Annotated in this window: 100 protein-coding genes, 1 tRNA gene and 3 pseudogenes (2 of these 104 cut by a window edge); 39 read left to right on the top strand and 65 right to left on the bottom strand. The window is 71.2% G+C overall.

The window, feature by feature from the left end; all coding sequences use genetic code 11:
* The 3 genes from ACQPY0_RS08125 to ACQPY0_RS08115 all read left to right on the top strand — a co-directional run.
* Window positions 1-483, top strand: partial view of a cell division protein DivIVA gene (locus tag ACQPY0_RS08125; RefSeq protein ID WP_432986504.1) — the final stretch only. The gene continues 753 nt to the left of window position 1, outside the view; only the last 483 of its 1236 coding nucleotides appear in the window; its start codon lies beyond the left edge, outside the window; the stop codon is at window positions 481-483.
* A gap of 122 nt (window positions 484-605) precedes the next feature.
* Window positions 606-2651: a hypothetical protein gene (locus tag ACQPY0_RS08120; RefSeq protein WP_432986502.1), complete on the top strand. Its 2046-nt coding sequence runs from the start codon at window positions 606-608 to the stop codon at window positions 2649-2651.
* Between the two features lie 53 nt (window positions 2652-2704).
* Window positions 2705-3028: a hypothetical protein gene (locus ACQPY0_RS08115; RefSeq protein ID WP_432986500.1), complete on the top strand. Its 324-nt coding sequence runs from the start codon at window positions 2705-2707 to the stop codon at window positions 3026-3028.
* A gap of 1763 nt (window positions 3029-4791) precedes the next feature.
* Here ACQPY0_RS08115 and ACQPY0_RS08110 read toward each other — a convergent pair.
* Genes ACQPY0_RS08110 through ACQPY0_RS08100 form a run of 3 tightly spaced genes read right to left on the bottom strand, consistent with a single transcriptional unit; the run spans window position 4792 to window position 7456 of the window.
* On the bottom strand, window positions 4792-5424 hold the full coding sequence (locus tag ACQPY0_RS08110) for a PIG-L deacetylase family protein (protein WP_432986498.1): 633 nt from the start codon (window positions 5422-5424) through the stop codon (window positions 4792-4794).
* Entirely contained in the window at window positions 5421-6215 is a 795-nt protein-coding gene (locus ACQPY0_RS08105) for a sugar phosphate nucleotidyltransferase (RefSeq protein ID WP_432986496.1), read from the bottom strand. Before ACQPY0_RS08105 ends, ACQPY0_RS08110 begins: the two co-directional genes overlap by 4 nt.
* Before the next feature lie 8 nt (window positions 6216-6223).
* Window positions 6224-7456 carry a methyltransferase domain-containing protein gene (locus tag ACQPY0_RS08100; RefSeq protein ID WP_432986494.1) on the bottom strand — a complete coding sequence of 411 codons (1233 nt, stop codon included), beginning with the start codon at window positions 7454-7456 and terminating at the stop codon, window positions 6224-6226.
* A 231-nt stretch (window positions 7457-7687) separates the two neighbouring features.
* Between ACQPY0_RS08100 and ACQPY0_RS08095 the strand changes: the two genes are divergently transcribed.
* From ACQPY0_RS08095 to ACQPY0_RS08070, 6 genes are all read left to right on the top strand, one after another.
* Window positions 7688-8719 carry an NAD-dependent epimerase/dehydratase family protein gene (locus tag ACQPY0_RS08095; protein WP_432986493.1) on the top strand — a complete coding sequence of 344 codons (1032 nt, stop codon included), beginning with the start codon at window positions 7688-7690 and terminating at the stop codon, window positions 8717-8719.
* Window positions 8716-9909, top strand: coding sequence for a methyltransferase domain-containing protein (locus ACQPY0_RS08090; RefSeq protein WP_432986492.1), 1194 nt, complete (start codon window positions 8716-8718; stop codon window positions 9907-9909). The genes ACQPY0_RS08095 and ACQPY0_RS08090 overlap by 4 nt, the downstream gene beginning before the upstream one ends.
* Window positions 9910-10104: 195 nt before the next feature.
* Window positions 10105-13800, top strand: a complete 3696-nt coding sequence (locus tag ACQPY0_RS08085) for a PQQ-dependent sugar dehydrogenase (RefSeq protein ID WP_432986490.1) — start codon at window positions 10105-10107, stop codon at window positions 13798-13800.
* Window positions 13801-14404: 604 nt separating this feature from the next.
* The gene (locus ACQPY0_RS08080) at window positions 14405-15481 is read left to right on the top strand and encodes a hypothetical protein (protein WP_432986488.1); all 1077 of its coding nucleotides are present in this window, start codon (window positions 14405-14407) and stop codon (window positions 15479-15481) included.
* A 103-nt stretch (window positions 15482-15584) separates the two neighbouring features.
* A complete protein-coding gene (locus ACQPY0_RS08075) occupies window positions 15585-17087 on the top strand; it encodes an oligosaccharide flippase family protein (protein ID WP_432986486.1) in 1503 nt (500 codons plus the stop codon).
* Window positions 17071-17988 carry a glycosyltransferase family 2 protein gene (locus ACQPY0_RS08070; protein WP_432986484.1) on the top strand — a complete coding sequence of 306 codons (918 nt, stop codon included), beginning with the start codon at window positions 17071-17073 and terminating at the stop codon, window positions 17986-17988. Before ACQPY0_RS08075 ends, ACQPY0_RS08070 begins: the two co-directional genes overlap by 17 nt.
* 82 nt (window positions 17989-18070) lie before the next feature.
* Here ACQPY0_RS08070 and ACQPY0_RS08065 read toward each other — a convergent pair whose 3' ends face one another.
* From ACQPY0_RS08065 to ACQPY0_RS08050, 4 genes are all read right to left on the bottom strand, one after another.
* Window positions 18071-19846 carry a hypothetical protein gene (locus tag ACQPY0_RS08065; protein ID WP_432986482.1) on the bottom strand — a complete coding sequence of 592 codons (1776 nt, stop codon included), beginning with the start codon at window positions 19844-19846 and terminating at the stop codon, window positions 18071-18073.
* Between the two features lie 119 nt (window positions 19847-19965).
* A complete protein-coding gene (locus tag ACQPY0_RS08060) occupies window positions 19966-21915 on the bottom strand; it encodes a zinc ribbon domain-containing protein (protein WP_432986480.1) in 1950 nt (649 codons plus the stop codon).
* Window positions 21916-21920: 5 nt separating this feature from the next.
* Window positions 21921-22058 (bottom strand): hypothetical protein, encoded by a 138-nt coding sequence (locus tag ACQPY0_RS08055; protein WP_432986478.1) that lies wholly within the window; start codon window positions 22056-22058, stop codon window positions 21921-21923.
* A gap of 79 nt (window positions 22059-22137) precedes the next feature.
* A complete protein-coding gene (locus ACQPY0_RS08050) occupies window positions 22138-22500 on the bottom strand; it encodes a hypothetical protein (RefSeq protein ID WP_432986476.1) in 363 nt (120 codons plus the stop codon).
* Between ACQPY0_RS08050 and ACQPY0_RS08045 the strand changes: the two genes are divergently transcribed.
* The gene (locus tag ACQPY0_RS08045) at window positions 22487-23311 is read left to right on the top strand and encodes a phosphatase PAP2 family protein (protein ID WP_432986474.1); all 825 of its coding nucleotides are present in this window, start codon (window positions 22487-22489) and stop codon (window positions 23309-23311) included. The two genes, ACQPY0_RS08050 and ACQPY0_RS08045, sit on opposite strands and share 14 nt — an antisense overlap.
* Here ACQPY0_RS08045 and ACQPY0_RS08040 read toward each other — a convergent pair.
* Window positions 23257-24417 (bottom strand): acyltransferase family protein, encoded by a 1161-nt coding sequence (locus ACQPY0_RS08040; protein ID WP_432986472.1) that lies wholly within the window; start codon window positions 24415-24417, stop codon window positions 23257-23259. The genes ACQPY0_RS08045 and ACQPY0_RS08040 overlap by 55 nt on opposite strands.
* Window positions 24418-24503: 86 nt before the next feature.
* Here ACQPY0_RS08040 and ACQPY0_RS08035 point away from each other — a divergent pair.
* Window positions 24504-24776, top strand: a pseudogene (locus tag ACQPY0_RS08035) (glycosyltransferase); the annotation flags it as partial.
* A gap of 297 nt (window positions 24777-25073) precedes the next feature.
* On the opposite strand, the gene ACQPY0_RS08030 reads toward ACQPY0_RS08035, so the two are convergent.
* Genes ACQPY0_RS08030 through ACQPY0_RS08015 form a run of 4 tightly spaced genes read right to left on the bottom strand, consistent with a single transcriptional unit; the run spans window position 25074 to window position 29252 of the window.
* A complete protein-coding gene (locus ACQPY0_RS08030) occupies window positions 25074-26555 on the bottom strand; it encodes a glycosyltransferase family 4 protein (RefSeq protein WP_432986470.1) in 1482 nt (493 codons plus the stop codon).
* A 20-nt stretch (window positions 26556-26575) separates the two neighbouring features.
* Window positions 26576-27640: a GNAT family N-acetyltransferase gene (locus tag ACQPY0_RS08025; RefSeq protein ID WP_432986468.1), complete on the bottom strand. Its 1065-nt coding sequence runs from the start codon at window positions 27638-27640 to the stop codon at window positions 26576-26578.
* A gap of 2 nt (window positions 27641-27642) precedes the next feature.
* Complete coding sequence (locus tag ACQPY0_RS08020) at window positions 27643-28575, bottom strand: glycosyltransferase family 2 protein (protein ID WP_432986466.1); 933 nt, start codon at window positions 28573-28575, stop codon at window positions 27643-27645.
* Entirely contained in the window at window positions 28572-29252 is a 681-nt protein-coding gene (locus tag ACQPY0_RS08015; RefSeq protein ID WP_432986464.1) for a polysaccharide deacetylase family protein, read from the bottom strand. Before ACQPY0_RS08015 ends, ACQPY0_RS08020 begins: the two co-directional genes overlap by 4 nt.
* A gap of 366 nt (window positions 29253-29618) precedes the next feature.
* Here ACQPY0_RS08015 and ACQPY0_RS08010 point away from each other — a divergent pair, with 366 nt between their 5' ends.
* The gene (locus tag ACQPY0_RS08010) at window positions 29619-30599 is read left to right on the top strand and encodes a hypothetical protein (RefSeq protein WP_432986462.1); all 981 of its coding nucleotides are present in this window, start codon (window positions 29619-29621) and stop codon (window positions 30597-30599) included.
* A 30-nt stretch (window positions 30600-30629) separates the two neighbouring features.
* Window positions 30630-32012, top strand: a complete 1383-nt coding sequence (locus tag ACQPY0_RS08005; RefSeq protein WP_432986460.1) for an O-antigen ligase family protein — start codon at window positions 30630-30632, stop codon at window positions 32010-32012.
* Between the two features lie 93 nt (window positions 32013-32105).
* Here ACQPY0_RS08005 and ACQPY0_RS08000 read toward each other — a convergent pair whose 3' ends face one another.
* Entirely contained in the window at window positions 32106-32945 is an 840-nt protein-coding gene (locus ACQPY0_RS08000) for a hypothetical protein (protein WP_432986458.1), read from the bottom strand.
* Window positions 32946-33607: 662 nt separating this feature from the next.
* On the opposite strand from ACQPY0_RS08000, the gene ACQPY0_RS07995 reads away from it, so the two are divergent.
* Window positions 33608-34519 carry a TIGR03621 family F420-dependent LLM class oxidoreductase gene (locus tag ACQPY0_RS07995; RefSeq protein ID WP_432986456.1) on the top strand — a complete coding sequence of 304 codons (912 nt, stop codon included), beginning with the start codon at window positions 33608-33610 and terminating at the stop codon, window positions 34517-34519.
* Between the two features lie 144 nt (window positions 34520-34663).
* Here the strand turns inward: ACQPY0_RS07995 and ACQPY0_RS07990 are convergent, their stop codons facing one another.
* Window positions 34664-36154 carry a sugar transferase gene (locus tag ACQPY0_RS07990; protein ID WP_432986454.1) on the bottom strand — a complete coding sequence of 497 codons (1491 nt, stop codon included), beginning with the start codon at window positions 36152-36154 and terminating at the stop codon, window positions 34664-34666.
* Between the two features lie 800 nt (window positions 36155-36954).
* Here ACQPY0_RS07990 and ACQPY0_RS07985 point away from each other — a divergent pair.
* Window positions 36955-37956, top strand: coding sequence for a glycosyltransferase family 2 protein (locus ACQPY0_RS07985; protein WP_432986452.1), 1002 nt, complete (start codon window positions 36955-36957; stop codon window positions 37954-37956).
* On the opposite strand, the gene ACQPY0_RS07980 is transcribed toward ACQPY0_RS07985, so the two are convergent.
* The 5 genes from ACQPY0_RS07980 to ACQPY0_RS07960 form a co-directional block, all read right to left on the bottom strand.
* Window positions 37947-38276 (bottom strand): hypothetical protein, encoded by a 330-nt coding sequence (locus tag ACQPY0_RS07980; protein WP_432986450.1) that lies wholly within the window; start codon window positions 38274-38276, stop codon window positions 37947-37949. The two genes, ACQPY0_RS07985 and ACQPY0_RS07980, sit on opposite strands and share 10 nt — an antisense overlap.
* A 365-nt stretch (window positions 38277-38641) precedes the next feature.
* Window positions 38642-40429, bottom strand: coding sequence for a 3-hydroxyacyl-CoA dehydrogenase family protein (locus ACQPY0_RS07975; RefSeq protein WP_432986448.1), 1788 nt, complete (start codon window positions 40427-40429; stop codon window positions 38642-38644).
* 92 nt (window positions 40430-40521) lie between these two features.
* Complete coding sequence (locus ACQPY0_RS07970) at window positions 40522-41292, bottom strand: maleylpyruvate isomerase family mycothiol-dependent enzyme (protein WP_432986446.1); 771 nt, start codon at window positions 41290-41292, stop codon at window positions 40522-40524.
* A gap of 263 nt (window positions 41293-41555) precedes the next feature.
* Entirely contained in the window at window positions 41556-42548 is a 993-nt protein-coding gene (locus ACQPY0_RS07965) for an alpha/beta fold hydrolase (RefSeq protein ID WP_432986444.1), read from the bottom strand.
* Between the two features lie 55 nt (window positions 42549-42603).
* Entirely contained in the window at window positions 42604-43008 is a 405-nt protein-coding gene (locus ACQPY0_RS07960) for a DUF7144 family membrane protein (RefSeq protein WP_432986442.1), read from the bottom strand.
* Window positions 43009-43124: 116 nt separating this feature from the next.
* Between ACQPY0_RS07960 and ACQPY0_RS07955 the strand changes: the two genes are divergently transcribed.
* Genes ACQPY0_RS07955 through ACQPY0_RS07945 form a run of 3 tightly spaced genes read left to right on the top strand, consistent with a single transcriptional unit; the run spans window position 43125 to window position 44782 of the window.
* Window positions 43125-43481, top strand: coding sequence for a DoxX family protein (locus tag ACQPY0_RS07955; RefSeq protein WP_432986440.1), 357 nt, complete (start codon window positions 43125-43127; stop codon window positions 43479-43481).
* A gap of 56 nt (window positions 43482-43537) precedes the next feature.
* Window positions 43538-44050, top strand: coding sequence for a MarR family winged helix-turn-helix transcriptional regulator (locus ACQPY0_RS07950; RefSeq protein WP_432986438.1), 513 nt, complete (start codon window positions 43538-43540; stop codon window positions 44048-44050).
* A gap of 30 nt (window positions 44051-44080) precedes the next feature.
* Complete coding sequence (locus tag ACQPY0_RS07945; protein ID WP_432986436.1) at window positions 44081-44782, top strand: SDR family NAD(P)-dependent oxidoreductase; 702 nt, start codon at window positions 44081-44083, stop codon at window positions 44780-44782.
* Here the strand turns inward: ACQPY0_RS07945 and ACQPY0_RS07940 are convergent.
* Window positions 44779-45609: an alpha/beta fold hydrolase gene (locus tag ACQPY0_RS07940; RefSeq protein WP_432986434.1), complete on the bottom strand. Its 831-nt coding sequence runs from the start codon at window positions 45607-45609 to the stop codon at window positions 44779-44781. The two genes, ACQPY0_RS07945 and ACQPY0_RS07940, sit on opposite strands and share 4 nt — an antisense overlap.
* Before the next feature lie 118 nt (window positions 45610-45727).
* Here ACQPY0_RS07940 and ACQPY0_RS07935 point away from each other — a divergent pair, with 118 nt between their 5' ends.
* The gene (locus tag ACQPY0_RS07935) at window positions 45728-47233 is read left to right on the top strand and encodes an aldehyde dehydrogenase family protein (protein ID WP_432986432.1); all 1506 of its coding nucleotides are present in this window, start codon (window positions 45728-45730) and stop codon (window positions 47231-47233) included.
* On the opposite strand, the gene ACQPY0_RS07930 is transcribed toward ACQPY0_RS07935, so the two are convergent.
* Entirely contained in the window at window positions 47234-47806 is a 573-nt protein-coding gene (locus tag ACQPY0_RS07930) for a TetR/AcrR family transcriptional regulator (protein ID WP_432986430.1), read from the bottom strand.
* Window positions 47807-47874: 68 nt separating this feature from the next.
* Between ACQPY0_RS07930 and ACQPY0_RS07925 the strand changes: the two genes are divergently transcribed.
* Window positions 47875-48714, top strand: a complete 840-nt coding sequence (locus tag ACQPY0_RS07925; RefSeq protein ID WP_432986428.1) for an SDR family NAD(P)-dependent oxidoreductase — start codon at window positions 47875-47877, stop codon at window positions 48712-48714.
* Between the two features lie 117 nt (window positions 48715-48831).
* Here the strand turns inward: ACQPY0_RS07925 and ACQPY0_RS07920 are convergent, their stop codons facing one another.
* Together ACQPY0_RS07920 and nucS are read right to left on the bottom strand one after the other, a co-directional pair.
* On the bottom strand, window positions 48832-49140 hold the full coding sequence (locus tag ACQPY0_RS07920) for a hypothetical protein (RefSeq protein WP_432986426.1): 309 nt from the start codon (window positions 49138-49140) through the stop codon (window positions 48832-48834).
* A gap of 1558 nt (window positions 49141-50698) precedes the next feature.
* The gene (nucS, locus tag ACQPY0_RS07915; protein ID WP_432986424.1) at window positions 50699-51358 is read right to left on the bottom strand and encodes an endonuclease NucS; all 660 of its coding nucleotides are present in this window, start codon (window positions 51356-51358) and stop codon (window positions 50699-50701) included.
* 59 nt (window positions 51359-51417) lie between these two features.
* Between nucS and ACQPY0_RS07910 the strand changes: the two genes are divergently transcribed.
* Complete coding sequence (locus ACQPY0_RS07910) at window positions 51418-52050, top strand: DUF4126 domain-containing protein (protein ID WP_432986422.1); 633 nt, start codon at window positions 51418-51420, stop codon at window positions 52048-52050.
* 9 nt (window positions 52051-52059) lie between these two features.
* Here ACQPY0_RS07910 and ACQPY0_RS07905 read toward each other — a convergent pair whose 3' ends face one another.
* From ACQPY0_RS07905 to ACQPY0_RS07895, 3 genes and pseudogenes are all read right to left on the bottom strand, one after another.
* A complete protein-coding gene (locus ACQPY0_RS07905; protein ID WP_432986420.1) occupies window positions 52060-53190 on the bottom strand; it encodes a transposase in 1131 nt (376 codons plus the stop codon).
* A 32-nt stretch (window positions 53191-53222) separates the two neighbouring features.
* A pseudogene (locus ACQPY0_RS07900) lies at window positions 53223-53513 on the bottom strand (transposase); the annotation flags it as partial.
* A 184-nt stretch (window positions 53514-53697) separates the two neighbouring features.
* A complete protein-coding gene (locus tag ACQPY0_RS07895; protein ID WP_432986418.1) occupies window positions 53698-55686 on the bottom strand; it encodes a protein meaA in 1989 nt (662 codons plus the stop codon).
* 68 nt (window positions 55687-55754) lie between these two features.
* On the opposite strand from ACQPY0_RS07895, the gene ACQPY0_RS07890 reads away from it, so the two are divergent.
* The 3 genes from ACQPY0_RS07890 (at window position 55755) to ACQPY0_RS07880 (ending at window position 59610) form a co-directional block, all read left to right on the top strand.
* Window positions 55755-56597, top strand: a complete 843-nt coding sequence (locus ACQPY0_RS07890; protein ID WP_432986416.1) for an ABC transporter ATP-binding protein — start codon at window positions 55755-55757, stop codon at window positions 56595-56597.
* Complete coding sequence (locus tag ACQPY0_RS07885; RefSeq protein WP_432986414.1) at window positions 56594-57379, top strand: ABC transporter permease; 786 nt, start codon at window positions 56594-56596, stop codon at window positions 57377-57379. The genes ACQPY0_RS07890 and ACQPY0_RS07885 overlap by 4 nt, the downstream gene beginning before the upstream one ends.
* Before the next feature lie 68 nt (window positions 57380-57447).
* Entirely contained in the window at window positions 57448-59610 is a 2163-nt protein-coding gene (locus ACQPY0_RS07880; RefSeq protein ID WP_432986412.1) for an ATP-binding protein, read from the top strand.
* An 8-nt stretch (window positions 59611-59618) separates the two neighbouring features.
* Here ACQPY0_RS07880 and ACQPY0_RS07875 read toward each other — a convergent pair whose 3' ends face one another.
* Complete coding sequence (locus ACQPY0_RS07875; RefSeq protein ID WP_432986410.1) at window positions 59619-60161, bottom strand: zinc ribbon domain-containing protein; 543 nt, start codon at window positions 60159-60161, stop codon at window positions 59619-59621.
* Entirely contained in the window at window positions 60107-61609 is a 1503-nt protein-coding gene (locus ACQPY0_RS07870; RefSeq protein ID WP_432986408.1) for a hypothetical protein, read from the bottom strand. Before ACQPY0_RS07870 ends, ACQPY0_RS07875 begins: the two co-directional genes overlap by 55 nt.
* An 82-nt stretch (window positions 61610-61691) precedes the next feature.
* On the opposite strand from ACQPY0_RS07870, the pseudogene ACQPY0_RS07865 reads away from it, so the two are divergent.
* Window positions 61692-61932 (top strand): annotated as a pseudogene (locus ACQPY0_RS07865) (transposase); the annotation flags it as partial.
* Here the strand turns inward: ACQPY0_RS07865 and ACQPY0_RS07860 are convergent.
* A complete protein-coding gene (locus tag ACQPY0_RS07860) occupies window positions 61875-62027 on the bottom strand; it encodes a hypothetical protein (RefSeq protein ID WP_432995936.1) in 153 nt (50 codons plus the stop codon). The pseudogene ACQPY0_RS07865 and the gene ACQPY0_RS07860 overlap by 58 nt on opposite strands.
* A 61-nt stretch (window positions 62028-62088) precedes the next feature.
* On the opposite strand from ACQPY0_RS07860, the gene ACQPY0_RS07855 reads away from it, so the two are divergent.
* A complete protein-coding gene (locus ACQPY0_RS07855) occupies window positions 62089-62385 on the top strand; it encodes a hypothetical protein (RefSeq protein WP_432995934.1) in 297 nt (98 codons plus the stop codon).
* 145 nt (window positions 62386-62530) lie between these two features.
* On the opposite strand, the gene murA is transcribed toward ACQPY0_RS07855, so the two are convergent.
* Window positions 62531-63814, bottom strand: coding sequence for a UDP-N-acetylglucosamine 1-carboxyvinyltransferase (gene murA, locus ACQPY0_RS07850; RefSeq protein ID WP_432986406.1), 1284 nt, complete (start codon window positions 63812-63814; stop codon window positions 62531-62533).
* 28 nt (window positions 63815-63842) lie between these two features.
* On the opposite strand from murA, the gene ACQPY0_RS07845 reads away from it, so the two are divergent.
* Window positions 63843-64415: a cob(I)yrinic acid a,c-diamide adenosyltransferase gene (locus ACQPY0_RS07845; RefSeq protein ID WP_432986404.1), complete on the top strand. Its 573-nt coding sequence runs from the start codon at window positions 63843-63845 to the stop codon at window positions 64413-64415.
* Between the two features lie 9 nt (window positions 64416-64424).
* Here the strand turns inward: ACQPY0_RS07845 and ACQPY0_RS07840 are convergent, their stop codons facing one another.
* From ACQPY0_RS07840 to ACQPY0_RS07795, 10 genes are all read right to left on the bottom strand, one after another.
* The gene (locus ACQPY0_RS07840) at window positions 64425-64880 is read right to left on the bottom strand and encodes a DUF2550 domain-containing protein (protein WP_432986402.1); all 456 of its coding nucleotides are present in this window, start codon (window positions 64878-64880) and stop codon (window positions 64425-64427) included.
* A gap of 16 nt (window positions 64881-64896) precedes the next feature.
* Window positions 64897-65178, bottom strand: a complete 282-nt coding sequence (locus tag ACQPY0_RS07835) for a F0F1 ATP synthase subunit epsilon (RefSeq protein WP_432986400.1) — start codon at window positions 65176-65178, stop codon at window positions 64897-64899.
* Window positions 65179-65440: 262 nt separating this feature from the next.
* On the bottom strand, window positions 65441-66874 hold the full coding sequence (atpD, locus tag ACQPY0_RS07830) for a F0F1 ATP synthase subunit beta (protein ID WP_432986398.1): 1434 nt from the start codon (window positions 66872-66874) through the stop codon (window positions 65441-65443).
* Window positions 66874-67800, bottom strand: a complete 927-nt coding sequence (locus tag ACQPY0_RS07825) for a F0F1 ATP synthase subunit gamma (RefSeq protein ID WP_432986396.1) — start codon at window positions 67798-67800, stop codon at window positions 66874-66876. Before ACQPY0_RS07825 ends, atpD begins: the two co-directional genes overlap by 1 nt.
* 3 nt (window positions 67801-67803) lie before the next feature.
* Entirely contained in the window at window positions 67804-69441 is a 1638-nt protein-coding gene (gene atpA, locus ACQPY0_RS07820) for a F0F1 ATP synthase subunit alpha (RefSeq protein ID WP_432986394.1), read from the bottom strand.
* 38 nt (window positions 69442-69479) lie between these two features.
* Window positions 69480-70298, bottom strand: a complete 819-nt coding sequence (locus ACQPY0_RS07815; protein WP_432986392.1) for a F0F1 ATP synthase subunit delta — start codon at window positions 70296-70298, stop codon at window positions 69480-69482.
* A complete protein-coding gene (locus tag ACQPY0_RS07810; protein WP_432986390.1) occupies window positions 70298-70852 on the bottom strand; it encodes a F0F1 ATP synthase subunit B in 555 nt (184 codons plus the stop codon). Before ACQPY0_RS07810 ends, ACQPY0_RS07815 begins: the two co-directional genes overlap by 1 nt.
* Before the next feature lie 33 nt (window positions 70853-70885).
* Entirely contained in the window at window positions 70886-71107 is a 222-nt protein-coding gene (gene atpE, locus ACQPY0_RS07805) for an ATP synthase F0 subunit C (protein ID WP_432986388.1), read from the bottom strand.
* Between the two features lie 107 nt (window positions 71108-71214).
* Window positions 71215-71991 carry a F0F1 ATP synthase subunit A gene (gene atpB, locus ACQPY0_RS07800; protein ID WP_432986386.1) on the bottom strand — a complete coding sequence of 259 codons (777 nt, stop codon included), beginning with the start codon at window positions 71989-71991 and terminating at the stop codon, window positions 71215-71217.
* 33 nt (window positions 71992-72024) lie between these two features.
* Entirely contained in the window at window positions 72025-72240 is a 216-nt protein-coding gene (locus ACQPY0_RS07795) for an AtpZ/AtpI family protein (protein ID WP_432986384.1), read from the bottom strand.
* 235 nt (window positions 72241-72475) lie between these two features.
* Here ACQPY0_RS07795 and ACQPY0_RS07790 point away from each other — a divergent pair, with 235 nt between their 5' ends.
* A complete protein-coding gene (locus ACQPY0_RS07790; protein WP_432986382.1) occupies window positions 72476-72907 on the top strand; it encodes a hypothetical protein in 432 nt (143 codons plus the stop codon).
* Here ACQPY0_RS07790 and ACQPY0_RS07785 read toward each other — a convergent pair.
* Both ACQPY0_RS07785 and glyA read right to left on the bottom strand, forming a co-directional pair.
* On the bottom strand, window positions 72904-73293 hold the full coding sequence (locus ACQPY0_RS07785) for a hypothetical protein (RefSeq protein WP_432986380.1): 390 nt from the start codon (window positions 73291-73293) through the stop codon (window positions 72904-72906). The two genes, ACQPY0_RS07790 and ACQPY0_RS07785, sit on opposite strands and share 4 nt — an antisense overlap.
* The gene (glyA, locus tag ACQPY0_RS07780; RefSeq protein WP_432986378.1) at window positions 73290-74540 is read right to left on the bottom strand and encodes a serine hydroxymethyltransferase; all 1251 of its coding nucleotides are present in this window, start codon (window positions 74538-74540) and stop codon (window positions 73290-73292) included. The genes ACQPY0_RS07785 and glyA overlap by 4 nt, the downstream gene beginning before the upstream one ends.
* A gap of 43 nt (window positions 74541-74583) precedes the next feature.
* Here glyA and ACQPY0_RS07775 point away from each other — a divergent pair, with 43 nt between their 5' ends.
* Window positions 74584-76110, top strand: a complete 1527-nt coding sequence (locus ACQPY0_RS07775; RefSeq protein WP_432986376.1) for an SDR family oxidoreductase — start codon at window positions 74584-74586, stop codon at window positions 76108-76110.
* 1 nt (window position 76111) lies between these two features.
* Here the strand turns inward: ACQPY0_RS07775 and ACQPY0_RS07770 are convergent, their stop codons facing one another.
* The 3 genes from ACQPY0_RS07770 to prmC are packed head-to-tail and all read right to left on the bottom strand — an operon-like array spanning window position 76112 to window position 78247.
* The gene (locus tag ACQPY0_RS07770) at window positions 76112-76684 is read right to left on the bottom strand and encodes a phosphotyrosine protein phosphatase (RefSeq protein WP_432986373.1); all 573 of its coding nucleotides are present in this window, start codon (window positions 76682-76684) and stop codon (window positions 76112-76114) included.
* The gene (locus ACQPY0_RS07765) at window positions 76684-77322 is read right to left on the bottom strand and encodes an L-threonylcarbamoyladenylate synthase (RefSeq protein ID WP_432986371.1); all 639 of its coding nucleotides are present in this window, start codon (window positions 77320-77322) and stop codon (window positions 76684-76686) included. The genes ACQPY0_RS07770 and ACQPY0_RS07765 overlap by 1 nt, the downstream gene beginning before the upstream one ends.
* Before the next feature lie 55 nt (window positions 77323-77377).
* Complete coding sequence (prmC, locus tag ACQPY0_RS07760) at window positions 77378-78247, bottom strand: peptide chain release factor N(5)-glutamine methyltransferase (protein ID WP_432986369.1); 870 nt, start codon at window positions 78245-78247, stop codon at window positions 77378-77380.
* A gap of 35 nt (window positions 78248-78282) precedes the next feature.
* On the opposite strand from prmC, the gene ACQPY0_RS07755 reads away from it, so the two are divergent.
* Window positions 78283-79815, top strand: a complete 1533-nt coding sequence (locus tag ACQPY0_RS07755; RefSeq protein ID WP_432986367.1) for a diguanylate cyclase domain-containing protein — start codon at window positions 78283-78285, stop codon at window positions 79813-79815.
* A gap of 211 nt (window positions 79816-80026) precedes the next feature.
* Here the strand turns inward: ACQPY0_RS07755 and ACQPY0_RS07750 are convergent, their stop codons facing one another.
* The 3 genes from ACQPY0_RS07750 to rpmE form a co-directional block, all read right to left on the bottom strand.
* Complete coding sequence (locus tag ACQPY0_RS07750; protein WP_432986365.1) at window positions 80027-80248, bottom strand: hypothetical protein; 222 nt, start codon at window positions 80246-80248, stop codon at window positions 80027-80029.
* A 122-nt stretch (window positions 80249-80370) separates the two neighbouring features.
* A complete protein-coding gene (gene prfA, locus ACQPY0_RS07745; RefSeq protein WP_432986363.1) occupies window positions 80371-81465 on the bottom strand; it encodes a peptide chain release factor 1 in 1095 nt (364 codons plus the stop codon).
* A gap of 86 nt (window positions 81466-81551) precedes the next feature.
* The gene (gene rpmE, locus ACQPY0_RS07740; RefSeq protein WP_432986361.1) at window positions 81552-81779 is read right to left on the bottom strand and encodes a 50S ribosomal protein L31; all 228 of its coding nucleotides are present in this window, start codon (window positions 81777-81779) and stop codon (window positions 81552-81554) included.
* 203 nt (window positions 81780-81982) lie between these two features.
* On the opposite strand from rpmE, the gene ACQPY0_RS07735 reads away from it, so the two are divergent.
* The 4 genes from ACQPY0_RS07735 to ACQPY0_RS07720 all read left to right on the top strand — a co-directional run bounded on the left by ACQPY0_RS07735 (window position 81983) and on the right by ACQPY0_RS07720 (window position 85432).
* A complete protein-coding gene (locus ACQPY0_RS07735; protein ID WP_432986359.1) occupies window positions 81983-83056 on the top strand; it encodes an RNA ligase in 1074 nt (357 codons plus the stop codon).
* The gene (locus tag ACQPY0_RS07730; RefSeq protein ID WP_432986357.1) at window positions 83057-83959 is read left to right on the top strand and encodes an AAA family ATPase; all 903 of its coding nucleotides are present in this window, start codon (window positions 83057-83059) and stop codon (window positions 83957-83959) included.
* A gap of 144 nt (window positions 83960-84103) precedes the next feature.
* Window positions 84104-84319 carry an FxSxx-COOH cyclophane-containing RiPP peptide gene (fxsA, locus tag ACQPY0_RS07725; protein WP_432986355.1) on the top strand — a complete coding sequence of 72 codons (216 nt, stop codon included), beginning with the start codon at window positions 84104-84106 and terminating at the stop codon, window positions 84317-84319.
* Window positions 84320-84436: 117 nt separating this feature from the next.
* A complete protein-coding gene (locus ACQPY0_RS07720) occupies window positions 84437-85432 on the top strand; it encodes an aKG-HExxH-type peptide beta-hydroxylase (protein ID WP_432986353.1) in 996 nt (331 codons plus the stop codon).
* 360 nt (window positions 85433-85792) lie between these two features.
* On the opposite strand, the gene fxsT is transcribed toward ACQPY0_RS07720, so the two are convergent.
* The 3 genes from fxsT to ACQPY0_RS07705 are packed head-to-tail and all read right to left on the bottom strand — an operon-like array spanning window position 85793 to window position 92512.
* Window positions 85793-90025: an FxSxx-COOH system tetratricopeptide repeat protein gene (gene fxsT, locus ACQPY0_RS07715; RefSeq protein WP_432986351.1), complete on the bottom strand. Its 4233-nt coding sequence runs from the start codon at window positions 90023-90025 to the stop codon at window positions 85793-85795.
* Window positions 90022-91059 carry an AAA family ATPase gene (locus tag ACQPY0_RS07710; protein WP_432986349.1) on the bottom strand — a complete coding sequence of 346 codons (1038 nt, stop codon included), beginning with the start codon at window positions 91057-91059 and terminating at the stop codon, window positions 90022-90024. The genes fxsT and ACQPY0_RS07710 overlap by 4 nt, the downstream gene beginning before the upstream one ends.
* A gap of 13 nt (window positions 91060-91072) precedes the next feature.
* Window positions 91073-92512 (bottom strand): effector-associated domain 2-containing protein, encoded by a 1440-nt coding sequence (locus ACQPY0_RS07705; protein ID WP_432995069.1) that lies wholly within the window; start codon window positions 92510-92512, stop codon window positions 91073-91075.
* Window positions 92513-92728: 216 nt separating this feature from the next.
* Here ACQPY0_RS07705 and ACQPY0_RS07700 point away from each other — a divergent pair, with 216 nt between their 5' ends.
* Entirely contained in the window at window positions 92729-93079 is a 351-nt protein-coding gene (locus ACQPY0_RS07700; protein ID WP_432986347.1) for an STAS domain-containing protein, read from the top strand.
* Between the two features lie 55 nt (window positions 93080-93134).
* Here ACQPY0_RS07700 and rho read toward each other — a convergent pair whose 3' ends face one another.
* The 9 genes from rho to argS all read right to left on the bottom strand — a co-directional run bounded on the left by rho (window position 93135) and on the right by argS (window position 105897).
* Window positions 93135-95204, bottom strand: coding sequence for a transcription termination factor Rho (gene rho, locus ACQPY0_RS07695; protein WP_432986345.1), 2070 nt, complete (start codon window positions 95202-95204; stop codon window positions 93135-93137).
* 1121 nt (window positions 95205-96325) lie between these two features.
* Window positions 96326-97222 (bottom strand): homoserine kinase, encoded by an 897-nt coding sequence (gene thrB / locus ACQPY0_RS07690; RefSeq protein ID WP_432986343.1) that lies wholly within the window; start codon window positions 97220-97222, stop codon window positions 96326-96328.
* Between the two features lie 218 nt (window positions 97223-97440).
* Window positions 97441-97644, bottom strand: coding sequence for a hypothetical protein (locus tag ACQPY0_RS07685; protein ID WP_432986341.1), 204 nt, complete (start codon window positions 97642-97644; stop codon window positions 97441-97443).
* Between the two features lie 134 nt (window positions 97645-97778).
* Window positions 97779-98630 (bottom strand): SPFH domain-containing protein, encoded by an 852-nt coding sequence (locus ACQPY0_RS07680; RefSeq protein WP_432986339.1) that lies wholly within the window; start codon window positions 98628-98630, stop codon window positions 97779-97781.
* 488 nt (window positions 98631-99118) lie between these two features.
* Window positions 99119-100369 (bottom strand): MFS transporter, encoded by a 1251-nt coding sequence (locus ACQPY0_RS07675; protein ID WP_432986337.1) that lies wholly within the window; start codon window positions 100367-100369, stop codon window positions 99119-99121.
* A 119-nt stretch (window positions 100370-100488) separates the two neighbouring features.
* Complete coding sequence (gene thrC, locus ACQPY0_RS07670) at window positions 100489-101538, bottom strand: threonine synthase (RefSeq protein WP_432986335.1); 1050 nt, start codon at window positions 101536-101538, stop codon at window positions 100489-100491.
* 23 nt (window positions 101539-101561) lie between these two features.
* A complete protein-coding gene (locus tag ACQPY0_RS07665; RefSeq protein ID WP_432995067.1) occupies window positions 101562-102833 on the bottom strand; it encodes a homoserine dehydrogenase in 1272 nt (423 codons plus the stop codon).
* A gap of 15 nt (window positions 102834-102848) precedes the next feature.
* A complete protein-coding gene (gene lysA / locus ACQPY0_RS07660) occupies window positions 102849-104234 on the bottom strand; it encodes a diaminopimelate decarboxylase (RefSeq protein WP_432986333.1) in 1386 nt (461 codons plus the stop codon).
* Between the two features lie 4 nt (window positions 104235-104238).
* Entirely contained in the window at window positions 104239-105897 is a 1659-nt protein-coding gene (argS, locus tag ACQPY0_RS07655; protein WP_432986331.1) for an arginine--tRNA ligase, read from the bottom strand.
* 186 nt (window positions 105898-106083) lie between these two features.
* Here argS and ACQPY0_RS07650 point away from each other — a divergent pair, with 186 nt between their 5' ends.
* The 4 genes from ACQPY0_RS07650 to ACQPY0_RS07635 all read left to right on the top strand — a co-directional run bounded on the left by ACQPY0_RS07650 (window position 106084) and on the right by ACQPY0_RS07635 (window position 108899).
* On the top strand, window positions 106084-107043 hold the full coding sequence (locus tag ACQPY0_RS07650) for a DUF3105 domain-containing protein (protein ID WP_432986329.1): 960 nt from the start codon (window positions 106084-106086) through the stop codon (window positions 107041-107043).
* A 5-nt stretch (window positions 107044-107048) separates the two neighbouring features.
* Window positions 107049-107678 (top strand): DUF305 domain-containing protein, encoded by a 630-nt coding sequence (locus ACQPY0_RS07645; RefSeq protein ID WP_432986327.1) that lies wholly within the window; start codon window positions 107049-107051, stop codon window positions 107676-107678.
* Between the two features lie 91 nt (window positions 107679-107769).
* A tRNA-Arg gene (locus ACQPY0_RS07640) sits at window positions 107770-107844 on the top strand.
* A 302-nt stretch (window positions 107845-108146) separates the two neighbouring features.
* Window positions 108147-108899, top strand: coding sequence for a hypothetical protein (locus ACQPY0_RS07635; protein ID WP_432986325.1), 753 nt, complete (start codon window positions 108147-108149; stop codon window positions 108897-108899).
* A 4-nt stretch (window positions 108900-108903) separates the two neighbouring features.
* Here the strand turns inward: ACQPY0_RS07635 and ACQPY0_RS07630 are convergent, their stop codons facing one another.
* The 5 genes from ACQPY0_RS07630 to ACQPY0_RS07610 form a co-directional block, all read right to left on the bottom strand.
* A complete protein-coding gene (locus tag ACQPY0_RS07630) occupies window positions 108904-110190 on the bottom strand; it encodes a tyrosine-type recombinase/integrase (RefSeq protein WP_432986323.1) in 1287 nt (428 codons plus the stop codon).
* A gap of 81 nt (window positions 110191-110271) precedes the next feature.
* Entirely contained in the window at window positions 110272-110409 is a 138-nt protein-coding gene (locus ACQPY0_RS07625) for a helix-turn-helix transcriptional regulator (RefSeq protein WP_432995064.1), read from the bottom strand.
* Between the two features lie 165 nt (window positions 110410-110574).
* Window positions 110575-111354, bottom strand: coding sequence for a DUF3987 domain-containing protein (locus ACQPY0_RS07620; RefSeq protein WP_432986321.1), 780 nt, complete (start codon window positions 111352-111354; stop codon window positions 110575-110577).
* 137 nt (window positions 111355-111491) lie between these two features.
* The gene (locus tag ACQPY0_RS07615) at window positions 111492-112334 is read right to left on the bottom strand and encodes a hypothetical protein (protein WP_432986319.1); all 843 of its coding nucleotides are present in this window, start codon (window positions 112332-112334) and stop codon (window positions 111492-111494) included.
* A protein-coding gene (locus ACQPY0_RS07610) for a caspase, EACC1-associated type (protein ID WP_432986317.1) crosses the window boundary here: on the bottom strand, window positions 112324-113463 show its 3' portion. 351 nt of this gene lie beyond the right edge of the window; the window shows 1140 of its 1491 coding nt (coding positions 352-1491); its start codon lies beyond the right edge, outside the window — the gene reads right to left on this strand; its stop codon occupies window positions 112324-112326. Before ACQPY0_RS07610 ends, ACQPY0_RS07615 begins: the two co-directional genes overlap by 11 nt.

The raw sequence follows: 113463 nt of genomic DNA, 5'->3' as shown, positions 1-113463 counted from the left end.
AAGGACCTGCAGTCCCTGGCGCTGGAGATCGCCGAACGGCAGGAGAAGGCCGAGCGCGAGGAGTCCGCGCGCCACGCCTCCGCCGTCGCCGCCACCCAGAAGCTGGTCACCGAGGCCGAGGGGCGCGCCCGGGCCGCGGAGGACCGGGCCAAGGAGATCGAGCAGCGCGCCGAGACGCGCCGGGTCGAGTCCGAGCGGGCTGCCGCCGAGACGGTTGACAAGGCCAAGAACCTCGCCGACAAGACCGTCAACGAGGCCCGCGCCGAGGCGCACCGCCTGCTCAGCGAGGCCCGCTCCGAGGCCGAGGACACCACGCAGCGCGCCCGCCGCGAGGTCGAGGACCTCACCCGCCAGAAGGACGCCGTCACCTCCCAGCTCGGCCAGATGCTCTCGGGCCTGGCCGGCATCATGCCGAACGTGGGGACGGGCGGCGGCGACGCCAAGAAGGGCAAGTCGGGCGATGGCGAGAAGGTGTCAGCCTGAGGGGTAGAGGACACGGTGATCGTGCCGTTTCCTGAATCATTCGCGGGGAGTTCGATCGCACGTCCCGTCACGCGCAGTGTGTAATTGCGCGTGGCGGGACGTTGCGTGTGAGGATGGGTGTTATGTCAGACGGCGGGGACCTCTTCAACTCGGGCACGGGCGTGTCATCGGAGCCGGACTTCGAGACGGCGATCCGCGGATACCGGCGCGATCAGGTCGACAAGTACTGGACGCAGTCCGAGAACGAGATCGCCGCGCTGAAGCTGGAGAACGAGGATCTCTGGGGCCAGATCCAGGGGCTCGCCTCCCAGGTCCAGGACCTGCAGATGGAGCTCGCCGAGCTGCGCCGCCACGCCCCCGGCCGCGGCGAGGTGCTCTCGTTCCGCCACCTCGGCCCCCGCGTCGAGCAGATCCTCGGCCTCGCCGAGGATCAGGCCGCCGACATCCGCGCCAGCGCGGTGCAGGAGATCGCCGGCCTGCGCGCCGAGGCCGAGCGCCTCCTCGCCGACGCCCGCAACCGCGCCGCCAAGGCCAACGAGGACTTCGAGCTCGCCCTGGCCGCCCGCCGCGCCGAGGAGGAGCGCTTGGTCGCCCAGCGCCGCTCCGCCCTGGACGGCGAGGCCCGCGCCATCGAGGAGCGCGCCGCCCGCGCCCGCGACGAGGCCGAACGGCTCGTCGCCGCCGCCCAGGCCGAGGCCCAGCGCATCGCCCAGGTCACCACCGCCCAGCTCGAGCAGGCCCGCGCCGAGGCCGACCAGCACGCCCACCAGGTCCGCACCGCCGCCGACCAGCACGCCGCCGCCGTCAAGGCCGAGGCCGACCAGCACGCCCACGCCGTGCGCGCCGCCGCCGAGCAGGAGACCGCCGGCGCCAAGTCCCACGCCGCCGCGATCGTAGCCCAGGCCCAGGAGCAGGCGGCCGCGGTCACCGCCCAGGCCAAGCACGAGGCCGACACCCTCACCGCCCAGTCCCAGCAGACCGCCGCCGCGGTCACCACCCAGGCCGAACAGACCGCCGCCGCGGTCACCGCCCAGGCCAAGCACGAGGCCGACACCCTCACCGCCCAGTCCCAGCAGACCGCCGCCGCAGTCACCACCCAGGCCGAACAGACCGCCGCCGCAGTCACCGCGCAGGCCGAACAGACCGCCGCCTCGGTCACCGCCAAGGCCGAGCAGACCGCCGCCGCAGTCACCGCCAAGGCCCAGGCGGCCGCCGAGGCGGTAGCCGCCCAGGCCCAGGAGCACGCCGCCACGGTCGCCACCCAGGCGAAGGAGGCCGCCGACGCCCTGGCCGCCCAGGCCCAGGCCGCCGCGACGGAGGCCGCCGAGCAGGCAAGGCTGAAGCTCGCGGCCGACACCGACGCGGCCAAGCAGGCGGCGGAGACCGAGGTCGCCGCCCACCGCGAGACCCTGGAGCAGGAGCTGCGCGACCTGCGCGCGGCCCACGAGTCCGAACTGGCCGAGCAGCGCGCCACGGCGGCCACGGAGGCCGAGTCCCTGCGCACCACCGCCGCAGCCGAAGCCGGCTCCCTCCGCACCACGGCCGCGACCGAGATCGAGTCCCTGCGCACCACCGCCGCTGCCGAGGCGGAGTCCCTGCGCGCCGCCGCGGCGACTGATGCCGACCAGGTGCGCGCCGCCGCCTCCACCCACGCCGACGAGGTGCGCGCCGCCGCGGCGACCGAGGCCGACCAGGTCCGTGCCGCCGCCTCCGCCCACGCCGAGGACGTGCGGGCGAAGGCCGCCACCGAAGCCGACTCCTCCGCACCGCCGCCGCGGCCGAGGCGGAGTCCCTGCGCGCCGCCGCGGCGACCGACGCCGACCAGGTGCGCGCCGCCGCCTCCACCCACGCCGAGGACGTGCGGGCGAAGGCCGCCACCGAGGCCGAGTCCCTCCGCGCCGCCGCGACAGCCGAAGCCAACGAGGCCTTGGCCACCGCCGAGGCCGCCCGCACCACCGCCGAGACCGCCCGAGCCGCCGCAGAGGCCGAGACCGCCGAGATCCGCGCCGCGGCCGACACCGAGGCCGAGTCGTACAAGGCCCGCATCGCCGCCCTGGAGTCGGAGGCCGACTCCCTCCGCGCGGCGGCGGCCGAGGCCGAGACCCTGCGCGCGACCGCCGCCGAGGCTGACTCCCTGCGCGCCACCGCCGCAGAGGCCGAAACCCTGAAGGCCCGGGTAGCGACGCTGGAGTCCGAGCTGGCGGCAGCGACGGACCGAACGATGGCCCTGCCCATCCCCAAGCCCGCCGCAGACACCAAGCCCGAGGCGGACGCGGACGCCAAGTCGAAGGCGGACACCGAGAAGGCGAAGTCGGACGCCGGCAAGGCCCAGGCAGCGGCGGCGAAGGCCAAGACCGAGGCGGACAAGGCGAAGGCGGCGGCCGACAAGGCGAAGGCCGAGGCGGAGGAGACCGAGAAGCGGCTGGCCGACCTGCTCAAGCAGGAGGCCGAACTGACCGCCCGCCTGGCCGACCTCAACGAGGACGCGACCGCGACGGCCCCGTCCAACGGCAAGGTCACAGTCGAGGCCAACGGCACCCGCTGACCCCTCGCCCGGACCGCTCCCGTCCGCCACGCGCCCAGCGCCTTGCGGCCGACCTGTTCTCACCCGCCACCATCGCCCGGTCCGCGCATCGACGCGTCTCCGGCCCACCTCAAGACCGCCATATCGGACAATCCGCGCCGCGACATAACGGGCAGAACGCCCGGCAGTAGGCGCCCTTGCCCGCGCCCGCCAAGCGCCGGGCCGCGCGATGAACTCAGCCGCTTCGCGTCGCGACGTACAGCTCGACAGACAGGCTCCTGCTTGCGCTTGCCTGGCCACCGGTGCGCCCGCGTCGCGGCAGTTGAAGCCGCGCAGCATCGTCTGGACTCACATCGGTCAATGTGCCAGTGGCCGGCTCGGCGACCCGGGCAACGGCGGAGCCTCAACTCCGCCTGGTGACGACACCACGGTCACGCCGGCGGAGACCGTGCTCCCGCTCCGACTCGGCCCCTGCCACCCGAGGCGGCGAACGTGGGGAGTGACCGGCCCAGCGTCGTCGGCCGTGGTGATGTGGTCCAACCGCGCGTCCAGCAGGTTCCTTCACGCCGTCTGGTGGTAGACGGCGACGGCCGGCGAGATTCGGAGCGCGGATCACGAGGTGGACGCGACCCGGGTGATGCACATGGCGGCCTCCGCCTGTCCTGAGCGGGGCTCGGCGACGGCGAAGGATGCGCCGACGCGGCGGCGGGCCGACCAGTGGCGGGTGCCTGGGAGATCGGCTGCGGTGGCAGGGCGTCGCCGGAATGGCTCGGCTGTTGCAGCGGCCGCGGCGGCAGGGCATCGCCGGAACGGCTCGGCCGTTGCAGCGGCGGCGGTGACACGGCGGCGTCGCAACGGCCTGTCCGGTGCGGCGGTGGTGACGCTGCGGATCGGCAGCACGACGACTGGACCGGTCGGGAGCCTGGTGACTGGGCCGGTCGGGAGCGCGGTGACGTCGGTGCGGGCTGGGAACGCGGCGACAGCGAAGGTGTTGGCGAACGCTCCGGCGATGGTGCACGGGACACCGGAGGCGACGGTGGCCTCGACGACTGCGTACGAGATGTCGGCGGCGACGGCTGCGCCGGCGGGGCGGCGAGGTCGTGCGGGCGAGACGGTCCGGGCGGGGTGGACGCGGCCGGACCGGAGCAGGGGTTGGGCTGCGCCACCGAACCGCGGGAATCGGGCTGGGCCGGCGAACAGCCCAGGGTCGGGCGACCCGACGGACGGCGGGAACTGACCCGGGTAGCCGGACCGCGGGAGTCCGGCTGGGACCCCGGACGGCCGGAGTCGGTCTGGGCCGGCGGACAGTCCGGGGTGGGCTGGGTCGACGGGCGGCCCGGCCCGGGTTGGGTGGCCAGAGCGCGGCGGCGGGCGGCTCGGGCGTCCTGTTCGGCCCAGTGGGCGCTGATCTCAGCGGTGCGGGCCTCGGCGTCCAGACGGGCCAGCCGCTCGGCATGACGCGCCTCCAAACCGCGACGGCGAGCCTCAGCGAACTCGGCACGGACCGCACGGCGACGAGCCACACGACCCCGGTGCTCAGCCAGCATCGCATCCAAGCGGCTACGCCACTCCGACTCAGCGATCCCGGTCAGCACCTCACTCATGAGGACAACCTAGAACACGGGTACGACAAAAAACCGCCAGCGCGATCTTGAACTACTGGCGGTCGCCCTTATGCCCCGTCGGGCGAAAAATCCGAAAAGTCGTGGCGCGGCAGCGCCCGACTTTTCGTGCGGAACCCCGCGAACCCGGCCCGCCCGGTGAGGGCGAGCCGGGAAAGCGGGTCAGAAGGTCAGGACGGACTTGGTGACCGTGTACGCCTCGGCGTAGTGGGCCCGGCACTCCATGCCCCGGATGCGGGCCAGGCCCAGGAACACCTCGTCGTCCCACCAGTCGCGGGCCTTCTGGGACGGGAAGTGCTCGTGCAGCAGTGATACCTTGCGCCGGCCCTGGTCCGGCGTCAGCGGCACGTACACGTTGCGCCGGGAGAGGTCGCCGTCCCACTTCGGGATCTCGTAGTGCAGGACCAGGGAGTTACGGAAGGCAGTCGAGGCCAGCGTACCCAGCAGCCGGTGGTCCTGGTGGGCGTCGTCCGTCGACGGGGCCAGTACCAGGTCCGGCGTGCCGAGGCGGGCCGCGGCCTCCACGATCTCCTTGGTCTCGTTCCAGTGGGCCGGCAGCCGCCCGTCGGGCAGGTCGTGCAGGTGGAACGTCAGCGCGGCCGCCTGCGACAGGAACGCCGTCGCCGCCGCGCGGGCCTCGGCCTGGCGGGCCGGGACCCCGGTGGCCAGCACGTAGTCCACCGTCGCGCCGCCGGGCAGGGAGAGCAGCAGGCCGCCGGCGGCGATCTCGATGTCGTCCGGGTGGGCGCCCAGGGCGACGACGGACCGCACGGCGGAGAGCGAGAATCCGATCACGAGGCCGGACCCCGCATCGCGTCCCACAGCATCCACGGGCAGTTGCCGCTGCTGTACGCCTCCTCCATCTCCGCGCGGTCCTTGAAGGTGTCGATCGCGCGCCAGAAGCCGTCGTACTGCTGCGCCATGAGCTTGCGCTCCGGGATCAGCCGGTCGAAGGCGTGCGGGACCATGTCCTCGCCCTCGCGCAGGGCGTCGAAGATGCCCGGGCGGAGGATGAAGTACCCGCCGTTCTCCCACGTCATGAGCTCGCGGAAGTCGCGCACCCGGGAGACCGAGCCGTCGGCGTCCATCTCCACCACGTGGTGGGTCGACACCGGCGGCACCGCCAGCATGCTCACGGTCGCCTCGGAGTTGCGGAACCGCTCGACCATCTCGGGCAGCGGGGCGTCGGTGAGCGTGTCGGCGTAGTTGGCGAGGAACATGGGCTCGTCCTCGACGTACTTGCGCACGCGCATCAGCCGCTCGCCGATCGTCGCCTTCAGGCCGGTGTCGATGAACGTGATGTTCCAGCCGGTGATGTCCGTGGAGAACAGCTGGACGTCGCGGTCGCCGCCGGTGAGGGTGAAGTCGTTGGACAGCGTCTCGTCGTAGTGCAGGAAGTAGTCCTTGACGACCGCGGCGCCGTAGCCGAGGGCCAGGATGAAGTCGGTGTGCCCGAAGTGTGCGTAGTAGCGCATGACGTGCCAGAGCAGCGGCCGGTCGCCGATCATGGCCATCGGCTTCGGTGCGTTGTTCGTCCCCTCGCGCATACGCATGCCGAGGCCACCGCAGAACAGTACGACCTTCATGAGCGGGATTACCCCTCTACCTCGAGTGCGGGGATCGGGTACACCAGCTTGCCGCCCCAGTCCTTGACGTAGGAGAGCTGCGCGCTGATCTCGGTGCGCAGGTTCCACGGCAGGACCAGGACGTAGTCGGGCCGGTCGGCGGCGATGCGCTCCGGCGCGTGGATGGGGATGTGCGTGCCCGGCAGGAACATGCCCTGCTTGTGGGGCGAGCGGTCGACCGTGTACTCCAGCAGGTCCTCGCGGATGCCGCAGTGGTTGAGCAGCGTGTTGCCCTTGCCGGGCGCACCGTAGCCCACGACCCGCTTGCCCTCGGCCCGGGCCTGCATGAGGAAGGTGAGCAGGTCCCGCTTGATCGTGAAGACCTCGTTCGCGAAGCCCTGGTGCCCCTCGAAGGTGTGCAGCCCGGCCGCGGCCTCGGTCTCCAGCAGGGTCTTGACGGCCAGCGACGGCTCGCCGGCGTGGTCGGTGTGCTTGGCGTGCACCCGCAGCGACCCGCCGTGCGTGGAGAGCTCCTCGACGTCGACGACGGTGAGCCCGCCCCTGGCCAGGGCCCGGGAGGCGGTCAGCAGCGAGAGGTACTGGTAGTGCTCGTGGTAGATGGTGTCGTACTGCCGCCGCTCGATCAGGCGCAGCAGGTGCGGGAACTCGAGCGTGACGAGGCCCTCGGGCTTGACCAGGTTGGCCAGGCCCTGGGAGAAACCGATGATGTCCGGAATATGCGCGTAAACGTTGTTCGCGGCCACCAGATCGGCGCGTCCGTATTGTTCGGCGACGGCCGCCCCGGTTTCCGGACCGAGGAAACACACTTCCGTCCGAACGCCCTTTTCCCGGGCGACCGCTGCGACATTTCCGGCGGGCTCAACGCCGATGACGGGAATACCCGCGGCCACAAAATGCTGCAGAAGGTACCCATCATTACTGGCCACTTCGGCGACCAGACTGTCGGCCGTTAGGCCGAGCTTCTCCGTCATCGCCACCGCGTAGCGGCGGGCGTGCTCGACCCATGACGTCGAGTAGGAGGAGAAGTACAGGTAGTCGGAGAAGATTTCCTCGCCGGCCACGTAGGCCGGCAGCTGCACGAGCAGGCACTCGCGGCAGATGCGCACGTGCAGCGGGTAGAACGTCTCCGCCGCGTCCACCTTGTCCGCCGGTACGTAGCTCTCACACAGGGGAGACATCCCCAGGTCGACGAAGGTCTCGGTGAGCTCTGCCCCACACAACCGGCACGAGACAGCGGGCATGCGTTCCCCCTCAGATTCGATGGCGCTAGGCTGCTGGCCGGACAACCAACCCGCCGTGCGACGCGCAAGCTTAGATCAGAAGCCTGAACCCGGAACCAGTCGCCCAGAAACTAGCGGTTCGGTTCGCCCGGCGGTAAACGACAAAGTAAAAAGTCCGACAGACGATCCGGAGCCGTTTTGGGCGGCTTCTAGACTCGCCTTCCAACCCGCTGAACGTTCGGGAGCTAGCTCATGCGCGTACTCGTCACTGGCCACGACGGATACATCGGCAGCGTGCTGGTGCCGATACTCTGCGAAGCCGGGCACGAGGTGGTCGGCCTCGACACCGGACTGTTCGCGGACTGCGTCCTCGGACCCGCGCCGGAGGAGGTCAAGACCCTTCGCGTCGACCTGCGCGACGTCGAGCCGCAGCACGTGACCGGGTTCGACGCCGTGATCCACCTCGCCGCGCTGTCCAACGACCCGCTCGGCAACCTCGACTCCGACCTGACGTACGACATCAACCACCGCTCGACCCTGCGACTGGCTCGCGCCGCCAAGGCCGCCGGCGTGCCGCGCTTCCTGTTCTCGTCGTCCTGCTCGCTCTACGGCAAGGGCGAGGACGACACCCCGCTGGACGAGACCGCGGCCTTCCAGCCCGTCACGCCCTACGGCGAGTCGAAGATCCTCTCCGAGCAGGGCCTGCTGGAGCTCGCCGACGACGATTTCTCGCCGGTGTTCCTGCGCAACTCCACGGCGTACGGCTTCTCCCCGCGCCTGCGCGGCGACCTGGCGGTCAACGACTTCGCCGCGCACGCGCTGCTGACCGGCAAGGTCGTGCTGCTCTCCGACGGCATGGCGTGGCGCCCGCTCATCCACGTCAACGACATCTCGGCGGCGTTCCTGGCGCTGCTTTCGGTCGAGCGCGAGCGCATGCACGCGAAGGCCTACAACATCGGGCGGACGAGCGAGAACTACCTCATCCGGGACGTGGCCAACATGGTCGCCGAGATCGTGCCGGGCAGCGAGCCGACCTTCGCCGAGGGCGCCGGGGCGGACCTGCGCAACTACCGCGTCACGTGCGACCTGATCGAGCGCGAGATCCCCGAGTTCCAGCCGCAGTGGAACGTCAAGCTCGGCGTGGAGCAGCTGATCGAGAACTACCAGCGCTACGGGCTGACCATCGAGCAGTTCAAGAGCGAGACCCACCAGCGGATCAAGCGGATCAGGTCGCTGATGGACGCGGGCAAGCTCGACGGCAAGCTGCGCTGGACCAGCGCGTGAGCGCCCCGGCCGAGAACCGGTTCTGCGACGCCTGCGGCGAGGACCGGCTGGTCCCGTTCGCGGACCTCGGTGAGATCCCGGTGCTGTGCGGGGTGCACTGGGAGGCGCACGGCGACGCGGTCGCCTCGCCGGTCGGGCGGATGCACCTGGCCGCCTGCCCGCGCTGCGCCTACGTGCGCAACATCGCGTTCGAGCCGGGCAAGCTGGTCTACGACACGACGATGGACACGAACCTGCACTTCTCCCCCGCGTTCCAGAAGTTCTCGGCGGAGCTGGTGGAGAGCCTCAACGACCGCTACGACCTCAGCGGCAAGCTGGTGCTGGACATCGGCTGCGGGCAGGGCGAGTTCCTGCGCGAGCTCACCCACGCCAGTGGCGCCCGCGGGGTCGGCTACGACGCCATGTACGCGGGGGTCGAGGGCGAGCAGGGCGGCGCGACGTTCCACTGCGGGTTCGCCCCGCGCGGCGCCGGCCTGCCGAAGTACGACTTCTTCACCTCCCGCCACTGGTTCGAGCACATCGACGACCCCTACGAGTTCCTCGTCGACCTGCGCGAGCAGGCGAACGGGCGGCAGGTGTTCGGCTACGTCGAGGTGCCCGACGCCGTCTACGACCTCGCCACCGCCGGCTGGGAGGTCATCTATCCGCACGTGTCGTACTTCGACGCCTACTCCCTGGCCGTCATCTTCAGCCGGGCGGGCTGGACGGTGGAGTCGACCGGCACGCTGTTCTCCGGCATGTTCCGATACATCGAGGTCTCGGCCAACCGCCCGCGCACGGGCGGGCACGCGGCGTACACCGGCGAGCTGCCGTCGCTGCGCGCCCGGGACAAGCAGCTGGCCGCGATCGCGGGCTTCGCCGATCGCCACCACGCCGAGCGGCAGCGCTGGCGGGACACCATCGCGCGGCTGGGCGCCGAGGGGGCCAAGCCGGTGCTGTGGGGCGCGGGCTCGCGCGGCGTGCAGTTCCTCACGCTGGCCGACCGTGAGCTGCAGCTGGCCGGGGTCGTGGACCTCAACCCGCGCAAGTGGGGCCGGTTCCTGCCGGTCACCGGGCACCGGGTCGACCCGCCCTCGACGCTGACCGCGCTGCAGCCGAAGGCGGTCGTCATCACCAACCCGGCGTACAAGGAAGAAATCGCCAAATCGCTGGCGGATCTGGGCGTCACCGCCGAAATCCTCGTCGCATAAACAAAGCGCGCACCAAAGCGCTCCCTAGGGCCCCGCATTCGTACGAATGCGGGGCCCTCGCACGTCAGGAATACGACATATCTAAATCTGTGGTTACTGGCTAGTCTGGCCGGACCACCATTCGCGGCCGCGCCCCGCCGCATTCCCACCGCGGTTCACCGGCCGTTCACCCCTCACTCCAACGATGGAGGCCGCATGTCGCGGACGCGACGCGCGTTACGTTCGGCCCTGGTCGCGAGCCTCGTCGCCGCGGTCGTCACGCCGATCACCGCCACGGTGGCCGCCACCGCGGCGCTGCCGGCCGGATTCCAGGAGCAGGTCGTCTTCTCCGGGCTCACGCAGCCGACGAACATCGAGTTCGCCCCCGACGGACGGGTCTTCGTCGCCGAGAAGGGCGGCAAGATCAAGGTGTTCGACAACCTCGCGGACACGGCCCCGGACGTCTTCGCCGACCTTTCCGTCGCCGTGCACAACCAGTGGGACCGCGGCCTGCTCGGCCTCGCGCTGGCGCCCGGGTTCCCCACCGACCCCTCCGTCTACGTCCTCTACACCTACGACGCGCCGCTCGGGCAGACCGCGCCGGTCTACAACGACGTGTGCGCGGACGCCAACGGCGGGGCCTGCGTGGTCTCGGCGCGGCTGTCCAAGCTCACCGCGTCGGGCAACCACATGACCGGCACCGAGCAGCTGCTCATCAGCGATTGGTGTCAGCAGTACCCCAGCCACTCCATCGGCGACCTCAAGTTCGGCGCCGACGGGGCGCTGTACGTCTCCGGCGGCGACGGCGCGAGCTTCAACGCCGTCGACTACGGCCAGCTCGGCTCGCCGAAGAACCCGTGCGGCGACCCGCCGGGCGGCGCGATGACCCCGCCGTCGGCCGAGGGCGGCGCCCTGCGCGCGCAGGACGTGCGCTCCACCGGCGACCCGGCCGGGCTCAACGGCTCGATCCTGCGGCTGGACCCGGGCACGGGCGCCGCGCTGGCGACCAACCCGCTTTCGGCCTCCCCCGACGCCAACGCGCGGCGCATCGTCGCGCACGGCCTGCGCAACCCGTTCCGGATGACCGTGCGGCCCGGGACCAGCGAGATCTGGACCGGCGACGTGGGCTGGAACACCTGGGAGGAGATCGACCGCGTGGTGAACCCGGCCACGGGGCCGGCCAACTTCGGGTGGCCGTGCTACGAGGGCAACGCGAAGCAGGCCGGGTACGACAGCGCCGACCTGACTCTGTGCGAGAGCCTCTACGCGGGACCGGGGCAGACCGCGCCGTACTACACCTACAACCACGGCTCGAGGGTCGTGGCGAACGAGTCCTGCCCCTCCGGCGGCTCGTCGATCTCCGGCCTGGCGTTCGCGCCCACCGCGGGCGGCTCCTACCCGCCGGCGTACGCGGGCGCGCTGTTCTTCTCCGACTACAGCCGCAACTGCATCTGGGCCATGATGCCCGGCACCGGCGGCCTGCCCGACCCGGCGAACATCGTCACGTTCGACGGCGGCGCGAGCAGCCCGGCCGACCTGGCGATGGGCCCGGGCGGCGAGCTGTACTACGCGAGCCTCGGCACCGGCCCCATCGGCGGCCAGATCCGGCGCATCCGCTACTACCCGAACAACCAGCCGCCGGTCGCCGCCGTCACGGCCACGCCCACCTCGGGCAGCGCACCGCTCACGGTGAGCTTCAACGGCACCACGTCGTCGGATGCGGACCCGGCCGACCAGGGCCGGCTGACGTACGCGTGGGACTTCACCAACGACGGCACCACGGACGCCACCGGCGCGACGGCGAGCTACACGTACGCCACCGCGGGCACGTACACCGCGAAGCTGACAGTGACCGACACGGCGGGCGCGACGAACAGCAAGACGGTGACGATCACGGCCGGCAACGAGGCGCCGACCGCCTTCATCGACACCCCGGCAGCCGCGGCCACCTGGGCGGTCGGCGACACGATCGCCTTCTCCGGCCACGCGAGCGACCCGCAGCAGGGCGCCCTGCCGGCCTCGGCGCTGAGCTGGCAGGTGATCCTGCACCACTGCATCACGCCGGACAACTGCCACGAACACCCGATGAACACCTTCACCGGTGTGGCGAGCGGCACGATCATCGCGCCGGACCACGAGTACCCGTCCTACGTCGAGTTCCGGCTCACCGCGACCGACTCCGGCGGGCTGACCAGCACCGCCAGCGTCTCGGTGCAGCCCAGGACGGTCAACCTGGCGTTCGACTCCAGCCCGTCGGGGCTGCAGCTGACGGTGGGCTCGACCACGAAGGCGACGCCGTTCAGCCTGACCGTCATCCAGGGCTCGACGAACTCGATCTCGGCCCCGACGCCGCAGTCGCAGGGCGCGACGTCGTACGCCTTCGACGCCTGGTCCGACGGCGGCGCCCAGACGCACGTCATCACCGCGCCGGCAACCGCGACGACGTACACGGCCACGTACACCGGCAGCGCGCCGCCGTGCGGGGACTCCTACGGCTACACCTGCACCGCCGGGGCGCGCACGTGGGTGCCGGCCGACCAGACCGTGCTGAGCCTCACCGGTGACGACAACTACCAGCAGGTGGCCCTGCCGTTCCCGGTGACGTTCTACGGCCAGGCGTACACCAGCGCCTGGATCGACACCAACGGCGTGCTGAGCTTCACCGCCCCCGACGGCTCGTCGTGGAACCACGGCGCGATCCCGTCGGCCCCGGCGGCGAACAAGCCGAACGCGGCCGTCTACCCGATGTGGACCGACCTCAACGTCGACGCCTCGGCGAGCGTGCGCACCTCGGTCCTCGGCACCGCCCCGAACCGGCAGTTCGTCGTCGAGTGGCGCAACGTGCAGTTCTGGGACAACACCGCGGCCCGGGTGTCGTTCGAGACCGTGCTGGAGGAGAACAGCGACATCGCCGTGGCCTGGAAGGACATCGACGCGCTGCCGATCGAGCAGGGCTCGAACTCCACCGTCGGCATCGAGAACGCGGCCGGGACGGTGGCGCTGCAGTACTCGTTCAACCAGCCGAACCTGCGCTCGGGCAACGGCGTGCTGTTCCACCCGCCGACCGGCCCGCCGCCGCCCACCGGCAACACGCTGACGGGAGCGGTGACCGAGTCGGGCTCGGGCGCGGCGCTGGCCGGGACCCGGATCAGCCTGTCGCCGGGCGGGGCCACCGCGGTGAGCGGCGCCGACGGGACGTATCGCGTCGACGGCCTGGCCGCGGGCACCTACGCGGTGACCGCGACCGCCCCGGGCGGGCAGACGGCGACCGGCAACGCCACGGTCGGCTCGGGCCCGGCAACGCTCGACCTGCCGATCCTGCTCAGGGACTCGTTCGGCTACACCGCGACGCCGGGGCCGCGGACCTTCGTGCGGGCCGACCAGACGGTGCTCACCCTGACCGGCGATGACAGCTACCAGCAGATCACGCTGCCGTTCCCGGTCAAGTTGTACGGTACGACGTACACGACCGCCTGGGTGGACACCAACGGCGTGGTCACCTTCGTGCAGCCGACCGGCTCGGCGTGGAACCACACGGCGATCCCGTCGGCGGCGGCGACCGGCAAGGCGAACGCGGCGGTGTACCCGTTCTGGGAGGATCTCAACATCGACGCGTCGGCCAGCGTCCGCACCGCGGTCACCGGCAGCGCGCCGAACCGGCAGTTCGTCGTCGAGTGGCGTGACGCGCAGTTCTTCGAGGCCGCCAACACGCGGGCGTCGTTCGAGGTGATCTTCTTCGAGAACGGCGACATCGCGGTGGCCTGGACGGACATCGACGGCACGACATACGAGCAGGGCGCGTCGGCCACCGTCGGCATCGAGAATGCGGACGGGACGATCGCATTGCAGTACTCGCTCGATCAGCCGGTGCTCCGAAACGGTCAGGGAGTCCTGTTCCATCCGCCCGCTTAAATCAGCGGAACTCGGCCGGCGGAAAAACGCCTCGAAAACCGTACAAACGCCGCCCGGGTCTGGCCGGGCGGCGTTTGTGCCGTATCCGTACGCTCGGTTGCCGGTCTCGCCCGCACTTGGGTAACGTCACGTGCGCGCTCGCGTTGGGAGGTGCTCGGGTCGGATCGATGACGGCGGTATTCACCCCCGCCAGGGATCAAACCTTCAATGCCCCACGGGAGGAAGAAGCAAGATGCCCGCGATTCGCCCGCCGGACCGTCCCCGGTCCGACGGTGACCCAACGCCACCCCCGCGTCCCCCACGTCCCCCGCGCCCGCCTCGCTCGGAGCACCCAACGGGTGAATTCCGCCCCGAACGTCCAACGGGCGAATTCCGCCCGGAGCGCACGACCGGGGAAATTCGCCCGGAGCGCCCGACGAACGAATTCCGTCCGGAGCGCTCGACCGGAGAATTCCGCCGGGAGCGCCCGACCGGAGAATTCCGCCCGGAGCGCACGACCGGGGAATTCCGGACAGAGCGACCGACCGGGGAGTTTCGCCCCGAGCGTTCGACCGGCGAGCTGCGCCGGCTTCCCGCGGCACCGCCGCCCCCGCCGCAGCGGGGTATGTTCCGCAAGCCACGGTTCTGGCTGGCCGGGGCGGTCGTCATCGCCGTGATCCTCGGCGCGGTCGCCGTGGCGCAGTGGGCCCGGCAGCCCGGCGCCAAGGTCACGAGCGGCGACGCGTCGCCGACCGTCGCGCCCGGCCCCGAGAACGGCTTCGTCGATCCGGGCGGCCTCGGCGGTCTCGGCTCGGCCTCGGCGTCCGCCTCCAGGTCGGCCTCGGCCAGCGGCAGCGCCGGCAAGACCAGCGCCCCGGCGGTCGGCCCGCGGGTCGGCGGCGCCTTTCCCGGCCCCGGCAACACGGGCATCCCGAGCGGCACGAAGCTCAGCGCGTACAGCGGCCCGTGCACCATCGACAAGGCCGGCACCGTCATCGACGCCAAGACCGTCAACTGCGACCTGGTCATCAAGGCCGCGAACGTCACCATCAAGCGCAGCAAGGTCAATGGCGCGGTGATCCTGGACACCGACGTCTCCGGCTCCAGCGGCTGGTCCTACACCCTTTCGGACTCCGAGGTCGACGCGGGCGTACGACAGTACCCAGCCGTGAGCTACGGCAACATGACCATCCTGCGCAGCAACATCTACGGCGGCGAGACGAGCGTCCAGTGCGGCGAGCACGCGGTGTCGTGCACGGTGCAGGACTCGTGGCTGCACGGCCAGCGCATCCCCGACAACGCCAACTGGCACCTGGGTGGCTTCCTGTCCAACGGCGGCCGCAACATCCGCGTGAAGCACAACACGATCGTCTGTGACGCCCCGGTCAACTCGGTCGGCGAGGGCTGCACCGGCGATCTGAACCTCTTCGGGGACTTCGCGGTCATCTCGGACGCCATCGTGGACAGCAACCTCTTCGGCGCCACCATCAGCTCGTCGTACTGCCTCTACGCCGGCGACGCGGCCAGCAAGAAGTTCCCCAACGCCAATCACGTACAGATCATCAACAACGTGTTCCAGATCGGCAGCAACAAGAAGTGCGCGGCCTACGGCCCGGTCTCGGGCTTCAACCCGGCCGGCGCGGGCAACGTCTGGAGCAACAACACGTGGGAGGACGGCACCCCCCTGCATCCGGCGAACTGATCGAGTGGAATTGTTCGTCTGACGCAAATCCGTCACCCCCGTGGCGCCCCCAGGCGTGTCCCGTAGGATCGCGCCGCCTGCATACCGTGTGAGCTGGAGTCACGTGACCACCTCGGAAGCACCAACGCATGCACCAACCGAAGCCCCCACCGAGTCGATCGGGCGCAAGGCGAAGCGCGGACTCCGGTGGAGCCTCGTCGGCACGTTCATCAACAAGGTCGGCTCGTTCGCGATGGGCCTGGTCCTCGCGCGGCTGCTGACCCCGGAGGACTACGGCGTCTACGCGGTCGCGCTCAGCGCCATGTTCTTCGTCATGCACGTCAACGACGTCGGCCTGATCGCGGCCACCACGCAGTGGCGCGGCAAGCTCGAGGAGATGGCGCCGACCGCGACGCTGCTGGCGATCGTGTTCAGCGTCGCCACGTACATCGGCTTCTGGTTCGCCGCCCCGGCGCTGGCGGACCTCTCGCACGTGCCGGCGGCGACGAACGTCATCCGGGTGCTCACGATCATCATCCTGATCGACGGCGTGACCGCGGTGCGCAGCGGCGCGCTCATGCGCGAGTTCCGCCAGGACAAGCTGATCCAGGCCAACATGCTCGGCCTCGTGGTCAACGCGGCGGTCGCCATCAGCATGGCGGCGCTGGGCGGCGGCGCGATGAGCTTCGCCGCCGGCATGGTCGCGGGCACCGCGGTCACCGGCATCATGGTCTTCACCGGCGCGGGCGTGCCGTTCCAGCTCGGGTTCGAAAAGCCGATCGCCAAGCGGCTCATGAGCTTCGGCATCCCGCTCGCGGCCAGCCTCGGCGTCGAGTCCATCCTGCTCAACACCGACTACGTGGTCGTCGGGCACGTGGTCGGGGCGGGCCCCCTGGGCGAGTATCTGCTCGCCTTCAACATCTCCACGTGGGCGCTCAGCGTGGTGAGCAGCGCCATCCGGTACGTCTCCGTCGCCGGCTTCTCCCGCCTGTCCGAGGTGGACGCCGAGACGCTGTCGGCCGGCGTGCGGCGCTCCCTGCCGCTGCTGTTCACGGTGCTGGTGCCGATCGTCGTGCTCTCGGCGTCGCTGGCCTACCCCCTGATCCAGGTCCTCTACGGCGAGGAGTGGACGCCGTCCGCGGTCGTCCTGCCGTACCTCATGGTCCTCACCGCCGTCCGGGTGCTCACCTCGTTCGCGATGGACATCCTCATGGGCGCCGGCGCCACGAAGTGGACGCTGTGGTTCAACCTCGCCTGGGCGGTCGCGCTCGTCCCGGCGCTCATCTACGGCACCAACATCGACGGGACCCGCGGCACCGCGATCGCCCACGCGATCGTCGGCCTGGTCGTCGCCGTGCCGTTCATGGCCTGGGCGCTGCACAGCATCGGCGTCCGCCTGGCCCCGCTCGGCCCGCCGATGCTGCGCCCGCTGCTGGCCGGCATCGCCTCCGCCGCGGTCACGCTCCTCGTCGGGCACGCGATCGGCCCGTCGATCCCCGTGCTCAAGCTGGCCGTGGCGGGCCTCGCCGGCCTGATCGTGTACGGCGCACTGGCGCTCTCCCGCGCACAGCTGCGCGAGATGCTGGGCAAACTCCGACGGGAGGAACCGGATGTCGTCGCTGAGTGACGTGCTCGTCTCCGTCTGCCTGCCGGTGCGCAACGGCGCATCGAGGCTGCCGGCGGTGACGCGCTCGGTGCTGGAGCAGGACCACACCAACCTCGAGCTCGTCATCTCGGACAACGCCTCGACGGACGACACCGAGCAGGTCGTCCGCGCGCTGGCCGCCGAGGACCCGCGGATCGTGTACCACCGCCAGAGCGAGAACGTGGGCCTGCTGAACAACTTCGTCTCGGCCATGCACCGCGCCACCGGCACCTACCTGCGCTGGATCGGCGACGACGACGCGATGGAGCCCAACTGCATCTCCCGCAGCCTGCGGGCCTTCGCCGAGGACCCGCGGCTGATCCTGGTCACCTGCGCCGCCGACTTCCACGGCGACGACGGTGTCGTGCGCACGGCCGAGTACCACGGCGCGGCCCTGCGCTCCGACGACCCGCTCGAGCGCCTGGCCGAGATGCTGCGCCTGCTCAACGACAGCTACCTGCTGATGGACCCGCTCTACGGGGTCATGCGCCGCGACGCCATCAGGCCCATCCCGCGACGCAACATGCTGCGCGAGGACCAAGTGTACTCCACCAAGCTCGCCCTGGCCGGCCCCTGGGGCCACGTCAACGAGGTCCTGTACCGCCGCGGCTTCCAGCGCGACGAGCGCCGCCAGGAGCTGGCCCGCCGCCTGGGCGTGCCGGCGTGGACGGCCCGCGCGGCCAACACCCTGCAGGCCCGCGAGATGCTGCGCTGGGTGAACGAGGGCGCGGACCTGAGCCCGGAGCAGCGCCGCCGCGCCCGCGCCGCCGTGCGCAAGTGGTACCTGGACCGCCAGCAGCTCATCCTGGCCCGCCGCGGCCGCCGCCTGGTGCAGGTGGTCGGGCTGGGCGGCAGCCGCAGCACGGCTGAGCAGCCGGGCTGACCCTCGGTCTTCACGACGCGCCCGCGCCCGACCCCGGTTCTTCCGGACAAGTCGGGCGCTTCGCGTCTGCGGCCGGGGCGGCTCAGCGGTGCTGTTCGGCCACGACGACGAGGTTGACCAGGAAGGTCATCGTCGTCGCCGCGGCGCCGTGCTCGCCGTTGAGCAGGCCGTCCAGCCACTGGCGGTTGACCAGGGGCGACTCGTAGAGGGCCTGGCACACCGTCGGGTCGGCGCGCCAGTGCTGCAGCACCAGGTCCGCGATCTCGGCCGCGCCCAGCTGCGGGCGGCGGGCGTTGGTCAGGCGCTGACGGACCTTGCCCGCGACCTTGCGGGCCGTCGCCGTGGCCACCGTCATGCGGGTCGCCATGCTGCGGGTGCCCAGGCGCGCGGGGACGAGGCCGGTGTCGAGCGGGATGCGGGCGAGCTCCGCGTCGAGGCGGCTCATGATGCGGCCCAGCAGCAGGGAGTCGCGCTTGTCGGCCGGGGCCACGCCGAGCGCGAGCTCGATGAAGCGGCGGTCGAACATCGGGTTGACGAAGTGGCGGCGGACCGCGGCGGCGGTGCCGTGGGCCGCGGACCAGCGGTGCATGCGGTGGTACAGGTAGAAGTGGTCCGTCGCCCGCAGCCAGTCGCCGGCCGGGAAGAGGCCGGCCAGGGTCTTGTGCGTGTAGGCCTGGGCCGCGGCGTGGAAGTCCTTGTCCAGCGCGGCGGCGTCGACCGCCTCGTTGGAGAACAGGCGCCAGCGGGCCAGGCGCTCGACGAGGGCCGGGGAGGTCTGGGCGCCGACGGGCTGGCCGGCGTAGTAGAAGCCGCGGGCGACCTCGCCGCCCAGGCCGGACAGGCGGTGGCCCTGGTCCAGCTTGGCCTCGACGCTGAGCAGCGGGGCGAGCGCCATCGGGCTGCCGAGCGTCTCCAGGGCCTTCGACGCGCTCAGGGCCAGCCGGTGGGCGTGCTCGGGGCTGGGCGGGGCGTGCTCGTCGAGGCGATACACCTCGTGGCGGATGCCGTAGCGGCGGGCGAGCCGGGCCGCGATCACGACGTCGGGGCTGGTCTCGGAGCCCAGGGTCAGCGCGCGCATGCCGTTTCTGAGCTTCTCCGGGGTCGCGCCCAGCAGGATCCGCGAGTCGTGGCCGCCGGTGAGCTGCAGCACCGACTCCGGGTGCGCCTCCAGATACGCCGTCTGCCAGCGGGTCAGGATGTCCGACATCTCGGCGACCGCGTCCTCCAGGGCCGGCGCGGGGCCGTCCTGGCTCACGGGCTCGGCGTATTGCCGGATCCGCAGCGCGCCGCCGTCCAGCGAGGCGAGCGTCGCCGGCGGGCAGGCGCGGACGCCCTCGTAGATGGTCTGGTCGGTGATCTGCCAGCCCATCATCGCCTGGGTGCCGAGGCCGTCGAGATCCAGCGGCGCCCCGGCGAGCACGGCCAGGGCGCGGGCGCTCGTGGAGACGGCGGCCGCGCCGTCGCCGCGCCACCAGTAGAGCTGGCGGAAGCCGAGCCAGTCGTTGGCCGCGACGATCGGGCCGCCGGCGCGTCCGCGGTGCACGGCCGCGAACGGCGGCAGCAGCGCGGTCAGCCCGGCGTCGGAGCCGCCGGTCAGCAGGGCCACCACGTCGGCGGCGGAGAGGTCGGCGTCGCGGGTGCGCAGCAGCTTGCCCAGCACCACCGTGAAAGCGCCGCCGGGCTCACCGAGCAGGTCGGTGTCGTCGGGGTCGGTGAACGCGACCCAGCCGTCCGCGGCGGGGTCGACGCGGGCCACCGCGACGTCGTCGTCGGCGAGGCAGGCCACCGCCGCCTCGACCGGGTGGCGCAGGCGCTCGGCGGCCTGCGGGGCGAGGGAGACGGCGAGAAAAGCTCTCATAGGAGCCCGAACGTACCCGCCACGCGACCGCCCGACCAATAGGTCGATCGGTTATCCGTCAAGGCTTTCGGGCCCAAGCCGCAAGGCACAATGGGCGTGATGAAAGCGTCTCTGAGAATCTACGGAAGGCTGTGTCGGGGTGCTGGCCGGGTGTGTGGCGTTGCCGTCACGTGCCGGTGGAATCCTCGGCTCAGCCGCCGACTATGGATGCGGTCGGCTCGTGTTCTCGTTGCGGCTTTCGCCGTCGGCACCTGGCCTGTGATGGTGCTACAGGTCTGGGGTGGCCGCCCCGCCGGACGCTGACCAGTCACCCGTGGGGGCGTGACTAGGGCGGGGACCTCACGTCGCACGGGCGTGAGGGGTGTGGTGTTACAAGCCGCAGCCTGAGGGCTGCGGGGCTTGGGGATGCGCCGGACGGGCCCGTCCACGGTTCTCGCCGTGCGGATCCGGCCGGTCTTGCGGTCGCGGTAGGCGTGTGCCTGGCCGAGCAGGCCGCGGGCGAGGATACGTTCTGCGGCGGCGTGGTCCCGATCCGTGGAGAGGCCGCAGGCACAGACACTCCACTTGTGTCCCGGTTTGGTAGGCCGGTTCGGTGCCCGCACGTGCCTGAAGCCGGGATGTCGGCCGGCGTGGCCCTTCGCTGCTTCGGTCGTGTACCGGCCACAGCGTGGGCAGCCGGTGCTCGTACCCCGTGCGGGCACGGTCACGACGGCGATCCCCTCGGCCACGGCCAGGTGGCGGAGGGCGTCGAAGACCTGGCCGCGCACGTGGCCGCTGAGGCGGCGGTTCATCGACCGGCCGAGCCCGCGGGTTTCGAGGGTGGTGAGGTCCTCGATGGAGATGACGGTGCATCGGTTCGCGAGGGCGTGGTCGACGGCCCAGCGGGCAGCGTTCCAGGCGAGGGCCTTGTTCAGGTTACGGTATCGGGCGTTGATGCGTTCGGCCTCGATCTGCAGGACCGCGCGTTTGGCCGCGAGGGTCTCGTCCGGCCGGCCGGCAAGGAGTCGCTGGTAGTGGTCGAGGCGGGCGCGGACGTGTTCGCGGTGCGTGCGGAGCCTTTCGAGTTTCGCGCTGACGCCGGTCGCGTCGAAGGTGAGCGGACGGCCGTCGGTGATGACGCGGGCCCGCCCGCGCCGGTCCTCACCAAGGCGGCCGACCGCACCCGTGAGCAGCGTGTTGTAGCCCCAGTCCAGGCCCAGGGCGCGCCGGTGACCCTTCATGGCGGGCACTGGCGCGGGCCGTGTCCAGGGCAGGTCGACCCGGACGCGGCCGTGCACGAGCCTCAGGGTCGGTGACGCGAGGTCCGCCGCGACCGGGACCGTGGCAGGAATGTTCGCGTCGAGGATCACCCACGCCCAGTCCCGGTACGAGGCGGGGTGCTCGACCGTCGGGAGCAGGACCCGCAGCGCGAGCCGACGCGGATCGCCGATGTCCCGGGCGACGGTGACCTGCTGCTTGTCCGCGGCGGCCAGCAGCACCTGCCCGGACACGCGCGGTACCGGCTCGGCCTCGGTGATCGAGGAAGGCAGCCGCCCATGCCCGGCCAGGAATGCTGCGACCTGGCGGGTCCGGTTGCGGATCTCGGCCGTGGACGCTTCCGGTGCCGCAGCCCGCAACGCATCCCACTCCGCGATCGACCGCTTACCCGGGTCGGCCGGCCACGTGCTGGTGACCGCGGACAGCAGGCGGTCGCGGTGCACGGCGAGGCGCAGCAGCCGGGCCGCGTGTTCCTCCGCGATCCGCCGGACCCGGTCTGACACGACCATGCCGGTCGGGGCGGTCGCGGTCATCCCGAGCCGGCGTTGCGCCATCCACCCGTTGGACGGCAGCCGCTGCCCCGCCGCGTCCACGCCGCAGGCGTGCGCAGCGACGGCTTCGGCCGTCCAGTGCTGATCGAGAAGCCGGCGGGTCATGTCCCGCACAATCACGCAGAGCAAGGCGACCCGCTCCGCGACAGCGGCAGCGTTGAGAACCCGGCCGGTCGATACCTCGACCCCGCGCAACGAGGTGCAGGTCGCGGTCGCGGTCACCGGGACATGGCCGACGATGTGATGGCGGAGCTTGGTCATGATTGTCACCCGCTCGTCGGCGTCTGAAGGCGGATGCGGGCGCTGCCGAGGAGCGGCTGCCCGGCCCCGCGGAAGCGGATGCCGTACATCCGTCCAGCGAACGCGGCGACCAGACTCACAAAGTCGTCGAGGAGTTCGTCCACCCCACCGGCAGAGCCCTTCGGGCGCCCTGGGCGCTTCTCCCGCTATCTGCTGGCCCGGTCCTGGTACACGGCAACCACGTCACCGGTCGCTGCCGAGTGCAACCTGCGCGGTCAGGCTCGGCTCCTGGCCACTGCCGCCGGGCACCCGCACGCAGAGCGCTTCCCGCAGCACCGGCTCAACAGACACCGCCGCGGCGCCCATGCACGCGTCCAGGTCGTCCGGTTTGAACCGCCGCTCCGAACCGACCCATGTCACCGACACACCACCGGAATCAGCCCGCAACCGCAACATCTGCGGGTAAATCCCGAGACGCGCCACAGCCGCCGACAACCGAAACATGCTCACATTGTAGGCTACCGAGGTATTTCTAGATTCCTTAAGGAAGTCACGCAGCAGTTCAAGACCCTGGATCGTGGGGGCCGGCTGCGTGCTGCTCTTCACCGCCGTCTACCTCGTCGCGGTGCGCACGGTGCCCGGTCAGCGCTTCGAGGATGCGGTACTCTCCGCCGCCGAGGCCCGCGCCGGCACCGTGAACGACGAGCGGGCGGAGCGGGTGCTGAGCCTCGTCACGACGGCCTCCGTGGCCGTGGTGGCCGCGGCCGTACTCGCGATCGGCTTCGCCCGCCGCCAGTGGCGCCTGGGCGTGCTCGCCGCAGCCGTGATCCTCGCCACCGTGATCGTCACGCAGATCATGCAGTGGGCCCTGCCGCGCCCGATCCTGCTGCACCGCGGCTACCGGCGCGACGACCAGAGCTTCCCCAGCGGCCACACCGCGACCGCGATGGCCATGATGTGCGCGGTCGTCCTGGTCGTCCCGCTGCGGTTGCGCGCGGCCGTGCTGGGCGCGGCGTCCCTCTTCGCCGGCGGCATCGCGGTCGCCACCGTCACCGCGAGCTGGCACCGCCCGAGCGACACCCTGGGCGGCGAGCTGATCGCGCTCGCCGTCTGCTGCGCCGCCGTGGCGTGGCTGCGGCCGCGAGGACACGGGCCGGCGCGCGCGCTCAACGTCCTCGGCACCGTCTACGCTGCCGTGCTCGTCACGGCCACCGCGCTGGTGTTCGCGGTCGGCCCGCTCGACGCCCAGCCGGGCGCGGATGCCGCCCTCGGCTCGGCGCTGCTGGCCGGGCGGGCGATCGCCGTCGCCGGGGCCGCCGCCACGGCCCTGGCGCTGCTGACGGTGCTGGGAACCGGGGAGCCTCAGAACCGCGCGCGGATGGCGGCGCGCAGGGGGCCCCAGCTGCGGTACCGCTGAAACGGCAGCTCGAAGAAGCGCGAGAAGGCCCAGGCGAAGGCGATCGCGACCGGGGCCGCGAGCGCCACGTTGGCCCAGAACGTCGCCACCGTGCCGGTGACGTGCGGCTCCACGAGCTTCGCGTGGATGGCCACGACGATCGGGGCGTGGGTGAGGTACAGGCTGTAGGAGAACGACCCCAGCGAGCGCAGCGGCCGCGTGTCCAGCAGCCGCACCAGCCACACCGGGCGCCCGGTCGCGACCGCGGCCAGCAGCAGCGCCACCGCGGGCCCGAAGGACATGTCGACCCAGTAGAAGTGCTGCACGGTCCACACCGAGCCGTTGGAGGCGATGAGCCCGAACGCCGGCACCGCGGCGACGAGGGCGAACCAGTGGTACGGCAGCCGCCGCACCCGCTCCGAGGCGCGCAGCACCCCGGTGGCGACCAGCCCGAGCGCGAAGAGCAGCGCGAACTGCGGGGTGAGCCGGATGAGCAGGTCGACCACTGACACGTGCGGCGCCAGCACGCCGATCCAGGTCACCACCACGGTCACCGCGGTCAGCATCACGATGGAGCTGAGCTTGCGCAGGACGATGAGCAGGAGCGGGAAGACGATGTACAGCTGCGCCTCGATCGCGATCGACCAGAACGCGCCGTTGGGCGACGGGGAGCCGAAGACGTCCTGCAGCAGCAGGCCGTAGATGAGCACGGACTTGCCGGTCGGCTCGGGGGTCTCCGGCTGCGGCACGACGGTCCAGGCGATGATCAGGCTGAAGACCAGGGCGGCCCAGTACGGCGGCAGGATGCGCCAGGCGCGGCGGTGCGCGAAGCGCTTGGCGCCGCCGAGCTGCCAGTCGTGACGGGCCGGGGAGACGCCGAGGGAGAAACCGGACAGGGCGATGAAGATCACCACGGCGAGGTGGCCGTAGAGCAGCCAGGCGGCCCAGACCGGGCCGGTGTTCTCGGGGTACCCGGGAAACGCCAGCAGGTAGCAGTGGTGCAGCATGACGAACAGGGCCGCCACGCCCCGGATGCCGTCGAGGCCGAGCAGCCGCGGGCGTTCCTTCGGCGCGGTGGACGGCGACGCCTCCGCCGCGGGAGCCGCCCGCTTCGCGAGGTCGGTCATGGAACGAACACTCCGATCTGCCTCGTTCGCACGGCGGCTATTCTTTGCATCGCCCTGCGAGGCATCTGCCTACGAGAGGTGGTCCGGTGGAGACACCGTTGGTCAGCATCGTCATTCCGGCGCACAACGAGGCATCGGTGATCGGGCGCAATCTCCGCCGGCTTCTGGAGGGCACCGAGCCGGGCGAGTTCGACGTCATCGTCGTGCCCAACGCCTGCCGCGACGACACCGCGGCGCAGGCCGCGGCCGTGCCCGGCGTGCGGGTCATCGAGTCCGAGGTGCCCGGCAAGGTGCCGGCGCTGCGCCTCGGCGACGCCGCGTGCCGGACGTTCCCGCGCATCTACCTCGACGCCGACGTGGAGCTGACCAGCGACTCGGTGCGCGCGCTCGTCGCCGCGTGCGCGCGCCCCGGCGTGCTGGCCTGCTCCCCCGTGCCCGAGCTGGACATGGCGAAGGTCGGCGCCCTCGTGCGGCGTGTGCACCGCGTGCACGACCGCATGATGGCGCCGAGCCGCGCGCTGGCCGGGGCCGGCGTCTACGTGCTCACCGAGGCCGGCCATGCGCGGGTCTTCCCGATGCCGGACGTGATCTCGGACGACGGCTGGGTGCACGCCAGCTTCGCCCCGCACGAGCGCGCGGTGGTCGTCGAGGCGCGGTCACTGGTACGACCGGCCCGGACCGTCGCCGCGCACCTCAACCGCCGGGTCCGGGTGCGGCGGGGCAACCGGCAGCTGGCCGCCCTCAAGGGCGGATCCGGGGAAGGCTCCCTGAGCCTGGGCTCCCTGGTGCGCCTGGTCCGGCGCCGCTCCGTAAGCCCCGTGGACGCCACCGCGTACCTGAGCGTGCTGGTCCTGGACCGCGCCGTGAGCCGGCTGCGCCGGGATGACGACGCCTGGGGCAGCGACGCCAGCACCCGCACCGCTTCGCTGGGCGGGAATTGAGGGGCCGCCGGCCTTCTTGGCGTAGGCGGCCTCGTAGGCGGCCAGCAGCGCGATCTTCGAGTTCTCCCACGACAGCGGGCCGCTGACCCGGGCCTGGCCCAGCTCGCCCATGCGGCGCCGCTCGTCGGGGTTGTCCAGCAGATACGACACCAGCTTGGCGAACGCCGACTCGTCGTTGGCGGGCGCGTAGAGCGCCGCCTCGCCCGCCGAGACCCGCGCCTCGCGCAGCTCGAAGGAGACGATCGGCTTCGACATCGCCATGTACTCCATGATCTTGTTCATCGTGGAGACGTCGTTGAGCGGGTTGAGCGGGTCGGGCGAGAGGCAGACGTCGGCGGTGGAGAGGTACCGCAGCAGGTCCTCGTCCGGGATGCGCCCCGTGAACGTGACGGACTCGCCCAGACCGAGCTCGACGGCGAGCGCCTGCATCTGCTCGAAGGTGTCGCCGGCGCCGATGAACGCGGCGTGCCAGTCGGTGCGCCCGACCTCGTCGCGGAGCTTGGCCAGGGCGCGCAGGGCGTAGTCGACGCCGTCCTGGGGGCCCATGACGCCGAGGTAGCACAGCAGGTACGGCTTCCCGCGCTTGATGGACTCGTCCGGCGGCACGTGGTGGAAGCGCTCGACCACGGGCGCGCTGCGGACCACGAAGACGTCCTCGGGGCGCTTGCCGCCGCGGGTCAGGGCCGCCTGCCGGTAGCTCTCGTTGGTGGCGATGACCACGTCGGCGGCGTCGTAGGTGGCCTTCTCGGCGCGCACGACCCCGCGGTAGAGCAGGTCCTTGCCGCGGTTGAAGCGGGACAGGTACAGCTCCGGCACCAGGTCGTGCTGGTCGAAGATGAACCGGGTGCCGTGCCGGCGCAGCCGCTTGGCCACCACGTAGAGGATGTCCGGCGGGTTGCACGCGTGCACGATGTCGACCGGGCCGACCTTCTTGGCCAGGCGCAGCGTGTGGCGCAGGGCGGCGGAGTACTCCTTGGCGTAGCCGAGCGGGCCGCCGGTCGCCGCCTCCAGCGGATACCGATGAATCTTGATCCCGTTGATCTCCGCATAGGGCTCGGTGTCCCGTTTGGTGCCCTGCGGGCAGATGACGCTCACGTCCCAGCCCGCGTCGCGCAGCGCCAGGCTCTCCTGCCACACGCGCCGGTCGAACGGCACCGAGAGGTTCTCGACCAGGATGAGCGCACTTCTACCGGCCATTGCCGACGCCTCCCAAGAAACTAGCGCTTGGCGGCGCGCAGCCTGCGCACCACCCGGCGAAGGTGCGGGCCGAGCGGCGACGCCTTCGCCGCCGCCACGAGGGACTCACGGGCCCGCCGCACGGCGCGGCGGACGTTGCTGCGGGTGACGATGCCCTGACCGACGAGGGTCTCGCCGGTCTTCGCCCGCCGCTTGTACTCGTCGTCGCCCCGGCCCAGGTCGATCCGGGTGAAGCCGAGGGCGGGGGCCGCCATGACCAGCTCCCGCAGCAGCATCCAGCCCGGCGCCAGCCCGGCGCGCGAGGGATCGTACACCGGGAACCACCAGTGCAGCACCGCTCCGGAGCGGATGCCGAAGTGGGCCGCGAGCAGCTGGTCGCCGGCGTAGAGGGTGGACAGGATGCCCGCGAACTCGGTGCCGCGGGTGTGCAGCAGCGAGCGCAGCAGCCGTTCGCGGTCGGGCTCGGCGAAGTAGTCGCGCGCACCGGTGGCCGCGTACTGGTCGCGCTTGAGCCGGATCACCTCGGCCAGCGCCGCGTCGTCGACGACGTCGGCTTCGAAGCGGATCGGCCCGATCTCCCGCTCGGCCTTGTTGGCGCGGCGGCGGGCCTGGCCCATGTTGTCCTTGCCGGACTTGGAGGCGCGGGAGAGGTACCCTTCCAGGCCCCCCGTCGTGTCGACGAAGGGCGAGGGCCGGGTCGTCTCGGTCCACTCCTCGAAGTCGCCGGCGAGCGGCAGCAGGTGGTCGAACTCCAGCGCGCTCACGCCGCCGGTGAGCAGCCCGGCGATCGGGTACTGCGCGCCGGGGGCCAGGATCGGGCCCTGGAAGTCGGCGCCGGGCCAGCCGACCGGGCGCAGCAGGGCGCCCTCGCGCTGGACCGGGAACAGGCTCTCGATCTCGCCCGTCTCGCCGCGCCCGACGTACACCTGCACGGCCCGGCCGCTGTCGTGCACCGCCTTGGCGAAGCCCGGGTGGAAGTACGGGCTGTCGAGCATCGGGTTGACGTCGCGCAGCTTGTGCCATGCGTCGAGGTGGGCGTCGGTGAGGCGGTCGAACGCGAGCGCCTCCATCGGGGTGCGGGCCATGCTCAGTCCGCCAGCCGCGGCGGGTTGGACGGGTGCATGAGCGCGGCCACCGAGGCCTTGGCGATGCGCCGGCCGCTGACCGCGCGCACCGACTCGCCGAGCAGGACGGCGCCGTAGTACGCCGAGCCGGCCAGCGCGCCCCGGCGGCGGCGGAACAGCTTCACCTTGTTGACGGTGAGCAGCGCGGCCAGCGTCGGGTTGACGCCCGAGTCGCCGCCGATGTGCTCGACCACCGCGGCGGGGGCATACCACAGCGCGTAGCCGCGGTCCCGGGCGCGAAGCATGTACTCGGTCTCCTCGCTGTAGAGCACGAACGACTCGTCCCAGTCGCCGAGCTCGCGCACGACGTCGGCGGAGATGAGCAGCGCGGCGCCAGTCGCCCAGGCGAACTCGCCGGCCCGCTCGTACTCCCGCGGGTCGGTGATGAGCTCGCCGAGCTTGCCGATGCGCCCGGCGCGGTCGCCGCCGATGACGGCCTCGACGAGCGCCCGGCCCACGGTCGGCATCCGGCGCAGCGACGGCTGCAGCGATCCGTCCGAGTTGAGCATCTTCGGTACGGTCATGCCGCGGCCGGGCTCCTTCAGCGCGTCCGCGAGGATGGCGAGGGTGCTGGGGCGCATGCGCACGTCGGGGTTCATCACCCACAGCGCGTCGTACTTCTCCTCGCCCAGCGCCGCCAGCCCCGCGTTGATCGCCGCGGCGTAGCCGGCGTTGCGCCCGGTCTGCACCGAGCGCACCGGCAGCACGTCGGCGGCGCCGAGGGCGACGGCGACGGAGTCGTCCTTGGAGTTGTTGTCCACCACCACGACGGCGGCGATATCCACGCCGTCGGACGGCACGAGGGAGCGCAGCGCCCCGTCGAGCACGTCCCCGCTGTTGTAGGTGACGATCACGATGGCGACCCGGTGACGGGCCGGCTGCTCAAGGTCGGTCACGGTGCTCCCCGCAGTCTCTTGACGCGGCGCGCGACGATCCGTCGCGCCTGCACGATCGGTGAAGCCTTGCCGTTGTACACCCGCTCGATCCACGCGGCGTCGAGGTCGGGCCCGATGCTGTTGCGGGCCTGCAGCCACTCGCCCGGCCGGGCCGCCCCGCCGTCGCTGGTGTAGACGCGGCGCATGCCGGCCCGGCGCAGCCGGGTGAGCACGACGCGGTCGTAGGAGCCGAACGGGATGGCGACGTCGGTGACCGGCTCGCCGGTGATCTCGCCGATGACCCGGTTGGCCTCGCCGATCTCCTGCTCGGCCTCGGCGTCGCTGAGGCGCCGCCAGTCGCGGTGCGCCCAGCCGTGCGAGCCCACCGGCATCCCGGCCTTGAGCAGCTCGCGGACCCCGGCCACGTCGAGGCGGCCCGGTTGGCCGAACTCCCCGGCGAGCACGAAGAAGTGGGCCTTCAGGCCCCGCTCGAGCAGCCGCGGCAGCCCGATCTCGACGTCCGAGGCGTTGCCGTCGTCGAAGGTGATCCGGACGTCGTCGCGGCCCACCGCCGCGTCCAGCGCCCGCTCGAACTGCTCGATGCTGGCCCAGACCTGATCCTCACCGGGGTCCAGCGGGCGCGAGGTCGGGTGGGGACCGATTCCGTGCACGTTGATGATGACGACCGAGGTCGGCATGCCGACTTGTCCTCCCACGTTTGAATGCGCCCTTGCCACGCGCCGCGCGCCGATGCTCGGCTGCCTCCGAAGCAGCGCGCGATGCCACCCCCGCCAAGGGACCAGGCGATCCTGGTACGGGGGCGGTGCGGGCAGCATCGGTTTTTCGGGCAGAGATATTGTCTAGTACGCGACATGCGTAGGTTTTTCAGCTTTTCATCAGCTGTCCTGGAGTTCGCTACGGGTCTCTCGGCCAGTAAGGTGTCGGCACGCGGCCCGCCCCCGTGACCGTTGTCCGACCCGTCCTTGCTGTCCGGCCTGCGCCACCGGACACTGGATGCGCCGGCATCGCGGGGGGCGCACCATGCGGTCATCGAGAGGACGAAGTTGGACTTCTGGGACATCACGAAGCTGCTGGTGCGGCGCTGGCAGATCGCACTGCCGATGCTGGCGCTGTCGGCGGTCATCACGGCGGTGACGGTCAGCCAGGTGAAGCCGGACTATGTCGCCACCGCCTACGTCCAACTCGTGCCGCCCAACGCGGGCCAGCGCGAGCCCGGCGCGATCACGCCCGACCAGCAGAACCAGTGGATCGGCCAGGGCCTGCAGACCCTGGGTAACGCCGCCATCGTCCAGGTCATGGACCAGACGGTCGTCGACGAGTTCAAGCGCAACGGCTACAGCGACACCTTCACGGTCACCATGGGCCAGAGCACGCCGCTGATCACCTTCGAGGTCACCGGCGCGTCCAAGGCCCAGGCCAAGGAGACCGCCGACGCGCTGGTCACGAAGTTCACCGACAGCGTGACGAAGCTGCAGAAGGACAACGGCGTCTCCAACAAGGCGATCATGATCACCTCGAGCCGCCTCGACGCCGGCGGCAACGTCAAGAAGTCGACCTCGAAGGTCAAGCGCGCCCTCGTCGCGGTCGCCGCGGCCGGGCTGCTGCTGACCGCGGGCGCGACCATCGGCTTCGACGCCTGGATGCGCCGGCGCCGCAAGAACGCCGCCGGGCCGGTCGAGGACGCCGAGGACACCGCGTCGACGTCGCCGATCTTGGCCTCCGGCCAGGCGCGCGGCGGTGCCCACGTCGGCGGGTCCGCCCGGGGCGGCGCCCCGGTGCGCCCGGGCGGGACGATCGTGAAGTCCGGCGACCGGCCCCTCGTCGGGGCGGACCAGCACGGGCTCACGGTGGAGTATCAGCGCCCGGCGACCGCGGGCGCGCCGGTCGACGGCAAGCCCGAACTGCGCAAGCCGGCCGCCGACGAGACCGCGATCATCGTGCCCGACGCCGAGTCCACTGTGGTCATCCCGCTCGCCGCGATGCCGCCCCGCCCGGCCTCGGCCAAGCGGGGCAAGAACCATTAACGGAGCGCCCGGGGGCGTTGGAGCAGTTCGGTGACGATCGCGACCGAGGAGTACATCTCCGCCGACCTGGAGCCCTCATACGTCTCCGGCAAGACCTACGTCACCCGCCGCCGCGTCACGCGCATCGACGCGGCGGTGATGCTGAGCATCGCGATCTTCCTCATCACGGTCATCCCGTCGCGGCTCATCGTGCCCGGCATGACCGACGTGGGCCGGCCCGGACTGGTGGTCGGCCTGGCGCTGTTCATCTGGTGGGTACTGGCGCGGTTCACGCCGAACCTGTCGATGACGGGGCCGCAGCCGATGCGCTGGGCGCTGATGTTCTTCCTCGTCTCAGCGCTCATCTCCTACGCGATCGGCTTCATGCGCGGCCTGACCACGATCGAGTCCAACGCGGCCGACCGCATGATGCTGTACCTCATGTGCTTCTCCGGCGTGCTGCTGACCGCCGCCGACGGGGTGCCGAACTGGATTCGGCTACGCGGTGTGCTCAAGGTCCTGGTGGCGTGCGCCGCGGTCGTCGGCTTCATCGGCATCCTGCAATACGTCACCAAGGTCGACTACACGCTCTATCTGAACATCCCCGGCCTGCAGGTCAAGACCGAGGCGCTGGGCTTCGAGGTGCGCGGCTCCGGCATCCGGGTGGCGAGCACGACCACGCACTACATCGAGCTGGCCGCGTTCCTGGCGATGGTGCTGCCCTTCGCGATCCACTTCGCGCTCTTCGCCGGCACCCCGCAGCGGCGGCGCGCCTCGGCGATCGCGTGCTTCGTGATCGCGGCCGGCGTCGGCGTGACCGTGTCGCGCACGGGCATCATCGCCCTCGGCGTCACGATGCTGTGCCTGTTCCCGGTGTGGAAGTGGCGGACGCGGTACAACATCGGGATCATGGCGGTCGGTCTGCTCGCCGCGCTCGGCGCGGTCAGCTCCGGCCTGGTGCGCACGATCTTCGGGCTGTTCGACAACGCGTCGGACAACTCCTCGATCAACGCGCGCACTGAGCGCTATCCGATGGCGTTCCACTACATCTCGCAGCGGCCGTGGTTCGGGCGCGGGACGGGGACGTGGGTGCCGCCGCAGTACCAGGTCATGGACAACCAGTGGCTCATCACGCTGCTGAGCGTCGGCATCGTCGGGGCGGTCACGATCGCGGCGCTGCACATCACCGGCATCACGCTGGCCTGGCTGGCCTACCGCCGCGCGACGGAGCTCGCCGACAAGCACCTGTGCGCGGCGCTCATCTCGACGCAGATCATCGCGCTGCTCGTCGCGGCCACGTTCGACTCGATGAGCCTCAGCTACAGCACGTACGTCATGACGCTCGCCCTGATGGCCGGGCTCTGCGGCACCGTCTGGCGGCTGACTCACCCGGCCCGGACGATCCGCACGTCCACGACCCGCTGGTTCCTGTGATCTTCACCGTATGACGACCTGATGAATTCTGCGTCACGAAAACGGCCGCCGTGCTGAGCACGGCGGCCGTTTTCGTGACGCTGCGTAGGCGGATCAGCCGGCGACGCTCTGCGCGGGAACCTTCTGCTCGTCGCGCCCGCCGCCATCCTCGATCTTCTCGAGCCAGATCTCGCGCCAGTACGGCGTGATGGCCCGCGGGCAGTTGGCGTTGAACGCGCCCTCGCAGATGACGTTGTCGAGCACCCAGCAGGGGCTCTTCATGTAGATCATCCGTCCGGTGTTCTCGTCGATGATCTGCTCGACCCGGCGCTGCACCCGCGCGCTCCGCCCGCAGAAGCGCGCCATCTCGGCGTCGAAGCCCATGCCGCGGTTGAGCAGCTCGGCGTTGAGCGTCGGCTCGATCTCCTTGCGCGACTTGACCCGCACCAGGTCGCCGGCCCGCAGGCCGGTGCGCGCGTCGGGCGTCTTGCCCTCCGCCCGGCCGCGCAGGTAGCCCCACTCCCGGCCGCCGCGGATCCGGGCCCACCGCGGCAGGGACTTGTTGCTGGCGCGCTGGAAGCGGTTGTACACCCCGACGCCGAAGGCCCGCACCGTCCAGCCCACGCCGAAGTTGCCGGTGCGCACGTCCTTGGTGAACTGGCCGAGCTCGAGCAGGGGCAGCACCGACGGGGCCGCGCGCAGCAGCTCAGTGGCTTGGCACTTGAAACGCTCGGCGCCGTCCTCGAACGCCGCGCCGCGGGCGTTGATCTCGATGAGGGGCAGCGTCTTGACGCCGGCCGGCGCCTCGGGCGCGGGGGCGGCCGCCTCGGCGCCCTCGATCTTGCGCAGCCACGCATTCTTCCAGAAAATCATGCATCCGGCCTGGCAGCCGCCGTGCCCGCCGCCGTCGCAGCGCAAGCCCTGCAGATGGACGGCGTTCTCCATTTTCCGCATGCCCGAGCGAGTCATGGTGTCACACGTCTTGTGTGCCGATTTGTACACCCGGAAACGCTTGCCGCAGTACTGCAACATTTCCGGCATGAATGGCAGAGCCTCGTATTCCCCATGCTCGTCCAGTGTGGCGAGAATCTCCTCCGCACTGAGCACCTCGACGAGGTCGCCAGCTCTCAGGTCAAACAGTTCGCGCTGTTTGGATGATTGCGTTTGCACGTCAGACCGCCTTCGTCAGCCGCCCGCGGCACGCCGCGGCACTACCCCTACCGAACAGACCTTCGAACTTCCGGATCGCCTTGCGTGAGGCCAACTTCCGCCACGTCGGACCGCCCCGGCCAGGCTCGCGGCGCGCGCTGTGAGCCAGGCCGCCAAAATTCACGGAGAATGCAGAATCCGGCATTTCAACACCCCCCGGGTGGCACCGGTCGAGCAACGGCATTCGCCGCCCGGACCATGCATACCGAACTCCGACTGTTATCCGACTGGGGACGCGCGTACTCTACGCAACCGAGATCCGCACCCGGGGATTATGACAGATTTGTGACGCCTCTTTTCGATGAAGAGGGTATCAGTTAAGTTCGGCACCGGACGTCCGACGGCCACGACCATTTTTGGGGGGTCTAGTGACCGCGCAAACACGCCCATTTCATTTCATCACGTCGATGCCTGTCCTACGGCGGCCGTTGGCCACATGGCGCGAGCGGCTCCGCCAGATCGAGGACCTCGGCTTCCACACCGTCACCGTCTCGGATCACCTCGGCGACGGCTGGACAATGGATCCGTTGCTGACCATGGCGAGCGCCGCCGAGGCCACGACCAACCTGCGGGTGGCCACCGGCGTGCTGTGCAACGACTTCTACCACCCGGTGCACCTGCACCGGTCCATCAGCAATCTCGACGTGCTGTCCGAGGGGCGGGTGACCCTGGGCCTGGGGGCGGGCTACCGGCTCATCGACTACGACGTCACGGGGGTGCCGTTCGACCCGGCGCCCGTGCGCATCGCGCGCCTGGCCGAGTCGATCACGATCCTGAAGCGGCTCTTCGCCGGCGAGCGCGTCGACTTCGACGGCGAGCACTTCCACCTCAAGGGCCTGACCGGCGCGCCGCCACCGGTTCAGCAGCCGGGTCCGCCGATCATGGTGGGCGGCGGCGGCAAGCGGATGCTCGAGCTCGCCGCGCGGCTGGCCGACATCGTGAACATCAACCCGCGCCTCAGCAAGGATCTCTCGGTCGACCGGATCGAGCACGAGCTGAGCACCGAGGGCCTGCGGGCGAAGGTCGACACCATCCGGGAGGCGGCCATGGCCGCCGGGCGGGACCCGGACGAGCTGCGGCTGCAGGTCAGCATGCTCGACGTGCGGGTGCAGGACCGGGATGCCGAGCACCACTGGAGCTCGGGACTGCTCGGGTGGCTGCCCGAGGGGGTGTACGACAAGTCCCCCCTGGCGCTCGACGGCGATGCCGAGCGCTGCGCGGACGTGCTGCTGGGGCTGCGCGAGGAGACCGGCATCAGCGAGATCCACCTGGGCGGCAACCCGCTCGCGGTCGCGCCCATCGTGAACAAGCTGCGCTGAGCTTCGCCGCATACGAAACGCCCCGGCGGTCCTCCGCCGGGGCGTTTCCTTGCTGAGGTGGGGCGTCGTCGTGCTGAGGTGCTGTTCCTTGCTGAGGTGCCGGGGTGCTGCTTCCTTGCCGGGGTGCTGCGTCTTGCTGGGGTGTCAGTAGGCGCCGGTGCCGCGGACGACCGCGTTGACCGTGCGGGCCAGGATGCGCAGGTCCAGCAGCGGCGTCCAGTTGTCGACGTAGTTGAGATCGAGGCGCACCGACTCCTGCCACGACAGCTCAGAGCGGCCGCTGACCTGCCACAGGCCGGTCATGCCCGGCTTGACCAGCAGGCGGCGGCGCACGTCGTCGTCGTAGCCGGCGACCTCCGACATCAGCGGCGGGCGCGGCCCCACCATCGACATCGTGCCGTTGATGACGTTGAGCAGCTGCGGTAGCTCGTCCAGCGAGGTCCGGCGCAGGATCGAGCCGACCTTGGTCACCCGCGGGTCCCGCTTCATCTTGAACAGCAGGCCCTCGGTGTGCTGGTTGAGGTGCGCGATCTCGTCCCGCTTCTTGTCCGCGTCCTTGATCATCGTGCGGAACTTGAAGCAGGTGAACTCCTTGCCGTTGATGCCGGCGCGGGGCTGGCGGAACAGCGCCGGACCCTCGCTGGTGGTGCGGATCAGGATCGCCATGACCAGCATGAACGGCCCCGCCAGGATCAGCAGGATCGTCGCCAGCAGCCGGTCGAGCACATTCTTCACCGCGCGCTGCGGGCCGGTCAGCACCGGGGCGCGCACGTGCAGCAGCGGGCCGCCGCCGCTGGGCAGCACCGCGACGCGCTCGGGCGCCACCTCCGGCAGGGCCGGCGCGACCAGCAGTTCGATGTCGTTGTCCGACAGCTCCCAGGCCAGGCGGCGCATCTTGTACGGGTCCAGCTCCAGCGGCAGCGCGACCAGCACGGCAGTGCAGCCGGCGCCGAGCGCGGTGCCGGCCACGTCCTTGAGGTCGCCGTAGACCGGGATGTTCTGGGCGGTGATCTTGCGGGCGTCGTCGAGGTCGGTGATGCAGGCGCCGGCGACGCGCAGTCCGTAGGAGCGGTCGCGGCGCAGCGCGGTGAGCAGCCCGACGACGGAGTCGGCCGGGCCGATGATGAGGGCGCGCTGGCGGATGTACTCACGCTGGACGGTGTTCAGGACCGCCAGCGTCGTGTAGCGCCCGACGATCGTCAGCGCGGCGGCGACCGGCACCGCGACGATGATCGGCTTGAGCAGGTAGAGCAGGTCGAACAGCACGCAGACCGGCGCGAGGATCGCGACGGCGACGACGGCGGCGCGCAGGCTCCGGTAGATCATGCCGGTGCGGTTCTCCAGGAACCAGCGGTCGTACATCCGGCTGCCCGCGAGCAGCAGCAGCCAGAACAGGCCGAACCCCGTGACGGAGTAAGCCGGCGGTACGCCCTCCCCCGGCACGACGAATGCTCCACCCATCAGGTCATCGGCCATGAACAGCACGACGGTCGTGATGGCGATCGTCACCGCCAGCACGTCGCCGAGGAAGGCGACGAGCAGGTTGCGCCCGGTCGACCTGAGCCGGCGCCGCTGGACTCCCGGGAACGCCGCCATCACCGCGGTCTCGACCGTGGCCGAATCCGCCAGAACCATCCCAACCCCCTTACGTGCCTGTTCAGATCCACTTATCGAAGGTGAAATGTGGTGGCGCTCGCCGTCGCGACTGCCAGTGCGCGGTCGAACCCCGGCGGTAAGCTACCGGGGATGCCGCAAAGCCGGTACCGTCGTGCCGCATTCCCGACGTGGCTGAAGGTGCTATTGACACAGCCGATGCAGCACCTTTGGCGGAACCGTCGTCCAATAAGGGAAAAAAGGACAAGACGCCGCCCCTCGGTGGCAAACTTCCCGGGTAATCACGCTGCGTCGCCTTAATTGAGTTCTATGCCGGACTTAAAAGATCAAAGAGAGACAACTAGCGATCTCCCCCGCCGGGAACGACCAGTTCGGAGCCTTGATCACACTCGGCTTCCGCATGATCACCCCCCGTCGAACCGATCGCCGCTCACTGCGGGGACTTAAACCGAGCGTCACCGTCAAGCCGCTACCCCCGACCGCATCCGCACTTTGCCGTTCTCCCCGTTACCGTTTCACTCCCCCGAATGGCCGGAGAAAAGCAAAGGCGCGCGGAATATCTCTTTGCAGAAGCACAAATAGCGGACCGGGCTTTCCTGCGCCGCCGAGGGGAGGATAGCAGCGTCCGGCCACGTGGCGGCAGGCGGATCCGAGGCGAGTTCGTGTCCGGATTCTACGTTTTAGCAGCTCGCAGGCCCCGTTGGCCGGGATCTCCCGCCAGCCTTCCGGCGGACTTCCCGCAGTACTTTCGGCTCATTCACCCTCGCCACCGGTACTATCCGGGAAGTTTTCGACCGCCCTCTGACCCGAGGGAGCCGCTCGTGTTCCGCAGCACCGAACCCGTCGTCAGTATCGTCACCGTCGCGCACAACGCCCGCGAGGGCCTGCTGCGGGGTCTGGCCGCGGTCCAGACCGGCACCGAGGTCCCGACCGAGACGGTCGTGGTGGACAACGGCTCGACCGACAACACCGCGGCCGCCGTACGGCACGCCTTCCGCGAGGTGAAGCTGCTGCGCCGCTCGGAGGCACTGCCCCCGCTGGCAGCGGTCAACCTCGGCGCCGCGCGGGCGAAGGCCCCGTGGCTGCTGCTGCTCGACCCGGGCCTCGGGCCGGTCGGGGACGCGGTGCGGACGCTGGTGGAGTACGCCGGATCCCACCCCGAGGACCGCCTCTACACCGGCCGCACCCTGCGCGACGGCTCGGACGACGGCCGCACGCTCGAGGCACCGCCGACGCTGTGGGGCACCGCCTGCCTGGCGTTCGGCCTGCCGTTCGAGCCCGAACGCCTCCCGAAGCTGGATCGCGCGATCGGCGGCGAGGTCCCCGCCGTGACACCGCGGATGCTGCTCGTGGAGCGGGAGTTGTGGCGGCGGCTGGGCGGCTTCGACGAGCGCCTGCCCGCGGCCGACCTGTCCATGCGCGCCCGCTCCCTGGGCGCCCGCCCGGTCCTGATCCCGGACGCGCAGATGACGGCGCTGACGCCGCAGCACCCGCCGGCCCGCCTGGTCTCGACCGCCCTGCTGACGGAGCGCATGGCCTTCGCCCACCGGCACTTCACACCACAGCGCGCCCGTGCGGCCGGCTGGCTGCTCAGCACGGCAGCGCTGACGCGCTCGATCACGGGCGAGCCCTGGCTGTCAATCTGGCGCCGCCGCGACTCCTGGCTGTCCACCCCCGACCCGATGCCGTTCACGAGCTCGTCCCCAGGCCTCTCCCCGTCCCCGGGCCTCTCCGGGTCCCCGGACGCTTCGCCGCCCTCGGGTTTCATACCGTCGCAGGGCCGCACGACGGGCCTGTTCGACCGGGACGCCGCTCAGCCGTAGTGGGGCGCGCCGCGGCCACGCTGGATGTTCGGCCCGCGGCGGTCCCGAGCACGCCAGCAGCCGGTGTGCCAGTGCCGCCGGTCGGTCAGGTCCCCCCGCTCATCGGCCGGCCAAGCCACGAGGTGCGGCACCCCCGGGGCGATCTCGTGGTCGCAGCCCGGACACCGATACGCCTTGACGGCCGCCCCAGCCGGAATGTTGCGCACCTGCCACTCACCGTCGCTCCACTGCTGCACGGCACCGACGCCCCGCTTGATCCGCTCAAGATCAAGCGCCGGCGGCGCATCGTCGCGCTTGGGGTGGTTCCGACGAGGTGACACGATCTCAGCGTAACGGCCAAGCCCACCCAGCAACGCGCCCCGCGACCGACCAGCCCCCTGGCAACCGCCGCCCGCCCAGCCGACAGCCCGGCCCCAACCAACCCGCACCACGAAGCAGCCCACAGCCTCAACGACCAGCCTGCAGCCCGACACAGCCCACAGCGCACAGCCAACCCACAGCGCCAACGACCAGCCCCCAGCCCGACGCACAGCCAACCCACAGCGTCAACAGCCAAACTCCAGCGCGACACAGCCCACGGCACACAGCCAGCCCGCGGCGCACAGTTAGCCGACAACCTCGCGGCGCGGACGTAGCCGGGCCGGCTGCGGCGCGGGTGGGGGTGGTGGGTGTGGCCGGGGGCGGTTCAGCGGTTGGAGTGGTCGCGGAAGCCGCGGCCTGCCTTGCGGCCCAGGTAGCCGGCCGTGACCAGGTGTTCCAGCAGTGGGGCGGGGGCGAAGCCGGGCTCGCGTAGCTCCAGGTAGAGCTCGCGCTGGATGGCTAGGGCCACGTCCAGGCCGACCACGTCGAGGAGTTCGAACGGGCCCATCGGGTAGCCGCAGCCGAGCTTCATCGCGTGGTCGATGTCCTCGGCGGTGGAGTAGGAGGCCTCGACCATTTTGACGGCGTCGTTGAGGTATGGGAACAGCAGGGCGTTGACCACGAAGCCCGAGCGGTCCGCGCACACCACCGCGTGCTTGCCGACCGTGCGGCAGATCGCGGTCGCGGTGACGAGCGTCGCCTCCGAGGTGCGGATCGTGCGGACCACCTCGACCAGGCCCATCACCGGGGCCGGGTTGAAGAAGTGCAGGCCCACGACGTCGGCGGGGCGCTCGGTCGCGACCGCGAGCTCGATGACCGGCAGGCTCGACGTGGTCGTGGCGAGCACGACGCCGGGCTTGCAGATCTCGTCGAGCGAGGCGAACAGGGCCTTCTTGACCGACAGCTCCTCGACCACGGCCTCGACCACGAGGTCAGCGTCGCAGAGGTGCTCGATCGTCGCCGACCAGGTCACCCGGCCCAGCGCCGCGTCGCGGTCGGCCTCGGTGAGCCGGCCGCGCACGACGCCCTTGTCCAGCGACGTCTTGAGCGCCTCGCAGGTGCGCCCCGACTGCTCGGCGCCCCGCGTGACCGAGATGACCTCGAGCCCGGCCTTGGCGAAGACCTCGATGATCCCGGTGGCCATCGTGCCGGACCCGACCACGCCGACCTTGGCGATCGCGTGCGCCGGGCGGCCGGCCTCGGTGCCGGCCGGCGGCGTGGCCTCGTCGGGCACGACGACCGGCGAGCCGGGCTTGTCGTAGGTGTAGAAGCCCCGCCCGGACTTCCGCCCGAGCAGCCCGGCCGTGACCATCTGCTTGATGAGCGGCACGGGCGCGTGGCGGCGGTCGCGGCCACCGCGGCGATACATGGTGTCGAGGATCTCGTAGGCCGTGTCGAGGCCGATGAGGTCCATCAGCGCGAGCGGCCCCATGGGCAGCCCGCACCCGAGCTTCACCGCGGCGTCGATGTCCTCACGGGTCGCATACTTCGCCTCGAGCATCGACACGGCCTGGTTGAGGTAGCCGAACAGCAGCGCGTTGGCGATGAATCCGGCCCGGTCGCCGATCGTCACGTCCACCTTGCCCAGCCGCGCGCAGAGCCCCTCGATGTCGGTGACGACGTCCTCGGCCGTGACGACGGTTCGCACGACCTCGACGAGCTTCATGATCGGCGCCGGGTTGAAGAAGTGCATGCCGACGACCTGGTTGGGCCGCGAGGTGGCCACCGAGATCTCGGTGACCGACAGGCTGGACGTGTTGGTGGCCAGGATGGCCGAGGGCTTGCAGACCCGGTCGAGCTCGGCGAAGATCCGCTGCTTGAGCTCGAGCTGCTCGGGCACCGCCTCGATGACGAGGTCGACGGAGTGCAGGGCGTCGAGCCCCACGGCGAAGCTGACCCGGCCGAGCAGCACGTCCCGCTCGCCCTCGGAGAGCTTGCCCTTGCGCACGGCCCGCTCGACGCTGCCGCGCAGGATCTCCTCCCCCCGCCGCAGCGCCGCGTCGGCGATCTCGACCGCGGTGACGGCGATCCCGTTGCGGGCGAAGACCTCCACGATGCCGGCGCCCATAGTCCCGAGGCCGACCACGCCCACGGATCCGAATTCGCGCCCCATCGCACACCCCTCCTGAACGACCCCTCAAGTTACCGGCGAGTCTGCCATGCCGGGCCGCGACGTCGCGCGACCTGTGGCACATCCCGCTGTCATCAGGTCCAGCGGATCGTCGCCTTCTCCCGCCACAGCGACAGCACCGACTCCTCGCCCCGGATGTCGAGCCCCTGCGGGTCTCGCCGATTCCACAGGGCCAGATAGAGCGCGCTCGCCGGCCCGGTCAGCGTGCAGTCCGCCGCACCCGGGGCGCCGCGGACGATCGTCGCGCCCCGCGGCGTCATCGTGACCGTCCAGGCGCGCGGGCCGTCGGACTCGGCGCCGTCGGTCGCGTGGACGGCCAGGGTGCAGGCGGTCTCGGAGCGCAGGCGGCCGCCGCGGGTGCCGTAGAAGCCCATCAGCAGCTCGTCGATGCCGTCCAGGCCGAGATCCGCCTCGACGCCGGCGATGTCGCCGACCGCGCCCTGCAGGTCGGCGCGGTGGACGGTGGTCTCGTGGGCCTGGCGGCGGGCCCAGAACGAAAGCGGCGTCGGGGCGGGCAGGAAGTGCCAGCAGCGGGTGTCCGCCGGGGCGGCGCGCAGCAGGTCGACCAGGGCGGTATGGCCGGACTGGAACCACCCGATCAGCTCGTCGTCGGGCGGCATGGGGCCGACCGCCCGCTCCTCCTCGTCGTCCGACAGCACGCTGACGCGGCCCCCTCGGACGTAGGCCGCCGCCCAGCGGTGCACGTAGCCCACGTGCTGCACCAGGTCGCGAACCGTCCACTCGGGGCAGGTCGGGACCGGGGCGTCGAAGCCCGCCTTCTCCGCGGCGTCGACGAAGTCCAGACCGGCACGCTCCAACGCGTCGATGTGCCGACCGATCTCCATGCCGACACTGTGCCAGAGGGGTACGACAATTTCGGTCGGATACCGGCTTGACGCTCACGCCATCCGGACGCCCGCGAGCCAGACGGCGGCGATCAGCAGGCCCGTGGCCAGCTCGATGAGCATCGTTGCCGCGGCGGGTCAGCTCGACAAAGTCTCAAAGCCGAGGACGAGGCCCAGCACCAGGCCGATCACCGGGATCAGGACGCAGAGGAGACCGCCGCTGTCCGTGGGGTCCACAAGGAACAGCGGCGGCCTCACGCACTTCAGGAGCCGACGACCTCCTTCAGGACGGCGGCGAACTCCTCGGGGCGCTCGACGTGCGGGCTGTGCCCGACGCCGGTCCAGGTGTGCTCGGTGAAGGCGCCGCCCTTCTCGGCGTACTGCTGCAGCACCGCTCTGGTCTGTCCCACCATCGGCTGCGGCGGGCACTCCTCTTCGCCGGGCCAGCCGGGGACGAGCCCGAGCTTGCCGAGCTGGGCGAGGTCGAAGAACGAGGCGTCGGAGACGATCGCGTCCTGGTCGCCGCGGATCCAGGTGATCGGCGGCTTCGGGTCGACCTCGACGATCCCGGACAGGTCGAGCCAGCGCGGGGACATGGTGTTGAGCACGCCCTTGGTACCGGGGGCCATGCCGGGCCAGTTGGCGCTCGCCGTACCGTCGCCGGGGTATTGCTCGTCACCGATCGCCGTGGACAGCATCGTGTCCAGCAGCAACTCCTCGTCGGCGCCGAAGTCGAAGCCCGGGGCGGCGTAGAACGCGCGCAGCACGTTGCGCGGGCTGGACTGCTCCGCGGTGCTGCGGTCGCCGGCGGCCAGGAGGCGGACGAAGTCGGCGTTCACGGAGCCGCCGCCGGTGCCGGCGAAGTCGGGCGTGGTCGGGGTCCCGGTCAGGTCGCGGGTGCCGCCGAAGCCGAAGGGCGAGACCGGCGCCTCCAGGACCAGCGCGCCGATACGCTCGGGGTGCTCCAGCAGCAGCTGCATGGCGACGCCGCCACCCATCGAGTGGGCGACCACGGTCACGTTGTGCCCGAGGTCGGCCAGGAGCGGGGCGACGTCGTCGGCGAAGTCGCGCAGGCCGCGCGTGGCGTCGACGCCGAGGGCGGGACTTTCGCCGTATCCGCGCAGGTCGGGCAGCACCAGATGCCAGTGCTCCGGCAGGTGGCGCAGCAACGGCTCCCAGTAGCCCGACGAGGAGCAGTTGCCGTGGATGAGCAGGACGGGAGGGCCGGTCTCGGGGCCGCGCTTGGTGACGTGCATCACCGCATGGTCGCACCGGTCGTGGGCCGGTCACATGTGGCCGGCCCACATACCTCTAGCTCAGAACGGCCTCGTCACGCCCATACCTCGTCAGCGCCCAGATGACCGCGATGTCGGCGCCGATGATCAGCATCGACCACAGCGGGTAGTACGGCAGGAACAGGAAGTTGGCGATCGCGCTCAGCGAGGCCAGCACAATGCCGAGAACCCGCCCCCACAGCCGCCCGGCGAGCACGGCGCCGCCGCCGAGGACGACCAGTATGCCCAGGGCGAGGTGGACCCAGCCCCAGGTCGTGACGTTGAAGCCGAACAGATAGTCGCCAGTGAGGATGTAGAAGGTCCGCTCGAAGATCGCCGTCAGCCCGACCACGATCTGGAAGATGCCGACGACGAGCATCATGCTGCCGGCGAACATCGCGAAGCCGGTTACCCACGGGGACCGCCGTTGCAACGTCTCCATGCGCAAACGGTCGACGATTCCGGGGTGGGCCCCCCTCACCCGCCGGCGGGGAATCCAGACTACTTGACGATTCAAGTATCCTCTGCTTGAAGCGTCAAGCAATCAGGGAGTACACCATGAACGTCCTGCTCTGGGTCCTGCAGATCGTGCTGGGCGCGGCCTTCCTCCTGGCCGGGCTCATGAAGGTCAGCCAGCCCACGGAGAAACTGGCGAAGAACATGACCTGGGTGAACCGGTACAGCACGGGCACGGTCAGATTCGTCGGCACCACGGAGATCCTCGGCGGCCTCGGGCTCATCCTGCCGTGGGCCACCGGCATCGCCACGATCCTCACCCCGCTCGCCGCCGTCGGGATCGCCCTCATCATGGTGCTGGCGATCGTCGACCACGTGCGCGCCAAGGAGTACCCGATGATCGGCATCAACGTGATCCTGGGCGCCATCGCGGTGGTGATCGCGATCGGCCGCTTCTGACGCGTATCGGACGCGTCGTTGGCCCCGGAACACAAGATCAAGGCACCATGGATGGCATGACGGACGAGCCACGATGGCTGGACGACACCGAGCGCCGCGCTTGGATGTCGCTGCTGGCCGTCGTGCTCGTCGGCTTCCCGGAACTGGAGCGGACCTTCCGCCCGCACGGGCTGGTCCACGTGGAGTTCGGACTGCTGGCGGCCCTGAGCAACGTCGGCGAAGGGCTGCGCCTGTCCGAGCTCGCCGGGGTGATGAACATGTCGCCGAGCCGCCTGAGCCATCGCATGCGCAAGCTCGTCGACCTCGGCTACGTCGAGATCAGCGGGGACGCCTGCGACGGGCGGGTCAGCATCGCGCGGGTCACCGAGGCCGGCCGCGAGTTCGCCGCGCGGGTCGCCCCGGCCCACGTGGCCGACGTGCGCCGGCTGATCTTCGACCACCTCGACCCCGCCCAGACCGCGGCCCTGGCCGACGCGCTGAGCGTCGTCGCGGAGAAGCTCGGCGAGTCCTGCCCCGGCTCCGCGGCGGCGCCGAAGGGACCATCCGTGCCCGGCGCACGGGCAATGTAAATGACCGCCGGACAGGAATAGAGTGACCGCATGCGTGCCGTCGTGATCACCGGAGTGTCCCGCGGCCTGGGTGCCGCCGTCTTCGACGTGTCCATCGCGCGCGGTGATCGCGTCCTGGCGGTCGGCCGCCACTTCACCCCCGAGCAACAACGGTTGCGCGACGAACGGCCGGGCGACGTCACGCTGTTCTCGACCGACATCGCCGACGCGCACTGGCTGCCCGACTACGACATCCTGCGCGGCTTCCTGCGCGACGCCGACGAGGCCGTGCTGATCCACAACGCGGCCGTCATCGAGCCGATCGGCGCCGTCGGCCGGCTCACCACCCAGGCGATCACGAACGCGGTCGCGGTCAACCTCACCGCCCCGATGGTGCTCACCAACACGTTCCTGCACGCGGCGCCGAGCGAGGCGAAGCTGCGGCTGCTGTTCATCTCCTCGGGCGCGGCGCACCGGATCGTCGACGGCTGGGCGCTGTACTGCACCACGAAGGCCGCCGGCGAGACCTTCTTCGACGCCGTGGCCTCGCAGGTCAGGGACGACGAGCGGATCACCGTCGTCAACGTCGACCCCGGCCAGATGAACACCGACATGCAGGAGAGCATCCGGCGCGCGTCCGCCTCGGGCGCCTACTTCCCCAGCCAGCAGCGCTGGGTCGACGCGTCGGCGGAGGGCCGGCTCGCCGACCCCCTCGCCGTGGCCGAGCGGATCATCAAGGAGCACGCCTCCTAAGCGTCGCCGCGCAGCACCTCGCGGAGCTTCGCGGCGAACGGGGCCGCGTTGCCGAAGCCGCCGTGCCCGCCGGGGAACTCCTCGACCGTCGTCTCCAGGCGGGCGGCCAGCTCGCGGCCGGCCCGGTTCGGCGGCTCCCCGGTGCTGGACGCGCCCACCGCCGGCACGATCCGCACGGCGCCGGCCCGCAGGCCGTCGAGGTCGGGCACGTAGGTGGCGACCGGCGGCACCTCGTAGGCGACGAAGGTCTCCAGGTTGGCCCCCATCCGCGCCGCGGCCTCGGCCGAGGGCGGGGTGCCGGGCGTGTCGTCGTCACCGTGCATCCCCAGCGCGGCGCCGAAGACGCCCATGGCCGCCTCGGTGCCGTTGTCGCGGTACGCCTCGGCGACCTGCCCCATGACGGTACGCCAGTGGTCGAAGTCGGGCAGCAGCTCGAACACGGGCGGCTCGTGCGCCACCACGGTGCGCACCATGCCGGGGTTCCGCGTGGCGAGCTCGAGCGCGAAGACGGCCCCGGAGCTGTTGCCGAACACGTCGGCCGGCTCGTACTCGTCCACGCCGACCGCGCCGAGGATGCGGTACGCGTCGTCGGCCTGCTCCTCCAGGATGATCGGGGCGGGTGGGCCGTCCAGAACGCTGCGGGAGTTGCCGCGGCGGTCGTAGGTGACGACGGTGTACTCCCCGGCGAGCTCCTCGGCCAGGGCGGCGAAGCCGTCGGCGTCGTAGATGCCGCCGCAGATCAGCAGCAGCACCGGACCGCTGCCGCGGACCTCGTAGTGCAGGGTCGCGCCGGGGACGTCCAGCTTCTCGGCCTTCACGGGTGCCATGTGTGTTCCTCCTGCGGTCGTTGTACCCAACGATCGGAGTCGTGACCGTGTTCTCGACACCGGACGGCGGCCCACTCAGGCCCTACTCGTGAGTAATTTCCGGGTTTAGACTCGCGCCATGACCGCCACGCGAACTCCCGGCGTCCCCGCCATCGACGAGGGCTCGCTGATCTCGACCAACCCCGCGTCGGGTGAGGAGGTCGGCCGCTTCCCGGTCGCCTCCCCCGATCATCTCACCGAGGTCGTGGCGCGGGCACGCGACGCGGCCGCGTGGTGGGCCGGGCTCGGATTCGCCGGGCGCAAGCGGCGCCTGCTCGCCTTCCGCAGCGTGCTCACCAACCGGCTGGACGAGCTGGCCGGGCTCATGCACCGCGAGGGCGGCAAGCCCCGGGCGGACGCGCTGGTGGAGGCGATCGCGGCGATCGACCACATCGCGTGGGCCGCGCAGCACGCTCGCAGGGTGCTGGGCCGGCGCCGGGTGGGCAGCTCGCTGCTGCTCATGGAGCACTCGTCGTACCTGGAGTACCTGCCCTTCGGCGTGATCGGGGTCATCGGGCCGTGGAACTACCCGATTCTGACGCCGATGGGGTCGATCGCATACGCGCTCGCGGCCGGCAACGCGGTGGTGTTCAAGCCCAGCGAGTACACCCCGGCGGTCGGTCAGTGGTTCGTGGACCGCTTCAACGAGGTCGTCCCCGAGCACCCGGTCCTGCAGATCGTGCACGGCCTCGGCGACGTCGGCGCGGTTCTGTGCCGCAGCGGCGTGGACAAGATCGCCTTCACCGGGTCGACCGCCACCGGCAAGAAGGTCATGGCCGCGGCCGCCGAGACGCTCACCCCCGTGCTGCTGGAGTGCGGCGGCAAGGACGCGATGATCGTCGCCGCCGACGCCGACCTGGACGCGGCCGCCGCCTCCTGCGTCTGGGGCGGCCTGACCAACGCCGGTCAGACGTGCGTGGGGATCGAGCGGGTGTACGTCGCGGAGCAGGTCTACGACGACTTCCTCAACCGCGTGGTGGCGCGCGCGGCCAAGCTCAGCGTCGGCGCCTCCCCGGGCGACGACATCGGCCCGATCACCATGCCCTCGCAGATCGAGATCATCCGCCGCCACATCGAGGACGCCCTCACCCGCGGCGGGCGGGCCGTGCTGGGCGGCGCGGAGGCGGTTCAGCCGCCGTTCGTGAGCCCGACGATCCTGGTCGACGTCCCCGAGGACGCCGCCGCGGTGCAGGAGGAGACGTTCGGCCCGACGCTGACCGTCACCCGGGTCCGCGACGCGGCGGAGGGCGTACGGCTGACCAACAGCAACGGCTACGGCCTGGGCGGGGCGATCTTCTCCAAGTCGCAGGGCCTGGAGCTGGCCCGGCAGGTCCGCTCCGGCATGACGTCGGTCAACTCGGCCCTCACCTTCGCCGGCATGCCGACCCTGCCCTTCGGCGGCGTGGGCAACTCGGGCTTCGGCCGCATCCACGGCGAGGACGGCCTGCGCGAGTTCACCCGCCCGAAGGCGGTGGTCAAGCGCCGCGGCCCGACGGTGCTCGCGGCGGCGACCTTCGAGCGGACCGAGAAGACCATGCAGCAGATCGTCCGCGTCGTGAAGCTGGTCCACGGCCGCTCTTCGTGATCACACCCGCGACGTGAGCGTGTCCATGGCGCGGTCGATCCACCGCGTCATGGGCTCGTCGGCGCCGGACGCCAGCCAGGCGTGCTGGGCCGCGACCAGGCAGCCGAAGGCCGCGGCCGTGAGCGCCCGCGGCGCGGGATCGTCGGCGGCGTACTCGGCCCGCTCCAGCAGCACCTTCACGACGTCATCCTGGAGAATCTGCAGCCGCTGGAGGTAGACGGCCAGCAGCGCCGGCGTCTCGAAGACCATGCGCACGATCGGCTTGACCGACCCCCGCCCCTCGCGCGCGTCGACGACGTCGAAGAGCCGGCGCAGCGAGGCCCAGACCGGCTCGTCGCCGGGCCGGGCGCGCAGGACGCCGAGCATCTCCTCCGCCCCGAGGTCGAGCTTGCCGACGACGATGTCCTCCTTCGTCGCGAAGTAGCGAAAGACGCTGCGCTGCGACATGCCGACCGCGGCCGCGACGTCGTCGATGGTCGTGGCGTCGTAGCCACGCGCCACGAACAGCTCCAGCGCCGCCTCGGCGATCTCCTCCCGCACCGCACGCCGGGTGCGCTCCCTCAGGCCGCTCATGATCTGCCCAGGTTAGCACCAGCCGCCGCACTTGACAGTGACTGACATGTTCGTCGCACGCTGACGTCATGCCCAAGACGATCGTCATCACCGGCGCGAGCGACGGCATCGGCGCCGCGGCCGCCCAGCAGCTGCACGACCACGGCCACCGGGTCGTGGTAGTCGGCCGCTCCCCGCAGAAGACCCGGGCCGTGGCCGCCCCGCTCGGCGCGGACGCCTTCGTGGCCGACTTCACCCGCCTCGACGAGGTGCGCGGGCTCGCGGCCGCGCTCGGCGCCGCGTATCCGCGCATCGACGTGCTGGCCAACAACGCGGGCGGCGTCTTCGGCGACCCAGCGCGGACGGCCGACGGCTTCGAGCGGACGTTCCAGATCAACCACCTGGCGCCGTTCCTGCTCACCAGCCTGCTGCTGCCCACCCTGATCGAGTCGGGCGCGACGGTGATCCAGACGTCGAGCATCGGCGCGCGCATGGCCGGCCGGCTCGACCTCCGCGACCTGAACCTCGAACGCGACTTCTCCCCGATCCGCGCCTACAGCGCCGCGAAGCTGGAGAACATCCTGTTCACCAAGGAACTGCATCGCCGGTACCACGGACAGGGCGTCTCGGCGGTCGCCATCCACCCCGGCAACGTGGCGACGAACTTCGCGTCCCAGACCACCAGCCAGCTGATGCGGTTCATCGCGACGAACCGCCTGACCCGTTCACTGCTAATCTCTGCGGAACGGGGCGCCGACCAGTTGGTCTGGCTGTCACAGAGCCGCCCCGGCATCGACTGGGAGCCCGGCGGCTACTACGAGAAGCGCAAGCCGGCCCGGCGCATCAACAAGCAGGCCCTCGACGCCGACCTGGCACGCGCCCTGTGGGACCGCTCCGAACAGCTCGTCTCCCAAGACCGACAAAAGTGACCGCCCACAGGTCAAGATCGGGCTGTCGCCCCTTGGGCCGGGCCTGCTCACCGATTTTTTGTCGTACTCTTGTTCTAAGTTCTTCTCATGGATGAGGTGCTGACCGCGGCCGCCGACTCAGAGTGGCGCAGCCGCTTGGACGCGATGCTGGCCGAGCACCGCCGTCGTGTGGCCCGTCGCCGTGCGGTCCGTGCCGAGTTCGCCGAGGCCCGCCGTCGCGGTTTGGAGGCGCGTCATGCCGAGCGGCTGGCCCGTCTGGACGCCGAGGCCCGCACCGCCGAGATCACCGCCCACTGGGCCGAACAGGACGCCCGAGCCGCCCGCCGCCGCGCTCTGGCCACCCACCCCGGGCCGGGCCGCCCGTCGACCCAGCCCACCCCGGGCCGTCCGCCAGCCCAGCCCGACTCCAGCCGTCCGGTGCCTCACCCTGACTCCCGCCGTCCAGCCACCCAACCCAGTCCTCGCCCCGCCTGTCCAGAGCCACAGCCCGACTCCCGCCATCCATCGACTCAACCCAACTCCGGCCGCCCGGTGCCCCATCCTGACTCCCGCCGTCCAACCACCCAACCCAGTCCTCGCCCCGCCTGTCCAGAGCCACAGCCCGACTCCCGCCATCCATCGACTCAACCCAACTCCGGCCGCCCGGTGCCCCATCCTGACTCCCGCCGTCCAACCACCCAACCCAACCCCCGCCATCCGGCGACTCAACCCAACTCCGGCCGCCCGGTGCCCCATCCTGACTCCCGCCGTCCAACCACCCAACCCAACCCCCGCCATCCGGCGACTCAACCCAACCCAGACTGTCCGCCAGCCCAGCCCGACTCCCGCCATCCGTCGAATCAGCCCAACCCTCGCCGTCCAACCGCCCAACCCAACCCGCGCTCCGATCCGGCCGCGCCCACCCCACCCGGACCGTCTCGCCGGCACGACCCTGCCACCCCACCGGCGCCGCCCCCGCCACCGACATCTCTTGCGCGATCGCCGAGGCCACCGTCGCCGCCGACGTTTCGTGCACCATCACCAGAGCCTTCGCCGTCACCGCGTTCTCAGCCCGCACCGACGTCACCCCGCCCCCGACCGGTCCAGTCACCGCGTTCCCGGTCTGTCCAGCCGTCGTGCTGTCGATCTGTAGCGTCACCACCACCGCCGCACCCGCCAGGCTGCTACCGCTGCGACACTGCGTCGCCACCACCGCCATACTGGCCATGCCGCTGCGGCAACGCTGCGCCACCGCCGCGGCAAGGGCCGAGCCGTTGCGGCGACGCAGCGGCACTGCCCACCTTCCCGGCGTCCGCCACCCGTCGGTCCGCCGCCGTATCGGCGCATCCCCCGCCGCCGCTGAATCCCGCCGCGGCCCGGCCGTCCCGGGCTTCTCCTGGGCCGCGTCCCGAATCTCGCCGGCCGTCGCCTTGCACCATCAGACGGCCCGAAGGCAATCGCTGGACGCGCGGCTCAACCACATCACCACGGCCGACCCCTGGTTCGTCGTTCCTCGCGATCGCCACCTCGGGCGGCAGGGGCCGAGCAGGAGCGGGAGCGCGGTCGCCGCCGACGTGACCGTCATGTCGTCACCGAGCCGAGTCGACGCTCCGCTGTTGCCCTGGCCGCCGAACCGGCCGCCGCGTCACCGACACGACCGATCCTGCTGAGCGGCTTGCACTGCCCCGCCGCGAGCGCACTGCGGGCGGGACGGACGCACGGCGGGCGGGACGGACGCAGGCAGGGCGCCTGCTGTCGGCCGATCGGCACCGCGATCGCCAACGCCACCCGCCGCCCTAATCGGATTTTTCACCCGTCGGGGCATAAGTCCGATTATCGGGCTTTCGGGGACTTTGCCCAGCTTCGGAACGTCCGAGGCGGCTGGGTGCTTCTGACCGGGCTGCGGCGACGGTCCTGACGGGGTTCGGGCAGGCACACGAGGTCACCCGGGTCCAGGTCGAGCGCGATGCTGGAGCGCCGGCGGCTGGTCGCGATCGGGGTGCGGTCAGAAGAGCGTCAGCTCGTCCTTCTGCACGCCGCGCAGCGCGTTGTAGTCGAGCACCACGCAGCGGATGCCCCGGTCCTCGGCCAGCACCCGGGCCTGAGGCTTGATCTCCTGCGCGGCGAAGATGCCGCTCACCGGCGCCAGCAGCGGATCGCGCCCCAGCAGCTCCAGGTATCGGGTCAGCTGCTCCACGCCGTCGATCTCGCCGCGGCGCTTGATCTCCACCGCCACCGTCGCGCCCTCGCCGTTGCGGCACAGCAGGTCGACCGGGCCGATGGCGGTCATGTACTCGCGGCGGACGAGGGTGAAGCCCGCGCCCAGCGTCTCGGGGGCCGCGGCCAGCAGCTCCTGCAGGTGGGCCTCGACGCCGTCCTTCACCAGGCCCGGGTCCACGCCCAGCTCGTGGGAGGTGTCGTGCAGAACCTCCTCGATCGTGATGCGCAGCTCCTCGCCGGCCTTGTTGACCACGCGCCAGAGGCCGTCCTGCTCCTCCAGGCGGCAGGGCGGGCTCATCCAGTTCAGGGGCTTGTACGCCCGGTCGTCGGCGTGGATCGAGATCGAACCGTCGGCCTTGATGAGCAGCAGGCGGGTCGCGGGCGGGAGGTGGGCCGTGAGCCGGCCGATGTAGTCGACCGAGCACTTGGCGATGACGAGACGCACGGCCGACAGCCTAACCCGCGAGCGCGGCGGGGCTGGCACCCCGATGTCATGCTTCAGGGGTGTTGGAGTCATTGACGGGTCTCGGCCTCGCCACGTCGGCCGGGCTCAACGCGTACATCCCGTTGCTGGCGATCGGTGTGCTCGCGCGATATACGGATCTCATCACGCTGCCGTCGAACTGGGCGTGGATGGAGAACGGCTGGACGCTGACGATCGTCGCGGTGCTGCTCGCGATCGAGTTCGTCGCGGACAAGGTGCCGATGCTCGACCACGTCAACGACGTGATCCAGACGTTCATCCGGCCCACCGCCGGCGGTCTCGCGTTCGGTGCCGCGTCGAGCTCGGAGACGGTCACCGTGACGGACCCGGGCTCGTTCTTCACAAGCCATCAATGGATACCAATCGTGGTCGGCGGGGCCGTATCGCTCGGCGTGCACGGGATGAAGGCCGTGTCCCGGCCGGTCATCAACGCGACGACCGTCGGGTTCGGGGCGCCGATCGTGAGCACGATCGAGGACGTCGTCAGCGTCCTGCTGTCGATCGTGGCGATCGTGCTGCCGGTGGTCGTGCTGCTGTTCCTGCTGTTGCTCTTCCTGAGCTTCGGCTGGCTGATGCGGCGCCGGAAGAGGCGCAAGAACGAGAAGGCCGCGGCGGAGTGGGCCGCCGCGCAGGGCTGGCGGCCCAATACCTAAGCTTTAGTTTTAACCTGTGATCTTGGGTTTTGTTGCTGTTGGTTCGTCCGTTGCGGGCTTCTTCTTCCCGACGGGGTAGTGGGTTCGTGGTGGTCGGGTGCTGCCGGTGGGGCGGCCGGGTCCGGGGGCGGTGAATTTTGGTCTACCGGCCGGGGTGCCCAGGTGTCGGCGTAGTTGGCCGAAACCCCGCCGGACCCTGCCCGGGGTGATCGGTGTACCGGTTGGGATCGGTTGCTGCCAGGGCCGGCGCAGATCGGTGGTGAGGGTCCTGGCCAGCCGAAGCTGGGTGTGCGCGGCTATGATCAGCCAGGTCCAGCGCTGCGCCTGCTGCGGGGTGCGGATCTGCGGTGCGGTCCAGCCGAGGGTCTGCTTGAGCAGCCGAAACGTGTGTTCCAGATCGAACCGGCGCAGGTACGTTTTCCACAGCAGGTCCAGGTCGAACCCGGTGCCGGGCGGTGCGGTGTGCCACAGCCACACATCGTCTGGCTTACGGTTGCCGGGGAGGTGCTCGACCTGGATGCGGATGACCGTGCCGGGCACGATCGGTAACACACCGGCGAAGTCGGTCCAGCCGGCCTGCCTGCCCAGCTTCTGGTGCAGTCCATGCCAGGCACTGACCTGCACCTGACCATAGCGTGGACTCTGTGCGGACAACCGCTCATCGGCTGGTGGCAGCGACGCGGGCGTGGACAGTTCGAACCGGTCGCCGTGCCGGCGTGGCCGCCCCGGCCGGCCGTCGACCCGTCCGGCGTAGCCCGGCGCGGCGTAGAACACCCGGTCGCTGCGGACCCGGCCGAGCACCTGCACCCGCGCGCCGCGGGTGCCGAGGAGGTAGCTGATCCTGGTCAGGTCGTAGCCGGAGTCGAACACGAATATCGGGGCGGGCCGCCCCACCAACATGCCGGCCGTGTCCAGCCGCGCGGACACCTCGGCGACCTGCTCGACCGTGACCAGGGTCGGGTCGTCGTGCGGGCCGATCCGTACCGCGTCCAACAGCGTCGTCCACGACGAGGCGCCCCACTGCAGGCCGGCAGCGAACGAGAACGGCCACCCCGGGATCGTCTTACGGGCCCCGTCGCAGCGGCAGGCGGTGTAGCAGTGACACCGTTCCGGGAAGTTTCCGCGTCCGGACGCGGCCACGACGACACATCCACCGCGATCTTCACCGGCCCGTCGTCCAGACCGTCCCACGAACCGGCAATCAGCTCGCGCAGCGCCGCAACATCGATCACCCCGCAGGCCAGGGCGTCGTACAACGCCCCATGACCCCGCCGGAACGCCTTCTCCAGCGACAGCTCCACCAGCGAACCCACCGGCCCCTGCGCGGTGAGCACCGCATCGACCAGTTCGAACAGGGCATCCGCACGCCTGCCGAAACACCGGTACAGCGCCGCCCGCCACGCGATCAGCCCGGCACGACACACCACCGGCTCAGCCGCGACCACCGCCCGCAAACCTGGCATAGTAGGCCCCACGGCCACCCCACATCCTTCGAAGCTTCAGCACTCCGAATGATCACGGGTGGCCGTACCCATGTCCTTACGACACACCGAAACCGGCCCAAAAGATCAAAGACCTCTGAACCGGCCGGTTAAAACTAAAGCTAAGGCCCAATACCTATAAGGCCCAATACCGAAGGCCCAATGCCTAAATGGCCAGGTGGTGTGCCTCACGGACGACGGTGACCAGCTCGTCGATGACGTCGGTGATGGCGAAGTCCTTGGGGGTGAAGACCCGCGCCACCCCCGAGGAGCGCAGGGCGGCGGCATCGCCGGGAGGGATGATGCCGCCGACCACCACCGGCAGGTCGCCCAGCCCCTCGGCCCGCAGCCCCGACAGCACGCTCGCGACGGCGGCCAGGTGGGAGCCCGAGAGGACGGACAGGCCGACCAGGTCGACGTCCTCCTCGACCGCGGCGGCCACGATCTGCGCGGGGGTCAGCCGGATTCCCTGGTACACCACCTCGAACCCGGCATCGCGAGCCCGCACGGCGATCTGCTCGGCGCCGTTGGAGTGCCCGTCCAGGCCGGGCTTGCCCACGAGCATGCGCAGGCGCCCGGTGCCGAGGTCTTCGGCGGTGCGGCGAACCCGCTCACGGACCCGCTCCAGGTCGCCCGCCGGCGCCGAGACCGCGGCGGCCAGACCGGTCGGCGCGCGGTACTCCCCGAAGACCTCCCGCAGCGCACCCGCCCACTCCCCGGTCGTCACGCCGGCCGCGACGCAGGCCAGGGTCGCCGCCATGAGGTTCGCACCGCCCGCCGCGGCGGCGCGCAGCCCGTCGAGGGCCCCGGTCACGTCGCCGCGCTCGGCGCGCCACTGCCGCACGCTCGCGATCGCCGCCTGCTCGACGGCGGGGTCGATCCGCTCGATCGCGGCGGCGCCGGCAGCCATGAGCGGGGACGGCTCGGTCTCGGTGAAGCGGTTCACGCCGACCACCACGTCGTCGCCGCGCTCCATGCGGGCGCGGCGCTCGGCCAGGGAGCCGACGAGGGCGCTCTTGAGGTAGCCGGACTCGACCGCGGCGACCACCCCGCCCATGTCCAGCACCCGCTGCAGCTCGGCGGTCGCGCCGGCGACGATGTCGTCGACGAGGGACGTCATGACCTTCGATCCCTCGAAGAGGTCCGGGTACTCCAGCAGGTCCGACTCGAACGCGAGCACCTGCTGCATGCGCAGCGACCACTGCTGGTCCCACGGCCGCGGCAGGCCGAGCGCCTCGTTCCAGGCCGGCAGCTGCACGGCCCGGGCCCGGGCGGCGCGGGACAGGGTCACACCGAGCATCTCCAGCACGATGCGCTGGACGTTGTTCTCCGGCTGGGCCTCGGTCAGGCCGAGGGAGTTGACCTGCACGCCGTAGCGGAACCGGCGCGCGTCGCTGTCGCGCACCCCGTAGCGCTCGGCGGTGAGCCGGTCCCACATCGCCGTGAACGCGCGCATCTTCGCCGTCTCCTCGACGAAGCGCACGGAGGCGTTGACGAAGAACGAGATCCGGGCGACGACGTCGCCGAAGCGCTCGGGCGGCACCTGACCCCCCTCGCGCACCGCGTCCAGCACGGCGATGGCGGTGGCCAGCGCGAACGCGACCTCCTGCACGGGCGTGGCCCCGGCCTCCTGCAGGTGGTACGAGCAGATGTTGACCGGGTTCCATCGCGGGCAGTTCGCGACGGTCCACGCGATGGTGTCGGTGGTCAGGCGCAGTGACGGGCCGGGCGGGAAGATGTGCGTGCCGCGGGAGAGGTACTCCTTGACGATGTCGTTCTGCGTGGTGCCCGCGAGCCCGGCGATGTCGACGCCCTGCTCCCGGGCGCAGGTCACGTAGAGCGCCAGCAGCCACATCGCCGTGGCGTTGATGGTCATCGAGGTGTTGGCGCGTTCGAGGTCGATGCCGTCGAACAGGGCGTGCATGTCGCCGAGGTGCGCGACCGGCACGCCGACCCGGCCGACCTCGCCGCGTGCCAGCTCCGCGTCCGGGTCGTAGCCGGTCTGGGTCGGCAGGTCGAAGGCGACCGACAGCCCGGTCTGGCCCTTGGCCAGGTTGCGGCGGAACAGCGCGTTGGACGCGGCGGCCGAGGAGTGGCCGGCATATGTCCGCATGACCCACGGTCGGTCGCGTTCGGAAAGCCTCTCGGAGCCCATGCGATCACCGTACTGAAGGGTAACTAGGGGTACCCGGTGAAAGTTGTCACCGACCTATAGTGGTCGCCGTGACGGATGCGATCACGGTGCGCGGCCTGCGCAAGGCGTACGGCAAGGCGGTGGCCGTCGACGGAGTCGACCTCGACGTCCACGACGGCGAGGTGTTCGCGCTGCTCGGGCCGAACGGAGCCGGCAAGACCACGACCGTGGAGATCCTGGAGGGCTTCCGCCGGCGCAGCGCCGGGGACGTGCGCGTGCTCGGCGTCGACCCGCAGCAGGGCGACCAGGCGTGGCGGGCGCGGGTCGGCGTGGTGCTGCAGAGCACCGGCGAGTTCGACGACCTGACGGCCCGGGAGGTCGTCCACCACTTCGCCAAGTACTACCCCGGCGCCGCCGACCCCGACGAGATCCTCTCGCGGGTCGGGCTCGCCGGGAAGCAGAACGACCGCACGCGTACCCTCTCGGGCGGTCAGAAGCGCCGGCTGGACGTCGCCCTGGGCATCGTCGGCCGGCCCGAGCTGCTGTTCCTGGACGAACCGACCACCGGCTTCGACCCGGAGGCGCGCCGGGAGTTCTGGGGCCTGATCCGCGACCTCGCCGCCGCCGGCACCACGATCCTGCTCACCACCCACTACCTGGACGAGGCCGAGGCCCTGGCCGACCGGGTCGGCGTGCTCACCGGCGGCCAGCTCATCGCCGTGGACACGCCCGCCCGGCTCGGCGGCCGCGGACAGGGCGGCGCGACCGTCGCGTGGGAGGGCCCGGACGGGCCGCTGTCCGAGCGCACCGACGCGCCGACCGCGCTGGTGCAGCGCCTCGCCGAGCGGTTCGGCGGCGAGGTGCCGGGCCTGACCGTCACCAGACCGAGCCTCGAGGATGTGTACCTGCGGATGATCGGCGCCGGCGAATGACGACCCTGCGGCTCGGCCTCCTGCGCGGCGGCCTGGAGATCAAGCAATTCCTGCGCAGCCGCGAGTCGGTGGTGTTCACGCTCGCGTTCCCGCTGATCCTGCTCACCGTGTTCGGGGCGGTGTTCGGCGGGGAGATCGCGCCCGGGGTGACCTTCACGCAATACTTCGCGGCCGGCATGATCGCCGCGGGGCTGCTCTCCACCGGCTTCCAGAGCCTGGCGATCCAGATCCCGATCGAGCGGGAGAAGGGCATCCTCAAGCGGCTGCGGGGCACGCCGATGCCGCGGGCGGCGTACTTCATCGGCAAGGTCGTGATGGTCCTGGCCATCGGCCTCGTCGAGACGGTCCTGCTGGTCGCGGTGGCGTCGCTGTTCTTCGGCGTGAAGCTGCCGGCGGGCGGGGCGCAGTGGCTGACGTTCGTGTGGGTGGCGCTGCTGGGGATCACCGCGTGCACGCTGTGCGGGATCGCCTTCTCGTCGCTGGCCCGCACCGGCCGCAGCGGGCCGGCGGTGGTGACGCCGGTGGCGATCGTGCTGCAGTTCATCTCGGGCGTCTTCATCCAGTACACCTCGCTGCCCGACTGGATGCGCACGATCGCGTCCGTGTTCCCGCTCAAATGGATGTGCCAGGGCATGCGGTCGGTGTTCCTGCCCGACTCGTTCGCCGCGCAGGAGCCCTCGGGCGCGTGGCAGCACGGCACGATCGCCCTGGTCCTCGGCGGCTGGATCGTGATCGGCCTGGCCCTGTGCCTCGCCACGTTCCGCTGGACCGACCGCGACTGACCCGAGGCTCGCGGCTTATCAGCGCGCAAACCCTCAAGGGGTGCGGATCGGTTGCCGATCAGTGTTGGGTGACGGGTCGGCTCCGCAAGGCGGTCCGCCAGGTCGGCTGGGCCGGTGTACTGGCGATCGCGCTCGTGCTCGCGCTCGGCCTCGCCGCCTCCTGGCACGCCGCCCACACCATCCGGCAGGGGCAGCGGGACCGCGCGCAGGCCGTGCTCGACCGGGCCGCCACGCTGTCCGACGCGTCCGTGCGCTCCGAGATCCACCGGTACCTCGACACGCTGCGCACCGTCGCCGCGGCCGCCGGCTCGCACACCGATCTCACCCGCGGCGACTTCGCCGCGACCACCGCGCCGCTGCGGGAAGCCGGGCTGGTCGGGGCGACCTCGCTGGTGTTCCTGGTCGCGGCGGACGACTCGCAGATCGCGGCGGTGCAGCAGTACTGGCGCCAGCGCGGCGCTACGAACCTCACGCTGTCGCCGCAGGGCAACGGGGGCCAGCACCTCTTCACGATCTTCGCGCAGCCGCTGGACGACACGACCGTCCTGCCCACCGGCACCGACCTGTCCCAGGCGCCCGAGCCGACCGCGGCGCTGTGGGAGGCGCGGCGCTCGGGGCAGCCCGCGGTCTCCGACACCTACGTGCTGCTGCGCGACCGCGGCCTGCCCGAGCACCGTCAGCAGCTCTCGTTCGTGCTGGCCGCGCCGGCGTACGGCGATCCGGCACCCGACGGCTCGCGCGAGTTCAAGGGCTGGGTCGTGCTCGGGCTGCGCGGGCAGGACTTCGTCGGCGGGGTGCTCACCCAGGCCATGCAGGGGCAGGCCGACGCCGAGCTGTGGGCGCGCAACGGCAACGGGCAGGAGGCCCGCGTCGCCCAGCTACACCAGGGCGGCCACCCCGACCTCAAACGCGACATGCGGGTGCAGATCGCCAACCGGCAGTGGCGGCTGGTCGTCTCGGCCGACTCGGCGCGCCTGGGCGGGTCGGCGCCGGCGCCGGTCGTCGTGGGCATCGGCGGGACGCTGCTCACGCTGCTGGTGTGCGCGATGCTGTGGGGGCTCGCCGGTGCGCGCGGGCGGGCCGAGGAGCGGGTGCGTACCGCCACCACGGAACTGCGCGAGGCCGAGCGCAACGCGAGCAACCAGGTCGCGCTGCTCAACGGGATACTGGAGCGGATCAGCGACGGCGTCGGCGTGGTCGACGAGACCGGCGCGTTCCTGGTGCACAACCCGGCGGCCAGGGACATGCTCGGCGTCGCGCAGGACATCGACGGGGCCGAGCGGTGGCAGGACGGGTACGGCATCTTCCGGCCCGGGGACGGCCGCCCGTTCCCGACCGCGGAGCTGCCGCTGGTGCGCGCACTCGCCGGCGAGTCGACCGACGGCGTGGAGATGGTGATTCGCAACCCGGAGCGCCCCGACGGCATCCACCTGTCGGTGAGCGGGCGCCCGCTGGACGTCGACGGGCGGCGCGGGGCGATCGCGGTGTTCCACGACATCACCGAGGCCCGCGAGCGGGAGGCCGACCTGGCGGCGTTCGCCGGGATCGTCGCCCACGACCTCAAGAACCCGCTGACCGTCATCGGCGCGCACGCGGAGATGGCCCGCGACGCGCTGCCGGACCGGCCCGAGCACGCCCACGAGAGCCTGGAGCGGGTCGGCGCCGGGGTGGTGCGGATGCGGCGGCTGATCGAGGACCTGCTGGCCTACGTGACCGCGCGCGACGCCGCCCTCAAGCCCACCGAGGTCGACCTGGCGGGCCTGGTCGACGACGTCGTCGCCGAGCGGGTCAACCACCTGCACGTGCGGCCGGACGTGTACGTCGGGGCGCTCCCCCACGTCGTCGCCGACCCGGCCATGCTGCGCCACGTGCTGGACAACCTGGTCGGCAACGCGCTCAAGTACGTGCAGCCGGGCCGGGTGCCCAAGGTGGACATCAGCGCCGAGCCGGCCGGCCCGGACTGGGTCCGCGTCGAGGTCGCCGACCGCGGGATCGGCGTCCCCGACGCGGACAAGCCGCACATATTCGAGTCCTTCCACCGCGCGCACGCGGGCCAGTCCTACGGCGGCACCGGCCTGGGCCTGGCGATCTGCCGCCGCATCGTGGACCGGCACGGCGGCACGATCGCGGTGACCGACAACCCCGGCGGGGGCAGCCGGTTCAGCTTCACGGTGCCGGCCGCCCTACCGGTGGCGCCGTCGGCGGCGCAGGACGTTCACGAGTACGTCTAAGGTCTGTATCAAACTCGGGTTTGGTGTCCGCGAGATGGAACAGTCCGGGTTGTGCGTCTCGTCGTTCCGGTGTGGTCCCGCGTGTTGGGGTGCGGGTCTGGTCCGGGGTTGTCGAGGGCGTCGTTCCGGCAGTTCGCCGAGCACGCCGGCACCGGCCGTGGTGGCTGGTGCTGCGCTGCGGCCGCCGCGGCCGGGCACCGGTTGGGGCGGTGGTGTCCGCTTGACTCGAGCAGGGCTCCTTGCAGCCCTTCATGGATCGCTTCGATGCCGTGGGTGGCGAGGGTGGTCTGCGCCGCGGCCCAGTCCACCCGGGCGGTGCCGGGCACGGCCGGGTCGCTCAGCACGGTGTGCGCCCCGACGAGGGCGGCGACGAGGTCCCGGTCGCCGGTCAGGCCGCACTGTGGGCAGGTGTGGTGGCGGTGGTGGAGCTGTTTGGGGACGCGGGCGGTGCAGAGGCAGTGCTGGGTCCAGGCGGTGTGCCTCGTCCCGGCCCGGATCAGCCCACGTTGAGCGACGTTGGCGGCTTCCCGGTCGACGGCGGCCAGGAGCATGCCGGGGGTGAACGCGTGGATACCGCGGCCCCACCGCCGCGCCCACGCCCGCAGGTCACCGGCCTCGACGACCAGGTTCGGGCCGTGGCTGGCGACGATGCCGGCGGCGACGATCCGGGCGCGGGTACGCCCGGCCTGGGACGGGCCGCGCCGTCAGCAGCCGCCTGCCCGCGCAACCGCAGGTAGCCGGCGGAGAGTTGGTCGCGGCGGTAGGCCTGGGCCGGCACGCCTGCCGCGTTGGCGATGCGGGCGCCGCCCGGCACCGCGACCTGCACCGGGGGCAGGCCGGCGGTTCGGCGACGGTCGGCTCGCCGCTGCTGCCGGGGCGAGAGCCGGTACTGGCTTGGGTTGGTGGCGCGGCGGGAGCGTTGCAGGGCGCGGTCACGCCGCCGCTGCCGCAACCGTTCCACCGCGAGCCGGTCGGCGTCGGCGCCGGTCTTCGTGATCTGTGTGGCGTGCACCCCGTCACTACCGTTGGCGTCGATCGGGACGGAGACGACGGCCAGATTGGACACGTTGACATCGACGCCGCCGCGCCGGTGCAGGGCCGCAGCCGTCCGGCGGCGGGCCACGACCGTGGGGGAGGTGTAGCCGGAGCCGAGGACCATCACATGGGCCTCGTACCGCCACCCACCCGGGGAACCCGGGTCGCGATACCGGACCAGGTCGATCTTGTGCCAACGCTGCGGGTCGGCGAGATAGTGCTCCAGCACCGGCTCACGGCCGGGTCCCTGCGGCAGGCGGACCGGCAGCACCAGATCCCGGGCGCCGGTGCCGGTGCCGGTCAGCACCACGGCGAGGGCGCCGTCATGGTCCCACCACGACCGCACCGGCCGGCCACCCGCGACGGGGGTGACGGCGGGCATCCGCCGCGGCTGCCACAACCGCCCAGCCCGGCCGAACACCGCGTCATGCCCCGCCAAGGTCCCAGCCAGGCGGAACGTCTCCCACTTCCGCGCCCTGGTATGCGACCGCGCCCGCCCCGGAATGCGGCTGAACGCCCACCAGCCGCCGACCCTCGACCGGCCGTGCCGGCGTCCGGCCGCGTCGGGGAACAGGTGCCGATCGGCAGCCTGCCAGACGCTGTCGGCGACGTGCATCGCCACCGCTTTCGTACAGGAGCGGCGCAGATGCGGGGCACGATCCACATGCCGGTACGCGGCATGTTCCAACCCGGTCCGGGTCAACCCCAGCCGATCCCGGACCGCGGCCGGACCGGCGACCGCCCGCGCGCGGTGCGCCGCCCAGTACGCATCTACCTTGGCGCGGGCGTCACGCTGCACCGCCCGCCGCACCGCGAACACCGCCGCGAACACCCGCTCGACATGCCGCCGCACCCCCGGCTCATGCACATCCAACGGCAGCCGCAACACCGACACCGGACCGTCCGACCGCCACGGCACCGCCTGGTTCGGTCCGCGCCGCCGGATCGACCCCGCTGCCGCCACACCACCCAATATAGGGCCACACGGCCTCCAGTGTCATCCACGGTCTGCGGTACCAGGGGTTTCGACGTCACACTCAGACCTCGTGACCACAGCAGCGGTGCACCGGCGGCGCGACCGCACCGACAAGCACTGTGCAGTCCTGCAAACCGCTCCTGCCTGTCGGCCGCCGGCCGGGTTGGCCGCCCTCATCGACGAAACGGCAGCTCATCGACGGTATCCGGTGGCGGATGAGGGCCGGGACACCGTGGCGGGACATCCCGGAGTGCTACGGCTCCTGGGCGGCGGCGGCCAGTCTGTTCCGCCGCTGGCAGCGCGACGGGACCCGGGGCACGGATCCTGACCGCGCCTCGTCGCCGGGGTCCCGCAGCGTCGCCTCCCACCCGGCCTGCGCGGCGACCTGGGCGATCCCCGCCTCCATGAGCCCCGCCGTTGACCATATCCGGCTCCGAAACGTGATCAAATGGTGGCAGACTGTCAAGGTGCCTCTGATGTACCTCGCGGGCTGGGCCGCCTCCGCCGGCGTGCTGGCCGCGCTGCTGCTCATCATCCGGCTGCTGAGGTACGGCGCCCCCGCCGCCCCGCCGCCAAGGACCGCCGACTACGGCCTGCTGCGCACGGTCTCGAAAGTGGGCGACCTGGCCTTCGCACGCGAGATACGCGACCGCCTCCGTCACAACGGCGTCCGCGCGACGCTCGCCACGGGCCCCGACGGGATGGTACGAATCCTGGTCTTCGCCGACGAACTGGACCGCGCCCGCCGCCTGATCAACTCGTGACACGGCGCCCAGCACCCGACCCCGCCACGGCCCGCCGGCCGGAGGATGAGTCAAGCCCGACTGACCGCATTTCTCGCCCGACGCGGGTTATATCCGGAAATATCGCGGCGCGCCAGCGCCCCGACATTTCCGGATCCAAGCGGGATCAGAAGTCGAACTGATCGGGCGGCGCGACCGCCCGCTCCACGGCGACCCCGAGCGCCCGCAGATCCGACTCGAAGCTGGGATAGCCCCGGTCGATGTGATGCACGTGGCGCACTTCCGTGATCCCGTCGGCGCAGAGCCCCGCGATCGCCAGCCCCGCCCCGGCGCGGATGTCGGTCGCGGTCACCGGCGCCCCGGAGAGCCGCTCCTTGCCCCGCACGACGGCGTGATGCCCGTCGGTACGGATGTCCGCGCCGAGCCGGGACATCTCGTTGATGAACATGAAGCGCCCGTCGAAGATGTTCTCCGTGATCAGCGCCGAGCCCTCGCTCACCGCCGCCAGCCCCACCGCCATCGGCAGCAGGTCGGTGGCGAACCCGGGGTAGGGCAGGGTCACCACGTCGACGGCCTTCGGGCGGGACGGCATCACCACGCGGAACGAGTCCGCGGCTGTGGTGACCTCGCCGCCGGCCGTGACGACCTTGTCGAGGGCGATCTCCAGGCACGCCGGGTCGATGCCGTGGACGGTCACGTCGCCGCGGGTCATCGCCGCGGCGAAGGCCCACGTGCCGGCCACGATGCGGTCGCCGACGGTGCGGTGCTCGACCGGGCGCAGCTCCGTCACGCCCTGGATGGTCAGCCGGGAGGTGCCGGCGCCCTGGATGTCGGCGCCCATGTCGGTCAGCATCCGGCAGATGTCGACGATCTCCGGCTCGCGGGCGGCGTTGTCGATCTCGGTGCGGCCGCCCGCCAGGACCGCGGCCATGAGCAGGTTCTCGGTCGCGCCGACGCTGGGGAAGTCGAGCCAGATCGTGGCGCCGTGCAGCTTCGGCGCGGTGGCGATGACGAAGCCGTGCTCGCCGGAGATGTCGGCGCCCATCCGGCGCAGGCCCTCGACGTGCATGTCCAGGCCACGGGAGCCGATCGCGTCGCCGCCGGGGTGGGCGACGCGGACGTGGCCGCGGCGGGCCAGCAGCGGGCCGAGCACGCAGATCGAGGCGCGCAGCCGGCGCACCAGGTCGTAGTCGGCCTCGGTGCCGAGCTCCTCGGGCACGTCGATGATGACGCGGTCGCCGTCCTGCTCGACGTCGCAGCCGAGGCGGCGCAGCACCTCGGACATGATGGCGATGTCGGTGATGCGCGGCACGTTCGTCAGCACGCTTCGCCCCGTGGCCAGCAGCGCGGCGGCCATCAGCTTCAGCGCCGAGTTCTTCGCGCCGACCACGGATACGTCCCCGGCGAGCCGGGTCCCGCCCTCAACACGGATCACGTCCACGTCCGTCATCGTAGGGGGATTCCGTACCGTGAAAACCATGGCCATTCACCTCACGCGGATCTACACGAAGACCGGCGACACCGGCACCACGGGACTGGGCGACTTCTCGCGGGTGTCGAAGACCGACCCGCGCCTCGTCGCGTACGCCGACGTTGACGAGGCCAACGCGGCAATCGGCGCCGCGCTGGCGCTGGGCTCGCTTGCCGAGCGGATCGCGGCGGTGCTCCAGGTCGTGCAGAACGACCTCTTCGACGTGGGCGCCGACCTGTGCAACCCGATCTCGGCCGACCCGCCCCACCCGCCGCTGCGCGTCACCGCCGAGCAGGTGACCCGGCTGGAGAACTGGTGTGACGAGTTCAACGCGGAGCTACCCAAGCTGGACTCCTTCATCCTGCCTGGCGGCACCCCGGGCGCCGCGCTGCTGCACGTCGCCCGCACGGTCGCCCGGCGGGCCGAGCGCAGTGCCTGGGCGCTGTGGGAAGTCGACGCGGACCGGACCAACGAGATCGCGCTGCAGTACCTCAACCGCCTGTCCGACCTGCTGTTCATCCTGTGCCGCGCGGCGAACCCGGGCGGCGACGTGAAATGGGTTCCCGGCGGGGAGCGTTAGAAACTCGGCTCAGCCCGCCTTGTAGCGGTAGGGGCGCGTCTCCGGGGTCGGGTCCCCCGGGGGCGCCGCCTCGACCCAGGACAGGAAGCCGGTCAGCGCCCGCTCCGCCATCGCGATCTCGACGGGCGCCTGGCGGCTGACGCACCGCACGATCACCCAGTCCGGCGGCAGCACCAGGAGCTCGGCCGCGTCGGGCGTGCGGCGGCGGTCGACGGCGAGCCCGCGCCGCGACAGGACGCGGCGCGGGCCCGGCCAGAAACTGAAGATGCGATACCACCGCAGATCGTCGCCGGCGAACCGGGCAAGGCCGGCGGACCAGCCGCGGCCGGGAACGATGGTGCTCAGGCGGACGCCGAGCTCGATGGTGCCGCCCAGCCGGGCGATCGCGAGGCGGCGCAGGAACAGCACCGCCAGGGCGGCGAGCAGGATCAGGACCGCGATGCCGATGCCCTCGACGATCCTCACCTGTGCCGCCCGGCCGTCAGTGGGCGGCGGAGGCGGTGGCGGGGGTGCAGCTCTCGGCGAGGACCGTCACGCCGGTGCCGGTGACGGAGATGAACCCGCCGGCCACGTCGTAGGCCAGCTCCTGGCTGCCCTGCTTGATGCGCACCTGCCCCTCCTCGGCGAGCTGACCCAGGAGCGGTTCGTGGCCGTAAAGGACGCCGAGCTCACCCTCGGTGGTGCGCGCGACGACCATGTCGGCGTCGCCGGACCACACCTTCTCCTCGACGGCTACGAGCTCGACGTGCAGCTGCCTCGCCACGCTAGTTACTCCTCGTGTGCGCGATTCGGTTTGGACGAGTCTAGTCAATGATCCGACGCGCCGAGCAGTGGGCCTCACCACGTTGGCACACCTGGTGAACGGCCTCCGCGGCGGCGTGCGCGGAACCTCGGGACGAACACTTCAGAGCGTGACGCATGTCACCGCTCGGCGAAGCGCCTTTGCCGAAAATTTCAAATGTCCACAAGCAGAAGAAAGGCGCGCCACCAGACGGCGACGCGCCCTTCCCGAAGACCGACGAAGGTCAGTCCTTCATCAGCTCGTGCGCCTTCTTCTCGAGGTCCTCGAGGCCGCCACACATGAAGAACGCCTGCTCGGGGAAGTGGTCGTACTCGCCCTCGCTGATCTTCTTGAACGCCTCGATCGTCTCCTTGAGCGGCACGGTCGAGCCCGCCACGCCGGTGAACTGCTCGGCGGCGTAGGTGTTCTGCGACAGGAACCGCTCGATGCGACGGGCGCGGGCGACCGTCACCTTGTCCTCTTCGGACAGCTCGTCCATGCCGAGGATGGCGATGATGTCCTGCAGGTCCTTGTACTTCTGCAGAATCCGCTGCACCTCGCGGGCGACCGTGTAGTGCTCGACGCCGACGAACTCCGGCGCGAGGATGCGCGAGGAGGACGCCAGCGGGTCGACGGCCGGGTAGATGCCCTTGTCCGAGATCGACCGCTCGAGGTTGGTCGTCGCGTCCAGGTGGGCGAACGTGGTGGCCGGCGCCGGGTCGGTGTAGTCGTCGGCGGGCACGTAGATCGCCTGGAGCGAGGTGATGGCCTTGCCCCGCACGGAGGTGATGCGCTCCTGCAGCAGACCCATCTCGTCGGCCAGGGTCGGCTGGTAACCGACGGCGCTCGGCATGCGGCCGAGCAGCGTCGAGACCTCGGAGCCGGCCTGGGTGAACCGGAAGATGTTGTCGATGAAGAGCAGCACCTCCTGGTTCTGCACGTCGCGGAAGTACTCCGCCATGGTCAGCGCGGACAGCGCGACCCGCAGACGGGTGCCCGGCGGCTCGTCCATCTGACCGAAGACCAGCGCGGTCTTGTCCAGGACGCCACCTTCGGCCATCTCCAGGATGAGGTCGTTGCCCTCACGGGTGCGCTCACCCACGCCGGCGAACACCGACGTACCACCGAAGTTGCGGGCAACGCGGGTGATCATCTCCTGGATGAGCACCGTCTTACCCACGCCGGCGCCGCCGAACAGGCCGATCTTGCCACCGCGCACGTAGGGCGCGAGCAGGTCGAGCACCTTGATGCCGGTCTCCAGCATCTCGGTCTTCGGCTCGAGCTCGGCGAACTTGGGCGCCGAGCGGTGGATCTCCCACCGCTCGTTGATCTCCAGCTTCGACTCGTCGGCGTTGAGCACCTCGCCGAGGGCGTTGAACACGTGGCCCTTGGTCACGTCGCCGACCGGCACCGAGATGCCGGCACCGGTGTCGCGCACCTCGGTGCCGCGGACCAGACCGTCGGTGGGCTGCATGGAGATGGCACGCACCATGTTGTCGCCGAGGTGCTGGGCGACCTCGAGCGTCAGCGTCTTGGTGCCCCCGGAGAGGGTCACATCGACGTGGAGCGCGTTGTAGATGTCGGGCATGGCGTCACGCGGGAACTCGGCGTCGACGACCGGGCCGATGACCCGGACCACGCGGCCGACCGCGGTCTTCGTGTCTGCTGGTGCAGTCATCACACATCACTTCCCGCCGCCGCCAGCGCGTTGGCGCCACCGACGATCTCGCTGATTTCCTGGGTGATCGCCGCCTGCCGCGCGGAGTTCATCTCGCGGGTGTACCGCTTGAGCAGGTCGTCGGCGTTGTCGGAGGCGCTCTTCATGGCGCGCCGACGCGCGGCGGACTCGCTGGCCGCCGAGTCCAGCAACGCCGCGAAGATCCGCGTGTTGATGTACTTCGGCAGCAGCGCCTCGAGCAGCACCTCGGCCTCCGGCTCGAACTCGTACGCCGGCAGCGGCCCGCTGACCTCCTGCTCCTCGACCTCCAGCGGTGCGACGATGCGCGCCACGGGGGTCTGGGTCATCAGGGAGCGGAACTGCGTGTGGACCATGTAGAGCTCGTCGATGCCGAGGATGCCGTCCGGGCCCGGGCCGTCGACGGAGTCGTCGGCGCCGTTGACGAAGGCCTGGATGAGCGTCTCGCCGATGTCGGCCGCGTTCTCGTAACGCGGCTGCTCGGAGAAGCCCGTCCAGCTCCCGGCGATCTCGCGGCCGCGGAACCGGTAGTACGCCACACCCTTACGGCCGGCGACGTACAGCGCGACCTGCTTGCCGTCCTGGCGCAGCTTGGCGATCAGCTGCTCCGCGGTGCGCAGCGCGTTGGCGTTGTAGCCGCCGCACAGCCCGCGGTCGCTGGTGACCACGAGCACGCCGGCCCGACGGACCGGGGTGCGCGGCACGAGCAGCGGGTGGTCGATGTTCGCGTTGCTCGCCAGTGCCGTCAGCACGCCCGTGATCGCGTCGGCGTAGGGCAGGGAGGCGGCAACCCGCTCCTGCGCCTTGCCGATGCGGCTCGTGGCGACGAGCTCCTGCGCCTTCGTGATCTTCTTGGTCGACTTGACCGTGCGGATCCTCCGGCGCAGTGCCTGTACCTGACCGGCCATGCGTCAGCCCGACTTCCGGACCTGGCGGGTGACGGTCTCGCGGGACTGCTCGCCCTCGATCGCCTTGGCCGGGGCCTCGTTGACCGTGATGTCGTCGCCCTTTGCCGAGAAGACCTGCTTGAACGAGCTGATCGCGTCGGTCAGGCCGTCGATCGTGCTCTGCTCGAGCTTCTTGGTCTCGGCGATCGCAACCAGCAGCTCCTTGCGGCTGGAGCGCAGGTGCTGCAGGAACTCGCCCTCGAAGCGGCGGATCTCGCCGACCGGGATCGAGTCGAGCTGGCCCGTGGTGCCGGCCCACACCGAGACGATCTCCTCCTCGACCGTGAAGGGCGAGTACTGCGGCTGCTTGAGCAGCTCGACCAGGCGGGCGCCCTTGTCCAGCTGGGCGCGCGAGGCCTTGTCCAGGTCGGAGGCGAACGCGGAGAACGCCTCGAGCTCGCGGTACTGCGCGAGGTCCAGCCGCAGCCGGCCGGCGACGTCCTTCATGCCCTTGACCTGCGCCGAACCACCGACCCGGGAGACCGAGGTGCCGACGTTGATCGCCGGCCGGACGCCCTGGTTGAACAGGTCGGACTCCAGGAAGACCTGGCCGTCGGTGATCGAGATGACGTTGGTCGGGATGTAGGCCGAGATGTCGTTGGCCTTCGTCTCGATGATCGGCAGGCCGGTCATCGAGCCGCCGCCGAGCTCCTCGGAGAGCTTCGCGCAGCGCTCCAGCAGGCGGGAGTGCAGGTAGAAGACGTCACCGGGGTATGCCTCGCGACCCGGCGGGCGGCGCAGCAGCAGCGAGACCGCGCGGTACGCCTCGGCCTGCTTGGTCAGGTCGTCGAAGACGATCAGGACGTGCTTGCCGCCGTACATCCAGTGCTGGCCGATGGCCGAACCGGTGTAGGGGGCGATGTACTTGAAGCCGGCCGGGTCGTCCGCCGGAGAGGCAACGATGGTGGTGTACTCCATCGCGCCCTGCTCCTCCAGCGTCCCCTTGATGGCGGCGATGGTGGTGGCCTTCTGGCCGATGGCGACGTAGATGCAGCGAACCTGCTTCTTCGGGTCGCCGGACTTCCAGTTGTCCCGCTGGTTGATGATCGTGTCCAGCGCGACCGTGGTCTTGCCGGTCTTGCGGTCACCGATGATCAGCTGGCGCTGGCCGCGGCCGATGGCGGTCATGGCGTCGATCGCCTTGATGCCGGTCTGCAGCGGCTCCTTGACCGGCTGGCGGGCCATGACGTTCGGGGCCTGCAGCTCGAGCTCGCGGAAGCCCTCGTCCGCGATGTCGCCGCGGTCGTCGATGGGCTCGCCCAGCGGGTTGACCACGCGGCCGAGGAAGGCGTCGCCGACCGGGACCGAGAGCACGCGGCCGGTCCGCTTGACCTGCTGGCCCTCCTCGATGCCCTCGAACTTGCCGAGGACGACGACGCCGATCTCGCGGACGTCGAGGTTGAGCGAGAGGCCGAGCGTGCCGTCCTCGAACTCGAGCAGCTCGTTGGCCATCGTCGAGGGCAGGCCCTCGACCTGGGCGATACCGTCGCCGGCGTACGAGACGACGCCGACCTCCTCGCGGGAGATCTTTGAGTCAACGGACGAGACGTAGCGCTCGAGTGCGCCCCGAATGTCGTCCGAGGAGATGGTCAGCTCGGCCATCCTCAACCTTCTATCTGGAGTAACAAGCTTCGGGGTAATTACTTCGAGAGCGCTGTCTTGGCCTCGGCGAGACGCCGGGCGACCGTGCCGTCGTAGAGGTCGGCGCCCACCTTGACCCGCACGCCTCCGATGATGCGCGGATCGACGTCGACCTTCAGCGAGACACTCCGACCGTACAGCTCGGCCAGACGGTCGGCCAGGCGCTGCTCCTCGGCGTCGGTCAGCACGACGGCGGTGGTGACGTAGGCCACCGACCGGTCCCGCTTCGCGGCGGCCAGCTCGACCAGGCGGGTGAGCGAGGTTTCGAAGCCGCGACCGCCGAAGCCGGCGACCGCGAGCTGCGCGAGGCTGATCGTGGCCAGCTTGGCCTTGCCCTCGAGCAGGCTCGACACCAGTTCCGTGCGGGCCGCGACGGGCGCGGTCGAGTCGCTCAGAGCCCCGGCGAGTCGCGGGTCACCCGCGACGATCTGGCTGAAGCGGAAGAGCTCGTCCTCCACGTCGGCCAGGTCCCCGCCGCGGTCGGCGCCGGCCAGCAGCGCGTCGACGCCGAGGCGCTCGACGCCGTCGAGCAGCGCGCCCGGCCCGGACCAGCGCCCGGACACCAGCGCGCCGAGCAGTCCGACCGTCTCGGCGCCGACCTTGCCCGACAGGATCGAGCTGATCAGCCCCGCGCGCTCCTCGCCCGGGCGGGCCGGGTCGGCCAGCGCCCGGCGCAGCCGCGGCTCGCGCCGCAGCAGGGCCGCCACCGCGAGAGTCTCGTCGGCGACCTTGGTGATCGCAGCGACGTCAGCGCTCGCCGAGTATCCGGCGAGCTTGTCGGCAGCGGCCCCGTAGGCCTCGCGGTTGATGTTGTCCATCAGCGCCGCCCGGCGACACCGGCCGCGTCGCCGCCGCCCTCGCCGATCTCTGCGAGGAACCGCGCGACCGTGCCACGGCGGCGGGCCTCCTCCTCGAGGGACTCGCCGACGATCCGGCCGGCAAGGTCGACCGCGAGCGAGCCGATCTCCGTCCGCAGCTGGCGAACGATGGTCTGCCGCTCGGTCTGCAGGGCGTCGCGTCCCGCGGCGATGATGCGGTCGCTCTCCTCGCGGGCCTTGGCGAGGATGTCCTCGCGGATGCCGGCGGCGTCGGCGCGCGCCTCGTCACGGATGCGGGCCGCCTCGGTGCGGGCCTCGGCCAACTGCTCCTTGTATTGCTGCAGGAGCCGGTTTGCCTCGGCCTGCGCCTCCTCGGCGCGCTTGATCCCGCCCTCGATCGCGTCGACCCGCGCCCGGAAGGTCTCCTCCATGCGGGGGAAGACGAACTTCATCAGCACGAAGCAGAGGATCGCGAAGGCGATGCCGCCGACGACGATCTCCTGCCAGATCGGGATGATCGGGTTGTGCTCAGCTTCTTCAGCGAAGATCAGCATGGGAAACCTCCCGGGCTTGAATCGGAGGGAGGATTACTTGAACACGAAGCCGAAGGCGATACCCAGCAGGGCGAGCGCCTCGACCACGGCGAAGCCGAGGAACATGTAGGTGCGGGTCAGGCCGGCCGACTCGGGCTGACGGGCGGTCGCCTGGATGTACGACGCGAAGACGATGCCGACACCGATGCCGGGGCCAATCGCGGCGAGACCGTAACCGATGGCGGAAAGGCTACCGGAGACTTCAGCGAGAGCCATTTGTGTTTCCTCCTGGGATCTCGCGTGACCAATTCACGCGGGACAACTGAAAAGGGTGGAGCGAGAACGCTTTCGAGGCTTTGAAGCGGGGGTGGGACGTGCGAGGCTCAGTGCTCCTCGGCGAGGGTGCCCGCGAGGTAGTTGGCCGTCAGGAGCGTGAAGACGTAGGCCTGCAGGGCGGCGATCAGCAACTCGAAGAACGTCAGCATGATCGTCATCGCCCAAGAGACCACCGAGATCGGCTTGATGAAGAGGCTCTCCGCGTTGAGCAGCGCGAAGCCGCCCAGCGTGAACACCAGCAGCAGCATGTGGCCGGCGAACATGTTGGCGAAGAGTCGCAGCGCCAGCGTGACCGGCTGCAGGATGAACGTCTGCAGGGCCTCGATCGGCAGCAGCAGGGGCTGCATGAACCACGGGGCGGGCATCACGGTCGCGTGCTTGAGGTAGCCGAGGAACCCGTGTTTCTTGAAGCCCTGGAACAGGTACAGAACGTAGGTGGACAGCGCCAGCATCAACGGGAAGGCGATGTGAGCCATAGGTGAAACCTGGATGAACGGCACGATCGAGAAGACGTTGCCGACCAGGATGAAGATGAACAGGCTCGCGAGGTAGGGCGCGAAACGCAGCCCCTCGTGGCCGATGACGTCCTTGGCCACGCCCTCGCGCACGAACCCGTAGAGGCTCTCGGCGAGCCACTGGCCCTTGGTGGGCACGATCTTCGGGCTGCGGTAGGCGACCAGGAAGAACACGATCACGATCGCGGCGGCCAACCACAGGAACAGGCTGAACTTGGTCAGCCACGGAGCGGCGTCCACCAACGCGGGTGGGTAGATGTCGTTCACGCTGGGCGGGAAGGGCACCTCCGCCAGAACCTGACCGCTCACCACGTTCCTCTCGATATATAGGTGCCGCCGGGCTCAGGCGCCCAGCCGCTTGACCACCAGATAGATGCCGCCAGCGGCGCCGAGCACGCATCCGATCGCGGTGGCGATCCCGTCCCACTCGAGCCAACGGTCGACGAGCCAGCCGACGAAACCCCACACGGCGATGCCCGAGATGAGGTATCCGACGGCGGCCCAACCCTGGTTGGCTCCGCTCGAACCGGACTGCTTGGGTGTCTGGTTACCGGCCATGACGCGGTGACCATATCAGCCTGCCGGGAGCACCTGTGCATCGACCCCCGCGTGCTCGTCGCGCGGGGGTTCGCTCATCAGGCCGGGGACATCAACCGGCGGCCGTCAACGTTACTACTCCGAATCCTCGCAGAACGTCAACTAGACGACTCATGCGTGAGTGAATGTTGCGCACCGTCACTCCTACCGGGTTAGCTGAAACAGCAGAATAACAGTGGGTACAGGAGTGGTGACCTTGCGCAACGCCGGCATCGCCTTCTTGCTGATCCTCGCGGTGGTCGTCGTCACCAGGACCGGCCGTGACGAGACGCCCCGCCCGACCGCTGGCACGGCCGGATCGGTGTGCTCCATATCACCGCAGCGCGTGACGCAGCGTGATGGAAAGCTGGTCGCCGCCGCGCAGTTCCGTTGCGCCGACCCCGGCCCCGACCGGCTCGTGGTGACCGTCCGGCTGCAGCGCAGCACGGATTCGGGCTGGCAGACCGTGACTGAACAAACGTTCACCGCGGCGAAGGCCGATACGTTGCGCTCCGTGCCGTCGGCCCAGCGCACCCGCCAGGTAACGGCCGCCTGCCAGGCCGGCTCCTATCGCACCCAGGCCGCGTGGACGGTCGACAACGGCCGCGTCAACACCGCGCTGGGCTCCGAGCGCCGGAACCCCTGCTAAACCTCGACGTACGGAATCTTGGCCCGCCACACCCACACGGCGTGCGCGGTCATCCACGCGATCACCGCGACGATGACCGCGACGCCCATCCAGGGCAGCCCCGACCATCCGGTGCTGAGCACGACCCACATCGCCAGGCCGATCAGCGTGAACTTGATGAGATAGGTGGCCAGCGCGACCGGCAGCAGCAGGTGCCGCGCCCGCAGGTCGGTCCAGGCGATGACCAGGCTGGAGACCACGTAGCTCAGGGTGACCAGCGCGACCCCGGCCACGTCGCCGCCGGCCCCCGCCCCGCCGTCGCGCCACAGCGCGATGGGGACGGTGACGACGAGCACGATCGCCATGGCGATCAGCTGGGCGGGCAGATGGGTAAGGCGCTTCTTCATCGGGGTGAAGGATACGCCGGGAAGGACGCGGTGAGCTCGCGCACCTCCTCCCCGACCGGCTCGCCGCGCACCGCGGCCGCGATGAGCGCGGCGATACGCAGCATCTCGGGCTCCTTCATGCCCTGCGTGGTCACCGACGGGGTCCCGACCCGGATGCCCGACGCGGTCATCGGCTTCTCCGGGTCGTACGGAATGGCGTTCTTGTTCAGCGTGATCCCGGCGGCGTCACAGCGCTCCTCCGCCTCGCGGCCGGTGATCCGCAGCGCGCGCAGGTCGACCAGGGCCAGATGGGTGTCGGTACCCCCGGAGACGGGCCGCATCCCCTCCCCCGCCAGCCCCTCGGCGAGCGCCCGCGCGTTGGCGACGACCTGGCGGGCGTAGTCGGCGTAGGCGGGCTGGGCCGCCTCCTTGAGCGCGACCGCCTTCGCCGCGACGGCGTGCATGAGCGGGCCGCCCTGCGTGAACGGGAAGACCGCCTTGTCGATGCGCTGCGCCAGCTTCTCCCGGCACAGGATCATGCCGCCGCGCGGGCCGCGCAGCACCTTGTGCGTGGTGGCGCAGACCACGTCGGCGTGGGGCACCGGCGACGGGATCGCCCCGCCCGCGACCAGGCCGATGAAGTGGGCGGCGTCGACCATGAGGTAGGCGTCGACCTCGTCGGCGATCTCGCGGAAGCGCGCGAAGTCGATCAGGCGTGGATACGCGGTCGCCCCGCAGATGATGAGCTTCGGGCGGTGGGCCAGGGCCAGGTCGCGGACCTCGTCGTAGTCGATGAGCTCGTCGTCCTTGCGCACCGGGTAGCCGACCGTGGCGAACCACTTGCCGGAGAAGTTGACCTTGCTGCCGTGCGTGAGGTGCCCGCCGTGCGGCAGGTCCATCGCGAGCACCGTGTCGCCGGGCATCAGCAGGGCGGCGTAGGCGGCGAGGTTGGCGCTGGACCCGCTGTGCGGCTGCAGGTTGGCGTGCTCGGCGCCGAAGAGCGCCTTGGCCCGGTCGATGGCGAGCGACTCGGCCCGGTCGACCTCGGCGCAGCCGCCGTAGTAGCGGCGCCCGGGGTAACCCTCGGCGTACTTGTTCGTGAGCGTGGAGCCGAGCACCGCCAGAACGGCGGGCGAGGTGAGGTTCTCGCTCGCGATCAGCTGCAGGTCGCCGCGCAGGCGCCTGAGCTCGGCGAGGACGACGTCGGCGATCTCCGGATCGGTGTCCCGCAGGGCCTCGAAGTCGGGCCCCCAGTAGGTCTCGCCCATGAAATGAGTCTAGGGGCCGATTGCGCAGGGTAAGCATGAAGTCATGCGATGTCTCGTGACCGGTGCGACCGGGTACGTCGGCGGCCGGCTGGTGCCGCGACTGCTGGCCGCCGGCCACGACGTGCGGTGCCTGACCCGCGACCCGCGGCGCCTGCGGGACGTGCCCTGGGCCGCACGGGTCGAGATCGTGGAAGGCGATGTGTCCGAAGACGTCGGCCTCGCCGAGGCGATGCGCGGGATCGAGGTGGCGTACTACCTGGTGCACGCCCTGGGCCAGGAGTCGTTCGAGGACGTCGACCGGCTCAGCGCCCTCAACTTCGCCATCGCCTGCGAGGCGGCGGGGGTGGAGCGGATCGTGTACCTCGGCGGCCCCGTTCCGCCGGGCCGGGCTTCGGCCCACCTGCGCTCCCGCGGCGAGGTCGGCGACATCTTCCTGCGCTGTGCGGTGCCGGCGACCGTCCTGCGGGCCGCCGTCATCATCGGCTCGGGCTCGGCGTCGTTCGAGATGCTGCGATACCTCACCGAGCGCCTTCCGGTCATGGTCACCCCGGCCTGGGTCCGCAACCGCATCCAGCCGATCGCGATCCGCGACGTGCTGCGCTACCTGGTCGCCGCCGCGACCGTCTTCCCCCCGCCGGTGAACCGCGCGTTCGACATCGGCGGCCCCGACGTGCTCACCTATGCCGGGCTCATGCAGCAGTACGCCGCGATCGCCGGCCTGCGCCGCCGCATCCTCATCCCGGTGCGCGTCCTGACGCCCTCGCTCTCCTCGCGCTGGGTCGGCCTGGTCACGCCCGTGCCGAACCGCATCGCCCACCCGCTCGTGGGCAGCCTCATCCACGAGGCGGTCTGCACCGAGCACGACATCGCGCACTACGTGCCCGATCCCCACGACGGCCTGACCGGCTTCGACAACGCGGTGCGCCTGGCCCTGCGCCGCATCCGCGACGCCGGGGCCGAGACAAGCTGGGCGAACGCGACGCTGCCGGGCGCGCCGAGCGACCCGCTGCCGAGCGACCCGGCCTGGTCGGGCGGTTCGGTGTACCGCGACGAGCGCGCCCACTACGTCGCCGCCGCGCCGGACGACCTGTGGCGCGTGATCGAGGCGGTCGGCGGGGAGAACGGCTGGTACTCCTGCGCCCTCGCGTGGTCCGTGCGCGGGTGGCTGGACCGGCTGGCCGGCGGCGTGGGACTGCGCCGGGGACGGCGCGATCCCGAGCACCTGCTGGCCGGCGAGGTCGTGGACTTCTGGCGCGTCGAGCAGATCGTCCCCGGCGAGCTGCTGCGCCTGCGCGCGGAGATGAGGATGCCGGGGCACGCCTGGCTGGAGATGCGCGCCGCGGTCGACGAAGAGGGCCGGACGGTGTACGAGCAGCGGCTCGTCTTCCTCCCCCGGGGCCTGGCCGGTCACGTGTACTGGCTGGTCGCGGCCCCGTTCCATCCGCTGGTCTTCGGCCGCATGGCGCGCAACGTCGCCCGCGCCGCCGAGCGACCCGGTCGCGACATGTGGGCCGCGCTGAAGGGCGTGCGGTCCGGCGCCGCGCGCCGCGACATGTCGGATATTTCCTGACTCAGCGGGCGAAAAGCGCCGCGGCCAGCGGCTTCGTGGTCGCGTGGATCTCGTCGGCGACGCGGCTGAAGTACGCGTCGGCGCGCCCCCACGGGTCGTCCAGCTCGTCCGCGGCCCGGGCCGCTCGCCCCGCCCGGGCCGCGTCGGCCAACTCGACGAGGGCGACGCCGCGCGAGTACACGTCCGGCAGTCCCAGCGGCAGGCGGACATCACGGATCAGGCGGCCGAACTCGCCGAAGACGAACGTGCGCGCCGCCGCGTCCGGGCGCAGGGCGACGACGAACTCGACCTGCTCGATGGTCGCGGTCAGCACCAGGTCGGAGGCGTCCACGTGCTCGGTGAGCAGCTTGCGGGCCCGGAACCCGCTCACGTCGCCGCCGCGGGAAAGGACCTGCTTGGCCGCCTGCGGGTCCATCGACTCGCCGGCGTGCCAGCCGCCGGTGCCGGCCCCGTGCACGTAGAGATCGGCGTCCGTGCCGCCCAGCGCGAGCGCGTCGGCGACGAGCAGCCGCTCGGCCATCGGCGACCGGCAGATGTTGCCCATGCAGACGCACAGAACGCTGAACGGCGCCATCAGGACTCGGGCGCGATGAGGTCCGGCACGACCTCGCGGAGCTTCTCCAGCGGGATCGCGCCCGCGCGCAGCACGCGGTGCTCGTCGCCGACGATCGAGATGATCGTGCTGGCGACGGGCTCGGGGCAGGGGCCGCCCTCGAGGTAGACGCTCACGGAGTAGCCGAGCTGCTCCCGCGCCTGCTCCGCCGTCTCGGCCGGCGGCTGCCCGTGCTTGTTGGCCGAGGAGACCGCCATGGGGCCGGTCTCGCGCAGCACCTCCAGCGCGATCGGGTGCAGCGGCATGCGCACCGCCACTGTGCCGTCGGTGCTGCCCAGGTCCCACTGCAGGCTCGGCGCGTGCTCGACGACGATCGTCAGCGCACCCGGCCAGAAGGCGTCGACCAGGTCGCGGGCAGGCTGCGGCAGGCCGAAGACGAGCCCGTCCAGCGTGTGGCGCGAGCCGACCAGCACCGGCACTGGCGTCGTGCGGCCCTTGGCGTTGTTGAGCGCGGTGACGGACCAGGTCTTGAAGGCGTCCGCGCCGATGCCGTACACCGTGTCGGTCGGCATCACGATCAGGTCCCCGCGGCCGACGGCCTCGATCGCGGCGGCGATCCCGCGCTCGCGCTCGGCGAGCACGCTGCAGTCGTAGAGCATCACGAAAGGCTATCCTGCCACCGCAGCGTCGACGACCGGCGGTGCGGGTCACGGGTCAGACCCGCCTGGCCGTGGTGAAGCGCGGCCGGCCGGCCAGGTCGCGATGGTCCACGATCTCGTCGAAGTCCCCGCTCGCGCGCAGCAGCGCCGGCAGCGACTCCCCCTGCGAGTCGTCGTGCTCGATCCCGAGCCGGCCGCCGGGGCGCAGCAGGCGCGCGGCGGTGCGCGCGACCGCCGGCATCAGCTCCAGCCCGTCGTCACCGGCGAAGACCGCCTCGCGCGGGTCGTGCTCGGCCACCTCGACGTCGACGGGCGCCGCGGCCGGCACGTACGGCGGGTTGCACAGCACCAGGTCCACGCCGCCGTCGAGGTCGGCCAGCACCCGTCGGTCGGCGATGTCGCCCTCGGCCACCCGGACTCCGGGCGCGTGCTCGGCCACGTTGCGCCGAAGCCACGAAAGCGCCGCCGGGGAGCGCTCGACGGCGGCGACGGCGGCGGCGGGCCGGTGGGTGGCGAAGGCCACGGCGATCGCGCCGGAGCCGCTGCACAGGTCGGCGACGACGGACGCCGGCTGGCCGAGGGCCCACTCGAGGAGCAGTTCGGTCTCGAAGCGCGGCACGAACACCCCCGGCCCGACCGCCAGTTCGAGGCCGTAGAAGGGCGCGCTGCCGGTCAGGTGCTGCAGCGGTACCCGCTGAGCCCGCCGGGCGACGAGGTCCCCGAAGGCGCGCGCCTGGGCCGGCGTCAGCGCGGCGGCGGTCAGCAGGCGCGAGCGCGGGATGCCGAGCACGTGCGCGGCCAGCAGCTCAGCGTCGACGCGCGGGGAGGCGACGCCGGCCCCGGCGAGGGTCCGGGTCGCGTCCGCGAGGGTCACCGAAAGCGTGGTCAAGTCGCGTTCGGGCGTGTCATCTTCGAGGCGGTGCACCCCATAATCATGGGGCGCGCTGGAAGGGGGCCCGGATGGCGGTTGGCGACCGCACGTCGGAGCTGGCACGCGCCCGGCGTCTCATCTTCGACGACCGCCTCGGCGAGGCGCTGACGGTCGTGGAGCGCGTCCTGCACGGCGAGCAGACCCCGGCGGAGCGGGTCGAGGCGCTGAAGCTGCGGCTCGTCGCGCTGATCAACATGGGGCGCACCGAGGACTACACGGCCGCGCTGGACGCCGGGCTCGCCGCCGCCCGCCAGGTGCAGGACCCCGGGCAATACGGTGAGCTGCAGGCCCTGGCCGCGATCGTCGCCCTGCGCGGGGGCTCGCTCGACCACTGCGTCCGCGCCCTGGTGCACGGCTCCCGGGCGCTCGCCGCGGTCGAGCTCACCGACGAGCAGACGGCGTGGGGCTGGCACAACCTCGCGATGGCGTATTCGTACACCGGTTTCCACGGCCATGCCCTGTCCGCCATGGAGCAGGCCCGGCAGGTCGCGATCGACGTCGGCGTGCCCACCGCGGGCACCGACTTCGCGGCGCCGCAGATCCGGCTGCGCCTGGCCCTGGACCTCGACCACCGCGGCGACAGCGAGGGCTGCCTGCGCATCCTGCTCGACATCGCCGCCGACCTGGAGCGCCGCGTCCGCGACGTCGAGACGGCCCTGCTGCGGCCGATCGCGCGCGGGGCGATGGGCTACGCGGCCGTGCGCCTGGGCACGCTCGGCGCCCCGGTCCCCGCCGTCGACCCGTGGCCGCTGCTGGAGTCGGCGGGCTTGTCCACGCGCGCCGCGGACCTGCGCACGCTCGGCGCGGCCTGCCAGGCGATCGCCGAGCGCCGCCCGATCGAGGCCGTGGCCCGCCTGGAGACCGCCAAGGTCAACGACGACTCGCTGGGCGCCGCCGAGCTGCCCCGCCTGCGTGCGCTCGCCCACCTCGGGGCCGGCGACTACCGCTCGGCGTACCACGCCGACCGCGCCGCCTTCCGCGCCGCCAACGCCCAGCTCGACCTGCTGCGCGACCTCTTCGTCGACGGCGTCGCGGCGCTGCTGGACCGCGAGGACCTGGTCCGCCGCGTCGACTTCCATCGCGGCGAGGCCCAGACCGACCCGCTCACCGGCCTGCCCAATCGCCGCTACCTGGAGGAGCACATCACCAAGCTGGTGGCGGCCGGCGGCCACGCGGCCCTGGGCGTGTGCGACCTGGACGGGTTCAAGGAGGTCAACACGGTCCATGGCCACCTGTCGGGCGACCTGGTCCTGCAGCGCGTCGCCGGCGTGCTCAACCGCGTGATGCGCAAGGGCGACTTCGTGGCCCGCTACGGCGGCGACGAGTTCGTGGTGGTGCTGCCGACCACCTCGGAGGGCGAGGCGAGGGAGATCTCCCGCCGCATCGAGTCGGCGGTCGCCGCGGAGGACTGGAACGCGCTGGTGCCCGGCACCCCGGTGGGCGTGACCATCGGCTGGGCCGGCCTTTCGGGCGAGGACTTCGGCAGCGTGACCGAGGCCTTCGAGGCGGCCGACCACGCGATGCTGCGCGCCAAGACCCCCCGACCCCGCACGGCCCCCTGACACTCCGCGAACCCTCACCGCGGCACCCCTGGCGAGCACCCGTGACAGGCCCGTGCCGCCAGGCGTGCGATTTCGTGTCTCCTATGCGGACGTCCAGAGGCGGACCCGACCCGTGCTCGTCGTCACGGCACGGATCTCGGCGGTGGCGCTCCGACTTATCCACCGTAACATGCTCATTCAAATCTGATGATCTTGCAGTTACGGTGCGTGGTCAGCGCGCCACGCCGGCGGGCGTCAGCAGGATGCGGGCGTTCTCCTCGCGGATCCGGGCGCGCTCCTGGTCGGCGCAGACCGCCGCCCACGCGTTCGCCTTCGCCGTCGGGACCCGGTCGGCGCCCAGCACCGAGCAGCCGACGCGGAAGATCAGCTCGGCGGCGGTGCCGACCACGGCACGCGGCGCCGCGGAGATGTCCACGGGGGACGACGACGGCATGGCTACCCTCCCGGATGGTGGCGGCGCTCACGTTGGGTGCAACTCGTTCGCGTCGAAACGCTACCCGAGACCAGCGTGACGCTGCACCGTTTCCGGAATGTGACGTCGGCGTTAGACGCCCGTCACCCCCGGCTGAGCTGGTCCTCACCCGCGAGGCGGGCCTTGCGGTCGGCCTCGGCCAGGGCGTCCAGCACGCCGTCGAGCTCACCGCCGAGCGCCAGGTCGAGGTTGTACGCCGTGTAACCGATCCGATGGTCGGATATCCGATTCTGCGGGAAGTTGTAGGTCCGGATGCGCTCCGACCGATCGACCGTGCGCACCTGCGAGCGGCGGGCGTCGCCGGCCGCGGCCGCCGCCTGCTCCTCGGCCAGGGCGACGAGCTTCGCGCGCAGCATGCGCATCGCGCGGTCCTTGTTCTGCAGCTGCGAGCGCTCGTTCTGGCAGGACACGACGATGCCGGTCGGCAGGTGGGTGATGCGCACCGCCGAATCGGTGGTGTTCACGCTCTGCCCACCCGGCCCGGAGGAGCGGAACACGTCGATGCGCAGGTCGTTCGGGTCGACCTCGATCTCGCCGGTCTCCTCGGCCTCGGGCGTGACGAGCACGCCGGCGGCGGAGGTGTGGATGCGGCCCTGGGACTCGGTGGCGGGGACACGCTGGACGCGGTGGACGCCGCCCTCCCACTTGAGCCGGGACCAGACGCCGTTGCCGCCGTCGGGGATGCCGCGGGTCTTGATCGCGATCGCGACGTCCTTGAAGCCGCCGAGATCGGACTCCTGCGAGTCGAGCACCTCGGTCACCCAGCCGTGCCGCTCGGCGTATCGCTGGTACATCCGCAGCAGGTCGCCCGCGAACAGCGCCGACTCCTCGCCGCCCTCGCCGGCCTTGACCTCGAGGATGACGTCCTTGGCGTCGTTGGGGTCGCGCGGGGCGAGCAGCTCCGCGAGGCGCTCCTCCAGCTGCGGGACGCGCTCCTGCAGCTCCTCGGCCTCGGCGGCGAACGCGGCGTCCTCGGCGGCCAGCTCGCGGGCGGCCGACAGGTCCTCGCGGGCCTGGTCGAGCTCACCGGCGGTCTTGGCGATCGGGCTCAGCGCGGCGAAGCGCCGGCCGGTCTTGCGGGCCAGCGCCTGGTCGGCGTGGATGCCAGGATCGGCGAGCTTCTGCTCAAGCTCCTGGTACTCCGCCAACAGCGTGGCGAGCCGAGTGTCGGCGGCCATCACCCCTCCATCCCCATCAACCGGACATCAAAAAGGGCGCCCGCCCACGCCCTCGAGGGACCGTGGTGCGGGCGCCGGAAGCGCAGCTACTTGCCGGCCTTCTTGGCCTGGACCTTCGCGTACTTCTGCTGGAACTTCGCGACCCGGCCCGCGGTGTCGAGCACGCGCTGCTTGCCCGTGTAGAACGGGTGGCAGACCGAGCAGGTCTCCACGTGGATCTGCCCGCCCTTGGCGGTGCTGCGGGTCGTGAAGGAGTTGCCGCACGAGCAGGTCACCTGCGTCGGCGCGTACTCCGGGTGAATGTCCGGCTTCATGGCCGTGGTCCTTTCGCTCGTCGGTCGCCGGGTCGCCCGCAACCGCGGACGTGAACCGGAACCTGAAATGGCCGTCGGTCAAGTCTGCCATGCCCTCGCACAGCACCTCGACCGAGGGCTGTAACGCCCCCCGCCCGGCCCGCATTCCCGCTCCGATAAGGCGTCGCACACGCGAGCGTGGCTCTCATACGCTGTACCGCGCTATGAGCCTCCACATCAACGAACTCTGCGATCCGAAGCTGCTGGCCGAGATGGTCGGGGGCGGGTACATCCGCACCCAGACCCACCCCGCGCTGCCGTTGCTGATCCACAACTACACGGAGCGGACGCAGTACGAGGGCGTATGGAACGCCGCGACGCTGGCCTGCCGCGGGCTCGTCGTGTCCCGCGACGGCGAGGTGCTCGCCCGGCCGTTCGCGAAGTTCTTCAACCACAACCAGCCCGGCGCGCCCGAGCTCGACCTCGACGGGCCGGTCTCGGTGACGGACAAGGCGGACGGCTCGCTCGGCGTGCTGTTCCCCACACCGCAGGGCTGGGCGGTGGCGACCCGGGGCTCGTTCGACTCCGGGCAGGCGCGGCACGCGACCCGGGTGTGGCGCTCGCGTTACGCCGGGCGCTTCACGCCCCCGGCGGGCCTCACGGTGCTGTTCGAGATCATCTACCCGGCCAACCGGATCGTGCTGGACTACGGTGATCTGGACGACCTGGTGCTGCTGGGCGCCGTGGAGATCGCCACCGGCCGCAGCCACGGCCCGCAGGCGGTGCCGGACTGGCCGGGCCCGGTGGTCGAGGCGTTCGATTACGCCACGCTCGCCGAGGCGCTCGCCGCCCCGCCCCGCGACAACCGGGAGGGGCTGGTCGTGCACTTCACGGGGCCGGACACGCGGCTGAAGATCAAGTATTCGGAGTACGTCCGGCTGCACCGCATCGTCACCGGCCTCAACGCCCGCGTGGTCTGGGAGGCGATGGTGGCGGGCCGCCTCGACGAGCTGCTCGCGCCGCTGCCCGACGAGTTCCACGCCTGGGCGACCGGCATCGCCGCCGGGCTGACCGCCCAGGTCGAGGCGCTCGCCGCCGAGGTCGAGCGGGAGCACGCCGCGGTCGTGGCCGGCCTGTCCGAGGGCTGGGCGCGCAAGGATTACGCCATCGCCGTGTCCCGCCACCCGCTGCGCGGCTGCCTGTTCCTGCGCCTGGACGGCAAGGACTTCCGGCCGTTGCTGTGGCAGCAGGTCCGCCCGGCCGTCGGCGATGAGCCCGGCCGCGAGGAGGCCGAGTAGTTGACGACGCTCACCATCACCCGGGGCCTGCCCGCATCGGGCAAGACCACGTGGGCCAAGCAGCAGCGACACCTGGTCCGGGTCAACCGCGACGACCTGCGGCACATGCTGCACGGCGGCCCGGTCGAGGACCCGCAGCGCCGCGGCCGCGCCGAGCGCGAGGTGACGGCCGCGCACCACGCCGCCGTCGAGGGCCTGCTGCGGGCGGGCTCCGACGTGGTCTGCGACGACACGAACCTGCGCGGCCGCGTGGTGCGCGAGTTCGCCGAGCTCGCCGCGCGCTGCGGCGCCCACTTCACGGTGCGCGACTTCACCGACGTGCCGGTGGAGGAGTGCGTCCGCCGTGACGCGCTGCGCACCGGCACCGGCCACGTCGGCGAGGACGTCATCAGATCAATGCATCAGCGGTACCTCGCGGGGCGCACGCTGCCGCTGCCCCTGCCCGTGCTCGACACCGCCCGGGGCGCGCCCTACGAGCCGCCCCCGGACGCGCCGCGCACGGTGCTCGTGGACATCGACGGGACGGTGGCGCTGTTCAACGGCCGCAGCCCGTACGACATGACGCGCGTCGGCGAGGACCTGCCCAACGCCCCCGTCATCGCCGCCGTGCGGGCCATGCACGCCGCTGGCCACGAGATCGTGTTCTGCTCGGGCCGCAGCGACGACTGCCGCGAGGCGACGCAGGAGTGGCTCGCCCGGCACGTGGCCGTGCCGTATCGCGCCCTGTTCATGCGCCGGACGGGCGACCAGCGCCGCGACTCGGTGGTCAAGGCCGAGATCTTCGACACGGAGATCCGCAGCCGGTATCACGTGATCGGCGTGTTCGACGACCGCCAGCAGGTGGTGCGCATGTGGCGTGGCCTCGGCCTCACGGTCTTTCAGGTGGCCGAGGGCGACTTTTAGCCTCACGTTGTGTGAATTTTCGAGCACCGGCCGCGCCGATCGGGATCATTGCCGCGGGCTGAGGGCTTCGGGCAGAATCCTGGCGGCGCGCGGGCGGGCGCCGCGGGTGATAGACATGGGTGACGCCCAGTGAAGGCAGGCTCAGTGGGGGATGGCAGCGAACCGGACAACTCGGACCGGCTGCGCGCGACATTAACGGACCTTTCGGGCATTCCGGCTCCGTCCCTGGAAGGCCTGGACCTGCGTTCCATCGACCTCGGTGCGCTGGGTGACGGCGTGCTGGCCCACACCATCCGCCGGGTCCTGGGCGAGATCGACGAGCCGCACGAGACCGTCGCCGGCTTCAACTCGAGCATCTGATCGGCCGCCGCCCTGAACGCGCCCGCCGGAGCTCTGCAGATCGCCGCCGCGGACCTGGACGACCTGGCCACGGGCCGCGGCGGCGTCGCGGTCCTCGACACGCTGCGCGCCGGCCAGGTGACCAAGCACATCCTGCTCATCCGCCAGGCCGCCCACCTGGCCCGCACCCGCCCCGGCCTGGCCGAGCCGTCGCGGGCCCTCGCCGAGGCCGAGCCCCACGCCCACACCCTGCTGGCATACCCGCTGATCGGCGCCTGGGCGATCCGCTGCCTGACCGCGGGACGCGCCGCCGATCTGAACCACCTCCACGGCGTGGCGGCCGCCGCGACGCTCGCCGCCGGCCGCGAGATCACCTGGCCCCTCCCCGCCGGCACGCACATCCCGGCCGCGGGCCCGCACCGCCTCCGGGCCGGTTCCCAGATGCTGCACCTTGATGACGCCGACCCGTATCGCGACGTCTTCGACCTGCCCCTCTCCCCCCGCCTCTCCCCCGCGCAGGCCGCCGCCTGGCGCACGGCCACGGCCGAGGCCGGCGAACTGCTGGCCACCCACCACCCCTGGCACGCGAGGTCGATGGCCCGCTGCCTGTCCGCGGTGGTGCCCCTCGCCTCCCCCGGCCGCAGCGCCACGTCCCGCGACGCCTTCGGCGCGGCCGCGCTCGCGCTCCCCGAGGACTCCCGCCGCCTGGCCGCCGGGCTGGTCCACGAGCAGCAGCACGCCAAGCTCAACGCCCTGCTGTTCTTCCACGACCTCCTGCGGCCGGGCGCGCTACCGGGCCGCTACTACGCCCCGTGGCGCACGGATCCCCGCCCGGCGGGCGCGCTGCTGCACGGCTGCTACGCCCATCTGGCGATCGCGGACTTCTGGCGCACCGAGTTCACGCGCACCGAGGACGAGACCGCGGCCTTCGAGTTCGACCGCTGGCGCCTGGCGGTCACGGCGACGGCCGAGACCCTGGCCGCGTCCGGCACCCTGTCCCCGGCCGGCACCCGCCTCGTCTCAGGCATGCGCGCCCGCCTGGCCGCCTGGCACGGCGACACCGTCCCGCGCACAGCCCACCGGCGCGCACTGGCAGCGCTGGAAGCCCACCGCGATGAGCACGCGGTCGCCTGAGATCCGCTGTCTTCCCCGACACGTCGGGCGCTCGCACCGGTCTCACCGCCCTACCCGCCGACGCAGCAACACTTCCACGACCACCCGGGGGTTTGGGCCTGCCTGCCCCGCCAGGACCATCCACTACCCACGTCCAATCGGCTACGCCACTGCGATTCGGCGGTTGCGCTCAGCACCTCGGTCATGAGGACAACCTAGAACAGGGGTACGACAAAAATCCGTGAGCAGGGGAAACAGGCGGCCCGGCCGGCGCAACGCGATCTCGACCGGACAGTGGCCGATCATTTGTCGCCCGGCGAGGTATAAGTCCGAAATATTCGGAACTTCGGCCACGAAGTTCCGGATATTTCGCCCGAAGCCTCAGGTCGCGGGCAGTTCGAGGTCGAACTCCAGTCGCCGCCCGGCGAGCGCCGCCACGGTGTCGGGGTGCGCGTCGCCGAGCCGCCGCCGCAGGGCCTCGGCCGCCACGCTCACCGCGCCCCGGTCCTCGCCGGCCGGGTGCGCGGCCCGCAGGTCGAGCGCGTGGTTGAACGAGGCGACGAGCAGCGCCGGATGCTGGACCCCGAACGCGGACTGCGCCACCCGCACCGTGTCCCGCGACGCGATCACGGCGCCGGACGCCTGCCCGGCCAGGGCCAGGTCCGAGGCGTACCCGATCGCGCACGCCACCGCGAACGGGTGCTCGGCCCCGACCGAGCGCGCCAGCCCCACCAGCGCGTGCCGATCCAGGTCCGCGGCCGAGCCCGCGTCGCCGGAGGCCCGCACGGCCGCCGCCAGCGTCGCCTCGGCCGCGTGGGTGAAGGGGTGGCGCGGCCCGAGGACCGCGGTGAAGCCGTCGACGGCCCGGGTGGCCGCGGCGTGGGCCACGGCCTGCTCACCGGCGGCGAGGGCGCAGTTGGCGTACGTCAGCACGGCCGAGAGCGAGTCCGGGCTGTGGTCGCCGTACTTCTCCAGCCACAGCGCCATCGTCGCCTCGGACTCCTTGCGGGCGCGGGCGTGCGACCCCGCGCGGCGCAGCGCCATCGCGAGGTAGCGCATCCCGGTCAGCACGCCCGGATGGTCCTCGCCGAACGCGTCGGCGTGGGCGGGCAGGGCGTCGGTGAGGATTTCGATCGCGACCTCGTGTTCGCCGAGCCCGAAGCGGTTGTGGGCCAGGCTGATGAGCGACCACAGGGTCTCGGGGTGCGGGTGCGGCAGGACGCGGCGGCGGTGCATGAGGGTCTGCTCGTCGATGATGCGGGCCTGCCGGAAGTCGCCGAGCAGGCGCATGTCGACAGCGAGGTTGTTGGCGCAGCGCAGGGTGCGCGGGTAGGCCTCGCCGAAGAGGCGGCGGTACCGGTCGAGGTTGTCCAGGTCGACGTTGCGCGCCGCGACGAACTCGCCACGCAGGCGCAGGTCCGCGCCGACGCTGTTGGCAGTCATCAGGGTGCTCTCGTCGTCGTCGCCGAAGACGCGGCGCAGGGTCGCCAGGGTCTGCTGGTTGAGCTGGGCGGCCTCGTCCTTGTCACCGGCGGCGCGCAGGGCGTTGGCGAGGTGGTACGCGGCCGAGAGGGTGTCCTCGTGCTCGTCGGAGAGGGCCACCCGCCAGCGGTCGAAGGCGTTGCGGGCCACCGCGCGGCTGCTGTCGTAGTCCCCGCGCACGAACAGGAAGCGCACGTAGTGCAGCATCAGCTGGCGGGACTCGTCCGTCGCGCCGGCGAGCAGGTCCGAGTAGAGCAGGTGGGCGCTGAGCTCCTCGTATCGCGGCCAGCTCGACGGGTCGTCGGGCTTGGCGGGGTCGGCGGCGGTGAGCACGTCGTGCGCGGCCTGCTGGAAGCGCGGGTAGTCGGCGACCTCGAGCCGCTCCAGCAGCAGCAACTGGCCGAGGCGGTGGACCTGCACGGACGAAAGCGCCGGGTCGACCTGGGCCAGGCCGAACTGCGCGAGCTCCCGCAGCGCCGTGCGCAGCGCCTTCTCCACGCGTACGAGCGAGCCGAGCGGGGCCGGCAGCCCGGCGCCGCGGCTCTCCCACAGCACGTTCCACGACACCGGCTCGCCGGCCAGGAACGCGCACACGTCGAGCAGCCGGGCCGCGCCCGGGTTGCGCTCGGCGAGCTCGCTGTAGGCGAGGTTCCACGTCACCACGATGGGGCTGGGGTACTCCGGGCGCTGCTGCGTGCCACCCATGTCGCGGCGCAGCTCGTCGTAGCGCTCGGCGTAGTCGCCCGCCGCCCAGCCGGTCGCGTTCTGGGTCGCGGCGGCCTGCTCCATCGCCATGGGCACGTCGCCCAGGCGGACGGCGAGGGTGTGGGCCTGGGTGCTGCTGATCGACGGGCTGCGGCGGCGCAGCAGCAGGACGCTCTCCGCCCGCGTGAACGCGCCGACCTCGATCACGCGGCCGACGTCGGCCCAGCGTGGGTTGCGGGACGTGATGAGCACGTGGCCAGTGCCGCGGGGCAGATAGGGCTCGATGTCCTCGGGCCGGCTGGCGTTGTCGAAGACCAAAAGCCAGCGGCGGTACGGCACACCGCGCTCCAGCGTCACGCGCAGCACCTGCAGGGTCCGGTTGAGGTCCGGGCTCTCCCGCACCCGCAGCGCGCGGGCGAGGCCGGCCAGCGCCGCCCGCATCGGCGCGACCTGCTCGGCCGGCACCCACCACACGAGGTCGTACTCGCCCGAATGCCGGTGCGTGTACTCCAGCGCCAGCTGGGTCTTGCCGGTGCCGCCGAGCGAGTGCTGGGCGTCCGGCAGCAGCACGACCGGGCCGGAGCGCAGCCGGCGGGCCATCTCCTCGAGCACCGCTTCGCGCCCCACGAAGCCGGAGTTGCGCGGCGGTACCGCGTTGCGGACCTGCTGCGGCGTCCTCACGTGCACATCCTGCTCCACGGCCGATTCCGTGCCCGCGCCACCCGGTGCACCGTCCCCCTCGGTCTCGGCGGCCTCCAGCCGCTCCTGCCCGTCGTCCGTTTCGCCGCCCGGCCCCGCCGACCCGGTCGCCTCCCCGGGCCGCAGCAGCTGCTCGGCCAGCTCCACGTGCGCGCCGCCGAGGCTGCGCAGCACCAGCGCGGAGGCCTCGGCGAACGGCCGGCCCAGGCCGCGCAGCCGGGCCACCTCGCCGCTGGCGACGACGGCGCGGAAGTCCAGCGGCGTGCCGAGTCGCTGGGCGATGTACGCCGACACCCGCCGTACGACCTCCAGCGCCTCCGTGGCGTGCAGCGAGGGCAGCAGCACCACCCGCACGCCCTCGTGGAAGTCGTAGACCTTCTCGTCGTGGGGGTCGGTGCCGGGGCCGGCGTCGGGCCGCGGGCGCAGCAGGCCGCCGAGGAACACCTCCGCCAGGTGCGCGGGCTGCGAGTCCGGCAGCATCGCGGCCTGTACGAGCCGCATGACCGGCACGGTCAGCGGGGCGGCCGCGAGGTAGGTGGCGAGGGTGTACGCGGCCGGCGAGACCGACGATCGGAACGCGCGGACGCGCTGCTCGGCGGTGGGCGGGACGGCCGGCGCCGCGGGCTCCTCGTCGGGGCGCTCCGCGGCGAGCCGCCCGGTGAACAGGGCGAAGCCGGGGACGGGTTCGGCGGCGGTACCACTGGCCAGGGCGGCCCACGGCCCGAGGAAGCGCGGATCGAGCTCGACCACCGGCACCGCCACGCCCGCCCCGGCCGGATCGAGCGAGCCGTCGGGCACCTCGACACGCAGCCGCGTGTTCGGCACGCCGGGGCCGTGCGCGTGCAGGCGGACCCGGTGGAACGCGGGCCGGCAGCGCCGCCACATCCGCCGGGGCAGCGTCTGTACGACCGCGGCCAGACCGGCGGCGCCCCAGCGGGCCAGCAGCGGGGCCATCGCGCCGCCCCAGGCCGGGCCGATGCAGTCGCTGACGATGAGCACGAGCCGCCGCCCGGCCGGGTCGACCAGCTCGGCGGGGTCGCGTGGGGTGTCGGAGCCGGCGGCGTAGAGGGCCGGGGCCGTCTCCTCGGCGGTGTCCAGGCGCCAGAGCCGGATGTCGCGGAACGCGCCGAGCAGCTCGAGCAGCCGGTGCAGCTCGGCCGCGGTACGCCGCCACAGCACCATCGACGGGCCGGAGTCGACGACGAGCGCGAGGTCGAGCCAGGGCTGGCGGCCGGGGCGCAGGACCGGCAGCCACAGGTCGGACTCGGCGATCCGCGCGGCGGTGGCCGGCTCGTCGACGACCGGATGGCGCCGGTTCGGCCGGGAGCGGCGCAGCGGTCGCAGGGCGCGGACCAGCCCGAGCGTGCCGGGCAGCGCGGCGACGGCGGGGACGCGGGCGGCCGGCAGGGCGGCGGCCGGGCCGGCGTCGTCGCCGGGCGGGAGGTACAGCTCCGGCGACCCCGGGCCGGCCGTGACCGCCCGGTGCCGCGCCGCCGCCGGGACGACCGGCTCCGGCTCACCGGCCGGCTCCCCGTCCCGCGGCGGCACCACGACCGGGGCCGGCTTCGGCTCGGCCGGCGGCGACCCCCGCACGGCGGCGCCCTCCGGCAGGTGCTGCGCCAGCCACAGCGCGTCGGCGAGTTCGTCGGCTTCCGCCGGGCGGCGCAGGGCGGCGATCAGTCGGGCGATCCCGTTCCCGCCGCTGGGGACACCCGGCGAATGGCTCATTGACCGTTGTCGCCGAGCGGCCGCAGCAGCGCGCGCTCCATCTCGGGCGCCAGCGGCCGGCCGTTTCCGGCCGAGGTCGCCAGGTAGATGGCGTTGAGCAGCTGGTCGGTGGCGATGTCGCGCTTCTCGCGGCGGTCCAGGAACCGGTCGATGATCTCCTCGCTGCGCTCCAGGGCCGCCTCGCCCAGCTGCGCGGCGATGATCTCGGCGAGCCGGTCGCGGCTCGGCGGGGCCATGTCGAGGCGGATGCAGCGGCGCAGGAACGCGACCGGGAACTCACGCTCACCGTTGCTGGTGATGACCACGAACGGGAAGGCGTGGCAGGCGACCCGGCCGCCGCGGATCTCGACCCGCCGGCCGTCGGCGGTGGTGACCTCGCTGACCGGCGGGTCCTCGGGCAGCCGGGAGAGCTCCGGGACCGCGAAGCCGCCGTCCTCGAAGACGTTGAGCAGGTCGTTGGGCAGGTCGATGTCGCTCTTGTCCATCTCGTCGATGAGCAGCACCCGGGGCAGCGCGGTGGGCAGCAGCGCGGTGCCGAGGGGGCCGAGCTGGATGTACCGGCCGGTCTCGGGCACCCGCACCGGCCCGTCGCCGCCGAGCTTGCGGAAGTTGGCCTCCTGCAGCCGCGCCAGGGCGTCGTAGTGGTAGAGGCCGTCGCCGATGGCCGAGCGGCTGGTGATCGGCCAGTGCAGCACTGGGCCGAGGCGCAGCTCGCGGGCGACGCTGCGGGCCAGGCTGGACTTGCCGACGCCGGCCTTGCCGGTGACGAGCAGCGGGCGGCGAAGGTACAGCGCGGCGTTGACGAGCGCGACGGTGTGCGGGTCGGGCCGGTAGCTGCGGGCCATGACCCCGAGGCGCCGGCCGGCCGTGTCCGGGAGGTCGTCGGACGGGATCTCCAGCGGTGGTACCAGCGGTTCGCCCTCGAAGGTGCGCCACGGCGGCGGGGCCGGCAGGCGGGTGGCGACCCCGTCGTGCGGCCGGGTGTCACCGCCTCGGTAGATCAGCCAGTCGTTGTCCGTGGGCTCACCGCTCACCCCTGCGCACCTTTCACAACGTCGGGTGTTTCCACTGATCCGCCGGCTCCTCGGGCCAGCGCCCGAACTCGTCCCACAGCAGCGCGAGGTGCCGGCCGGGCTGGGGGTGCTGGTCGTGGCCGCGGACCGCCTCGCGGCGCAGCCGGTGCACCAGCCCGGGCAGCTCGGCCACGCTGGAGACGTCGAGGACCTCGTCGAGCCGCCCGGCCGTCTGCGGGTCGAAGCCGGGCCGGCACCAGACGGCGACCGGCAGCCCCATCGTGACGGCGACGCCGAGCTCGTCGGCGTCGAGGCTCGGCGTCTCGCTGGGCGCGAACTCCTGCATGAAGCAGATCCGCGGCTCCTCCCACAGCTCGGAGCCGAGCGCGCTGAGGTTCGGCTCCGGCCGATCCAGGCAGTACACCGCCTTGGCGTCGGTGAGGTGGCCGTGCGCCCGCAGCCGCTTGGACTTGGTGTTCCAGTAGGGGCGCAGTGCCGGGTTGGTGCCGCGGTCCCAGGAGCGCACCACGACCGGATGGCGCACGCCGAGCTCCAGCGGGGCGGCCCGGAACGCGGGGCCGACCGGCCACTGGTCGACCGGGAGGTTGAACAGCGCCTTGGGCAGGATGAACTCGACGAGGACGTCGTTGGCGTCGTACGCGTACGACGTGAGGATGGTGTTGAGGTGCCGGTCAATCTCGGCGGGCAGGCCTTCCTCGGCGACGACCTCCTCGCCGGCCGCGATGCTCACGCCGGGCGTCCCGTCCTCGGCCTGGAACCAGGCCGACACCGTGTAGCCCGCGCTGACCCAGTCCTGCTCGATCTGCACGACCAGGATGGTGCGCGAGCCGCGGGCCGCGACCGGGGTCAGCGCCGCCAGCCACTCCGCCGGGGCGCCCCGCCGCGCGAGGTGCGCCTCCAGCCAGGCCCGCAGCTCGGCACGCAGCTCCGCGTCGGCCTCGGCGGCCAGCGCCGCGACGAAGGTGAGCAGCTGCGGCGGGGAGTCCTTCGGCAGCAGCAGGCCCTCGAGGTACATCATGACGTCGCCGGCGCTGCGCAGCCCCTCGGGCCGCTCGGGCCCGACCGGGCCGACGGCCGCGCGGTAGGCCCCGGCGATCGGCACACGGGCGGCCCGCTCGGCGAGGCGCAGCAGGCGGCGGCGCTCCCCGGGCTGCAGCAGGGGCTCGGGAACGGCGCGCAGCTCCGCCTGGAAAGCGGCGATGGCGGGGTCGCCCGGGAAGTACACCTGCAGCACCTCGGCCAGCGTGTGCAGCGCCCCCGGGAAGCGCCGGCACTCCTTGAGCAGGAACAGCAGGCTCAGCCTCGGCTGCTCCGCGCGCGGCGCGTCGACCTTGTAGCCGAGCAGCCGGTCGAGGTCCTCGCGGATCATCCCGCGCAGCGCCGGCAGGTTGAGCTGGTCGGCGAGCGGCGCCAAGGCCTCGGCCATCGCGGCGAAGTCGGGGTCGCCCAGCATGCTCACGGCCGCGCCTTACCCTTCCTCCGCGGCGCCGAGGCCGGCGGCTCGGCGGGCATCGTTCGATCTGCGTCACCGTACGCCAGAGAAGCGTCACTGAACATCCGCCCATCCGGCTGGGTTTGTCCGGCTGCTCAGTCTTGCGACCGAAGGGTCGGCCATCGCTGAGCCGGGCCTCCGATGGCCGGGGCGGGCGCGGCGTCCGATACTGATGGCGTGGCGGAATCTCCAGTCCGCGTGCAGCCCGATTCCCAGGGCGGCGCGGTGGTCGCGGTGCACGGCGAGGTCGACGTGACTTCCGCCCCGGCGGTGCGCGAGGCCCTGGTCCGGGCGATCGACGGGTTGCCGATCCGGGTGGTCATCGACCTGGCCGGGGTGTGGTTCATGGATTCCAGCGCGCTGACGGTGCTCATCAGCGGCTACAAGCGGGCCCAGAGCGCGGGGGTGCCGCTGGTCCTCGCCAGCCCGAGCCCGACGGTGTACCGCCTGCTGCGCACCAGCGGCATGGTCGAGATCTTCGAGATCCTCGACCCGCCCGACCCGACCGGCGAGATCAAGGGCCGCTGAGCGGTCATACGCAAGCGCCCCCGGGGTCTCCCGGGGGCGCTTGCGTCATGGGTGCCTACTCGCCCGGCGTGGTCTGGGCGATCTGCATGAGGAACTCGACGTTGGTCCGGGTCTTCTTGAGCCGGTCCAGCAGGAGGTTGAGCGCCTCCTGCGAGTCGAGCGCGTGCAGCACCTTGCGCAGCTTGATGACGATCGCGAGCTCGTCCGGCGCGAGGAGGATCTCCTCCTTGCGGGTGCTGGACGGGTCGATGTCGATCGCCGGGAAGATGCGCCGGTCGGCGATCTTCCGGTCGAGCTTGAGCTCGGCGTTGCCGGTGCCCTTGAACTCCTCGAAGATGACCGTGTCACCGGTGGAGCCGGTCTCGACCAGCGCCGTGGCGATGATGGTCAGCGAGCCGCCGTTCTCGATGTTACGGGCCGCACCGAGGAAGCGCTTCGGCGGGTACAGCGCCGTCGAGTCGATACCGCCGGACAGGATGCGGCCGGAGGCGGGCGACGCGTTGTTGTACGCGCGGCCGAGCCGGGTGATCGAGTCCAGCAGCACGACGACGTCATGGCCGAGCTCCACCAGGCGCTTGGCCCGCTCGACCGACAGCTCCGCGACGGTGGTGTGGTCCGTCGGCGGCCGGTCGAAGGTCGAGGCGATGACCTCGCCCTTCACCGAGCGCTGCATGTCGGTGACCTCTTCGGGCCGCTCGTCGACCAGCACGACCATGAGGTGGCACTCGGGGTTGTTGCGGGTGATCGCGTTGGCGATCGCCTGCAGCACCATGGTCTTGCCGGCCTTCGGGGGCGACACGATGAGCGCGCGCTGGCCCTTGCCGATCGGCATCACCAGGTCGATGACGCGCGTGGTCAGGATGTGCGGCTCGGTCTCCAGCCGCAGGCGGTCCTGCGGGTAGAGCGGCGTGAGCTTGTAGAACTCGGGGCGGCGCTTGGCCTCCTCCGGGTCCATGCCGTTGACGGTGTCCAGGCGCACGAGCGGGTTGTACTTGTCCCGCCGCTGCTCGCCGTCGCGCGGCTGGCGCACGGCCCCGGTGACCGCGTCGCCGCGGCGCAGGCCGTAGCGCTTGACCTGCGACATGGCGACGTACACGTCGTTGGAGCCCGACAGGTAGCCGGTCGTGCGCACGAACGCGTAGTTGTCGAGCACGTCGAGGATGCCCGCCACCGGCACGAGGACGTCGTCCTCGCTGACCTGCGGCTCGTTGCCGCCGCGCCCGGTCGCCTCGGCGCCGTCGCGGTCGCGGCCCCGGCGGCGGTCGCGGAACCGGCTGCGCCGCCCGCGACGGCTGCCGTCGTCATCGCCCTCGTCGTCGAAGCCACCACGCTGGTTGCGATCCGCACGGTCGCCCCGCTCGCCCCGGTCGGCGCGCTCGCCGCCGTTGCGCTCGGCCCGCTCCGCGCGCTCGCCGCGCTCGGCCCGGTCACCGCGCTCGTTGCGCTCCGCACGCTCTCCACGCTCGGCCCGCTCCGCACGCTCGCCGCGTTCGGCCCTCTCGGCCCGCTCGCCGCGCTCCGCCCGCTCGGCTCGCTCGGTCGTGGTGCGCTCGGCCCGCTCGGTCGTGGTGCGCTCGGCGCGTTCGGTCGCCCCGGCACGCTCGGCGCGCTCGGCGGCCCGCTCGGCTCGGCTGGGGCGCTCGGCCCGCTCGGTGACCGGCGGCGCGGCGGCCGCGGCCGGCTCGGCGGGGGCCTCTTCGCGCACGCGGCGCTCGGGCGGCCCCGCGGCCCGGGTGGCCCGACGAGGGGTGCGGGCGACGGGCGGCTCGGTGACCTCGGTGGCCGACGGCCACTCCGCCTCGGGGGCCTCGGTGCGGGTCTCGGCGGCAGCAGCGGCGCTGCGCGAGGCGCGGGTCCGGGTGGGCGCTGCCGTCGTGGTGGCGGCGGCCGGGCGGGATTCGCCCGCCTGGCGCTCCTGGATGGCGGTCACGAGCTCGCCCTTGCGCATCCGGGCCGTGCCGGAGATGCCCAACGAGGCGGCCATGCTCTGCAGCTCGGGGAGCAGCATGGCGGCCAGCCCCGTGCCCGAGCGGCGCCGACGGGTCGCGCCGGGCTCAGCGGCGTCGGCCTCGACCGGGGCGCGGTCGGTGGTGACATCCGACGTGACGTCGGTGGTGTCGCTCAATGGATTCCTTCCCTCGTTAGGCCGGGGCAGCCCGATTCGACGAACGGTGGCCGGGCGGCCCACGGGTGCTCCCGCCCCGCCGTGCGGCGCCGGAGGTCTTGCTCACCCCCGCCGCGCCCAGGCACAGCGAGAGGCCTTGCTCTGTCTCCGCCCCGTCATGCGTCGCGGAGCCTTCGTGCGGTCCCCGCCCCGTCATGCGTTGCGGGGATTCGTGCCATCCCCGTGTTGCGGGGGTCCCTACTGCCCCACTCCGTCATGCGTTGCGGGTTCGTACCGTCCCCGCCCCGACATGTGTTGCGGCGGTTCGTGCTGTCCCCACTCCGTCATGCGTTGCGGAGCTTCGTACTGTCCCCCGCCCCGACACGCGTTGCGGAAGTTCTTGCCGTCCCCGCCCCGGTCAGCGTTGCGGGTCCTGCTCTGTCCCGCCCCGGCACGCGTTGCGGAAGCTGTTGCTGCCCCCGCCCCAACAGGTGTTGCGGAGCTTCGTGCTGCCCCGCCCCGGCACGCGTTGCGGAAGTTGTTGCTGTCCCCGCCCCGGTCAGCGGTGCGGGGTCCTGCTCTGTCCCGCCCCGACATGCGTTGCGGAAGTTCTTGCTTTCCCCGCCCCGGCCAGCGGTGCGAGGTCCTGCTCTGACCTGCGCCGACGTGCGGCGCGGGGTCGTTCCCTGCTCCGCCCCGGTGCGCGGCCGAGGTTCTCGCCTCGGCTCCCGCTCCGGCCGGCGGCGCGGAGGCCTTGCGCTTTCCCCGCCTCGGCACGGCGATGCGGAGGCCTTGCTCTCCTCCTGCCTCGACGCGCGATGCGGCAGGTCCTGCCCCGTCCCGCCCCGACCGGCGACGCGGGAAAGGTGTTGCGATGTCCCGCCTCGGCAAGCGGTGCGGGAGGTGTTGCAGCGCTTTGCGGTGGGCTTCGACGCCACTATTTGCATCGTTGACCCTGGCCGTGCGCGCGCGACCACACGAGACGCGGGTCGGCGGCCGGGCGTGCGCAAAGGGGTGCCACGGAATTCGGAGCACGCCGCCCCGCATGAGATCGCCGCACGGAGCGGCTGCTTAGGACTAGAGAGTAATCAACTCCGCCAGCCAGCGGCAACAGGGTCCCGCTCGGCGTGTTCCAGAGTACCTCATACCAGGTCACTCCCGAGGCGTGCGCCGGTCATATCGACGTCCAGCGGCAGAACACGCCAACCCGGCACCGGCCCCGGGGTCCAGCCGTCGATGCCGAAGGCGAGCACGCTCGGCCCGGCCCCGGAGACAACAGCGGCCACGCCCTCGGCGCGCAGGCGGGCCACGAGGCCGGCGGTCGGCGGCATGCCCTCGGCCCGATAGTCCTGGTGGAGGCGGTCCTCGGTGGCCGCGAACAGCCGCCCCGGGTCACCGGCGAGCGCGTGCACGAGTAGCGCGGCCCGGCCGGCGTTGAACGCGGCGTCGGCGTGCGGAACGGTCTTGGGCAGCGCGGCCCGGGCCGCCTCGGTGAGCCCGCGCTCCTCGGGGACGAAGACGACGGGACGAATGCCGGCTGCGGGCTCCCGGCGTACGGCGGCCGCGCCCCCGTTCTCCGTCCACGCGATCGTGAAGCCGCCGAGCAGGCAAGGCGCCACGTTGTCGGGGTGTCCCTCGATCGCGTCGGCCAGCGCCAGCGCGGCCCGGTCGTCCATGCGCGCGGGTCCGTCCTCGACCAGCCCGCGAACGAGCACGATGCCGGCGACGATCGCGGCCGACGAGGAGCCGAGCCCGCGGGCCTGCGGGATACGGTTACGGCATCGCAGCGCAAGGCCGGGTGGCTGCTCGCCGAGCTCATCGAAGGCGCGCCGCATCGAACGCACGACCAGGTGGGTCTCGTCGCCGGGAAGCTCGCCCGCCCCCTCACCGGTAACCTCGACGGTGACGCCACCGTCCGTGACCCGCGCCTCCACCTCGTCATACAGCGTGAGCGCCAGCCCGAGGGCATCGAACCCGGGGCCGAGGTTGGCACTGGTCGCGGGCACCCGGACGACAACGGGGCGGGGCAGGAAGGCCATGGGTCAATCTCACCATGAGGACGCCGATGCTCAATCCTCGGGATCACCGGGACCGCTGCGGCGCCGTGCCGGAGGCGAGGTCCATGGGGCTGTTGGAGTCGGAGGATTCCACGCCCACCGCGGCCGGCGGACCCGCTGGGGCATGCGAAGCGCGGTGAGCGTCGGCGGGACATGGCTGTCGGGCTGCCCAGCAGGGCGAGCGGGTGGCCGGGCAGCGCTCAGCCGGGCTCGTCGGCGTCGTCGGGGGTGTCGGGCTGGGCGGGTTGGAGGCGTTTCGGGTCGCGGCCGGCCTGCCGTAGGGCCAGTCGGAGGGCGAACTCGATCTGGGCGTTCACGCTGCGCAGGTCGTCGCCGGCCCAGCGCGCTATGGCGTCGTAGACCTGGGGGTCCAGCCGCAGCAGCAGCTTCTTCCGCTCGGGCACGAATCCCGCCGTTCTCTGCGCTTCTCGTTGGCGTTTGATCAGGCGTCGCCGGTGTCGCGGTCGTCGCGTGGGCGGCGAGCTGAAAGGTCCGGGTGGCGGGCGCCGGGACTGGCGCCCGCGGGTGACCGGATCGCTCAGGCGTAGAGGGTGCCGGTGTTGACGACCGGCTGGACGTTGCGGTCGCCGCACAGGACCACCAGGAGGTTGGCGACCATCTGGGCCTTGCGCTCCTCGTCCAGCTCGACCACCTGCAGCTCACCCAGGCGCTCCAGGGCGCTCTGCACCATGCCGACCGCGCCCTCGACGATCTTGAAGCGGGCACTCACGATGGCGCTGGCCTGCTGACGGGCGAGCATGGCCTGGGCGATCTCCGGGGCGTACGCGAGGTGGGTGATCCGGCTCTCCAGGATCTCCACGCCGGCCAGGGCGACCCGCTCGCCCAGCTCCGTCGTGAGCTCCTCGCTCACCACGTTGCCCTCGCGCAGGCTGGAGCGGCCGTCGCCGTGCGACTCGTACGGGTAGCTGGTCGCCAGGTGCCGCACGGCCGCCTCGGACTGCACCGCGACGTAGGAGACGTGGTCGTCCACACCGAAGGAGGCCTTGAAGGTGTCGACCACGCGCCAGACGACGACCGCGGCGATCTCGACCGGGTTGCCGTCGGCGTCGGAGACCTTGAGGCGGCCGGTCTCGAAGTTGCGCACGCGGCGGGACAGGCGGCGCTTCGTGCTCAGCGGGACGGTCCAGTGGAAGCCGGCTTCGGAAACCGTGCCGACGTAGCGGCCGAAGAACTGCACCACCCGGGCCTCGTTGGGGTTGACCACCGTGAACCCGCTCAGGATGACCACTGCCAGGAGGGCCAGCAGGATGATGATCAGGGCGGCGGTGTCCTCGGACAGCGTCGCGGCGGCGACGGCCCCGAGCGCCGCCAGGATGAGCAGCACGCCGAGCATCACGAACCCGGCTACCCGAAACGCCCGTCGCTCCATGACTCCTCCTGAGGGGCTATCGAAGTGATATCACCACGATAGCTCACCCTCGCAACGGCGGGAAGTTCCCCCTGGCTGCGTGGGTACGGTGGCACGCGAGGGCGGGAGGTCTCGTGCGTCGCCGCGGCGGACTCAGCGACGGCGCCGGCGACCGGGTGCCTGCCGGCGTCGACCGAGCCGGCCTGGGCCGGGCTGTGCTCCGCCCGCGGGCTGTCGGCGGTGCCCGGGGCCGGTTACTTGGCGTGGCAGCGCGACCGCCTCGGCGTATGCGGTGGCGGCGGCCGGGAACTCGCGGACCACCTCGGCGCGGTCGCGGCGGCCGGCGACTCACGGACCACCTCGGCGCGGTCGCGGCGGCCGGCGACTCACGGGCCGCCTCGGCGCCCGCACGATCGACGCGGAGCCGTCCATGCCACTTACTGGGCACGGTCGGTTACTGAGCGTGGCCGACTACTGGGCGTGGCCGCGCTCGGGGCGCTGTTCGCCGCCTACTTCGGGGGGCTGGGGTCGGTCGAGAGCGCCGGGTTCCCGCCGGGCTGCGAATCGTCGCGGCGCAGGGTGACCACGGCCCAGGCGGCCGAGTAGAACAGCGTCACGGCGCCGCAGGCCGCGATCAGCACGCGCGGGTCGACCGTGTCGACGAACGCGCCGACCGCGAGCTGGCTGGCCGCGACCGAGAGGGTGGCCAGCATGAAGTCGGTGGCGAACACCCTTCCGCGCAGGGCGTCGGGCACCTCGGCCTGCAGCACGTAGTTCGACATCATCCAGTTGCCCCCGGCGGCCAGGTGGGCGAGGATGACCCCGGCCAGGGCCAGGGGGAACCAGGTCGTCAGGCTCACGCCGAGATACGCCACGCCGTACAGCGACATCGACAGCGCCAGCCCCGGCAGCAGCCAGGCGCGGTGGGACAGCACCCGGCGCAGGACCATCGGGCCGATCAGGGCGCCGAGACCGCGGGCCGCGAACAGCAGGCCGGTGCCGAGCGGGCCGGCCCCGAGCACGGCCGCGAGCAGGGGAAACACCGTAAGCACGCCGTTGCCAAGGCCGACCGCGGACTTCACGGTGACCAGCGAGGCGACCCTCGAGTTCGCGCGGACGTACCGCAGCGCCTCCGCGATCGCCGTGAACGCCCGGGCCGGGTCGCCGGAGCGCTCGGCCTGCAGGGGGCGGCGCACGCGCCAGACCTGGAAGGCGGAGAAGAGCAGCAGGGCGGAGGCGAGGACGAAGCAGGGGTACGCCCCGAAGGCCTCGGACGCGATCCCGCCGAGCGAGGCACCGATGACCAGCATCGTGCCCCAGGCCGAGCCGCCGAGGGCGTTGGCGGCCGGGAGGTCCTCGGCGTCGACGACGTTGGGCAGGGCGGCCTGCGCGGCGGGGCTGAAGAACGCCTTGGCGACCGCGATCGCGCCGACGGCGGCCAGCGCCACCCAGGCCGTCGCCTCCGTGCGGACCAGCAGCAGGAACATGGCGCAGCCGGCCATGGCGAGGTCGGCGGCGATGAGGATGCGCCGGCGGTCCAAGCGGTCGGCGATCGTTCCCGTGTACGGCAGCAGCAGCGCCGTCACCCCGGTGTCCACGGCCAGCACGAGCGCGCCCCACAGGCCGGAGCCGGTGAGGTGGGGCAGCAGGGTGAGCAGCGGGATCATCACGAACCAGTCGGCGCCCAGGCCGATCAGGTCAGCGGTGAAGAGGTTGCGGAAGTCCCGGTTGCGGACCAGGACTGTAAGCGCTGGCGGCACGGCTCACACCGTACTGGCCTTGCTCTTGGCCACGCGGGCCTGGCAGAGAGGGCCGCCAGGCCCGAACGATGTCTGGCGGGAGCAGCGGTCCGCAGGTGAGACGGCCCGAGTCCCGGAAATTACGCGAGATCCAGCGCCTTCGCGGCGGCGAGCGCGTCGGCGGGGATCGTGGTCGGCGCGGGCGCGGTGGAGATCGCCCACTCCGGGTCCTTCAGGCCGTGGCCGGTCACCGTGCACACGATCGTCTGGCCGGGCTCGATGCGGCCCTGGGCGCTGGCCTGCAGCAGGCCGGCGACGCTGGCCGCGCTGCCCAGCTCGACGAAGACGCCGACCGAGCGGGCCAGCAGCCGGTAGGCCTGCAGGATGTCCCGGTCCGTCACCGCGTCGATGAGCCCGCCGGACTCGTCGCGGGCGTCGACCGCCTTCGTCCAGCTCGCGGGGTTGCCGATGCGGATGGCGGTCGCGATCGTGCTGGGCTCGCGGACCACCTCGCCCTTGACGATCGGGGCGGCGCCGGAGGCCTGGAAGCCGAACATGCGCGGGCGGCGCGTGGCGTTGCCGGCCTCGTGGTCCTCCTTGTAGCCCATCCAGTACGCCGTGATGTTGCCGGCGTTGCCGACCGGCAGGCAGTGGATGTGCGGGGCGTCGCCGAGGGTCCGGACGATCTCGAAGGACGCGGTCTTCTGGCCCTGCAGCCGGTCGGGGTTGACCGAGTTGACCAGCGAGACCGGGTAGTCCAGCGCGAGCTTGCTGGCCAGCGCCAGGCAGTCGTCGAAGTTGCCGGAGACCTGCAGCAGGCGGGCGCCGTGCACGAGGGCCTGGGCCAGCTTGCCCAGGGCGATCTTGCCGGTCGGCACCAGCACGGCGCAGGTGATGCCGGCGCGGGCGGCGTACGCGGCCGCCGACGCCGAGGTGTTGCCCGTCGAGGCGCAGATGATCGCCTTCGCGCCGTCCTCGATGGCCTTGGAGACCGCGACCGTCATGCCGCGGTCCTTGAACGAGCCGGTGGGGTTGGCCCCCTCGACCTTGAGATACACGTCGCAGCCGGTGCGCGCCGAGAGCTCCGGCGCCGGCAGCAGGGGCGTGTTGCCCTCGTGCAGCGTCACGACCGGGGTCTGCGGCCCGACGGGCAGCCGGTCCCGGAACTCCTCGATAAGCCCACGCCACATGGCAGCTTCCTTCGACACGGAGGCTACTCCCCTTCGACCCGCAGAACGCTCGCCACGGCGCGAACGATGTCCAGTGCCCGCAGCTCGGCGACGGTCGCGGCGAGGGCGCGATCCGGCGCGGCGTGCGTGACGATGACGAGCACGGCCTGGTTGCCGCGGCCGGACTGGTTGACGGTCGCGATGCTGACGCCATGCTTGGCGAAGACGCCCGCGACCGCGGCGAGCACGCCCGCCTTGTCCGAGACGTCCAGGCTGATGTGGTACCGCGTGAGCACGTCCCCGATCGGGGAGACCGGCAGATCCGCGTAGGCCGACTCCGAGGCGCTGTGGACGCCGGCGAGACGGTTACGGGCCACGGCGACCACGTCGCCGAGCACCGCGGAGGCGGTCGGGGCGCCGCCGGCGCCGCGGCCGTAGAACATGAGCTGGCCCGCCGCCTCGGCCTCGACGAAGACCGCGTTGAACGCGTCGCCGACGCCCGCGAGCGGGTGGGTGCGCGGGATCATCGCCGGGTGCACGCGCACCGAGACGGCCCCGTTCGCCTTCGAGGCGATGCACAGCAGCTTGATCGTGCAGCCCATGGCCTTGGCGCTGGCCACGTCGGCCGCGGTGACCTCGGTGATGCCTTCGCGGTAGACGTCGGCGGAGGTGACCCGGCTGTGGAAGGCCATCGAGGCGAGGATCGCGGCCTTGGCGGCGGCGTCGAAGCCCTCGACGTCGGCGGTCGGGTCGGCCTCGGCGTAGCCCAGCTCGGTCGCCTCCTCCAGCGCCTCGGCGAAGCCGGCGCCGGTGGCGTCCATCGAGCTCAGGATGAAGTTCGTGGTGCCGTTGACGATGCCGGTCACCCGCGTGATCCGGTCGCCGTGCAGCGACTCGCGCAGCGGGCGCAGCAGCGGGATGGCGCCGGCGACGGAGGCCTCGTAGTACAGGTCGGCGCCGCAGTCGGCGGCGGCCTTGTGCAGCGTGGCGCCGTCCTCGCCGAGCAGGGCCTTGTTGGCGGTGACCACGCTCTTGCCGGCGTGCAGCGCCTCCAGCAGCCAGGACCGGGCCGGCTCGATGCCGCCGACGACCTCGACGACGATGTCCACGTCCTCGCGGGTGACCAGGGCGTGCGCGTCCGTGGTGAACAGCGACGGGTCGACGGGCAGCTCACGCGCCTTGTTGAGCCGGCGCACGGCGATCCCGACAAGCTCCAGCGGCGCGCCGACGCGGGCCGTGAGGTCGTGCTCCTGCTCGTGCAGCAGGCGAACGACCTCGGAACCGACGGTCCCGCAGCCCAGCAGCGCTACCTTCACCGATTGCGGCATCTGTCACCCCACGTCCAGTCTCAGCAGGTCGTCCACGGTCTCCCGGCGGACGATGACGCGCGAGGAACCGTCGGCCACCGCCACGACCGGCGGGCGGGGCACGTGGTTGTAGTTGCTCGCCATGCTGCGGCAGTAGGCACCGGTGCCCGGGACCGCAAGAAGATCTCCGGCCGTTACGTCGGCCGGCAGGAATTCATCTTTCACGACGATGTCCCCGGACTCGCAATGTTTTCCCACCACGCGGGCGAGAATTGGCGGTTCGGTGGACGCCCGCCCGGCGACCGTCGCCGAGTAGGCGGCGTCGTAGAGGGCCGGACGGATGTTGTCGCTCATGCCGCCGTCCACCGAGACGTACGTCCGGATGCCGTCGACGTCCTTGACCGTGCCGACCTCGTACAGCGTGAACATCGCCGGCCCGACGATCGCCCGGCCGGGCTCGACGGACAGGTGCGGAACGCCCAGGTGCAGCGCGGCACACTCCTGCTTGACGATGCGCAGCAGGTCGCCGGCGAGCTCGTGCGGGTCGGCGGGCTCGTCCTGGGTGGTGTACGCGATGCCGAACCCGCCGCCGAGGTCGAGCTCGGGCAGCTCGCGGCCGTGTACCTCGTTGACGCGGGCCTGCAGCGTCAGCAGCCGGCGCGCGGCGACCTCGAAGCCCGACGCGTCGAAGATCTGCGAGCCGATGTGCGAGTGCAGGCCGCGCAGCTCCAGCACGTCGTCGGCGAGGATCTTGTCGACCGCCTCGGCCGCGGCCCCGCCCGACAGCGAGAAGCCGAACTTCTGGTCCTCGTGCGCGGTGGCGATGAACTCGTGCGTGTGCGCCTCGACGCCGACGGTCACGCGGACCATGACCCGCGGCCGCTTGCCCGCCTTGAGCGCGATCTGGGTGAGGCGCTCGATCTCGTCGAAGGAGTCGACGATGATCCGCCCGACGCCGGCCTCGACGGCGATCGTGAGCTCCTCGACCGACTTGTTGTTGCCGTGCAGGCCGATACGCTCGGGCGGCATGCCTCCCCGCAGCGCGACGGCGAGCTCGCCACCGGTGCAGACGTCGAGGCTGAGGCCCTCCTCGACCAGGATCCTCACGACCGCCGTGGCGAGGAACGCCTTGCCCGCATAGTAGACCTCGGCGCCGCCGAACGCCTGCTTGAACGTGCGGCAGCGGATCCTGAAATCCTCCTCGTCGAAGACGTACGCGGGGGTGCCGTGCTCTTCCCGCAGTTTGTTCACGTCCACCCCACCGACGTGGAGTGCGCCATTTTGTCCGCGGGTGACCGTTTTGGGCCACAGAATCGGGACCAGTGCGTTGACATCGCCCGGGGTGCGGAGCCAGGACGGCCCCTGGGAGCCGAGGTCCGCGTGGAGCGCCCCGGCCTCGTGTGCGCGCATCTCTCTACATCCGTTCCGGCGCCGAGACGCCGAGCAGGTCCAGCCCGTTGACGATGACCTGGCGGGTGGCGTCGTTGAGCCAGAGCCGCGCCCGGTTCGTCTCCGTGAACCGCTCGTCGCCCATCGGCAGCACGCGGCAGTTGTCGAAGAACCGGTGGTAGGCCCCGGCCAGGTCCTCCAGATAGCGTGCCACGCGATGCGGCTCCCGCAGCTCCGCGGCCGTCGCGACGACACCGGGGAAGTCCCCGAGGGCCTTGAGAAGATCAAATTCCTTCTCGTGTACCAACTGTGCCGCGTCGTACTCCTCGGAGCGCTCGAAGCCCAGGTCCGCCGCGTGGCGCGCGATCGACGCGGTGCGGGCCCCCACGTATTGCACGTAGAAGACCGGATTGTCGTTCTTCTGCCGCGTGATGACCTCGATGTCCAGCGTCAGCGGGGAGTCCGTGGAGGAGCGGGCCAGGGAGTAGCGGGCCGCGTCCACACCGACGGCGTCGATGAGCTCGTCGAGGGTGATCAGGGTGCCGGCCCGCTTGCTCAGCCGCACCGGCTCGCCGCCGCGCAGCAGGCTGACCAGCTGGCCGATGAGCACCTCGATGTTACGCTGCGGGTCGTCGCCGGCACAGGCGGCGATGGCCTTGAGGCGGCCGATGTAGCCGTGGTGGTCCGCGCCCAGCATGTAGATGCAGCGCTCGAAGCCCCGCTCGCGCTTGTTGATGTAGTAGGCGGCGTCCGCGGCGAAGTAGGTCTTCTCGCCGTTGGAGCGGATCAGGACCCGGTCCTTGTCGTCGCCGAAGTCCGTGGTGCGCAGCCAGACCGCACCGTCGGACTCGAAGACGTGGCCCTGCTTGCGCAGCTCGCCGAGGGCGTGCTCGACGGCGCCGCCCTCGTGCAGGGTCTTCTCGGAGAACCAGACGTCGAAGTGCACGCCGAAGCGCTCCAGGCTGTCCCGCATCTCCTTGAGCATCGCCTGGTAGGCCAGCTCGAGGAACGCGACCCGCTGCTCGTCCTCGGACCTCTGCATGATGTCCGGATTCGCGGCTTTGACCGCTTTCGCGACGTCCTGGACGTATTCGCCCGGGTAGCCGTCGGGCGGGGTCGGCTGCCCGTGGGCGGCGGCCATGACGGACTCGCCGAACCGGTTCATCTGCACGCCGGCATCGTTGATGTAGTGCTCGCGGGTCACGTCGGCGCCGGCCGCGGTGAGGATGCGCCCCAGCGCGTCGCCGACCGCGGCCCAGCGGGTGTGCCCGAGGTGGACCGGCCCGGTCGGGTTCGCCGAGACGAACTCGAGGTTAATCTTCTCCTTGGCCAGGGTCTCGCTGCGGCCGTAGCCCCGGCCGGCCCGCACGATCATCCCGGCCAGCTCGCCCACGGCCGCCGCCGCGAGCCGGATGTTGAGGAATCCAGGCCCGGCGATCTCGACGCTCGCGATCCCGGGAGTTTCCTGCAAGTTTTTCGCCACCGCGGCGGCCAGCTCGCGCGGGTTCAGCCCGACCTTCTTGCCCACTTGCAGGGCGATATTGGACGCATAGTCACCATGCTCCGGGTTTCGCGGTCGCTCCACGCTGGTCGTCGCCGGGAGCACGGACGCGTCGAGGTCACGCTCGGTGATAGCCGCCCGGGCGGCGGCGAGGACTGCTACGGCGAGTTCAGCGGGAGTCACCGACAAATGCTATCGGGGGTAGACTCCGGTACTTGGCGGCGGCCCGTTGTGCTGGTCACAATGCGGGACGGCTGGGACTCGCACGGGACCCCGCCGAAGCAATTCCCGCCGTGACCCCCGACCGTTGACCGAACGAGGCCCGATGAGCGAGCACAACGCTGAGCGTTGCGAGGCGACGAGATGAGCATGAGCACCCAGCACAGTGGCGGCAACCGTAAGCCGTCCACCAAGGCTGTCTCCGGCGCGAAGCCGAAACAGGGCGGCGACGAGGAGGAGCTTGACCTGGACGCCGACGCGGAAGTCGCCGAGGATTCGGACGTTTCGGACTCTTCCGAAACGGCGGCGCCGGCCAAGCCGAAGGCGAACCCGCGCAAGTCCGCTCCGGCCCGCAAGACCGCCTCCGCCGGCAAGTCCGCTCCCGGCGACAAGACCGCTCCCGCCGGCAAGCGGCCCGCCCCCGCCGGCCGCCCCGCGGCCAAGAAGATCGCCCCGGTCAAGGTCAAGCAGGGCATGAGCTGGGGCCCGATCGCCCTGTTCACCACCGTCGGCGTGCTGGCCCTGGGCATCGTGGGCTTCGCCGGCTACCAGGTGTATGAGAACGGTCTGGGCTGGCACGACCGCGCGGACCAGATCAGCGGCATCCAGGACTACTACAAGCTCGACAAGGCCATGATCGGCCAGCGCGAGCACGTGTGGGGCCCGCAGACGTACAAGCTCAGCCCGCCGGTCGCCGGCAACCACAACGCCAACTGGCAGCGCTGCCTCGGCGACGTGTACCCGGCCGCGATCGCGAACGAGCACGCCCTGCACAGCCTGGAGCACGGCGCCGTCTGGATCACCTACAACCCGAGCCTGCCCGCCGACCAGGTCGAGAAGCTCGCCAAGCGCGTGCGCGGCAACAACTACATGCTGATGAGCCCGTATCCGAACCTGGACAAGCCCATCTCCCTGCAGGCGTGGGGCTTCCAGCTGAAGGTCGACAACGCCGACGACAAGCGCATCGACGAGTTCGTCAAGGCCCTGCGCGAGAACGCGAGCCTGGAGCCCGGCACCCCCTGCTCCAGCGGCCAGATCATCACCGAGACCGGGACCACGCCCCGCGATCTCGGCAAGGACACCGGCTCGACCCAGATGGGCGGCAACTAGCCACCGTGTTCACGCAACTTTCACGGCGAGCACGCCTGAGCCTCGGCGTGCTCGCCGCCATCCTCCTGTTGGCCGCCGGCACCGCCGTCGGCTACCTCATCCCCACCCTGAGCCGCCCGGGCGACGACTCGATCGACGCCGGCTTCGCCCGCGACATGAGCGTCCACCACGCCCAGGCGGTCGAGATGGGGATGTTCGCCTACCGCCTGGGCACCACCGACGACATCCGCAACCTGGGCTACGACATCGCCGCGAGCCAGCAGTGGCAGATCGGCCAGATGCAGACCTGGCTGACCGAGTGGCACCTCTCCCCCACGTCGTCGAACCGCGCCATGGCCTGGATGCCGACGGGCATGAACACCCTCCAGCCGGACGGCCGCATGCCCGGCATGGCCTCGGACGACGAGCTCAAGAAGCTCAAGTCCTCCACCGGCAAGGACTTCGACACCCTGTGGTGCCAGCTCATGCTCCGCCACCACCTGGGCGGCATCCACATGGCCGAGATCGCCGCCAAGGACGCCGAAGACCAGGATGTCCGCGCCGCCGCGGAGAAGATGCGCGTCGCCCAGTCGTACGACATCTCCCAACTGACCGAAAAGCTCAAAGACCTCGGCGCCCAGCCCCTGTCCTTCTAGCACCCAGCCCCCACCCACCCACCTCAGCCGCCACAGGGGAACCAGTGCGCGGGTAGGGTTGGGGCTCTGCTAATCTGTTCGAGGTCGCAAGGCCCCCGTAGCTCAGGGGATAGAGCACCGCCCTCCGGAGGCGGGAGCGCAGGTTCGAATCCTGCCGGGGGCACCACCCGCCACAAGGCGGTCTATCAGCCAGAACGAAGCCTCGGAGCAGCACATACGCTGTCCGAGGCTTCCTCGTTGCATACGGCTGTAGCTGGCACTTACCGGCCATGATCGGTCGTCTGTTCCCAACCTGTTCCCAAGTTCTGCCCGGTACAGAGACGACTGCACGGCCCGCCTACCCGCCGGTTCCTGCGTGCCGACAAGCCCATGCGCCGCCCCCGAGCGCTCCAGAGGGAGCCGGTAACTGGCGGGCGAGACAGGCGCCAGCTGTGGAACCATCACGCCGTGACATTGGCAGGAGTTCAGTTGAAGATCAGCCGCGCCCGAGCGCGGCTTGAAGAGCTGACCACGAGCATCGAAGGCTGGTTGAAAGAAAATCCAATCAGCGTCGAGGAGCGCGAAGTCGACTCAGATCGAGTCGAATACGTATATCGGCAACGGGAGTCGGTGCCAGAAGAGCTGGGAGCGATCATTGGCGAGTCCCTCCACTGCGCCCGGACGGCACTCGACCATCTGGCATGGGACCTCGTCGTAGCTGGCGGCGGTAGGCCAGACAAGCGGACATATTTTCCAATCTTCGATAAGCCTCGCCCGCGGAGCGCTGTCGCTGACGCGATGAAGGGCGCTTCGCGGCAAGCAGTTCAGGACGTGTTCGACCTCAGCCCTTGGCGTGGCGGTGACGACGAGTTGTGGCACCTGCATGAGTTGGACATCGTGGACAAGCATCGGCTGCTGCTGGCCGTTGGCTCAGCACACCGCAACGTAGCGATCGGTGGCGGGCGGTGGAACCCTTGGGGGGACGAGCGAGGTTTTGAGATGCCGATCCTCTTCCTACGTCCAGCAGATCAACAGTTCCCGATGCAAGACGGTGCGGTGCTCTTCTCAACGTTGCGCAGTGCTGTCGCCGATGGAATGACGCTGGCAAGATTCGCCGGGGCGACTATTGAGATTTTGTTCGGGCCGGATACTCCGTGCCCGGGAAAGCCTTTGGCCGGCTACACGCTGCAACTAATCTCGCGGGCAGAAGCTGTAATTGACCTCCTCAAACCGCATCTCTGAGAGGCTATCGATAGCCTAGTGACGCCTGCACACGCTGGCGCAGAAGAGTTGCGCCGCCGTCAAGGCATTTTGCATAGATGCGCAACAGCACCTCAACTGACTGGCCCGCCCACTCTGCGACCTGTGTTGGCGGTACTCCCCCGTTTAGCCACGTAGACACGGCAGCGTGCCGGAGATCGTACGGACGCTTCGCGAGCGGCGAGGCTGAAACTTCTTCCGTAAAAGTCTCGTCGCGTGCACGCTTCCATGCGCGCACGATCGTCAGCTTTGGCATCTCCTTGCCGTTGCGCTCGCCGACGAAGATCCGGCCGTCCGTGCCGGTGCCGAACTCGCGGATGTGGGCGTGAATCAGCGCGGTCAGCTCGGGCGGGCACGGCGCCGTTCGAGACTCGCCGCGCTCGCGCTGTTTGAGCTGCCGCCGGTCCCGGTTCTCCCCCGAATCGGTCCACTCCTTGCCAGCGTACGGCTCCGCGCCGTCGAGATGGAACTCTCCCCAGCCACTCTCCGGGAGCGCAAGGTGCCGCTTGTTGAGTGCTGCAATCTCCTCCGGGCGCATCGCGGCGAAGTAGATGCAGCCGAAGAACGCAACAAGGCGGCGGCCGGTCTCGCCCTGGTCTCGCAGCGCGTTGATGAGGGTTCGGGCTTGCACGGGGTTCGGAACGGCACGCCGGTCGATCACCTGAACTGGCTTCGGCGCCTTCCACTTCAGCGCCGGCAGGGGGTTCTTCGTCAGGAGCTTCTGCTCGACCGCGTACTCGGCGGCGGTGTTGAGGATCTTCCGGCGCCGGCTCACGACGCTTGGCGCGGCCGGCTTGCCGCCGAGCTTGACTGTGAGGGAGTTGAGGAGCGGTCGTAGAACCGTGGCGTCGGCGAGCGAGGAGACCGGCCGTGTGTGGCGCTGAACCCACTTCAACGCTGTCTGGACCTCCTCCGGGCATGCCGGATCGTCGCGGCGGGCGGTGTTGAAGCCCCACCGGCACAGAGCCGAGCGAATGAGTTTGTCGTCCGGCTTGCCGCGCCGGTCGGAGAACATCGCCGTCGTCAGGGCCGTCATCGCCTCGGCGTGGGTCCGGCGGGTGGTTGCCGCCACGTGCGGCCACTTCATGTCGACGAACTTGCAAGCGAAGTCGTACCACGACATGTCGGCGTTGGTCCGCGACATCGAGACCGGAAGGCCGGTGTCGACGTAGAACGCCTCACCCTTGCGAGCGGCGGCGACCAGCTCGGAACGGAAGCTCTCGGCCAGGGCCGCCGTCTTGAACGGCTCTTTGATGCGGCGGTCGGCGACCACCCACAGCACCTTGTAGGTCGTGGTGCGCTTCCCGGCGGTACACGTCGGTCTTGTAGATGCGGACGTCGTAAGTGGTCTCCATTAGGCGGCCTCCTCCGTGAGTGCCGAGAGCCAGCGTTCGTAGTCGGTGCGGCGGATGCGGAGGTCGCCGTTCGGCAACTTCAGGCACGGGGGTGCCTTTCGCTTCGCGCGCCAGTCGTAGAAGGTCGAGCGGGAGATGCCGAGGTCTGCGCAGACGTCGGCGATGGTCAGGTGACGGCGCTGACCCGTGCCGCGCGCGGTCGTGATGCTGGTCGGCTCCGCGGAATCCGCGATATCCGCAGAACGGCGCGGTTGCGGTGCAGAAGCAGGGGTTTCGCGGATTCTGCGGATTGCGCGGGCGGCTCATCCGGCCACCGCCGAGAGCGGATGCACCGTCGCAGCGGGCTTCGTGACGTCCGGGTGCGTCAGCCAGGCCGGCGAGGGCGGACGGCCGGCTCCCGCCCGTTCGGGAGTCGGTTCGGCACGGACGAATCCGTGCGCCTGCAACAGGTTGAGGGCCGGGTCGAGGTCGGCGGCCTTGCGGAATCGGCCGCGGGAGAGGGCGCTGAACAGGTCGCGTTTGGTGAAGCGGCGGCAGGCGGTGCGTTCGATCCAGCCGAGGATGTGTCGGGCGTCGTCGACGACGGGATCGGTGCCCATGTCGTCAAAGGCAGCGAGGGCGTGTTCAGCGAAGTAGCGGCCGAGCGTCGCGGCCTGGTCGACGGTTCCGGCGTCGATCGGTCGTGTGCAGCCGTCGCCGCCGTGTGCGAGGTGGAGCAGGCCGGCGATTCGGGCGATGGCGCCGGTGTACTTGCTGCCCCGGTCGACGATGTGTGCCCATGCGCCGGTCGGGCTGAGGCGGGGTTCGACGTCGAGTTCGATGTCGAGCACGCGGGCGTTCGCCGCGGGCAGTAGCGGCATGATGGCCGGGTCGGTCCACTCGTCGAGCGCGCCGACCAGGGCGCCGAGCCGGTCAGCATACGCCGTCCCTGGCACCGCGCTTGGCGATGGCCTGGTTGATGCTGGCGATCGACGAGCGGCGACCAGCTGGCGCGCACCATCGGCGTCAGATCCGACGCCAAGATCGTCGTCTTTAAGTCCGTTGCCGATGCGGGGATTCTCACCGTGCGTCTTGTGGAGCACGTCCGGCCGTTAACTATGGGCGCGGACGAGGGGTTGTCAGTACAGCAGTAGCGCGGCTAGATGCGGCAGGCGTTGCCTCATCTGCTGTTCGTCGTCGAACTCCCAGGTCTGCTCCAGACGCGCGAGACGGCACAGACTCACTTCCCGGCGAGCGCATCGAGCCAGGCCGCAGCGGTCGGCCGGGTTCCCGCTGCCCCAGCGGCATCGGCGAACGTGGCGGCGATCCGTTCAGCGACCTCGATCGGAATGTTCGGCAGAAATCGCAGCGGCTCACCCGGCATAGTGTCGCTCTTCCGAGTGAGTACTCGCCCAACGAGCAGGGCGAGCTTGTACCGATCGGAGTCCGCCGACAGTTCTGTCGGGCCAGCGAGTGGATCAATCCACTCCGGCGTTTCCGTTCTGGCCAGCACCGGCGGCAGCCGCACGGGTCGGACCCCGTCACAGTCGAGCAGAAGCGGGTGCACCGGGGGCGGCGACCAGAGTAGGTTCGTCATCGACACGTCACCGACGACGAGAGCGTGCCCGTGCAGGAGTTTGAACAACTCGGCCGCCTGACGCACGAATTCCAAGCGCCCGGCGGTGTTGAGCGGTTCGATCCCGTGCCACAGTGGACTCGGCTCGTACAGCAGATACTGCAGCTCGCGTAGCCTTGCGCCGGCGGCCGTCTCACCCCAGAAGCGTGATGGCGCCCGGCGCATGATGAACCCAACCGTCTTGCTTCCATCCGTGACTTGCGCGAGCGGCCAGGCCGTCCGACTGAGCAGAAGTCTCTGTTCCACATTGGTGAGCGTTTGTGGCAGGTTGATGAGGTGGGCGAGGGTCGCGGTGTTGGTCGCCCTTGCGCGGTACTCCTTGTATACATAGTCCGCTTGGCGGCCCATCAGTTCGTATACGACCGCTTGGCCGCCCTCGCCAAGCTTGCTGCCGATCGCCAGGCCGTTACGCTCGACCTGCGGCTGGGTTGGCAGACTAGATGGCATCGAAATCGATCGCAGTGTAGCCAGGCGTGGAGTCAGGCAGGATGAGCCGCACGCCCGAATAGCCGTCGGAATTGCCCGCGCCCGAGCTTACGACAGAACGGATAAGCGATGAAGCATAATCGCGTACCGCCTCGGCCAGGCTGACAACGTCAGCGACGAAGCCCCTCACGGTGGCCACCTGCAGTACTGTCGCTGGGTCTGCGTCGCCGAAACCGAATGCCAGGATGTTCGGACGGATCCCCCTCGGATCCACGAGTCGCGCATAGGATGCTTGCCACCTATCAAAGTCGGTAGGACGGCCTCCCGTCACAAAAAAGACGGCGGGTCGGAACGTGCTGTAGCCGTCCGCCTTCAACGCAGTATCGTTGGTGGCGATAGTTTCCCGCAGCAACTCGAAAACCGGCTCGTACCGCGTCCCGCCACGGGCTCGCAGTGCCGGAAACGTTGGGAAGGTCTGGACATCAGTCAATGGCATAACTACTTCAGCCGTGTCCGAAAACGTGATCAGACTTATTCGGGTCTTGGCGGCTAGTATCGGACTGCTGCCGATCTCTAGGTACAGCTCCGCGAAGGCGTTGCCTATCGTCTCAATCGGCTCATCGGCCATGGCCGCCGACGCTTCGCAGACTACGTACAGGGGCAGTATCTGCGTGCGACTCGCTTCTCGGCGCTCGGGCACCACGGCTCGTCCGACAGACTGCTCTGCCGGGTAGGCGAGGCTGAAGGCCGGCAACGGTGCGGGCACCGAAACGTAGGCCGTGTTGCGGGTGAAGCCAAACTGGTCAGCTTGGTCAACGTTGCGCTGGTTGGGTGAGGGCAGCCCCCGCGCATGCAGTCGCTGACGCAGGTGCGGATAAAGCGCTGCGAGGCTCAGCGTCGGCGGACCACCAGGAACGCCGGCCCGGACGGTTGCTGCCAGCTCCTCCGTGAACGACGTCGCCGTGTCCCACTGCCTGTCGAATGGCACGACGTGCGCCGTGCTGTCACTGGCCGTGAGGACGTAGGTGCCCCGTATATCGGTGATGTCGGCGACCTCTGCCGCAAGTGACTCGATCGCCCGGCCCGAGTAACAGCAGTCCAAGATGACGATCTTGAAGTGCGCGGCACTGTCATACAGCACCTCACGGAC

The sequence above is a fragment of the Dactylosporangium sp. CA-233914 genome (assembly GCF_050942935.1).
Classification (GTDB): Bacteria; Actinomycetota; Actinomycetes; order Mycobacteriales; family Micromonosporaceae; genus Dactylosporangium.
The sequence above is the reverse complement of the archived record's forward strand: the minus strand, read 5'-3'. Positions and strand labels throughout refer to the sequence as shown.

Bases quoted from the DNA above. Each gene is read 5' to 3' on its own strand.
- ACQPY0_RS08120 (WP_432986502.1), top strand. From the start codon at position 606: ATGTCAGACGGCGGGGACCTCTTCAACTCGGGCACGGGCGTGTCATCG.
- ACQPY0_RS08115 (WP_432986500.1), top strand. From the start codon at position 2,705: ATGGCCCTGCCCATCCCCAAGCCCGCCGCAGACACCAAGCCCGAGGCG.
- ACQPY0_RS08105 (WP_432986496.1), bottom strand. From the start codon at position 6,215: ATGAAGGTCGTACTGTTCTGCGGTGGCCTCGGCATGCGTATGCGCGAG.
- ACQPY0_RS08100 (WP_432986494.1), bottom strand. From the start codon at position 7,456: ATGCCCGCTGTCTCGTGCCGGTTGTGTGGGGCAGAGCTCACCGAGACC.
- ACQPY0_RS08095 (WP_432986493.1), top strand. From the start codon at position 7,688: ATGCGCGTACTCGTCACTGGCCACGACGGATACATCGGCAGCGTGCTG.
- ACQPY0_RS08085 (WP_432986490.1), top strand. From the start codon at position 10,105: ATGTCGCGGACGCGACGCGCGTTACGTTCGGCCCTGGTCGCGAGCCTC.
- ACQPY0_RS08080 (WP_432986488.1), top strand. From the start codon at position 14,405: ATGTTCCGCAAGCCACGGTTCTGGCTGGCCGGGGCGGTCGTCATCGCC.
- ACQPY0_RS08070 (WP_432986484.1), top strand. From the start codon at position 17,071: ATGTCGTCGCTGAGTGACGTGCTCGTCTCCGTCTGCCTGCCGGTGCGC.
- ACQPY0_RS08065 (WP_432986482.1), bottom strand. From the start codon at position 19,846: ATGAGAGCTTTTCTCGCCGTCTCCCTCGCCCCGCAGGCCGCCGAGCGC.
- ACQPY0_RS08060 (WP_432986480.1), bottom strand. From the start codon at position 21,915: ATGACCAAGCTCCGCCATCACATCGTCGGCCATGTCCCGGTGACCGCG.
- ACQPY0_RS08040 (WP_432986472.1), bottom strand. From the start codon at position 24,417: ATGACCGACCTCGCGAAGCGGGCGGCTCCCGCGGCGGAGGCGTCGCCG.
- ACQPY0_RS08030 (WP_432986470.1), bottom strand. From the start codon at position 26,555: ATGGCCGGTAGAAGTGCGCTCATCCTGGTCGAGAACCTCTCGGTGCCG.
- ACQPY0_RS08025 (WP_432986468.1), bottom strand. From the start codon at position 27,640: ATGGCCCGCACCCCGATGGAGGCGCTCGCGTTCGACCGCCTCACCGAC.
- ACQPY0_RS08015 (WP_432986464.1), bottom strand. From the start codon at position 29,252: ATGCCGACCTCGGTCGTCATCATCAACGTGCACGGAATCGGTCCCCAC.
- ACQPY0_RS08000 (WP_432986458.1), bottom strand. From the start codon at position 32,945: ATGCGGAAAATGGAGAACGCCGTCCATCTGCAGGGCTTGCGCTGCGAC.
- ACQPY0_RS07995 (WP_432986456.1), top strand. From the start codon at position 33,608: ATGCCTGTCCTACGGCGGCCGTTGGCCACATGGCGCGAGCGGCTCCGC.
- ACQPY0_RS07990 (WP_432986454.1), bottom strand. From the start codon at position 36,154: ATGGTTCTGGCGGATTCGGCCACGGTCGAGACCGCGGTGATGGCGGCG.
- ACQPY0_RS07975 (WP_432986448.1), bottom strand. From the start codon at position 40,429: ATGGGGCGCGAATTCGGATCCGTGGGCGTGGTCGGCCTCGGGACTATG.
- ACQPY0_RS07970 (WP_432986446.1), bottom strand. From the start codon at position 41,292: ATGGAGATCGGTCGGCACATCGACGCGTTGGAGCGTGCCGGTCTGGAC.
- ACQPY0_RS07965 (WP_432986444.1), bottom strand. From the start codon at position 42,548: ATGCACGTCACCAAGCGCGGCCCCGAGACCGGCCCTCCCGTCCTGCTC.
- ACQPY0_RS07960 (WP_432986442.1), bottom strand. From the start codon at position 43,008: ATGGAGACGTTGCAACGGCGGTCCCCGTGGGTAACCGGCTTCGCGATG.
- ACQPY0_RS07955 (WP_432986440.1), top strand. From the start codon at position 43,125: ATGAACGTCCTGCTCTGGGTCCTGCAGATCGTGCTGGGCGCGGCCTTC.
- ACQPY0_RS07950 (WP_432986438.1), top strand. From the start codon at position 43,538: ATGACGGACGAGCCACGATGGCTGGACGACACCGAGCGCCGCGCTTGG.
- ACQPY0_RS07945 (WP_432986436.1), top strand. From the start codon at position 44,081: ATGCGTGCCGTCGTGATCACCGGAGTGTCCCGCGGCCTGGGTGCCGCC.
- ACQPY0_RS07940 (WP_432986434.1), bottom strand. From the start codon at position 45,609: ATGGCACCCGTGAAGGCCGAGAAGCTGGACGTCCCCGGCGCGACCCTG.
- ACQPY0_RS07935 (WP_432986432.1), top strand. From the start codon at position 45,728: ATGACCGCCACGCGAACTCCCGGCGTCCCCGCCATCGACGAGGGCTCG.
- ACQPY0_RS07930 (WP_432986430.1), bottom strand. From the start codon at position 47,806: ATGAGCGGCCTGAGGGAGCGCACCCGGCGTGCGGTGCGGGAGGAGATC.
- ACQPY0_RS07925 (WP_432986428.1), top strand. From the start codon at position 47,875: ATGCCCAAGACGATCGTCATCACCGGCGCGAGCGACGGCATCGGCGCC.
- ACQPY0_RS07895 (WP_432986418.1), bottom strand. From the start codon at position 55,686: ATGGGCTCCGAGAGGCTTTCCGAACGCGACCGACCGTGGGTCATGCGG.
- ACQPY0_RS07885 (WP_432986414.1), top strand. From the start codon at position 56,594: ATGACGACCCTGCGGCTCGGCCTCCTGCGCGGCGGCCTGGAGATCAAG.
- ACQPY0_RS07875 (WP_432986410.1), bottom strand. From the start codon at position 60,161: ATGCTCCTGGCCGCCGTCGACCGGGAAGCCGCCAACGTCGCTCAACGT.
- ACQPY0_RS07860 (WP_432995936.1), bottom strand. From the start codon at position 62,027: ATGGAGGCGGGGATCGCCCAGGTCGCCGCGCAGGCCGGGTGGGAGGCG.
- murA (WP_432986406.1), bottom strand. From the start codon at position 63,814: ATGACGGACGTGGACGTGATCCGTGTTGAGGGCGGGACCCGGCTCGCC.
- ACQPY0_RS07845 (WP_432986404.1), top strand. From the start codon at position 63,843: ATGGCCATTCACCTCACGCGGATCTACACGAAGACCGGCGACACCGGC.
- atpD (WP_432986398.1), bottom strand. From the start codon at position 66,874: ATGACTGCACCAGCAGACACGAAGACCGCGGTCGGCCGCGTGGTCCGG.
- ACQPY0_RS07825 (WP_432986396.1), bottom strand. From the start codon at position 67,800: ATGGCCGGTCAGGTACAGGCACTGCGCCGGAGGATCCGCACGGTCAAG.
- atpA (WP_432986394.1), bottom strand. From the start codon at position 69,441: ATGGCCGAGCTGACCATCTCCTCGGACGACATTCGGGGCGCACTCGAG.
- ACQPY0_RS07815 (WP_432986392.1), bottom strand. From the start codon at position 70,298: ATGGACAACATCAACCGCGAGGCCTACGGGGCCGCTGCCGACAAGCTC.
- ACQPY0_RS07810 (WP_432986390.1), bottom strand. From the start codon at position 70,852: ATGCTGATCTTCGCTGAAGAAGCTGAGCACAACCCGATCATCCCGATC.
- atpE (WP_432986388.1), bottom strand. From the start codon at position 71,107: ATGGCTCTCGCTGAAGTCTCCGGTAGCCTTTCCGCCATCGGTTACGGT.
- ACQPY0_RS07795 (WP_432986384.1), bottom strand. From the start codon at position 72,240: ATGGCCGGTAACCAGACACCCAAGCAGTCCGGTTCGAGCGGAGCCAAC.
- ACQPY0_RS07785 (WP_432986380.1), bottom strand. From the start codon at position 73,293: ATGAAGAAGCGCCTTACCCATCTGCCCGCCCAGCTGATCGCCATGGCG.
- glyA (WP_432986378.1), bottom strand. From the start codon at position 74,540: ATGGGCGAGACCTACTGGGGGCCCGACTTCGAGGCCCTGCGGGACACC.
- ACQPY0_RS07775 (WP_432986376.1), top strand. From the start codon at position 74,584: ATGCGATGTCTCGTGACCGGTGCGACCGGGTACGTCGGCGGCCGGCTG.
- ACQPY0_RS07770 (WP_432986373.1), bottom strand. From the start codon at position 76,684: ATGGCGCCGTTCAGCGTTCTGTGCGTCTGCATGGGCAACATCTGCCGG.
- ACQPY0_RS07765 (WP_432986371.1), bottom strand. From the start codon at position 77,322: ATGCTCTACGACTGCAGCGTGCTCGCCGAGCGCGAGCGCGGGATCGCC.
- ACQPY0_RS07755 (WP_432986367.1), top strand. From the start codon at position 78,283: ATGGCGGTTGGCGACCGCACGTCGGAGCTGGCACGCGCCCGGCGTCTC.
- ACQPY0_RS07750 (WP_432986365.1), bottom strand. From the start codon at position 80,248: ATGCCGTCGTCGTCCCCCGTGGACATCTCCGCGGCGCCGCGTGCCGTG.
- prfA (WP_432986363.1), bottom strand. From the start codon at position 81,465: ATGGCCGCCGACACTCGGCTCGCCACGCTGTTGGCGGAGTACCAGGAG.
- rpmE (WP_432986361.1), bottom strand. From the start codon at position 81,779: ATGAAGCCGGACATTCACCCGGAGTACGCGCCGACGCAGGTGACCTGC.
- ACQPY0_RS07735 (WP_432986359.1), top strand. From the start codon at position 81,983: ATGAGCCTCCACATCAACGAACTCTGCGATCCGAAGCTGCTGGCCGAG.
- fxsT (WP_432986351.1), bottom strand. From the start codon at position 90,025: ATGAGCCATTCGCCGGGTGTCCCCAGCGGCGGGAACGGGATCGCCCGA.
- ACQPY0_RS07705 (WP_432995069.1), bottom strand. From the start codon at position 92,512: ATGCTGGGCGACCCCGACTTCGCCGCGATGGCCGAGGCCTTGGCGCCG.
- thrB (WP_432986343.1), bottom strand. From the start codon at position 97,222: ATGGCCTTCCTGCCCCGCCCCGTTGTCGTCCGGGTGCCCGCGACCAGT.
- ACQPY0_RS07680 (WP_432986339.1), bottom strand. From the start codon at position 98,630: ATGGAGCGACGGGCGTTTCGGGTAGCCGGGTTCGTGATGCTCGGCGTG.
- thrC (WP_432986335.1), bottom strand. From the start codon at position 101,538: ATGTGGCGTGGGCTTATCGAGGAGTTCCGGGACCGGCTGCCCGTCGGG.
- lysA (WP_432986333.1), bottom strand. From the start codon at position 104,234: ATGCGCGCACACGAGGCCGGGGCGCTCCACGCGGACCTCGGCTCCCAG.
- ACQPY0_RS07650 (WP_432986329.1), top strand. From the start codon at position 106,084: ATGAGCACCCAGCACAGTGGCGGCAACCGTAAGCCGTCCACCAAGGCT.
- ACQPY0_RS07615 (WP_432986319.1), bottom strand. From the start codon at position 112,334: ATGCCATCTAGTCTGCCAACCCAGCCGCAGGTCGAGCGTAACGGCCTG.